105 protein-coding genes, 1 tRNA gene and 1 pseudogene (1 of these 107 cut by a window edge) are annotated in these 114,364 nt (G+C 54.9%); 42 read left to right on the top strand and 65 right to left on the bottom strand.

All coding sequences use genetic code 11. The features are described from left to right. Together R0J87_RS10435 and radC are read left to right on the top strand one after the other, a co-directional pair. Positions 1-516: the 3' portion of a lambda exonuclease family protein gene (locus R0J87_RS10435; RefSeq protein WP_498886004.1), read on the top strand. 96 nt of this gene lie to the left of the window's left edge; only the last 516 of its 612 coding nucleotides appear in the window; its start codon lies beyond the left edge, outside the window; it ends in the stop codon at positions 514-516. A 44-nt stretch (positions 517-560) separates the two neighbouring features. Beyond that, positions 561-1,103 carry a RadC family protein gene (gene radC / locus R0J87_RS10430; protein WP_498886002.1) on the top strand — a complete coding sequence of 181 codons (543 nt, stop codon included), beginning with the start codon at positions 561-563 and terminating at the stop codon, positions 1,101-1,103. A 160-nt stretch (positions 1,104-1,263) separates the two neighbouring features. Here the strand turns inward: radC and R0J87_RS10425 are convergent, their stop codons facing one another. The 4 genes from R0J87_RS10425 to R0J87_RS10410 form a co-directional block, all read right to left on the bottom strand. Continuing rightward, complete coding sequence (locus R0J87_RS10425) at positions 1,264-1,590, bottom strand: gamma-glutamylcyclotransferase family protein (protein WP_498886001.1); 327 nt, start codon at positions 1,588-1,590, stop codon at positions 1,264-1,266. A gap of 337 nt (positions 1,591-1,927) precedes the next feature. Further along, positions 1,928-2,650, bottom strand: coding sequence for a hypothetical protein (locus tag R0J87_RS10420; RefSeq protein WP_498886000.1), 723 nt, complete (start codon positions 2,648-2,650; stop codon positions 1,928-1,930). A 107-nt stretch (positions 2,651-2,757) separates the two neighbouring features. Next, positions 2,758-3,492 (bottom strand): HupE/UreJ family protein, encoded by a 735-nt coding sequence (locus R0J87_RS10415; RefSeq protein ID WP_498885998.1) that lies wholly within the window; start codon positions 3,490-3,492, stop codon positions 2,758-2,760. A gap of 55 nt (positions 3,493-3,547) precedes the next feature. Beyond that, positions 3,548-3,901 (bottom strand): hypothetical protein, encoded by a 354-nt coding sequence (locus R0J87_RS10410; protein WP_498885996.1) that lies wholly within the window; start codon positions 3,899-3,901, stop codon positions 3,548-3,550. 128 nt (positions 3,902-4,029) lie between these two features. On the opposite strand from R0J87_RS10410, the gene R0J87_RS10405 reads away from it, so the two are divergent. Then, positions 4,030-4,305 carry a metal-sensing transcriptional repressor gene (locus tag R0J87_RS10405; RefSeq protein WP_085919469.1) on the top strand — a complete coding sequence of 92 codons (276 nt, stop codon included), beginning with the start codon at positions 4,030-4,032 and terminating at the stop codon, positions 4,303-4,305. Here R0J87_RS10405 and dmeF read toward each other — a convergent pair. Next, the gene (dmeF, locus tag R0J87_RS10400; RefSeq protein WP_498885994.1) at positions 4,296-5,243 is read right to left on the bottom strand and encodes a CDF family Co(II)/Ni(II) efflux transporter DmeF; all 948 of its coding nucleotides are present in this window, start codon (positions 5,241-5,243) and stop codon (positions 4,296-4,298) included. The genes R0J87_RS10405 and dmeF overlap by 10 nt on opposite strands. 200 nt (positions 5,244-5,443) lie before the next feature. Here dmeF and acuR point away from each other — a divergent pair, with 200 nt between their 5' ends. Beyond that, positions 5,444-6,172 (top strand): acrylate utilization transcriptional regulator AcuR, encoded by a 729-nt coding sequence (gene acuR, locus R0J87_RS10395; protein WP_498885992.1) that lies wholly within the window; start codon positions 5,444-5,446, stop codon positions 6,170-6,172. A 45-nt stretch (positions 6,173-6,217) separates the two neighbouring features. Continuing rightward, the gene (acuI, locus tag R0J87_RS10390; protein ID WP_498885990.1) at positions 6,218-7,198 is read left to right on the top strand and encodes an acrylyl-CoA reductase (NADPH); all 981 of its coding nucleotides are present in this window, start codon (positions 6,218-6,220) and stop codon (positions 7,196-7,198) included. Positions 7,199-7,332: 134 nt separating this feature from the next. On the opposite strand, the gene R0J87_RS10385 is transcribed toward acuI, so the two are convergent. Both R0J87_RS10385 and R0J87_RS10380 read right to left on the bottom strand, forming a co-directional pair. Further along, positions 7,333-9,345 (bottom strand): sensor domain-containing diguanylate cyclase, encoded by a 2,013-nt coding sequence (locus R0J87_RS10385; protein WP_498885988.1) that lies wholly within the window; start codon positions 9,343-9,345, stop codon positions 7,333-7,335. Positions 9,346-9,852: 507 nt separating this feature from the next. Next, the gene (locus R0J87_RS10380; protein ID WP_498885986.1) at positions 9,853-10,410 is read right to left on the bottom strand and encodes a carboxymuconolactone decarboxylase family protein; all 558 of its coding nucleotides are present in this window, start codon (positions 10,408-10,410) and stop codon (positions 9,853-9,855) included. A 202-nt stretch (positions 10,411-10,612) separates the two neighbouring features. Between R0J87_RS10380 and R0J87_RS10375 the strand changes: the two genes are divergently transcribed. Continuing rightward, entirely contained in the window at positions 10,613-11,206 is a 594-nt protein-coding gene (locus R0J87_RS10375) for a TetR/AcrR family transcriptional regulator (protein WP_498885985.1), read from the top strand. Positions 11,207-11,256: 50 nt separating this feature from the next. On the opposite strand, the pseudogene R0J87_RS10370 reads toward R0J87_RS10375, so the two are convergent. The 3 genes and pseudogenes from R0J87_RS10370 to R0J87_RS10360 form a co-directional block, all read right to left on the bottom strand. Beyond that, positions 11,257-11,780, bottom strand: a pseudogene (locus R0J87_RS10370) (M48 family metallopeptidase). 309 nt (positions 11,781-12,089) lie between these two features. Next, a tRNA-Ser gene (locus R0J87_RS10365) sits at positions 12,090-12,180 on the bottom strand. Between the two features lie 58 nt (positions 12,181-12,238). Beyond that, a complete protein-coding gene (locus R0J87_RS10360; protein WP_498885984.1) occupies positions 12,239-13,945 on the bottom strand; it encodes a potassium/proton antiporter in 1,707 nt (568 codons plus the stop codon). 160 nt (positions 13,946-14,105) lie between these two features. On the opposite strand from R0J87_RS10360, the gene R0J87_RS10355 reads away from it, so the two are divergent. Further along, positions 14,106-15,269, top strand: a complete 1,164-nt coding sequence (locus R0J87_RS10355; protein WP_498885982.1) for an ABC transporter substrate-binding protein — start codon at positions 14,106-14,108, stop codon at positions 15,267-15,269. A 51-nt stretch (positions 15,270-15,320) separates the two neighbouring features. Beyond that, positions 15,321-16,706, top strand: a complete 1,386-nt coding sequence (locus tag R0J87_RS10350) for a 3'-5' exonuclease family protein (protein ID WP_498885980.1) — start codon at positions 15,321-15,323, stop codon at positions 16,704-16,706. Here the strand turns inward: R0J87_RS10350 and R0J87_RS10345 are convergent. From R0J87_RS10345 to R0J87_RS10335, 3 genes are all read right to left on the bottom strand, one after another. After that, on the bottom strand, positions 16,687-17,490 hold the full coding sequence (locus R0J87_RS10345; RefSeq protein ID WP_498885978.1) for an alpha/beta fold hydrolase: 804 nt from the start codon (positions 17,488-17,490) through the stop codon (positions 16,687-16,689). The genes R0J87_RS10350 and R0J87_RS10345 overlap by 20 nt on opposite strands. A gap of 16 nt (positions 17,491-17,506) precedes the next feature. Continuing rightward, positions 17,507-18,175 carry a 7-cyano-7-deazaguanine/7-aminomethyl-7-deazaguanine transporter gene (locus tag R0J87_RS10340; RefSeq protein WP_044629142.1) on the bottom strand — a complete coding sequence of 223 codons (669 nt, stop codon included), beginning with the start codon at positions 18,173-18,175 and terminating at the stop codon, positions 17,507-17,509. A gap of 197 nt (positions 18,176-18,372) precedes the next feature. Further along, on the bottom strand, positions 18,373-20,340 hold the full coding sequence (locus tag R0J87_RS10335; RefSeq protein ID WP_498886028.1) for a propionyl-CoA synthetase: 1,968 nt from the start codon (positions 20,338-20,340) through the stop codon (positions 18,373-18,375). A 251-nt stretch (positions 20,341-20,591) separates the two neighbouring features. Between R0J87_RS10335 and R0J87_RS10330 the strand changes: the two genes are divergently transcribed. Next, the gene (locus R0J87_RS10330) at positions 20,592-20,912 is read left to right on the top strand and encodes an ArsR/SmtB family transcription factor (RefSeq protein ID WP_311064220.1); all 321 of its coding nucleotides are present in this window, start codon (positions 20,592-20,594) and stop codon (positions 20,910-20,912) included. Positions 20,913-20,949: 37 nt separating this feature from the next. On the opposite strand, the gene sohB is transcribed toward R0J87_RS10330, so the two are convergent. Further along, the gene (sohB, locus tag R0J87_RS10325; RefSeq protein ID WP_498885975.1) at positions 20,950-21,996 is read right to left on the bottom strand and encodes a protease SohB; all 1,047 of its coding nucleotides are present in this window, start codon (positions 21,994-21,996) and stop codon (positions 20,950-20,952) included. 170 nt (positions 21,997-22,166) lie between these two features. Here sohB and R0J87_RS10320 point away from each other — a divergent pair, with 170 nt between their 5' ends. Further along, the gene (locus R0J87_RS10320) at positions 22,167-22,478 is read left to right on the top strand and encodes an SCP2 sterol-binding domain-containing protein (RefSeq protein ID WP_188638787.1); all 312 of its coding nucleotides are present in this window, start codon (positions 22,167-22,169) and stop codon (positions 22,476-22,478) included. 9 nt (positions 22,479-22,487) lie between these two features. Here R0J87_RS10320 and nudC read toward each other — a convergent pair whose 3' ends face one another. Genes nudC through R0J87_RS10300 form a run of 4 tightly spaced genes read right to left on the bottom strand, consistent with a single transcriptional unit; the run spans position 22,488 to position 25,260 of the window. Beyond that, positions 22,488-23,261 (bottom strand): NAD(+) diphosphatase, encoded by a 774-nt coding sequence (gene nudC / locus R0J87_RS10315; RefSeq protein WP_404345736.1) that lies wholly within the window; start codon positions 23,259-23,261, stop codon positions 22,488-22,490. Next, on the bottom strand, positions 23,254-24,003 hold the full coding sequence (gene dnaQ, locus R0J87_RS10310) for a DNA polymerase III subunit epsilon (protein WP_498885973.1): 750 nt from the start codon (positions 24,001-24,003) through the stop codon (positions 23,254-23,256). The genes nudC and dnaQ overlap by 8 nt, the downstream gene beginning before the upstream one ends. Then, the gene (rnhA, locus tag R0J87_RS10305; protein ID WP_311064225.1) at positions 23,985-24,470 is read right to left on the bottom strand and encodes a ribonuclease HI; all 486 of its coding nucleotides are present in this window, start codon (positions 24,468-24,470) and stop codon (positions 23,985-23,987) included. Before rnhA ends, dnaQ begins: the two co-directional genes overlap by 19 nt. Then, on the bottom strand, positions 24,463-25,260 hold the full coding sequence (locus R0J87_RS10300; RefSeq protein ID WP_404466210.1) for a class I SAM-dependent methyltransferase: 798 nt from the start codon (positions 25,258-25,260) through the stop codon (positions 24,463-24,465). Before R0J87_RS10300 ends, rnhA begins: the two co-directional genes overlap by 8 nt. A 140-nt stretch (positions 25,261-25,400) precedes the next feature. On the opposite strand from R0J87_RS10300, the gene gloB reads away from it, so the two are divergent. The 6 genes from gloB to R0J87_RS10270 all read left to right on the top strand — a co-directional run bounded on the left by gloB (position 25,401) and on the right by R0J87_RS10270 (position 33,301). Further along, on the top strand, positions 25,401-26,168 hold the full coding sequence (gene gloB, locus R0J87_RS10295) for a hydroxyacylglutathione hydrolase (protein ID WP_404345730.1): 768 nt from the start codon (positions 25,401-25,403) through the stop codon (positions 26,166-26,168). Positions 26,169-26,197: 29 nt separating this feature from the next. After that, positions 26,198-27,424 (top strand): transglycosylase SLT domain-containing protein, encoded by a 1,227-nt coding sequence (locus R0J87_RS10290; RefSeq protein ID WP_498885970.1) that lies wholly within the window; start codon positions 26,198-26,200, stop codon positions 27,422-27,424. A gap of 103 nt (positions 27,425-27,527) precedes the next feature. Further along, a complete protein-coding gene (locus tag R0J87_RS10285) occupies positions 27,528-29,414 on the top strand; it encodes an extracellular solute-binding protein (RefSeq protein WP_498885969.1) in 1,887 nt (628 codons plus the stop codon). 123 nt (positions 29,415-29,537) lie between these two features. Further along, positions 29,538-30,611, top strand: a complete 1,074-nt coding sequence (locus tag R0J87_RS10280; RefSeq protein WP_404345724.1) for a microcin C ABC transporter permease YejB — start codon at positions 29,538-29,540, stop codon at positions 30,609-30,611. A 1-nt stretch (position 30,612) separates the two neighbouring features. Then, positions 30,613-31,716, top strand: coding sequence for an ABC transporter permease (locus tag R0J87_RS10275; protein ID WP_498885967.1), 1,104 nt, complete (start codon positions 30,613-30,615; stop codon positions 31,714-31,716). After that, a complete protein-coding gene (locus R0J87_RS10270) occupies positions 31,709-33,301 on the top strand; it encodes an ABC transporter ATP-binding protein (RefSeq protein ID WP_498885965.1) in 1,593 nt (530 codons plus the stop codon). The genes R0J87_RS10275 and R0J87_RS10270 overlap by 8 nt, the downstream gene beginning before the upstream one ends. Before the next feature lie 158 nt (positions 33,302-33,459). On the opposite strand, the gene R0J87_RS10265 is transcribed toward R0J87_RS10270, so the two are convergent. Both R0J87_RS10265 and R0J87_RS10260 read right to left on the bottom strand, forming a co-directional pair. Continuing rightward, a complete protein-coding gene (locus R0J87_RS10265; RefSeq protein WP_498885962.1) occupies positions 33,460-34,164 on the bottom strand; it encodes a pseudouridine synthase in 705 nt (234 codons plus the stop codon). Beyond that, on the bottom strand, positions 34,164-34,979 hold the full coding sequence (locus R0J87_RS10260; protein WP_498885961.1) for an amidohydrolase: 816 nt from the start codon (positions 34,977-34,979) through the stop codon (positions 34,164-34,166). The genes R0J87_RS10265 and R0J87_RS10260 overlap by 1 nt, the downstream gene beginning before the upstream one ends. Before the next feature lie 72 nt (positions 34,980-35,051). Between R0J87_RS10260 and rarD the strand changes: the two genes are divergently transcribed. Continuing rightward, complete coding sequence (gene rarD, locus R0J87_RS10255; RefSeq protein ID WP_498885959.1) at positions 35,052-35,957, top strand: EamA family transporter RarD; 906 nt, start codon at positions 35,052-35,054, stop codon at positions 35,955-35,957. Here the strand turns inward: rarD and R0J87_RS10250 are convergent. Then, positions 35,931-37,577: a methyl-accepting chemotaxis protein gene (locus R0J87_RS10250; RefSeq protein WP_498885957.1), complete on the bottom strand. Its 1,647-nt coding sequence runs from the start codon at positions 37,575-37,577 to the stop codon at positions 35,931-35,933. The genes rarD and R0J87_RS10250 overlap by 27 nt on opposite strands. Before the next feature lie 251 nt (positions 37,578-37,828). Here R0J87_RS10250 and R0J87_RS10245 point away from each other — a divergent pair, with 251 nt between their 5' ends. From R0J87_RS10245 to R0J87_RS10210, 8 genes are all read left to right on the top strand, one after another. Further along, the gene (locus R0J87_RS10245) at positions 37,829-39,532 is read left to right on the top strand and encodes a SulP family inorganic anion transporter (protein ID WP_498885954.1); all 1,704 of its coding nucleotides are present in this window, start codon (positions 37,829-37,831) and stop codon (positions 39,530-39,532) included. Positions 39,533-39,767: 235 nt separating this feature from the next. Continuing rightward, the gene (locus R0J87_RS10240; RefSeq protein ID WP_490176028.1) at positions 39,768-40,928 is read left to right on the top strand and encodes a TAXI family TRAP transporter solute-binding subunit; all 1,161 of its coding nucleotides are present in this window, start codon (positions 39,768-39,770) and stop codon (positions 40,926-40,928) included. Between the two features lie 49 nt (positions 40,929-40,977). Further along, positions 40,978-42,984 (top strand): TRAP transporter permease, encoded by a 2,007-nt coding sequence (locus tag R0J87_RS10235; RefSeq protein ID WP_498885952.1) that lies wholly within the window; start codon positions 40,978-40,980, stop codon positions 42,982-42,984. Between the two features lie 20 nt (positions 42,985-43,004). Beyond that, positions 43,005-44,150: a TAXI family TRAP transporter solute-binding subunit gene (locus tag R0J87_RS10230; RefSeq protein WP_498885950.1), complete on the top strand. Its 1,146-nt coding sequence runs from the start codon at positions 43,005-43,007 to the stop codon at positions 44,148-44,150. 185 nt (positions 44,151-44,335) lie between these two features. Continuing rightward, a complete protein-coding gene (locus R0J87_RS10225; protein WP_498885948.1) occupies positions 44,336-45,784 on the top strand; it encodes an enoyl-CoA hydratase/isomerase family protein in 1,449 nt (482 codons plus the stop codon). Continuing rightward, positions 45,781-46,974: an acyl-CoA dehydrogenase family protein gene (locus R0J87_RS10220; RefSeq protein WP_498885947.1), complete on the top strand. Its 1,194-nt coding sequence runs from the start codon at positions 45,781-45,783 to the stop codon at positions 46,972-46,974. The genes R0J87_RS10225 and R0J87_RS10220 overlap by 4 nt, the downstream gene beginning before the upstream one ends. A gap of 10 nt (positions 46,975-46,984) precedes the next feature. Next, entirely contained in the window at positions 46,985-48,103 is a 1,119-nt protein-coding gene (locus tag R0J87_RS10215; protein WP_498885945.1) for an acyl-CoA dehydrogenase family protein, read from the top strand. 10 nt (positions 48,104-48,113) lie between these two features. Beyond that, positions 48,114-48,893, top strand: coding sequence for an enoyl-CoA hydratase/isomerase family protein (locus R0J87_RS10210; protein ID WP_498885943.1), 780 nt, complete (start codon positions 48,114-48,116; stop codon positions 48,891-48,893). Here the strand turns inward: R0J87_RS10210 and R0J87_RS10205 are convergent. The 7 genes from R0J87_RS10205 to R0J87_RS10175 form a co-directional block, all read right to left on the bottom strand. After that, positions 48,875-49,834, bottom strand: a complete 960-nt coding sequence (locus tag R0J87_RS10205; RefSeq protein ID WP_498885941.1) for an NAD(P)H-dependent flavin oxidoreductase — start codon at positions 49,832-49,834, stop codon at positions 48,875-48,877. The two genes, R0J87_RS10210 and R0J87_RS10205, sit on opposite strands and share 19 nt — an antisense overlap. A gap of 69 nt (positions 49,835-49,903) precedes the next feature. Next, positions 49,904-50,830 carry an electron transfer flavoprotein subunit alpha/FixB family protein gene (locus R0J87_RS10200; protein WP_498885940.1) on the bottom strand — a complete coding sequence of 309 codons (927 nt, stop codon included), beginning with the start codon at positions 50,828-50,830 and terminating at the stop codon, positions 49,904-49,906. Positions 50,831-50,844: 14 nt separating this feature from the next. After that, positions 50,845-51,594, bottom strand: coding sequence for an electron transfer flavoprotein subunit beta/FixA family protein (locus R0J87_RS10195; RefSeq protein ID WP_498885938.1), 750 nt, complete (start codon positions 51,592-51,594; stop codon positions 50,845-50,847). 125 nt (positions 51,595-51,719) lie between these two features. Continuing rightward, positions 51,720-53,105: a hypothetical protein gene (locus tag R0J87_RS10190; protein WP_498885936.1), complete on the bottom strand. Its 1,386-nt coding sequence runs from the start codon at positions 53,103-53,105 to the stop codon at positions 51,720-51,722. Beyond that, complete coding sequence (locus R0J87_RS10185) at positions 53,102-53,572, bottom strand: PaaI family thioesterase (RefSeq protein WP_404466194.1); 471 nt, start codon at positions 53,570-53,572, stop codon at positions 53,102-53,104. Before R0J87_RS10185 ends, R0J87_RS10190 begins: the two co-directional genes overlap by 4 nt. Beyond that, positions 53,569-55,170 carry a class I adenylate-forming enzyme family protein gene (locus tag R0J87_RS10180; protein WP_498885934.1) on the bottom strand — a complete coding sequence of 534 codons (1,602 nt, stop codon included), beginning with the start codon at positions 55,168-55,170 and terminating at the stop codon, positions 53,569-53,571. The genes R0J87_RS10185 and R0J87_RS10180 overlap by 4 nt, the downstream gene beginning before the upstream one ends. Then, the gene (locus R0J87_RS10175; protein ID WP_498885932.1) at positions 55,170-56,321 is read right to left on the bottom strand and encodes an acyl-CoA dehydrogenase family protein; all 1,152 of its coding nucleotides are present in this window, start codon (positions 56,319-56,321) and stop codon (positions 55,170-55,172) included. Before R0J87_RS10175 ends, R0J87_RS10180 begins: the two co-directional genes overlap by 1 nt. A 194-nt stretch (positions 56,322-56,515) precedes the next feature. Here R0J87_RS10175 and R0J87_RS10170 point away from each other — a divergent pair, with 194 nt between their 5' ends. From R0J87_RS10170 to R0J87_RS10140, 7 genes are all read left to right on the top strand, one after another. Beyond that, positions 56,516-58,048, top strand: a complete 1,533-nt coding sequence (locus tag R0J87_RS10170) for a 3-hydroxyacyl-CoA dehydrogenase (RefSeq protein WP_498885931.1) — start codon at positions 56,516-56,518, stop codon at positions 58,046-58,048. A gap of 57 nt (positions 58,049-58,105) precedes the next feature. Next, a complete protein-coding gene (locus tag R0J87_RS10165) occupies positions 58,106-59,314 on the top strand; it encodes a 3-oxoadipyl-CoA thiolase (protein WP_498885929.1) in 1,209 nt (402 codons plus the stop codon). A 142-nt stretch (positions 59,315-59,456) separates the two neighbouring features. Further along, positions 59,457-60,278, top strand: coding sequence for an IclR family transcriptional regulator (locus R0J87_RS10160; RefSeq protein ID WP_404345688.1), 822 nt, complete (start codon positions 59,457-59,459; stop codon positions 60,276-60,278). A gap of 82 nt (positions 60,279-60,360) precedes the next feature. Next, positions 60,361-61,473 (top strand): MlaE family ABC transporter permease, encoded by a 1,113-nt coding sequence (locus R0J87_RS10155; protein WP_498885927.1) that lies wholly within the window; start codon positions 60,361-60,363, stop codon positions 61,471-61,473. A 17-nt stretch (positions 61,474-61,490) separates the two neighbouring features. After that, complete coding sequence (locus R0J87_RS10150; protein ID WP_044629407.1) at positions 61,491-62,294, top strand: ABC transporter ATP-binding protein; 804 nt, start codon at positions 61,491-61,493, stop codon at positions 62,292-62,294. 5 nt (positions 62,295-62,299) lie between these two features. Continuing rightward, the gene (locus R0J87_RS10145; RefSeq protein ID WP_074210545.1) at positions 62,300-63,241 is read left to right on the top strand and encodes an MlaD family protein; all 942 of its coding nucleotides are present in this window, start codon (positions 62,300-62,302) and stop codon (positions 63,239-63,241) included. After that, positions 63,238-63,840, top strand: a complete 603-nt coding sequence (locus R0J87_RS10140) for an ABC-type transport auxiliary lipoprotein family protein (RefSeq protein ID WP_498885926.1) — start codon at positions 63,238-63,240, stop codon at positions 63,838-63,840. The genes R0J87_RS10145 and R0J87_RS10140 overlap by 4 nt, the downstream gene beginning before the upstream one ends. A 9-nt stretch (positions 63,841-63,849) precedes the next feature. Here the strand turns inward: R0J87_RS10140 and R0J87_RS10135 are convergent, their stop codons facing one another. The 10 genes from R0J87_RS10135 to R0J87_RS10090 all read right to left on the bottom strand — a co-directional run bounded on the left by R0J87_RS10135 (position 63,850) and on the right by R0J87_RS10090 (position 76,387). After that, positions 63,850-65,721 carry a protein kinase domain-containing protein gene (locus tag R0J87_RS10135; protein WP_498885924.1) on the bottom strand — a complete coding sequence of 624 codons (1,872 nt, stop codon included), beginning with the start codon at positions 65,719-65,721 and terminating at the stop codon, positions 63,850-63,852. A gap of 18 nt (positions 65,722-65,739) precedes the next feature. Next, positions 65,740-66,999, bottom strand: a complete 1,260-nt coding sequence (locus tag R0J87_RS10130) for a 2-oxo acid dehydrogenase subunit E2 (RefSeq protein ID WP_498885922.1) — start codon at positions 66,997-66,999, stop codon at positions 65,740-65,742. Positions 67,000-67,016: 17 nt separating this feature from the next. After that, entirely contained in the window at positions 67,017-67,994 is a 978-nt protein-coding gene (locus R0J87_RS10125; RefSeq protein ID WP_498885921.1) for an alpha-ketoacid dehydrogenase subunit beta, read from the bottom strand. Between the two features lies 1 nt (position 67,995). Continuing rightward, the gene (locus R0J87_RS10120) at positions 67,996-69,198 is read right to left on the bottom strand and encodes a thiamine pyrophosphate-dependent dehydrogenase E1 component subunit alpha (RefSeq protein WP_498886026.1); all 1,203 of its coding nucleotides are present in this window, start codon (positions 69,196-69,198) and stop codon (positions 67,996-67,998) included. Positions 69,199-69,350: 152 nt separating this feature from the next. Then, a complete protein-coding gene (locus tag R0J87_RS10115) occupies positions 69,351-70,127 on the bottom strand; it encodes an ABC transporter permease (RefSeq protein ID WP_498885920.1) in 777 nt (258 codons plus the stop codon). Next, positions 70,117-71,082, bottom strand: a complete 966-nt coding sequence (locus R0J87_RS10110; protein WP_498885918.1) for an ABC transporter ATP-binding protein — start codon at positions 71,080-71,082, stop codon at positions 70,117-70,119. Before R0J87_RS10110 ends, R0J87_RS10115 begins: the two co-directional genes overlap by 11 nt. After that, positions 71,079-72,278, bottom strand: coding sequence for an ABC transporter permease (locus R0J87_RS10105; RefSeq protein ID WP_498885916.1), 1,200 nt, complete (start codon positions 72,276-72,278; stop codon positions 71,079-71,081). Before R0J87_RS10105 ends, R0J87_RS10110 begins: the two co-directional genes overlap by 4 nt. Before the next feature lie 3 nt (positions 72,279-72,281). Then, positions 72,282-73,205 (bottom strand): glycine betaine ABC transporter substrate-binding protein OsmF, encoded by a 924-nt coding sequence (osmF, locus tag R0J87_RS10100; RefSeq protein ID WP_498885915.1) that lies wholly within the window; start codon positions 73,203-73,205, stop codon positions 72,282-72,284. Between the two features lie 105 nt (positions 73,206-73,310). Beyond that, positions 73,311-74,696 carry a cysteine--tRNA ligase gene (cysS, locus tag R0J87_RS10095; protein ID WP_498885914.1) on the bottom strand — a complete coding sequence of 462 codons (1,386 nt, stop codon included), beginning with the start codon at positions 74,694-74,696 and terminating at the stop codon, positions 73,311-73,313. Between the two features lie 11 nt (positions 74,697-74,707). Next, complete coding sequence (locus tag R0J87_RS10090; RefSeq protein WP_498885913.1) at positions 74,708-76,387, bottom strand: glutamine--tRNA ligase/YqeY domain fusion protein; 1,680 nt, start codon at positions 76,385-76,387, stop codon at positions 74,708-74,710. A 156-nt stretch (positions 76,388-76,543) separates the two neighbouring features. Here R0J87_RS10090 and R0J87_RS10085 point away from each other — a divergent pair, with 156 nt between their 5' ends. Both R0J87_RS10085 and R0J87_RS10080 read left to right on the top strand, forming a co-directional pair. Next, positions 76,544-77,044: a peptidylprolyl isomerase gene (locus tag R0J87_RS10085; RefSeq protein ID WP_404345665.1), complete on the top strand. Its 501-nt coding sequence runs from the start codon at positions 76,544-76,546 to the stop codon at positions 77,042-77,044. Positions 77,045-77,058: 14 nt separating this feature from the next. Beyond that, entirely contained in the window at positions 77,059-77,829 is a 771-nt protein-coding gene (locus R0J87_RS10080) for a UDP-2,3-diacylglucosamine diphosphatase (protein WP_498885911.1), read from the top strand. Positions 77,830-77,910: 81 nt separating this feature from the next. Here the strand turns inward: R0J87_RS10080 and R0J87_RS10075 are convergent, their stop codons facing one another. The 8 genes from R0J87_RS10075 to R0J87_RS10040 all read right to left on the bottom strand — a co-directional run bounded on the left by R0J87_RS10075 (position 77,911) and on the right by R0J87_RS10040 (position 87,355). Beyond that, a complete protein-coding gene (locus R0J87_RS10075) occupies positions 77,911-79,728 on the bottom strand; it encodes a SurA N-terminal domain-containing protein (RefSeq protein WP_498885910.1) in 1,818 nt (605 codons plus the stop codon). Between the two features lie 111 nt (positions 79,729-79,839). After that, positions 79,840-80,112, bottom strand: a complete 273-nt coding sequence (locus tag R0J87_RS10070; RefSeq protein ID WP_009724302.1) for a non-specific DNA-binding protein Hbs — start codon at positions 80,110-80,112, stop codon at positions 79,840-79,842. A gap of 193 nt (positions 80,113-80,305) precedes the next feature. Then, positions 80,306-82,732 carry an endopeptidase La gene (gene lon, locus R0J87_RS10065; protein WP_404345660.1) on the bottom strand — a complete coding sequence of 809 codons (2,427 nt, stop codon included), beginning with the start codon at positions 82,730-82,732 and terminating at the stop codon, positions 80,306-80,308. Between the two features lie 198 nt (positions 82,733-82,930). Next, positions 82,931-84,211 carry an ATP-dependent Clp protease ATP-binding subunit ClpX gene (gene clpX, locus R0J87_RS10060; RefSeq protein WP_404345658.1) on the bottom strand — a complete coding sequence of 427 codons (1,281 nt, stop codon included), beginning with the start codon at positions 84,209-84,211 and terminating at the stop codon, positions 82,931-82,933. Positions 84,212-84,285: 74 nt separating this feature from the next. Next, a complete protein-coding gene (gene clpP / locus R0J87_RS10055; protein WP_139528522.1) occupies positions 84,286-84,903 on the bottom strand; it encodes an ATP-dependent Clp endopeptidase proteolytic subunit ClpP in 618 nt (205 codons plus the stop codon). Between the two features lie 65 nt (positions 84,904-84,968). Then, positions 84,969-86,321 carry a trigger factor gene (tig, locus tag R0J87_RS10050; protein WP_498885906.1) on the bottom strand — a complete coding sequence of 451 codons (1,353 nt, stop codon included), beginning with the start codon at positions 86,319-86,321 and terminating at the stop codon, positions 84,969-84,971. 201 nt (positions 86,322-86,522) lie between these two features. After that, positions 86,523-86,891, bottom strand: a complete 369-nt coding sequence (locus tag R0J87_RS10045; protein ID WP_498885904.1) for a hypothetical protein — start codon at positions 86,889-86,891, stop codon at positions 86,523-86,525. A 2-nt stretch (positions 86,892-86,893) separates the two neighbouring features. Continuing rightward, complete coding sequence (locus R0J87_RS10040; RefSeq protein ID WP_498885902.1) at positions 86,894-87,355, bottom strand: flavodoxin; 462 nt, start codon at positions 87,353-87,355, stop codon at positions 86,894-86,896. A 157-nt stretch (positions 87,356-87,512) separates the two neighbouring features. On the opposite strand from R0J87_RS10040, the gene R0J87_RS10035 reads away from it, so the two are divergent. Continuing rightward, positions 87,513-87,719 carry a DUF2788 domain-containing protein gene (locus R0J87_RS10035; protein ID WP_404345651.1) on the top strand — a complete coding sequence of 69 codons (207 nt, stop codon included), beginning with the start codon at positions 87,513-87,515 and terminating at the stop codon, positions 87,717-87,719. Between the two features lie 92 nt (positions 87,720-87,811). Here the strand turns inward: R0J87_RS10035 and R0J87_RS10030 are convergent, their stop codons facing one another. From R0J87_RS10030 to R0J87_RS09975, 12 genes are all read right to left on the bottom strand, one after another. Then, on the bottom strand, positions 87,812-88,111 hold the full coding sequence (locus R0J87_RS10030) for an integration host factor subunit alpha (RefSeq protein WP_404345650.1): 300 nt from the start codon (positions 88,109-88,111) through the stop codon (positions 87,812-87,814). Positions 88,112-88,188: 77 nt separating this feature from the next. Beyond that, a complete protein-coding gene (gene pheT / locus R0J87_RS10025) occupies positions 88,189-90,570 on the bottom strand; it encodes a phenylalanine--tRNA ligase subunit beta (RefSeq protein ID WP_498885900.1) in 2,382 nt (793 codons plus the stop codon). A 26-nt stretch (positions 90,571-90,596) separates the two neighbouring features. Beyond that, positions 90,597-91,616 (bottom strand): phenylalanine--tRNA ligase subunit alpha, encoded by a 1,020-nt coding sequence (gene pheS, locus R0J87_RS10020; RefSeq protein ID WP_404345646.1) that lies wholly within the window; start codon positions 91,614-91,616, stop codon positions 90,597-90,599. Between the two features lie 157 nt (positions 91,617-91,773). Next, on the bottom strand, positions 91,774-92,127 hold the full coding sequence (rplT, locus tag R0J87_RS10015; protein WP_009097607.1) for a 50S ribosomal protein L20: 354 nt from the start codon (positions 92,125-92,127) through the stop codon (positions 91,774-91,776). A 57-nt stretch (positions 92,128-92,184) separates the two neighbouring features. Next, the gene (gene rpmI, locus R0J87_RS10010; RefSeq protein WP_009724291.1) at positions 92,185-92,379 is read right to left on the bottom strand and encodes a 50S ribosomal protein L35; all 195 of its coding nucleotides are present in this window, start codon (positions 92,377-92,379) and stop codon (positions 92,185-92,187) included. 81 nt (positions 92,380-92,460) lie between these two features. Then, entirely contained in the window at positions 92,461-92,952 is a 492-nt protein-coding gene (gene infC, locus R0J87_RS10005; protein WP_404345643.1) for a translation initiation factor IF-3, read from the bottom strand. A 60-nt stretch (positions 92,953-93,012) separates the two neighbouring features. Beyond that, positions 93,013-94,935: a threonine--tRNA ligase gene (thrS, locus tag R0J87_RS10000; RefSeq protein ID WP_404345641.1), complete on the bottom strand. Its 1,923-nt coding sequence runs from the start codon at positions 94,933-94,935 to the stop codon at positions 93,013-93,015. Between the two features lie 213 nt (positions 94,936-95,148). After that, on the bottom strand, positions 95,149-96,018 hold the full coding sequence (locus R0J87_RS09995) for an OmpA family protein (protein ID WP_404466171.1): 870 nt from the start codon (positions 96,016-96,018) through the stop codon (positions 95,149-95,151). Between the two features lie 247 nt (positions 96,019-96,265). Beyond that, the gene (locus tag R0J87_RS09990) at positions 96,266-96,733 is read right to left on the bottom strand and encodes a DUF2489 domain-containing protein (RefSeq protein ID WP_404345638.1); all 468 of its coding nucleotides are present in this window, start codon (positions 96,731-96,733) and stop codon (positions 96,266-96,268) included. Between the two features lie 143 nt (positions 96,734-96,876). Then, complete coding sequence (locus tag R0J87_RS09985; RefSeq protein ID WP_498885897.1) at positions 96,877-97,914, bottom strand: COX15/CtaA family protein; 1,038 nt, start codon at positions 97,912-97,914, stop codon at positions 96,877-96,879. 36 nt (positions 97,915-97,950) lie between these two features. Further along, the gene (locus tag R0J87_RS09980; RefSeq protein ID WP_498885895.1) at positions 97,951-98,457 is read right to left on the bottom strand and encodes a redox-active disulfide-containing membrane protein; all 507 of its coding nucleotides are present in this window, start codon (positions 98,455-98,457) and stop codon (positions 97,951-97,953) included. A 1-nt stretch (position 98,458) separates the two neighbouring features. Then, on the bottom strand, positions 98,459-99,121 hold the full coding sequence (locus R0J87_RS09975) for an SURF1 family protein (RefSeq protein ID WP_498885893.1): 663 nt from the start codon (positions 99,119-99,121) through the stop codon (positions 98,459-98,461). 43 nt (positions 99,122-99,164) lie between these two features. Here R0J87_RS09975 and R0J87_RS09970 point away from each other — a divergent pair, with 43 nt between their 5' ends. Continuing rightward, a complete protein-coding gene (locus R0J87_RS09970; protein WP_498885892.1) occupies positions 99,165-99,356 on the top strand; it encodes a DUF2909 domain-containing protein in 192 nt (63 codons plus the stop codon). Between the two features lie 4 nt (positions 99,357-99,360). Here R0J87_RS09970 and R0J87_RS09965 read toward each other — a convergent pair whose 3' ends face one another. The 5 genes from R0J87_RS09965 to R0J87_RS09945 form a co-directional block, all read right to left on the bottom strand. After that, positions 99,361-100,221: a cytochrome c oxidase subunit 3 gene (locus R0J87_RS09965; protein WP_311064290.1), complete on the bottom strand. Its 861-nt coding sequence runs from the start codon at positions 100,219-100,221 to the stop codon at positions 99,361-99,363. Next, a complete protein-coding gene (locus R0J87_RS09960) occupies positions 100,218-100,802 on the bottom strand; it encodes a cytochrome c oxidase assembly protein (protein WP_498885891.1) in 585 nt (194 codons plus the stop codon). Before R0J87_RS09960 ends, R0J87_RS09965 begins: the two co-directional genes overlap by 4 nt. Positions 100,803-100,834: 32 nt before the next feature. Beyond that, on the bottom strand, positions 100,835-102,493 hold the full coding sequence (ctaD, locus tag R0J87_RS09955) for a cytochrome c oxidase subunit I (protein ID WP_404345627.1): 1,659 nt from the start codon (positions 102,491-102,493) through the stop codon (positions 100,835-100,837). Positions 102,494-102,543: 50 nt separating this feature from the next. Further along, entirely contained in the window at positions 102,544-103,659 is a 1,116-nt protein-coding gene (gene coxB / locus R0J87_RS09950) for a cytochrome c oxidase subunit II (RefSeq protein ID WP_404466165.1), read from the bottom strand. A 125-nt stretch (positions 103,660-103,784) separates the two neighbouring features. Beyond that, positions 103,785-103,958, bottom strand: coding sequence for a DUF2970 domain-containing protein (locus tag R0J87_RS09945; RefSeq protein ID WP_404345625.1), 174 nt, complete (start codon positions 103,956-103,958; stop codon positions 103,785-103,787). Positions 103,959-104,089: 131 nt separating this feature from the next. Here R0J87_RS09945 and R0J87_RS09940 point away from each other — a divergent pair, with 131 nt between their 5' ends. Both R0J87_RS09940 and R0J87_RS09935 read left to right on the top strand, forming a co-directional pair. After that, on the top strand, positions 104,090-104,443 hold the full coding sequence (locus tag R0J87_RS09940; protein WP_498885890.1) for a hypothetical protein: 354 nt from the start codon (positions 104,090-104,092) through the stop codon (positions 104,441-104,443). 94 nt (positions 104,444-104,537) lie between these two features. Further along, positions 104,538-104,771, top strand: coding sequence for a hypothetical protein (locus tag R0J87_RS09935; RefSeq protein WP_404466163.1), 234 nt, complete (start codon positions 104,538-104,540; stop codon positions 104,769-104,771). On the opposite strand, the gene hrpB is transcribed toward R0J87_RS09935, so the two are convergent. Both hrpB and R0J87_RS09925 read right to left on the bottom strand, forming a co-directional pair. After that, complete coding sequence (gene hrpB / locus R0J87_RS09930) at positions 104,772-107,216, bottom strand: ATP-dependent helicase HrpB (RefSeq protein WP_498885888.1); 2,445 nt, start codon at positions 107,214-107,216, stop codon at positions 104,772-104,774. 3 nt (positions 107,217-107,219) lie between these two features. Further along, a complete protein-coding gene (locus R0J87_RS09925) occupies positions 107,220-107,870 on the bottom strand; it encodes a TetR family transcriptional regulator C-terminal domain-containing protein (protein ID WP_404345621.1) in 651 nt (216 codons plus the stop codon). 207 nt (positions 107,871-108,077) lie between these two features. Between R0J87_RS09925 and xdhA the strand changes: the two genes are divergently transcribed. The 4 genes from xdhA to guaD are packed head-to-tail and all read left to right on the top strand — an operon-like array spanning position 108,078 to position 114,108. Then, complete coding sequence (gene xdhA / locus R0J87_RS09920; RefSeq protein WP_498885886.1) at positions 108,078-109,529, top strand: xanthine dehydrogenase small subunit; 1,452 nt, start codon at positions 108,078-108,080, stop codon at positions 109,527-109,529. Further along, positions 109,513-111,936 (top strand): xanthine dehydrogenase molybdopterin binding subunit, encoded by a 2,424-nt coding sequence (gene xdhB, locus R0J87_RS09915; RefSeq protein WP_498885885.1) that lies wholly within the window; start codon positions 109,513-109,515, stop codon positions 111,934-111,936. The genes xdhA and xdhB overlap by 17 nt, the downstream gene beginning before the upstream one ends. Then, entirely contained in the window at positions 111,933-112,793 is an 861-nt protein-coding gene (gene xdhC / locus R0J87_RS09910; protein ID WP_498885883.1) for a xanthine dehydrogenase accessory protein XdhC, read from the top strand. Before xdhB ends, xdhC begins: the two co-directional genes overlap by 4 nt. A gap of 1 nt (position 112,794) precedes the next feature. Beyond that, complete coding sequence (gene guaD, locus R0J87_RS09905; RefSeq protein ID WP_498886025.1) at positions 112,795-114,108, top strand: guanine deaminase; 1,314 nt, start codon at positions 112,795-112,797, stop codon at positions 114,106-114,108. Positions 114,109-114,364: the final 256 nt, after the last annotated feature.

Here is a 114,364-nt window from a genome sequence, read left to right as displayed (position 1 = left end):
GGCAAAGGTCCCGGCGGGTTGGGTACCGGAGCCATCACCTATATGCACCAGTTGATCGGCGAGCGCATGACCGGTGAGCTGGCCGAGCCGTTTCAAGGCAACGCCCATACCAAGCGGGGGCAGGAGCTAGAGAGTGTTGCCCGCTCGCTGTATCGCGATATGACCGGCGCACCGAAACCCAAAGAAGTGGGCCTGATTCTCAACCACAACGTGGGCTACTCACCGGATAGCCTGATTGGCAGAAACGGCCTGTTGGAGATCAAGACCAAGCTGCCCAAGTTTCAGATTGAGGTGCTGCTCAACGGAGAGATACCCGATGAACACGTGCCCCAATGCCAGGGTGGGCTCTGGGTCAGTGAACGGGAATGGATCGACTTTGTGAGCTACTGGCCCGGAATGCCGCTGTTTGTGAAACGCGCTTATCGAGACGAGGCGCTGATCCGCACGATTACCGAGCGGGTTGAGGCGTTCCATGAGGAGATGGAGCGGCGCATCAGCCAAGTGATGGCGGCGTGACTTGCCCACTGAACCACAACACTCATTTACTATTAACGACATAGATGCCGGGGCCACCACCCCGGCATCTTTATTTTTTGGAGGTCATCATGCCCCATAGCAAATTCAAAGCCGGTGAAATGGCGGGCACCTATCACGTCACATCACCAGTCACAGAAACCGACATCATCACCATGGCCAAGCGGTTCGCACGCCGCAAGCTCGCCAAAGGCCGCAAGATTTCACAGCCCTCGCAAGCGTTTGAGCACCTGCAGCTCCTGCTTCAGGACTATGAGTACGAGGTGTTCAGCGTGCTGTTCCTCGATAGCCAACACCGTGTCATCTGCTTTGAAGAGCTGTTTCGCGGCACTATTGATTCAGCCAGCGTGTACCCACGAGAGGTACTAAAGGCGGCACTCGCTTACAACGCCGCCGCTGTCATTCTGGTGCATAATCACCCCAGCGGTGACCCTGAGCCTAGTGATGCGGATCGGCGTATTACTGAGCGCCTGAAGGAAGCACTGGGTTTGATGGATATTCGGGTGATTGACCATGTGGTGGTGGGAAGTGATGGGTGTAAGTCGTTTGCGGAGATGGGGTATTTGTAAAGCCCAAATTCATATTATGGAGCTGCCAGAGAGGCAGCTCCAACCGTCAAACTGGCTTTATTTTTTCGTTACTTCAGCAAACGGCCAAGAGCGGAAGCTGAGTGAGCCGTGATATAAAAAATGGTTGTCTTTACATCCTCACAAGCAACAACCAGGCGCTTCACGTACGAAGGGCATATACGTAGGCTTCGACGGTACCTCCCTTTGCAAGCATCACTGTTGTGCGCACACGCTGGTATTCAGCACCCTCGAAATCATCCAGGGCCTGCCAGTGTTCCGGCAAGTTTTCGGACACAAAGACATGGCCTTTGATGGCATCCCCAGCCTCGTCCAACACTAGGCCTGGAAAGCCCATAACGGCACCCCAACCTGCTTCGATGAGGCGCCCCTTGATATGCCCAGTTTCCCACTTCCCTCCGATTTCTTGCATGATGTGTTCGTTGGGTCCGCCCGGGCCGAGCGTTCCGTAGATAAAGATGCGTTCCATAACAAACTCCTAGCAGATGTTGTAAGGGGTCCTGTAATGTCATCAGGGAAAGACTACTACGCGGCCGTCAATGCATGAACTAGCCTGGTCGTTAATTACTAAGCGTAAAGAAAACGACCAAAATTTAAATCAAATAACTGCCAGACGCCGACTTTAAGATATTTCGTCTATACGCCTAAATGGTTTTGCTAACTGAGCTATTGCATCATCTCATGCTCTTGAAAATAATTTTTTATATCACGTGGTATATCAATAAACCAATACAGCTATAAATACTTTAATGACACTGGTTCGAAGAAAACCTCTAGCACTCCAGAGAGCGCTAGGGGCTAATCCGTTACAGGGCTTTCACTAATTCACCGTAATCACCCCCCACACGCAAGACAATGGTCACATCGTTGTCATTACGGTTGCGGAAGAACCAGCCGTGATTGCCGGTGAAAGCAGCTTCAAGCTCACCTTCATCCTCGGGCACGCCACGGCCTTTTTCGTAGCTAATGGAGTTCCTATTGCCATCACCGTGTGTGTCAAAGTTGACAGGGCCACCTTCGGATACCCAGGCAAAGGTCGCCACCGCCCCTTCTTGCATGGTGAGTTTGTACTCCGTGCCTTCTCCTGGCGTCAGGGTAAAGCTCACCTCATCGCTCCACGGAGACGCTTCTTCCGCTTGCGCCGTCTGTGAAGCAGCTTCCTCCGTCGCTAATGCCTCCGCCAGTGCCATGCTGGCATCGGTCATCACCCTGTCAGAATCTTCGAGTGAAGGTGCTACGGGATCACTCGCTGAGGCTGAATTGGCTGTTTGGAGAGCTATCTCTGCCTCGGACGTCGCAGTCTGAGCAACAGCATCGTTTACCGGCGCAGGCTGGCGATCACTGACGATCTCTTGAGATGCCGAGGGTTGAGACGCCTGTTGGGCCATGGCTTGATCGTTGGCCTGGTCAAGCTCGGCTTCCTTAGCCAACTGGGTCTTGATTTCCCCCATCTCAGTCAGCCCCAACAAGCGCCCAGCACCGGTGGGGTCAATGGCATACTCGGCAGGCAGCACGACGGTGATCAGCAAAGCGACAGCAATAACGGCGGCATCAGCGTAGAGCGAAGTAACTTACCCGTTGACGGTAGTTCGGCACGGGTTGGAAGATCAGTGTTATACATTAGGGACTCCCTCAATTAGGCAATGAAATAGCCGGTCAGTTGATAACCCACCAGCATAAAACCAGCACACATCATGGCGACGTTGGCGGTATACGCGTGGCGTAAGAAGCCCGTCGTGCGTCGCCAGAAGCCCATCACAATGAGAATGGCGCTCAATGCCAGTAGCTGGCCGATCTCTACGCCTACGTTGAATGCCAGGAGGTTAGGGACGAGACCATCAGGCGAGATATCGTATTCAATGATCTTGCTCGACAGGCCAAAGCCGTGAAACAGACCGAACACCAGTGTGGCGACCTTGGTGTTGGGCTGAAAGCCGAACCAGCGCTGATACGCCCCGATGTTATCGAGCGCCTTGTAGACAACGGAGAGTCCGATGATGGCGTCAATTAGGTAGCTATTGATGCCGATATTGAAGTACACCCCTAACAGCATCGTCGTCGAGTGACCGATGGCAAAGAGGCTGACGTAAATGGCGATATGCTGCATTCGGTAGAGGAAAAAGATGACCCCTAACAAAAACAGAATATGGTCATACCCCGTCACCATGTGCTTGGCACCGAGATACATAAACGAGATCAAATGAACACCATAGATCTCTTGGATATAGCCCTTGTCACCTTCAGCCACCGCGTGAGCAAGCGCTTCGCAACTGGCTCCCAGTAGCATTAACAGCAGGGTTAGAAAAGCTAAGGCGTGGCGTCGGGCCATCATAGGCAAGCCGAGCACACCCCTTACTTGGGATGGAAACATGCAACCTCCACGGGTCTGTCATTAGTATTGGCCATCGGATAGATGGCCCCAGTCATCACGCGACGACTGGCCGTGGAGGACGCTCTAAGCGATAGACACGACGCTGAGGGGAACCGCGGCGTTCGCCTAGCCGCAGGGCATGACGGACGTTGGGTGCGATGGCAATGCTCGCACCCAACCGGTCTGCTTGTTCGTGGAAGTGACTGCCACTCTCATGGGGGAATTGGTGACCGTCTTCATGCATGTGGCCATGGGTATGCCCATGGCCACTGAGATCACTCGTATGGTCGCTGACTATGCTCGCTGCCCCATGCGCTTGCGCCTCGCCAATGCTGGTAATGACCAAGCTAGGCAAGAACACTAGTAAAAACATCAGATAGCCAAGACGGTGGCGAAGCCGATGGAGCATGGAAAAAACAACCAGAGTGAAAGTGACAATCGAACAATACATACTGCTTTAACGCGAGCATTGGCAGCATGATACCAATAGATTAACATCCCCCCTAGGGGGATAGAAACAATGAAAAGGAAAAGAACATGACACCGCATACCCACCAGTCGCATCCGGATATCATCAAGCGACTCAATCGCGCTCGCGGCCATCTACAAAGCGTGACGCACATGATGGAAGAGGGGCGCCACTGCCTCGACATCGCGCAGCAGCTCCACGCGGTCGAGAAAGCTGTCCAGCAGGCTAAGCGCGTATTGATCCACGACCATATTGAGCACTGTCTGGATGACGCCCTTAGGCCGCTCTCTCCAGAACAGCAACACCATGTCGACGATTTCAAAGCGATTGCGCGTTATCTGTGAGGAGCTAACGTCAATTCAATACTTTGGTCTTCCTCACAGGGCATTATTTCAACGGTGATGTGAACGAGAGAAGAACAATGGGCTTGGATATGGCGTTTGTAAGCCGAGGGCGACTCGGGTTCATGGGCCACGATGGAGACGATAGCGGCATAAATATTGGGGCCAATCGACCACACATGAAGATCAGTAACACAGGCATCGTCATTCTCAATAGCCTGCTTGATAGCGTTTTCCATCGATTGGTGCTGATGATCCAGCAGTACTGTCGATGTCTCTTTAAGCAATTGCCAGGACCAGCGGGTAACCAAGATAGCGCCCACGATGCCCATGGCAGGGTCCATCCATCCCCACCCCGCATACTTACCCGCCAGCAGCGCCACAATCGCAAGCACTGATGTCAGTGCATCTGCCAGTACATGCAGGTAAGCGGCACGACGATTATGGTCATGATCGTGATCGTGCCCATGATGGTGATCATGACCGGCCTCGCCTAATATCCAGGCAGAAATACCATTGACCACCAAACCGATAAACGCGACAAAAATAGCGCCATTGAACGAGATCTCAACAGGTTGAATAAAGCGGCCCACGCTTTCTATCACCATGTACAGGGCGAATACGGCCAGCAGTATCGCCCCAGTAAACCCGCCCAGCGCGTTGACCTTTCCGGTGCCAAACGAGAACCGATCACTTGTAGCCTGCTTCCGGGCATAGGCATACGCGAAGGCGGCAATGCCCAGTGCCACTGCGTGAGAACCCATGTGCAACCCATCGGCCAGCAGCGCCATTGATCCGTATATCACCCCCGCCGTAATTTCCCACACCATCATGGCCAGGGTCAGCCCGACCACAATGAGCGTCCGCGACTCACCGGAGCGTTTATGGTCCTGACCAAACGTATGGTCGTGTTGCCATTGGTCAAGGCGGTGGTGATGCATGAAGGGCGTACCTAAGGAAAGAAGATCATATTCAGCGTATACACTACCGAGCATTGCGACGCCACATATCCCCCCAGGGGGGATAGGTTGATCTTAGTGGAGAATAGATGGGGTCACAACTGGCCATGCGATAGCATCGCACTTTTTGTGCATCTGTTTTTTTAAGCATTTTGAACACTTTCTCATTAATAGCTGTGAACGTGACTTCGTTTTCTTTAGCGATGCCTACTCAATTATCAAATCAAAGATTGACTCATGGGTTTTATTTTATAGACGGACAGTCTATATTGCTTCTTATGAATCATACCTCTCCCATCAAGCGACGTGGCCGCCCTCCTAAGCATCCACATCATCATGTGGATACGCGTGCGGCGTTGATTAGAAGCGGGACCGAAGTGCTGACGGAGCAGGGGTTTGCCAATGCAGGCATCGATGGCATCCTCAAGCGCGTCGGCGTTCCTAAAGGGTCTTTCTATTACTACTTCTCCAGTAAAGAGGCATTTGGTTACGCCGTTTTAGAGCATTACGGCGCCTACTTTGCCAAAAAATTGGATCGTCATTTGCTCAACGACACGCTACCACCGTTGTTGCGTATCAAAGCTTTCGTAGCAGATGCCAAGGAAGGCATGCAGCGTCACGATTTTCAGCGCGGCTGTTTGGTCGGCAACTTGGGTCAAGAAGTGAATGGTCTTCCCGAGGGCTATCGTACATGCCTGCAAGCGATATTGACCGACTGGCAACAACGACTAGCGGTATGTTTACGTGAAGCCCAACGACTGGGTGGCATCATTTCTTCGGCAGATTGCGATCGACTCGCTGAGGCTTTTTGGATTGGTTGGGAAGGTGCTGTCATGCGTGCGCGTCTTGAAGCGCAAACGCGCCCACTCGATACCTTTCTGGATACGTTTTTAGACGGAATATCTCCGTAATTTTTTTATCATTTAATAGACGGACGTCTACAAAAGAGGTGCAACATGTTCAAAGCATTGCTGATCGATAAGGCAGAGGGTAAGCAGCAGGTAGCCATTACCTCGCTGGACGAAGCATCGTTACCTGAAGGCGACGTTACTGTCAGCGTGCATTGCAGTACGCTTAACTACAAAGACGCTTTGGCCATTACAGGCAAAGGGCCGGTGGTGAAGCAGTTTCCTATGGTGCCCGGCATTGATCTATCAGGGGTCGTCGAGCATTCCGCCTCGCCTGACTTCAAGCCAGGGGATACGGTGCTGCTTAACGGCTGGGGCGTAGGCGAAAAGCATTGGGGGGGATTGGCCGAGAAGGCGCGCTTAGACAGCCGCTGGCTCATTCCACAGCCGTCAGCGTTTACGCCTTATCAGTCGATGGCCATTGGCACAGCAGGCTATACAGCAATGCTAGCGGTCATGGCACTGGAAGAGCGCGGCGTTACGCCTGACCAAGGAGAAATTTTGGTCACCGGCGCGAGCGGCGGCGTGGGCAGCTACGCGATTACGCTGCTGGCTCGCTTAGGCTATCGCGTCGTTGCCTCTACGGGGCGTCAAGAGGAAGCACCCTATCTTGTCGAGCTGGGAGCTGAGAGTGTCATAGACCGTCGTGAACTCTCCGAACCCGGACGCCCACTGGCCAAAGAGCGGTGGGCGGGGGCCATTGACTCTGTGGGCAGCCATACCCTTGCCAATGTGCTAGCTTCCACCAAGTATGGCGGCACCGTGGCGTGCTGTGGACTCGCTCAGGGGATGGATTTACCCACCAGCGTTGCCCCCTTCATTTTACGCGGTGTCACGCTCGCGGGTATCGATAGCGTCATGAGACCGTTGGCTCACCGTGTCGAGGCTTGGCGTCGCTTAGGAGAGCTACTGAGTCCTCATCAATTGGAAGCGATTACTCGGCCCATCGACCTAACGCAAGCCATTAGCGTCGCAGAAGACCTGCTTGCAGGTAAGGTCAGGGGAAGAGTGGTCGTCAACATGGCCTGATCTCATAACGTGGGTGGGGGCCGCACGGCGCTTAACTGAGCGATCTGCGGCCACGCCGATCCTAAGAGTGGGAACTTTATTGTTTGTTAAATTGCCTTCTCTATCGGCTTTGAAATAAAGATTGAGTTTGCCTGCTATACATTAACATCTTCCTCGACTCTGTTTCGTCCGCTTTGCTTTGCGCGATAGCTCGCAGCGTCAGCGCGGTTGAGCACATCGTCGATCGTCATATCCTCTGGGCGGAAATGGCTGACCCCGATACTGGCGGTGACTTGCCATTGATGACCCTCCGCTTCGATAAAGCTAGCGGCAATACTGGCACGCAGAGATTCGGCGATGGTGAGCGCCCGTGCGGGCGTACAGCCCGGCAGTAACACGGCAAATTCATCCCCCCCCTGGCGGGCGGCATAGTCACTGCTGCGAATCTCGCTCTGTACGATACGCGCAATCTGTTGAAGCATCTGATCGCCTAACGCATGGCCTCCTTGATCGTTGACTGGCTTGAAACGATCTAAATCAAACAGCATGACGGCGGTCGGTTTGTCTTTGGACTGCCACTGCATCAGCAACTCTTCAAGATGCCTCGTCAGCCCGCGACGATTGAGTAGATGGGTAAGAGGATCATGCTCTGCTTCCCAGCGCTTCTGAGCATAGTCGTGATGGTGTTGAGTGATATCGCGTACCGTACCCACGGTGCCAATAAACTGATCATCGACACGCACAGCCGCTGTTTGCACATCTAACCAGTACATCTCTCCATCGGTATTCAAGAAGCGAAACTGACGCGCAAAATCCGTTTGTTTAACGAGGCTACGTAACCAAGCGGTTCTTACCTCTGGGCGGTCATCGTGATGAATGCGGTCGCTCCAGTCTTGCAGGTTGCGGGGTGTTTCCTCACCTAAGATCTCGTGCAGCGCGTCGTTGATAAAGGTCAGTTGACCCCGAGGGTTCGTCACGAACGTACCTTGAGGCGACGCGGATAAGGTTCCTCTCAGCAAGGCCTCCCTCTCCGCTAAGTCGTGCAAGCTTGCTTGGCGTGCAGCTTCGGTACTGTTAATCACATCTATAACGCGGCGCAGCTCCTTCATCGTGGTGGGGATAGTCAGCACAGCGCGGTGCCCGTCTTGAAGTTCTTGAATCTGCCGAGCGAGATGCGCCAACGGGCGTAAAGCTAACCAAATCACTCCCCACACCAAGGGTAAAATCAGTACGAGTACGCCCCAGACGTAAATAGTAATTTGCTTCATGCCCGCCACCAGCGGGGCTTCGGCTTGGGTTTGCGGCAGATGTACGCCTACGATCCAGTTCGCAGGCCATATTTGCCGATAGGCGACCAGTTGGGATTCGCCAGCCAAAGACCGTCCCACACTCTCGCCTTCCCAACCATCTAACGCCTGCTCCAAGTCGGGTGAAATGGTGTCAGGTAGTGTGACAATGGCTTCTTGCTGATACGGAGCGTAAATACGTTGGCCAGATGCTGTTGTAATCGTCACGTAGCCGCCATCACCTAAGCGGAGCTGATCAAAGCTGTTAAACAGCTGGCTTTGCCTAAGGTCAACCAAGCCACCTAGAAAACCTGTGTAGCGACCCGCGTCATCGTGGAGGGGAACCAGCATCAGGACTAGCGGCGTGTTAGTAATGCGTCCAACCAGGGGGGCGCTGACATAAGGCGTTTTGAACGCATGCATAAACCGAGCGTATTCACGATCAGCAAAGTTGTTACCGCTCCGCCCCCCGTCGGCAGGCCATTCATCCACGACATCGCTGCTTAAATCAAACACCAGCAGCGCTTCAAAGAGAGGCTCCATCGTGTACGCGTGCTGTTCGAGTAGAGCTCCTTGCCTGGGAAGCGACATCCTCTCTGCCAAACGTTCCAGTTCGCTGAAGCGCTCATTCACCTGTCGCGTGATGGAGTGGCTAATGAGCTCTGCCTCGTAGCGCAGATGCTGGTGGTTGGTTTCATTCACCAGGAACTTGCCCGCCTGCCAGCCAAACGCAAGTACGATTAGGCAAAGCAGACCCCAAAGCACCACGGCCCCAACGACCAAGCGTCCACGTAGCGTCGCGAAGGGGATTGTGATCATGCGCAGGAGCGAGTGCTGTACGCGACGTCTTGGAGCAATGGTGTTATTCGATATCGATGTCATGAACGGTACCTAGCAGGCGAAGGTTCCACGCGATCGCGTATCGCCTATCTCTTATAAAGGAGTCTAGCTATCATAACAGTTGAAAAAGTGCTGAATTAGCTGACGTTTCAAAAAATGCTCACGGCAAGCTTGATTCGGCACTGGCCGATGGGGATGGCGCTACATGAACGATTGAGCACTGGAATATCATGACAACAGAGCGAGTAAGGAGCGTAGTAGACCAGACGACTCTGCAGAGTAGAAATGACAGCACGCGCTAAACCATGGATAACTAATTTGATGCGGCGCAAAATGTCGTCTAGATTAATCCATGTTGTGGCATGAAGCCTCTAGACAAGGATGTCACCCCACCATGGAAGGCCTAATTCCTTCTGATTTGTTCCCTTTTATTGGCTCCAGCAGGAGCCTTTTTTCTTGTATTCAAGATCTTGAATAGTGTCGCCACTATTAAATAACCTTATTCCAAAAACAAGAAGCGACGCTGGAGCGCCGCTTCTCTCGATACATTTATTGATTAGCCTTATGCCACTCAAATTTTTTGAAGGGTTCATCAACCGGCGTGTCAGCTAGATGGTTGGTATAGTTGCTCATGACTTTCTGCGCTGTAACAAGTACGACCTCAAGAATGTGACGTCTTGTAAAGCCAGCCGCAAGGAAGGCCTGCACGCCATTTTCATCTACGTTGCCGCGACCACGCACCACGGAAAGCGTAAAATTACGTAGCGCTTCTAAACGCTCTGTGGGAAGCGGAGTCTCGTTTCGCAGCGCCTCAGTGATGGCATCGTCCACATTCATGGATTTCGCAATGCCCGTATGTGCAGGAACGCAGTAGTGACAGGCATGTTCAACATTGATGGTCTGCCAAACCACGGTAATTTCTTCCTTATCAAAACTGCTATCCAGCGCTAGCTGGTGAAGCTTTTGATACCCCTCCAATAGCCCCGGCGCTTCAGCCATGACGGCGTGTAAGCCAGGGATCATGCCGAATACTTGGATCGATGTATCCAATAGCTTTTGGCTGGGTTGTGGGGCGTTCTGCTTATCGTGAAGCGTAAAATCGGTCATGTAACGACTCCTTTACTTAACTCAACAAAAAAGATGTCTTGCCAAAGGCAATAGCATGATTTTGAGTGATCACTCAAAAAAAGACGCAATGGGTAAGGCCTTCATCGAACAAGACTGTAGCTGTACTTGAGCGATTGCTCAAGATAAAATTGAGTGATCGCTCAAATTAATATGCTTACTTTTCCACCCGTTGGACATACTGATGCCTCGCGCTACCCTGCATAACCGACAAGACTCATTGGAACGTGCGCTACAACTTTTTTGGCGCAAAGGGTTTCACGCCACCTCACTCAAAGACCTGGAAAAAGCCCTCGATATGCGTCCAGGCAGTATTTATGCTGCCTTTGGGAGCAAAGATGCCCTTTTTCAGGAGTCACTAGAGCGCTATGCACGAATGGCACTACGTGAGCTTCAGCGCACTCTCAGCGGATATGATTCTCCGCTGTTAGGATTAGCGGCCTACCTTCGTCAACTGGGCAAGCTTTCTGAGCAAGAGCTCTCTTGTCGAGCCTGTTTGCTCGTCAAAAGCGTGCTGGAGCTAGGAGAGCGTGAGCACGCAGCACGTCAGAAGGCAAACGAGTTACTCACAGGCATGGAGAACTGCTTCACTCAGCAATTTACGGCTGCACAACGGCTAGGAGAACTAGACACCCAATACGATCCCGCAAGATTGGGTCGCCGCTTTCAAGCGGATGTCATGGGATTGCGGGCGTTTGCCCAACGCGATGTATGCAGCGCATCAGTGCATGCTTTGGCTGAGGATATGGCGCAGTCGATAGAAGACCTTAGATCATAAGTCCACCTATCTGCGGTGTGAGTACTTGAGAGATCGAAGAATAGATAGCATCAAAACCTCACCCTCTCCGCATGCTCCCTCAACCACTCACGACACTGCGGATAGTCCGGCATCACCCGCCCTAGCTCATGCCAAAACTCGGGGGAGTGGTCGTGGCGGATGAGGTGGCAGAGTTCGTGCATCACCACGTAATCCACCATGCGATTTGGGGCCATCATGATCTGCCAGTTAAACTCCAGCTTGCCCTTGGCGGTGCAGCTGCCCCAGTGTGATTTAAACGTGCGAATGCCGACGCCCATGGGCGATACCCCACAGCGGGGGCAAAGCGCGTTACTTTCTCTTTTATTTTTTGTTCGGCTTGGCGCTTGTACCAGCGTACCAAGGCATTGCGCACCATGGATGGGCGTTGGGTACTCTGGGGCAGCGTAATCAGCAGCCTGCCGTGTACCAGCTTTACCGGAGTAAAGGCACCGGTTTCTATCTTTAGGCGATAGTTACGCCCTAGGTAAGGGAACGCCTCACCGGAGACAAATTCTCGACTGCTGGCAGGTGCGGCCAGCTGGTGTAGCGCCATTTTTTCTTTGATCCAGCGCCGCTTGCTGGGCCAACAGCTGATCGATCTTTTCTAGCTGGGTGTCGCCGGGCACTACGCCCCCACAAAGTAGTTAGACAAGTTTGGCGGCGTGGGCATGTGAGCAAAGCAATAATCAGTTAGTTTTGAACATTACCTGTAGCGTAAATAACAAGAAGCCTGGAAGAGAAGCATCCAAAAATGTCCTGTTCCGCTCAATGAGAGCCATAACCAAAGTATGGGCCGGGGTATGGGCTAGCTAAATTTCAGACACAAAAAAGCCGCTGAAATCAGCGGCTTAGTCGTGATACTTGGCGGAGGGACAGGGATTCGAACCCTGGATAGGCTATTAACCTATGCCGGTTTTCAAGACCGGTGCATTCAACCGCTCTGCCATCCCTCCGGCTTATGGGTGCGTATAATAACAGCTTCCCCTTGTAAGTCAACGCCTTTTGAATAAATTAGTAGAGCCTTAAGCCGACACGGGTGATATCGCCGCCTTCCATCTCACTGACGACCCAATGGATGCCATGCCAATCAATGTCGTCGCCCACGACCGGGTGTCCACCTACTCGTAGCGAAACAAATTCTGATAGCGTCATATCCTGCTCGCCGGGGCTCAGGGTTAAGCCGTAGGCCTGCGCAATATCTTGCATCTTCGCGCTGCCATCTAAGGTAAAGGTACCGAAGAAGGCGCGCTCTTGCTTGAGCTTGGCGTCGCCATTGAACAGCCGGTTGAGCGCGACAAGATCTTCCGTGCGGCCAATCACGCAAATCACATCGCCTAGCTTCAACCGCGTGCTGCCTTTAGGGTGCAGCATGACGTGATTGCGGAACAGCGCTGAAATCAGCGCGCCAGAGGGGAAGCGGAGCAGGCGAATAGGGATGTCTTCCAGATCTTCGTTTTCAACCACGTAAACGAACATCTCGAAGTCGTTATCCGGCAGAATACCCAGCGGGCCTCGGCGGTTGGGCGTTGTGCCGACCGGCACTTCGACCCTTAGCCAGCGCGCCATCAACGTCAGTGAACCGCCCTGAATAAGCAGCGACATCAGCACCACCGCAAAGGCCACGTTGAAATAGAGCGAGGCGTTCTCTACCCCACCTATCACCGGGAAGATGGCCAGTACAATTGGAACCGCGCCGCGCAGGCCGACCCAGGCAATAAAGAAAGTTTCTCGCCAGCGGAATTTAAAAAAAGGCTTGATGGTAATCAGCACCGCAATCGGGCGCGCCACGAAAATCAGCGCCAGAGCGACAAAGCCAGCGGGCAGAGCCACCTCCCACAGTTGGCTGGGGGTTACCAGTAGGCCCAGCACCAGGAATAGGCCGATCTGGCTGAGCCAAGCGAGGCCATCGTGCACCGGTAAAATAAAATTAAGGTGCCGTCCCGGCTGGTTGCCAATCATCAAACCCGCTAGATAGATCGCCAAGAAACCGCTACCGCCCAGCACGCTGGTTAGCCCGAATACGCTAAAGCCAAGCGCCAGTGCCAGCATGGCATAGAGGCCAGGAGCTAAATCCAGCCAGCGCAGCAGTTTGGCACTTAGCCAGCCGCCACCAATACCTACGGCGAGGCCAATACCGAACTGAGAAATAAAGAACAGGAGGGTGTCAGGGATGCCGCCAATATCTCCTACCAGCAGCTCTACTAACATGAGTGTTAAGAAAATTGCCATCGGGTCGTTGGTGCCCGATTCAATTTCAAGCGTGGCCCCTACCCGTTCGTTTAAGTTGACCCCGCGGCCGCTTAGCATTGAAAAAACGGCGGCGGCGTCGGTAGAGCCCACAATCGCCCCCACCAGTAGCCCTTGCACTAATGAAAGATCGAAGACCCACATGGCAATGACGCCGACGATGGCGCTGGTAATAAAGACGCCAAGAGTCGCCAGCGACAGCGCTGGCCGGAAACCCACACGGAACGTTTTAAGACGTGTACGTAAGCCACCATCCAGCAGAATCATGGCCAGCGCTAGGTGGCCGATGGTGAAAGCCATCGAGTAGTCGTCGAACTCGACACCTAACAGGCCTTCTTCACCTGCCAGCATGCCAAGGCCCAAGAAAATCAGCAGCAGCGGTACGCCCATCATCGATGAAAGGCGGCTCGCTAAGATGCTGAGGGCCATAAGGGAACCACCTACCAGGAAGAACGTATAAATTGCGTCCATGTCTCTCCGTCTCTACATCAATGCCGTTCTATTATTGCATGCCAGTGCTGAATTTACTGAGCGTGTTCGCTTGGTTTGTGCAAAGGGTTTATGCAAAGGGCTAGCCAGGCGCTTTGCCTGAAAGCTAAACTCCGCCGTCATACCATCGGGAGTTGAGGTTATGTTGAACGCTTTTTTGCGTGGCCGTTCATTGCTAGCACTGTCATTGGTCTTTTTTTTATTATTTTCATTTTCAGCGACTTACGCAAATGAAGAGCGTGAGTCAGTTGCCGCCGAGACACCTCTCAATCTAGAGAGCCCTATCACGCTTCCTGAAGGGCTTTGGCCCACCGACACTCAGAACGCAGCGGACGAGCCTGAAGAAGCGCCAAGCATGGCCGTGATTCCCCCACCGCCTCTAGACCCGCCACCGTTAAAACAGCTCACGTTAATGTTGGATTGGTACTTGAGTCCCCAGCATGCAGCGCTGATTGTGGCCAAAGAAAGAGGCCTGTTTGCCGCGCAAGGGATTGAAGTTGAACTACTAACTCCAGCAGACCCCTCCATTGCTATTAAGCTACTAGCGGCTGGAGAGGTGGATTTAGCGCTTACTCGCCAGCCGCTACTGCATTTGCATGCCCACGATGGCGCGCCTATTACACGCATCGCAACGCTGATTGAAACACCCTTAAACGCTGTGATTGTAGCCGGTGAAGCGCCGCCCACTATGGGGGCGATTGAGGACGAACTAGCCGACTTACACTATGGCTTTTCTACCCGAGAAGGTCGCGATGTGCTGGTGGAGCAGCTCTTGCCCCGCTCAGTGCGTCAGGTTGATGACTTTGTACCGCCCGAAAGCATCCATTTTGATGCCGCCGATGCACTACGTTCGAGCAGAGTAGACGCCATTGCGGATGGCTTCTTCCACACATTACCGCAGCAGCTCTCTTCCGATGGGATTGTTACCCATACGGTGCGCTACAGCGATATCGATATTCCTCGCCACGACGGGCTCATTTTGCTGGCTAATAGCGACGCCGTTGCCAGCCGTGCCACCACATGGTCGCGGGTGCTGATTGCACTGGAAGAAGCCAATAACTGGATGATTGAGCATCCTGAAGACGCCTGGACGCTGCTAACCACCACTCACCCTGTGCTGGATAATCCCGTTAACCAAGGAGCGTGGGAGGATCTGTTGCGCCGCGTTGCGTTAAGCCCCGCCGCGCTGGATGAGCGGCGCTATGCCGCGTTTGAGAGCTACTTGCTGAGCAAAGGCGTGACCACTAGCGCCCTCCCTGTGGCTCGGCTAGCGGTGAACCCCCATGCGTCGTTGATGGATCGCTAGCCCATCCTCTCATGCACAGCTGTGCAACACCTTCCAACACGCGGGAGCAGCATGCACGATACCCCCTTAGTGTTTATCGATGTGGAAACCACCGGCACCCGCGCCACCCGGGATCGCATTACTGAAATTGCAGCGCTGAAGGTGGTAGAAGGTAAGGTGATTGACCGCTTTACTAGCTTGGTTCACCCAAACACCAGCGTGCCCGCCCATATTAGCCAGATCACCGGTATTTACGACGATATGCTGGCGGATGCCCCAACGTTTGCCACCCTTGCAGAAGAGCTTCTAGCATGGCTGGGCACCGCCTGCTTGGTAGCGCACAACGCACGCTTTGATGCCAGCTTTCTACGTAACGAATTTAAGCGGGCAGGCTATACCTACCGGCCCACACTGATCTGTACCCTGCGGGTTTCTCGACGCTTAAACCCAACGCTGCCCAAGCATAATCTTGCCGCCCTGCTGACCCATTTTGATATCCAGCGCGCTCGCAAGCACCGGGCAGAGGATGATGCCACGGCGCTATGGGAATTATGGCAATTATGGCAGCGCGACCACGATGCGGAGACTTGGCAGGCGGCTCTTGCCGATGAGCAGCGCCACCGCAGCCTGCCAGCCCACCTCTCTAGCGAGCAGTTAACCGACCTGCCCAGTGCGCCTGGGGTGTATCTCTTTTATGGCCATAACCGTCTGCCCCTCTATGTGGGCAAAAGCATTAATCTACGTAGCCGAGTGCTCGGACATTTTCAGCGTGATCATCAAGATGACAAAGAGATGCGGCTTGCCCAGCAGATTCAGCACATCGAGTGGGAAGAGACCGCCGGTGATTTAAGCGCGCAGTTGCGGGAAGCGCAGCTCGTGAAAACGCTGATGCCGATTATGAATCGTCAGCTGCGCCGCCAAGGCAGCTTGAAAACGTGGTATTGGCCGAGCGACGCGCCAGCCCCCACGCTGGTGAGCGGCAAAGCCATCAGCCAGCCCCAGCCGGGCAAGCTGTTTGGGCTATTTAGAAGTGCAAAAGAAGCCAAAGAGGCGCTGCGCAGTATTGCTGAAGAGCATCAGCTGTGCCCGCAGGTATTGGGATTAGAGAAAGGCAAGGGCCGCTGCTTTGCTCACCAGCTAGGCAAATGCCGTGGGGCGTGCTGCCAGCAAGAGCAGATTGAAGAGCATACACAGCGGGCACAACTGGCGCTTACCAAGCTGCAGGTTAGCGCCTGGCCGTGGCCTGGGAGAATTGTGGTTCGCGAACAGAGTCGCAAAGGCGGTCCGGTAGCGCACCATGTGGTTGACCACTGGTGCTACTTAGGAAGCACCACTACCAAGCGACGCGCGCAAACGCTAAAAGGCGATGCGCCGCAGTTTGATGTAGATACCTACCGCATACTGAACCGTTTTTTAAACGCCCCGGAGCAGCATCAGCTTACGATTGCGCCGCTATAAAGGCGTCGATGGCCTGCTGAAACGCTTCGGGCTGATCAGCATGCAGCCAGTGGCCAGCGTTTTTGAGCGTGACCAGCCGCGCACGAGGCAGCACTTCGCGCAGCGCTGGCAGCATATCGTCACTCACGTAGTGGGAATCGGCACCGCGCAGTACCAGCGTCGCGCCTTCAAACGGGGAATCACCATCGGGCTGCCCGATAATGGCTTCATAGCCGCGTTGAATTTCATCCAGACCAACCCGCACGCCCATCACGCCATTCTCGTCACGCACCAAGTTAGTCGCCAAGAATAGCCGTGTGGGGCGAGAATCTACGTGTTCTGCTAGCAAGGCATCCGCTTCGCGACGGTTAGTGGGCTTACCTTCTCTGACTTGCTCTAACGCGGCAAACACATCGTCATGGCCATGCTGATAAGCCACCGGAGCAATATCCGCTACCATCAATGAGAGGCAGCGCTGTGGCGCTTGGCGTGCCAGTGTAATCGCCACCTTGCCGCCCATGGAGTGGCCTAAAATATGCGCTTGCTCGATGCCCAACTTATCCAGCGCTGCCAGCACATCCTGGCTCATGGCGCGATAGCTCATGCCTTCTGCATGGGGTGAGCGGCCATGATTACGTAGGTCCACCGCCACTACCCGGCGTTTACGCTGCCAAACCTTCAAATGCGAACGCCAGTTATCGGCGCTGCCGAGCAAGCCATGAATCACCACAAGCGGCTGGCTATCAGCGTCAACCTCAGCGGGCAAATCCATTACATAGAGATCCACGGGGGCTTGGTCAGTCATGCTCATTCCTTATCGATTAAGCGGTTCGTGGCGCAGCGTCGTCTTGGCCTGTCCATACCACTAAACGGCGCGTTAGCCAGGCAAGCAGCAGACCATAGAGCGGCAGGAAGAACAGCAGGCTAATGCCCAGCTTAATGGCGTAGTCGACGGCGGCAATTTCTACCCAGTGCTGAGCCATGAAGGGGTCAGGACTGTTATAGAAGGCGGTGGCAAAGAAGGCAAACGTATCGGCAAGATTGCCCAAAATGGTCGAGCACACTGGCGCGACCCACCACGCCCACTGGCGAAGACGATCAAACACCTGCACATCCAGCAGTTGGCCAAGCACGTAAGCAAGGAAACTGGCCACGGCAATGCGGGCAACGAACAGGTTCCACTCGCCGAGCGCCTCGATCCCGGCAAAGCTACCGCGTGGGAAGATCACTGACACCACGTACGATACCAACAGCGCCGGAAACATCACGCGTAGGATAATCGTGCGAGCTGGCCCTTTACCAAATAGGCGCACCGTTAAGTCGGTGGCCAGAAAGATAAACGGAAAGCTGAACGCGCCCCAGGTGGTATGAAAGCCAAACAGCGTGAACGGCAGCTGCACCAAATAGTTACTGGCAGCAATGATGGCGATATGGAAGGCGACCATTACCATGAGGCAACGGCGATGCTGAGCGTCGGTTAAAGCAAACATGCAGATTGGCCTTTTTTTGGTTGATAGAGGGGTTAGGGAACCCTCGAAAAAGCGCGTTGAGCGCCACTGGGGCGCGCATTATACGCGTTCCTCACGGTAATAAAAGAAAGCATGAAATTGAACGCACAAAGCCGCCCATGGGGTTGGACGGCTTTGTGCGTGTTTTGTGAATGGTTTTTACGTGGCAGAAAAGGTGCTTAGCTATCGGTGGAGGTTGCTTGATCGGCAGCACCGACGTTGCGTTCACGCATCGCCGCGTGCACATCTTCCAAGCTAGTGGGGTCATCAATGGTGGAAGGAATGCCGAAGGATTTTCCATCGGCGATATTACGCAGCAGTTTGCGCAGTATCTTGCCCGAGCGGGTTTTGGGCAGCCGGTTCACGACTAGCACCTGCTTAAAGCAGGCAATGGGGCCGATATGTTCGCGCACGCGCTCAATCAGTTCGGCTTCCAGGGTTGCTTCGTCGCCGTTAAAACCATCTTTGGGGATCACTAGTCCCACGGGCAACTGCCCTTTTAGTTCATCATGAATGCCGATTACCGCACATTCCGCCACAGCCGGATGTGCGCCCACCACTTCTTCCATCTCTCCGGTGGAAAGGCGATGCCCCGCCACGTTGATGACATCATCGGTGCGCCCCATGATGAATAGGTAACCCTCTTCATCAAAGTAACCGCCGTCGCCAGTCAAGTAATAGCCTGGGTAAGCGGCCATATAAGCGCTATGAAAGCGTTGCGGGTCGCGCCAAACACCCACCAAACACCCCGGCGGCAGCGGCTGCTTGATGACGACGCTGCCCTGCTGCATCGCGGGCGCTTGTTCGCCGTCGCGGTCCAAAATCTGCACGTTGAAACCAGGCACAGGGTAAGTAGCAGACCCCGCCTTAGTGGCTGTTGCTTCAATGCCGGGTAGGTTGGCGGCAATCGGCCAGCCGGTTTCGGTTTGCCACCAGTGGTCAATAACCGGCACATCGAGCAGGTCATCCAACCAATGAAAAGTCGGTGGATCTAAGCGCTCACCAGCAACATATAAGTGCTGCAGGCTGCTGATATCATACTTTTCTAACTGCTTGGCCTCAGGGTCCTCTTTTTTAATGGCCCGAAACGCGGTTGGGGCAGTGAAAAAACTCTTCACTTTGTACTCATCAATCAAACGCCAAAACGCCCCCGAATCCGGTGTTTTCACCGGTTTACCTTCATACACTACCGTGGTGCAACCGCGCAGAAGCGGCGCGTAAACGATATAGGAGTGCCCTACTACCCAGCCCACATCCGAGGCGGTAAACATCACATCGCCTGGATCAAGGTCGTAAATCACTTCCATCGAATAGGCCAAGGCGACCGCATAGCCGCCAGTGTCTCGCACCACGCCTTTGGGCTTGCCGGTAGTGCCAGAGGTATAGAGCACATACAGCGGGTCGGTGGCTTTCACGGGTACGCAATCCACAAAGGGAGCATCCGCCACGAGTTCTTGCCAGTCCACATCGCTAGGTTGTAACTCAGCACGATGCGCTTCGCGCTGAAATACCACGCAAGCATCTGGCTTGAAGCTGCTCAGCGAGATAGCTTTTTCGACAATCGGCTTATAGGGCAGCACCTTATCAACTTCGACTCCGCAGGAAGCAGCAATCACTACTTTCGGTTCAGCGTCTTCAATGCGAGCCGCCAGCTCGTGGGGCGCAAAGCCGCCAAACACCACCGAGTGCACCGCGCCTAAACGGGCGCAGGCGTACATGGCAATCAGTGCTTCAGGCACCATCGGCATGTAAATAATAACCCGGTCGCCTTTGGTGACCCCAAGCTTGGAGAGGCCTCCCGCGCAGTGCGCTACTCGGTCACGCAGCTCAAGGTAGCTGATAGTTTGTTTGGATTGAGTGACGGGAGAATCCCAATAAATAGCGGGCTGCTCGCCACGCCCCTGCTCAACGTGGTAATCAATTGCGGCGTAACACATATTCAGTTCGCCATCGCCAAACCAACGGGCGTGCTGCTGATTATCGTAAGCGAGGATAGTGCTGGGGGGGGTGTACCAAGGCAGTTTTTTGGCCTGCTCGGCCCAAAAGGTGTCTGGCTGCTCGATGGAGTGCTGGTAGGTGCGCTGGTAGAGGCTCATGGTGACCTTGTGATTATTGTGTCGGTTGATAAGCATCTTAGGAGCAAAGATGGATTGTTGACACTTTATAAAGTAACTACCGATCCTACCCTCATACTATGGGATAAAACACGACCAAAGCCGTATAAAAACGCAGATATTGTCGACAAATATACGCGCACTACCATTGATAGAGCGTTAAACCGCCATTTGGACAAAATCCGCTAAATTACTGATCATTAAACAACCCAATCCTCGCGACGCGACGATGGCTACATAATCTATAACAACGCTGTCACAACAGTGTAGGCAAGGAGATCCTCATGTCTGCTTCTACTAGCGCCGCTGCACGTCTTTTGGAACATAACTGTCATGCGATTGAGGCAGGCACCAACCTACTCAAAGCGCTGGCGAACGAGAAACGCCTGCAGATTCTGTGTCTGCTGGCGGAAAAAGAGTTGTCGGTAACGCAAATTAATCAGCAGCTATCGTTGAGTCAGTCAGCGCTTTCCCAGCATTTAGCTATTTTGCGCCGCGATCAGCTCGTCAATACTCGGCGGGAATCTCAGACTATCTATTATTCGCTCAGCAGCGAAAGCGCCAAGGCGATTATTCATACCTTGGCGCAGCACTATGCAGCTTAAAATAAGCGAGACTTAAGGACCCGCCCTTTGCGCAAGCTTAACGGCGCTGCCAGCCTGCAGCGTCAATCACGCCAAGAGCCTTGACCATGGCGTGCTCTACGCCCGCTGATATCGCTAGCCCCACTTTGCGGCTAATGGTTTTCGGCGGCTCTAGCTTCACTCGATACACTTGGGCCTGGGCTATGCGCTCTACCAAATAGGCTTCACTCGTACCCACGCTATCAACCAGCTTTTGCTCTAGCGCTTCGCTGCCGTACCAAATTTCACCGGTTGCCAGAGTGTCAATGTCCATATCAGGGCGATGGCTAGCCACGTACTGCTTGAACAGCCGATGGGTATTTTCCAGATCATCAATAAATTTATCGCGCCCTTCTTGGGTATTTTCACCCAACACAGTCAACGTGCGTTTGTATTTACCTGCGGTTAATAGCTCCACATCAATATCGTTGCGCTTGAGTAGACGGTGAATATTGGGCACTTGCGCGACCACGCCAATGGAGCCAATCACTGCAAATGGCGCGGCTTTAATATGGTGAGCGGTGCAGGCCATCATGTATCCACCGCTGGCGGCGACTTTGTCGATACATACGGTGGTCGTCAGCCCTGCCTCACGCAGCCGGTCTAGCTGCGCAGCCGCCAGCCCGTAAGCATGTACCAGGCCACCGGCGGATTCTAAACGCACGATGACTTCGTCATCCGCATTAGCAACATCGATGACCGCGGAGACTTCTTGGGCAAACTGCTCGGTGTGCGAAGCTTTAATATCGCCATGGAAATCCAGCACCCACACTTTTTGGGCGTGCTGAGTCTCACTCTTGCCCTGTTTCGCCGCTTTTTGGCGAGCTTTCTCTTCATGACGAAACGCTTTCACCAGCTTTTTACGCGCACCTTGAGCAGTGGTAGAAACCCGCAGCCGTCGGTTACGTGCACGGCGCTGATCGTTAAGCGACTCAACGTGCAATTTTAGGCCTTGTTCGCTGCTCTCTTTACCACGCAATACCACCAACAACAAAAGCCCGGCCGCCGCCATGACCAGTGTCGCCTGCAGTAAGAATGTGCCCATTTCCGCGAGCCATTCGGCCATTGTTACTCTCCTCTTGGTGTGTTTAAACGTTTAAAACGTTTCCCTTTTTTTCTATGTGGCACGCATACTCTGCACAGGCTGCTAATGAGGCTTGATTAAAACAAATGTTTGAAATAGTCTCATCTTAGGCATTACCTGATGCTTCCCTATTAACGCTTAGGAACCTAACTATGTCATCCAATACGCTTGAAAAGTTGCAGTCCCGTTTTAACCCAGAGGCTGCTAAAGGTATGAATGAGGTTTTCCAGTTTCATTTTTCCGATGCTGGTAGTCACTATCTGGATATTCAGGACGGTACGCTAGGCGTGCATGAAGGCGAACACGATGATCCTTCCGTCAGCTTGAGCATGAGTACCGATACGTTGAAAGGCATTATGAACGGTGATATTAACGGCATGACCGCCTTTATGACCGGCAAGCTGAAAGCGACCGGCAACGTCATGTTAGCAACCAAACTTACCAGCCTGTTCCCTGGCCAGTAAGCTTATTCATTAGCGCCACTTGGCCAAATGAGTTTCGATCAAGTCTCGCGAAATGGAGTATGGCGGCGGCAGCGAAGGTAACTGCCGCGGCGAAAACCACGCGGCGTCGCTAATTTCCACACCATCGATTTTTATACGCCGTGTGGTGGCTTCTGCAAAGAAGCCGAACATCAACGAATGAGGGAAAGGCCACGCCTGACTGTGGTGATAGCGCAGCTGGTCGACATGCACCCCCACCTCTTCAAATATCTCACGGTGCACGGCCTCTTCAGCCGATTCCCCAGGCTCTATAAAGCCCGCTAGGGTAGAGTAACGACCCGGCGGAAAGCGCGGGCTTCTGGCCAACAGCATGGCTTCGCCGCTAGTGACCAAAGTAATAATACAGGGTGAGATACGCGGGTAGTTGCGATGCCCACAGGCATAGCAGTGCATCGCAAACTCTGCTTCAAGCTTAGTTGCCTTTTCACCACAGCGGCCACAAAACCGGTGATTCTCCAGCCATGCGCCCACCTGCAATGCGGTAGAGAGCAGGCCAAACCAAGAGGCCGGCAGCTCCCCTAGCCACTGGCGCCCGTCAATCCAGTCATCCCCTGGCTTATTTTCTACCAGCAGCGCCACCGGCTCATCGTGCCAGTAGCAAAGAGGCTGCATGTGCTCGCTCCAGGGCTGTAACGGCTGCAGTGGATTGAGCTCGCCCGTTAAAGGCGCTGGCGCAATATGGCTACGGGAAACACGGATCACCCGCCCTTCCCTAGCGTGATGAGGAATCTCACGTTTAAGCATCGGCAGAGGTACCGTCTAACGACTCTTGAAACCAGCGCAACTGATGCGCTTCGCACTTGGCTTGATGCGCGGCGCGCTCTTCAGCGCTGGGGCGTACTACACGCAGCTGTCCCGGCGCTAACGACAGGCGCTGCACCGAGAGCCCTTCGCTGGTTTGGTTTTGCTGTTTTTTGTCGCCACCGCTATCGGCATCTAACGTTAAAGCCGTTTGGCCACCGGTCATTGCCAAATAAACATCGGCAAGAATTTCGGCGTCTAACAGCGCCCCGTGAAGCACTCGGTGGCCGTTATCAATATCGTAACGCTTACACAGGGCATCAAGGTTGTTGCGCTGGCCGGGGTGCATCTCCCGCGCCATCACCAGGGTATCAAGGATACGGCAGTGATCCCGCACCGGCCCAAGCGCGGGCGCTTGGCGGCGCTTGTTGAGCATGCCTAGTTCATGGTCAATAAACCCGACGTCGAAAGGAGCGTTGTGAATAACCAGCTCGGCCCCTTCAATAAACGCCCAAAACGCATCGGCGATCTCGGCAAAGACCGGCTCATTGGCCACTTTGGCGTCGTCGATGCCGTGTACCGCCACCACTTCAGCATCGATGTGGCGCTCTGGATTGATATATTGATGGTAACTACGCCCCGTAAACCGTCGATTGATCATCTCAACGGCACCGATCTCTACCAGTCGGTGGCCATCTTTAGGATCAATGCCCGTCGTTTCCGTATCTAGGATGACTTGGCGCATGCCGATCTCCTCTGATGTTCATCAATGGCTTCGTTTGCCAACTCGTCGGCACGCTCATTGCCAGGATGTCCGCTGTGCCCTTTGACCCAGTGCCACTCCACCTGGTGTCGCTGGGTTTCTTCGTGCAGAGTCTTCCACAGTTCCGCATTTTTGACGGGCTGTTTGGCTGCCGTTTTCCAGCCGCGTTTAATCCAGTTGTGAATCCACTGGGTAATGCCTTGGCGCACGTATTGCGAATCGGTCCACAGCGCAACTTCACAGGGCTTGTTAAGGGTACGCAACGCCATAATGGCCGCCATTAACTCCATACGATTGTTCGTCGTATCGGCTTCGTAACCTTTTAAGGTTTTCTGATGGGTGCCACTTTCCAGCACTACCCCCCAGCCACCCGGGCCTGGATTACCTCGGCAGGCCCCATCGGTATATACCGTCACCTGGGGCAGCCCCTCGGCGGCTTGCTTACTCACGTTCACTATCCTTTTTTAGACGACGTTGACCTGACGGGTATCGTAACGGCGCCCCGGTGCGTGTAGCACCCAACGACGAAGGCGACACCGGGGCACGTAGCCCAAACGTTACCCGCTGGATCGGTGCGTGGCGCTGGCGGCGCTGAGCTTGAATCATGTAACTTTCGCCCAGCGGCAAATTGTGCCGACGCCCAAGTGCCTCCCAGCGTTCCCCGCAGGAGGTACTCATTGGGCCACGAAAACAGCAATAGTCTACGCGCTCCACCTCAAAGTCGACAAACGCTAGCCAGTCTTTAAGACGATTTGCCGAGCGCCACTGGCCGCTCCAGGGAAAGTCCGCCTGCTGCTTTCGCCACCGCTGGCTTAGCCCATTCAAGCCGATAGGGTTAAAGCCAAACAGCACCAACACACCATTATCGGCCGTGACACGAGCCGCCTCTTGTAACGTGTAATGTGCATCAGAAAGGTGTTCAAGCCAGTGGTGAATCACTACGGTGTCCAGACAGCGATCCGGCAGTGCCAACTGATCTGGTGGGCATACGAGAGTGGAGTCGCTTTCGGCTAGCGCAAGGCTGGGAGCCCAACGAATCGGGTGGGCGATTGCTGACATGGTCATCAGTGCTGGCCCCATGCTCATTTCTAAACTGTGCCCGCCCTTGCGGCCTTCTACCACCGGGCCTAAGCAGGCCCGCTGCGTTTCCCATAGCGCGCGACCTGCGTCTGTTTGCCAGTATGCCTGCGCGTCTGTCATACGCTGGGCAAGGCTGGTGGCCTTTGGCGAATTTGACATAAACGGCGCTTCCCTCCACAGTAACTGCTTTTTAACGACGCTTTACGCCACATTCCGCGCACAGCAGCGCTTTTATGAACATTTAAGCGTGTTGAATCATTAGGCTTTGTGCACATTTTTTACTTTAAAGGATCTCGCCCATGATGAGCGTGACACCGATTCCCGCCCTAAGCGACAACTATATTTGGCTCATCCGACAGGATACCAGCCAAAGTGTTTGCGTGGTGGATCCTGGTGAAGCAGCGCCCGTCATTGAGTTTCTTGAGCGTGAATCGCTCACGCTAGATACCATTTTGATCACCCATCACCACCAAGACCATATTGGTGGACTTGATACGTTGATCAAGCGCTACTCGCCCCATGTGATTGGCCCTGACAACCCCAGCATTAAAGGGCTTGATGAGCGAGTGGGTGAAGGTGATCAGGTACGCATTATGGGTCGCCTGTTTGAAGTCATGGCGACACCGGGCCATACCCTTGATCACATTAGTTATTTTACGCCGGGTATTCCTGCACTGCTGTTCTGCGGTGACACGCTATTTTGTGCCGGTTGCGGACGTTTGTTTGAGGGTAGCCCCGAGCAAATGTTCACCTCATTGAACCGCTTTGCGGAACTCCCCGAGGATACGCTGGTCTTTGCAGCGCATGAATATACGCAGGCGAACCTGACGTTTGCACGCGCTGCCGACCCTGATAATGACGTTGTCACACACGCATTACAGGAGTGTGAGAAGGCTCGGGCATTAGACCGGCCAACATTACCCAGCACGATAGGACGCGAGCTGACGATCAACCCTTACCTGCGCGTGGGCACCGATAGCGTGCGCCAAGCGGCAGGAACTCAGGGTGCAAACGATGATGATCTCGCCACGTTCGCCACTCTTCGAGAGTGGAAGAACCGTTTTTAATAACGCTATCGAATAGAAACGAACCCACTATGACCTATCGAACGATTCGCCAGCGCTTATTACTGGGCGCTGGCAGCACCGTAATAATGGGCCTTTTTTTGGCCGCAGCGGCAAGCTCTCAAGCCTCTGCAACAGATTCTAACCACACGTACACCACCGTTAATGATGCAACAGCGGACGATGGCACCTCGCAAAATGCCCATCGTTTTCAACCGACCGCGCTGCATCATCACTTCTGGGAAGCCCTTGTGCTTGAACCCCAGGATGCCTGGAGCTCTTTACGCTCGAGCTTCCAGTGGCAAGAAAAAAACCTCCCCGCCGATGCCCAGGCAAGAGTCGATGAGTGGATTGAGCACTACCGTTCAAGCCCTCAAAACATTGCGGCTATTACCGAGCGCGCCACGCCGTGGCTTGCCTGGATTGCCCAGCAGGTCAGTGACCGTGGGCTGCCCGGCGAGCTTGCCTTAATTCCCTTTGTAGAAAGCTCGTTTGACCCCCAAGCTCGCAGTCACTTGGGTGCCGCAGGCCTTTGGCAATTTATGCCGGGCACGGGCGATGCGCTGGGACTGGTACGAAACGGCAATTACGACGGCCGTTTAGATGTGGTGAGCTCCACAGATGCCGCGCTAGATTACCTAGAGATGCAGGCAGACCAGTGGTACGAAGGCGATTTAATGCTATCGCTAGCCGCCTATAATGCTGGGGCGGGCACCGTCAATCGCGCTCAGCGCCAGGCTCAAAGCCAAGGCCTAAGTGGCAAGTACTGGGATCTTTCACTCCCCCACGAAACCATGCAGTACGTGCCCAAGCTGAAAGCGATTGCGACTATCATCAACGACCCCGAGAAGTACGGTGTTAGCCTGCCGGATATCCATCCAGACCCCGCGTTTGCCAAAGTGCAGTTGGAACAGCCAGTGAGCTTAGCCCAAGCGTCACAGCTGCTGGATGTGAGCCAGTCCGCGCTGGCCGAGCTAAACCCTGGACTGCTGAACGGCAGCCTCGACCCACGCAGTGCACAAACGCTCTTAGTGCCTGAACAAGTTGATACGCAGGTATTAGCTCAGCTTTCGCAATCAGACAGTACCGCACTTGCGTCTACCAGTACGCCGGCTGTACACCGCGTTGAACGAGGCGATAATCTTTCCGCTATTGCCGCGCAGTATAATCTTGATCAGCAAGACTTAATCAGGTGGAATGCCATAGAGAGCCCCGAGGCACTTCAACCAGGGCAGCTGCTGTCGCTTTCTGGTCAGTAAGTAGCGCTATGGCCTTGTTTCTTATTTGGCCTTGTTTCTTATTTGGCTTTGTTACTGAATCGGCTTTGTTACTTATTGGCTTTGTTACTACAGGAAGTTACCAATGCCACGCGGTGTCATGTTGACGAAAATGTTGTTGCTGATGAGCGGCTTACTGCTGAGTTTGTCGCTTTTTGCCTCAGAAGAGGGGCCCAAAGGGGGCAGTGAAGCCACCGCCGCTGCTCCTGTTGAAACGGTTCACGGGCTATCACTCTACGATAGCCCAGAACTGCCGGAAGGCTTTGCCTACTTCCCCCATGTCAACCCACAAGCGCCTAAGGGCGGCTCAATCACCCACACCGCCGTGGGGGGCAGCTTCGACTCTACCAACCCGTTCATTATTCGCGGCACCCCCGCCACGGGCATTCCTCAAATTTATGACACGCTAATGGCCAGCAACCCTGGCGAGCCGTTTAGCCTCTATGGGCTATTAGCCAAAGGCGTGCGCCTGGACCCGGAGCGCCAGTGGATTGAGTTCGACCTGCGTGAAGAAGCCCGCTTTCAAGATGGCGAACCAGTCACTGCTTACGATGTGGTGTTCTCGTTTGATTTGCTGCGTGAACAAGGCAACCCGTTTTATGCCAGCTACTACGCAGGGGTTGAGCGGGTCATCGCGCTCAACGAGCATCAGGTGCGCTTTGAGTTTAACGATACCGAATCGCGAGAGTTGCCGTTGATTGTGGCACAGCTGCCCATTCTGCCCCGCCATTATTGGGAGCCTCGCGACTTTAGCGCGCCCACTCTGGCAGCTCATCCCGGCTCCGGTCCTTACCGCATTAGTGATGTAGAACCAGGGCGGCGTATCGTCTACCAGCGCGATGAAAATTACTGGGGGAAAGACCTTCCGGTGAATGTGGGGCGCTACAACATTGACCGCGTGGTATACGATTACTACCGAGACCGTGACATCGCCTGGGAAGCATTTAAAGCTGGATTAACGGACTTCCGTACGGATGCCCGCGCGGCCACTTGGGCCATAGGCTACAATTTCCCCGCCTACCGGGATAGCCTGATTAAGCGTATCACCGTGCCCGATGTAAACCCTTCCATGATGCAAGCGTTTGTCTTTAACCTGCGTGAAGAGAAGTTCCAAGACCCACGGGTTCGGGAAGCCTTAAGCCTGACCTTCGATTTCCCCTGGCTCAACACCAATATTTTCTACAACACCTACGCGCGTACGGAGAGCTTTTTTCAAAACTCAGAGATGGAAGCCGTTGGTAAACCCTCGGAGGAAGAGCTAGCGCTGCTAGAACCGTTTCGGGATCAACTGTTGGCTTCTCACCGCTCCGAGCGGCTTTTCACAGACGCCCTCCCCATGGAACAGCCCGTAGAACTGCGTGAAAGGCTCAGGCGCGCGCTGGATCTACTGCGTGAAGCGGGCTATCGCGTCGACGATGGCGTGCTGGTTAATGCCGAGGGACGCCCGCTCTCGCTAGAAGTACTGCTTTACGACTCTGGCTTAGAGCGAGTTGTGCAGCCCATGCTGCGGAATATGGCGCGCTTAGGTATCCAAACATCGCTGCGCATTGTTGATATCAACCAGTACCTTAACCGCGTGCGGGATTATGACTACGACATGGTGATCAGCCACTTTCCGCAGTCCAACAACCCCGGTAACGAGCAGCGAGACTACTGGACCAGCGCCGCCGCCGAAGCGCCGCAAAGCCGTAACCGCATGGCATTGACCCACCCCGCTGTTGATGCCTTGGTGGAACAGATCATTCGGGCGGATGACCGCGAATCCCTGGATACCGCCACCCAAGCCCTTGACCGAGTGCTGCGCTGGGGCTTTTATGTGATTCCTCATTATCATTCGGGCGAGACGCGTATTGCGGTATGGGATAAATTTGGCTATCCAGAGCCTTTCCCTGCCTACGCCATGGACTTGGACGCCTGGTGGGTAGATGCCGAACGTGAAGCAGCGCTGCAGCGCCGACACCGTGGCCGCTAGCGTTCGTTCATCATTGCCGTTGAGTCACGCTAGTAGCCGTCGCTCATGACAATGTCTGGTAAAAACGACTAGTAACAACCACTCACATCAACCGCTTGTTTACCTACTTTCGTGGAGTGCGCTGTGGCACGTTATACCCTACGTCGACTGCTGCTAATGATTCCGACGCTGTTCGGGATCATGCTGCTTAACTTCATGATCGTTCAGGCGGCTCCCGGCGGGCCCATTGACCAAATGTTGGCCCGTTTCGAAGGTGCCAATGCCATGGCCAGCACACGCCTGGATATGGGCGGTGCCGATGTACAAGTCAACGATGACTCCCGTGGAGCACGCGGCATTGACCCGCGCTTTATCGAGCAGCTAGAGCAGCAGTTTGGTTTTGATAAACCTGCCCATGAGCGCTTCCTTGGCATGATGGCGGATTACTTGACCTTTGATTTCGGCACCAGTTTTTTTAGAGACAGACCCGTTATTGATCTAATGATTGAGCGGCTGCCAGTGTCTATTTCTCTTGGTTTATGGACCACCCTGCTGGTCTATGTGATTTCTATTCCATTAGGCATTCGCAAAGCGCTACGCCACGGCTCTCGCTTTGATGTATGGACATCAGGGCTGGTGATTGTCGGCTACGCCATCCCTGGTTTTCTGTTCGCTATCCTACTGATTGTGCTGTTCGCTGGCGGCACCTATCTAGACTGGTTCCCGCTGCGGGGCCTCACCTCGCCCGACTTTGCCGAGCTTTCCACCTGGGGCAAGGTAAAAGACTACTTCTGGCATATCACTTTACCGGTCATTGCCGCGGCTATCGGTAGCTTTGCCACGCTGACCATGCTGACGAAAAACAGCTTCCTGGATGAGATCCATAAGCAGTACGTGCTGACCGCCCGCGCTAAAGGGGCCGACGAGCAGCGCATTTTGTACGGGCACGTGTTCCGAAATGCCATGCTGATTATTATCGCGGGGCTGCCCTCAGCGATGATCGGTATTTTCTTTACCGGCGCGCTATTGATCGAGGTGATTTTTTCCCTGGATGGGCTGGGCCTTTTAGGGTTTGAGGCGGTTATGCAGCGGGACTACCCGGTAATTTTCGGTACGCTGTTTCTTTACACCGTGATTGGCCTGCTGCTCAAGCTGATTTCGGACTTAACCTATGTGTGGGTAGACCCGCGTATCGACTTTGCGTCGAGGGAGTCTTAATATGCGCTTTATCACCTCACACCTCTCCCCGATCACCCTGCGCCGGATGGAGGCTTTTAAAGCCAACCGCCGCGCCCAGGTATCTCTTTGGCTGTTCGGCGTGCTCTTCATTGCCAGCCTGTTTGCCGAACTCATCGCCAACGATAAACCCATCGTGATGCAGTACGACGGGCAGTGGTACGTACCGCTGCTGGTGGACTACCCCGAGACGGAATTTGGCGGTTTCTTGCCCACTCGCACCGACTATTTGGACCCCTTTATTCAGCAGCAGATCAGCGATAACGGCTGGGCGATCTGGCCGATCATTCCCTTCTCCTACCAAACCCTCGACATGCAGATGACCCAGCCTTCACCTGCACCGCCGGACAGCCGCCACTGGCTAGGCACCGATGACCAGGGCCGCGATGTGCTGGCCCGCGTCATCTACGGCTTTAGGCTTTCCGTGGCCTTTGCGTTGGTACTGACAGCAGGCTCATTGGTGATTGGGGTCTTCGCAGGCGGCGTACAGGGTTACTTCGGCGGCAAGGTGGATCTGATTGGCCAGCGAATCACTGAGATTTGGTCGGGGCTACCGGTACTGTTTTTATTGATCATTCTGGCCAGCTTTGTGCAGCCAGGCTTCTGGTGGCTATTAAGCATCATGCTGCTATTTTCCTGGCTGGGGCTGGTGGATATTGTCCGTGCCGAGTTTTTGCGCGCCCGCAACTTGGAGTATGTTCGCGCCGCCAAAGCCATGGGGTTACCGTCACGGCTTATTATGTGGCGCCATGTTCTGCCCAACGCCATGGTGGCTACGCTGACCTTTATTCCGTTTATTTTTACCGGCGCGATTGGCACCTTAACCGCGCTGGACTTCTTGGGCTTTGGCCTACCGCCCGGTGCGCCGTCTCTGGGAGAGCTCGCTGCGCAGGGCAAAAACAACCTGCACGCCCCGTGGCTGGGCATTACCGCGTTTATGACGCTGGCGATCATGCTTTCTCTGCTGGTCTTTATTGGCGAGGGTCTGCGCGATGCCTTCGACCCCCGCCATGTTAAACAGCGCCCTACCTCTATCCAGCAAACTTCTGTTCAGAAAACCTCCGCCCAGGAAACGTCTCATGTCTGAGCCTACTGCCAAACCGCTACTGCAACTGAATGAGCTAACGGTAGCCTTTGACGGCAAGGTCGTGGTGGACGCGCTGTCGCTCGCAGTCCACGCAGGGGAAACCTTGGCCATTGTAGGCGAGTCAGGCTCAGGAAAATCGGTCTCGGCCCTGGGCGCCATTGACCTGCTGCCCAGTAACGCAGATGTACGCGGCGAACGCTGGTTGGAAGGAGCCGATCTTAACCAGCTAAGCAAACGCGACTGGAACGGCATTCGCGGCAATCGCGTGGGGTTTATTTTTCAAGAGCCGATGACATCGCTCAACCCGCTGCACCGGATTGGCAAACAGATTGGCGAAACCCTGAGGCTTCACCAAGGGCTGAGCGGTTCAGCCGCTCGCAGCAAAGCAAAAACGCTGCTTGAGCAAGTCAAACTGCCTCGCCCTGACGAGTTGCTGGATGCTTGGCCTCATCAGCTCTCTGGCGGTCAGCGCCAGCGGGTGATGATCGCCATGGCCATTGCCAATAACCCTGCGCTCTTGATTGCCGACGAGCCCACCACCGCTCTCGATGTCACCGTTCAGCAGGACATACTTGCGCTACTGAAAGAGCTGCGCGACCACCATGGCATGGGCGTGCTGTTGATCAGCCACGACTTGAACCTTGTTCGCCGCCATGCCGACCGTGTCTGCGTGATGTACCAAGGCAAGGTGCAGGAAACCGGCAGCGTTGCTCAGGTGTTCAGCCAACCACAAAGCGACTACACCAAAGCGCTGATTGCCGCCGAGCCCGAGGGCCGCCCCGCTGAGCCAGTGAATACCACACCGTTACTGACGGCTCAGCAGCTACGGGTCAGTTTTAAACGCCCTAAGACAGGTCTGTTTCAGCGGCAACCGCCGGCGTTTGAGGCCTTAAAAGCCACCAACTTGACCATCGCCCCAGGGGAAACGCTTGGGATAGTCGGTGAGTCAGGTTCCGGTAAAACAACGTTGGCATCAGCGATTATGCGCTTGGTGACTAGCCAAGGTGAGGTGCAGCTGGGCGATGCCACGCTCAGCCAGCTGTCGGGTGATGCACTGCGCCGCCAACGCCATCGATTACAGATGGTGTTTCAGGACCCCTACGGTGCCCTTTCACCCCGCATGCCGGTGTTTGATATTGTCAGTGAAGGGCTGCGTTTTCACTTCCCGACGCTGGGTGAGGCAGAAGTCACCGAGCGGGTACACCGCACCCTGCGTGAAGTCGGCTTGCCGGAAAGCTGCGCGGCTCGTTACCCCCATGAGTTTTCTGGCGGGCAGCGCCAGCGCATTGCCGTGGCGCGGACAATTATTTTGGAGCCAGAGCTGCTAGTGCTTGATGAGCCCACGTCCGCCCTTGACCGCACCGTGCAAAAGCAGTTGGTGATCTTGCTACGAGAGCTACAGGCACGACGCCAGCTTAGCTATTTGTTTATCAGCCACGATCTTGCCGTTGTGCGCGCCATGGCTCACCGCATCATGGTGCTCAAAGATGGCGAAGTGGTGGAGCAAGGCAACTGCTTGGAAGTGCTCGCCGCCCCTCAGCATGCCTACACTAAAGCGCTGATCGAAGCCGCACATCTGCACTAGGTTTCTGCCTCACTTACTTTCGATTGTGTCAATAAATCGGGTAGGCAATTTGAAAGTGATGGCTATAAGATAACGGTATAAAAATTAGGGCCTACTTGGCTACGAAAACGCCGCCATGGATATAGAATCCATGGCGGCGTCTTGAGGATCATCAGCGCTTAAAAGCTGGCTATCTCTTCTGCCGTCAGCTCCCGCCACTCACCAGCGGCCAAATCATCAGGCAGTACCACATCGCCAATCGAGCGGCGGTGCAACGCATTCACATGGTTGCCTAAGGCAGCGAACATGCGTTTCACCTGATGGTAACGCCCTTCAGTGATGGTCAGCTCCGCCTGCTGTGGGGTCACAAATCGCAGCGTAGCAGGCTGTGTCGGCGTTTCTTCACCGTCCAAGAGAATGCCTTGCGCCACTTGCTCTACCGCCCACTGTGCGGCCTCGCCTTCCATCGGTTCGGCTAACTCCGCAACATACACTTTGGCACAGCGGTGGCGTGGTGAGGTCACTCGGTGAGACCACTGGCCGTCATCGGTCAGCAGTAACAGGCCGGTAGTATCCACATCTAAACGCCCTACTGGCTGGAGTCGCTCCACCTTAGGCAAATCGATAATATCGATCACCCGTGGGTAGAGACCCCGGCGTGCCGTACACTCGACATCCACTGGCTTATGCATCATCACGTAGCGAAGACCCACTAAGGCGAGCCTCTCGCCATTGAGTTTCACTTCGTCATTCTCGGTATCGATCTGGGTGGCCGACTGTTTAATCGGCTCACCGTTGAGCGTCACTTCACCGTTTTTAAGCGCGCGTTTTGCCAAGCTGCGGGTGAGCGGCGAAGTCTCACTTAAAAAACGATCAAGTCGCATTATTGCCCCACTCCTGGCAGTAACGAAAAGCGGTCGGCATCTTGCCAGGCAGGAAATTTTTCACGAAAGGCATCTAGGTCCGTTTTATCTAGCGTCCCCGTTTCAATAAACGGGGCATTGGCAGGTCGGTCGATGAGCGGTTCGCCCTTAAAGTCGACCAGCATGGAGTCGCCACTATAGGCCAGCCCCTTGGCGTCTTCGCCTACACGGTTAACACCCACCACGTAAGCGAGGTTTTCTACCGCGCGCGCCTGTAGCAGCGTACGCCACGGATGCCGTCGAGGAGCGGGCCAGTTAGCCACGCACAGGATGGCATCATACTCGAAATGCTCGCCCTCTGCTGGCTGCTGGCGCATCCACACGGGAAAGCGCAGGTCGTAGCACACGCTGAGCTGTAGCTTAAACCCCTTCAACTCGACGATATGACGCTCTTTCCCCATCCCGTAACGCTCGTGCTCACCGGCCATGCGAAACAGGTGGCGTTTGTCGTAGTAACTCAACTCCCCTGTGGGCGTTACCCACATCATGCGATTGTAGTATTGGCCCTCTTCCATAATCGCCACGCTGCCGGTGATCACACAGCCTCTTGCCTGGGCTTGCGCCTTCAGCCAGGCAACGCTTTGACTCTCCTCCATCGGCTGGGCCATTTCCCGAGAGTTCATAGTAAACCCCGTGGCAAACATCTCTGGCAGTACAATCAGATCCGTGTCGCGACTGTCTAAATCGCCCAACAGCTCGGCTAAACGCTCATGATTGGCGTGAGGATCTTCCCAGCGTAAATCGCACTGCACCAGAGTGGTTTTTAATTGGCTCATGCCATGTCTCCTTTGCATCAGTGTCTTTATCAATTGTGTGCTAGATTAGCATTTTTACTTAATGAGGCTGCTATGCTTCCATCCGCTCCACGGGACCCTGAAGCGGTCAAAGGCGTTATGTTTGGCTTAACCGCCTATACCATGTGGGGTTGTTTCCCGCTGTTTTTTGCCTTGTTTGACGGTGTGCCCGCGTTTGAAATTTTGGTTCACCGAATTATATGGTCGTGCCTATTTCTGGTTGGGCTTATCAGCGTGCTGCGCCGCTGGCCCCCCGTAATGGCGGCACTGGTGCAGCCTAAGCGCCTCGGCCGGGTGTTAGCCTGTGCGTTACTGATCGCGTTTAACTGGGGCATCTATATCTATGCGGTGGAAAACAAGCAGGTATTACAGGCCAGTTTAGGCTACTTTCTCACGCCGTTGGTAAATGTAGCGCTGGGGATGCTGGTGCTGCGTGAAGTTATGGCAAAACTTCAGCTAGTGGCACTTGGCCTTGCCAGCCTAGCCATCGCTATTCAATTTATCATGCTGGGTGAGTTGCCCTGGATTAGCCTGCTGCTAGCGCTCAGTTTTGGCAGCTATGGGCTGTTTAGGAAGCAGGTACCATTAGACGGGCTTTCGGGGCTGTTTGTGGAAACACTGCTGCTATTCCCACTGGCGCTAATGGCACTGACGTGGATAAGCTGGCAGGGCGAATCGCACTTTCTGAACGATGTGCCTATGTCGGCCCTGCTGGTGGTAAGTGGCGTGTTAACCGCTCTGCCGTTAATGGCGTTTGCAGGCGCGGCTCGTCGCTTACGCTTGGCCACGCTGGGTTTTTTAATGTACATCAACCCCAGCATTCAGTTCTTCATCGCCCTGACCGTATTTGGTGAGCCTCTTGGCATTATCCAACTGGCCACGTTCTTAATGATTTGGACAGGGCTCGCACTCTACTCCTGGTCATCTTGGCAGTCACGCACGCGCCAAGCGACGGCTTGAAGCCGGTAGCGCTTCCTGCGCTGAGAGAGCGCTGCTGGCTTGCGGATCTTTTTCAGGCTGATAACCCACGCGGAAGCCTCCCCAGTGCTTGCCGTTTATATAAATAGGCACTGATAGATCGTGCATCACTTCGCCAGTGTCGCGTTTGTAGGTTTGCAACAACAATGGCTTTTCGTGGGCACCGCACCGGCTGCCGGTCGGGTCATCAAAAATACGCTTACTGCGGCAATATTTGAGGTCATGATCGTAATCGCCGGTAGGCGCGAGACTGACTGCTGCATTGTGGGTGGGCACATAGCCATTGCGGTCACAGGCAATGGCGTAGCTAAGGCCATATTCGCTGAGTAAGGGCTCTTGCAGGGTGGGCAGCTGCTGATCCGTAAACTGATCAAACCCCGTGCGGTACAGCGGCGGCTTTGTACCCTTAATGGTGGCGTAGTCAGGCTGGAATAGCGTGGTTTCTGACAGTTCACCTCGGGCAATGGCTTTTTCAAACAATTTGCCAATGCGGTCAGCGGTTTGGCGAGCGGCTAAGAAAACCGTTTGATGCCGACCCAATAAACGCTGCTGCGCCAGCTCGCCATCAACGCCCTCTGCGGCATCCATTAATGCGCGCGCTTGCAGCGCTAATTCGTGCATATTGCGGTTGCCTTCATCCACATCGTCTTCTAGCTGGCGCAGGCTGTCGGCAACGGTTTGACTATGCTCTTTCGTGCTACTCATAGCGTCAGCCACGCTGGTAATTTCCTGCTGCACCTGATCAAACTCTTCGGTCATCGTTGATAGACTGCTGCCTACTCGCTGCATGCCTTGGGAGCGCTCGCGAACCCGCGTCATCAAATCTCCCATAGTAGCCACCACGCTCTGGCCGCTCTGATGCATGTCCTTAACCAGTTCATCAACGCTTTGTGTCGCCGTCGAGGTCTTCAAAGCGAGATTACGCACTTCACCTGCGACCACTGCAAAGCCTCTGCCATGTTCACCTGCTCGGGCGGCCTCAATGGAGGCATTCAACGACAGTAAGTGAGTTTGCTCAGCGATATCTTCAATCATGGAGGTGACGCTGCGCACCCGCTCAATTTTGTCGTTGAGCGCGGTGAGCATGTCTAACGCCTGGCTGGAACGTTCAGCAACATCGCTCATATCGTGGATGATATCGGTCAGCTCATCATAATTATGGTGGCTGGCCTGGCGGGCATTTTCCGCTAGCGTAGCCACCTGTGAGGCACTCGCGCTCACCTGCATAATCGCCGTGTTAATAGCGTTCATGCTAGAGGATGCCTCGCTGGCCATACTCTCCTGCTTGCCGAGCCTTTGAGCCATCAGGTCGGCATAGTGAGACACTTCCGCAGAGGCAATAGCGGTGCTACTGGCCCGGTTCATTAACCGATACGCCATGGCTCGCAACGAACCGTAGTCGCGCAATGGCTTCAGCAGCGCAGATTTACCTAAGTGGTGCTGGCCTGCGTTATAAATACCGTAAAGCGCACTGACCACGGCGGCCATTCCGGCGAACACAGCACACACTACCCCAGCGTATGGCCACACACCGGGCAGCGACACTAGCCAGATAGCGGCTAATAGAAGAAACAGTGGCATCAGCCAACGGAGTAGTCGCATATAAGGCACTCTTTTTTAGTTGACGTTATTGAGCTGTAAAACGATGCGATGGAGTAACTCTCTCTTTCTCAGTTAGCTTAACGGGTTATGCTAATGAAATAAGTAGCACTTTTGGGGCAGAGCACCGTTTGGACGTTCTGTATCTACCAATCGAGGCGGGAGGTGCCGCGTTAGGCCGCATATCGCGCTAAACTATTGACCTTATTTGCAACGCCGCTCTTTTTCACACTCGGCCGACGCCTTAGGAGCTTATGTTCAAGCGCTATTTGCCTATTTTTACCTGGCTGCCCCATTACCACCGGCGCTTATTGGGAGCCGATGTGCTGGCGGGCCTGATTGTGACCGTCATGGTCATTCCACAATCGTTGGCGTATGCCTTGCTTGCAGGGTTACCTGCGGTGGTGGGGCTCTATGCCAGCATTCTCCCGCAGCTGCTGTATACCTTTCTGGGCACCAGTAGAACTCTGGCGGTCGGGCCTGTGGCTATTATCGCGCTGATGACCGGGGCCGCATTATCCTCTGTTGCAACGCCTGGCAGCGCCGAATATTTGCAGGCCGCGCTCGTTCTTTCGTTACTCTCAGGCGGTATTTTAGTGGCCATGGGCGCGCTGAAGATGGGTTTTTTCAGCAACTTTTTAAGCCACCCGGTTATTTCGGGCTTTTTGACCGCTTCGGGAATTTTGATTGCCGTTAGCCAGTTAGGCAGCCTACTGGGCGTTTCAAGCAGTGGTTTCACTCTGGTAGAGCGCCTGATGACGCTACTGCCTAACCTGCCTACGTTTAACCCTTATACAGTTGCCATTGGCGGTGGAACGCTGCTGTTTCTGGTGTTAATGCGCCGCTATGGCAAACAAAGCTTGATAAAGGTAGGCCTTCCCGCAGCACTCGCTGATTTAATGACCAAAGCCGGGCCCGTTTTTGCCGTGGTGGTCACCACGTTGGCGGCGTGGCACTGGCAGTTGGCGTACGAGCATGGGGTAGCCGTGGTCGGTACTATTCCCAGCGGCCTGCCCGCCCTCAGCTTTCCCTGGGGGGATGCGTCGCTATGGCGAGCACTATTGATACCCGCCATGCTGATTAGCCTAGTAGGGTTTGTCGAGTCGGTCTCTATGGGGCAGATGCTGGCGGCAAAACGGCGCCAGCGCATCTCTCCCAACCAGGAGCTGATTGGCTTAGGAGCCGCCAACTTAGCGGCAGGATTTACCAGCGGCATGCCTGTTACAGGCGGCTTATCCCGCACCGTCATCAACTACGATGCGGGCGCGCAAACGCCTGCTGCTGGGGCCTTTGCCGCGCTCGGCATTGCGCTGGTGACGATGGCGTTTACCGGCTGGCTTTACTATCTGCCCATCGCGACGCTTGCCGCCACCATCACGGTGTCTATTTTAACGCTGGTGGATATCCCCATGCTGCGCCAAACCTGGCGCTACTCCCGCAGCGACTTTGCCGCCATGGCGGTCACCATTCTATTGACGCTGGTGGAAGGCATTGAAGCAGGCATTATCGGCGGGGTGACGCTCTCCATTGCGCTCTTTTTGTACCGCACCAGCCGCCCCCACAGCGCGTTAGTGGGCCGGGTACCGGATACCGAGCACTTTCGCAACATAGAGCGCCACGATGTGGAGACGGTAAGCAACGCAGCCCTGCTGCGCATCGATGAAAGCCTCTACTTCGCCAATGCCCGTTATCTTGAAGACACCGTCTACAACTTGGTGGCCAGCCGCCCGGAGCTTGAGCATGTCGTGCTGATTTGTTCAGCGGTCAACCTGATTGACGCCTCTGCTTTAGAGAGCCTGGATGCCATCAATGCTCGCTTGAAGGATTCCGATGTCAAACTACACCTGTCAGAGGTGAAAGGACCGGTGATGGATCAGTTGAAAAAAAGTGACTTTTTGGATGCTTTAACCGGGCGGGTATTTTTGAGCACCTACGCTGCATGGCGCGAATTTTCTTAGCTTTAAGAATCATAACTTATTGAAAAGCCAGGCAACCGCCTGGCTTTTTACGTTGTGCTAAGGACTATTTGTAGCCGCCTATGAGAACAGCGTTGACAGCCTCTCTGGCCTTACCTACTATCACTCGACCACTTAGCAAAACCAAATACCGCATAGCAAAATATAAAGTAACTGAACGTAACGAGCCCAAAAGCAACAATCACAATAGAAGCAACCACAATAAAGGAGCATTTCAATGCGTCCGTTTGCTCACCGCCTGTTAATCGCTGCCCTCCCGCTCTCGCTGTTAGGAGTGGCGGTCAGCCACGCCAACGAAGTAGAACTCCCCAGCACCATGGCCTGGACCGCCTACGGCACCAACTCCAGCGGCTACGCCCAGGCCGTTGCCATTGGCAATATGCTGCAGAATAAGTACGACTCTTCTGTGCGCATTCTGCCTGGCGATAACGATGTCTCACGTATGACGCCCCTCAAACAGGGTCGTGTTGACCTGTGCGCCTGCGGTATCGCCAGCTACTACGGCGCCGAAGGGGTCATGATGTTTGCAGACCGCGATTGGGGTCCGCAGCCGCTTCGCGTGATTACCACCTCAACCGCGTCGTTTGGTCTGTCGTTGGCTGTGGCGGGTGATTTGGACGTTGAAACCCCCGCCGATTTAGCAGGCAAACGCATTGCTTATATTCGCGGTGACGATGCCCTGAACAAAGGCACCGAGGCGTACCTTGCCTTTGGCGGATTAACCTGGGATGACGTTGAACGCGTTGACTACCCCGGCTATGCCCGCTCTTTCGACGGCATTATTGCTGGCGATGTGGACGCCTCTTTCACTACCACCGTTACACCGCCCGCTCAGCAGCTCGCAAGCAGCCCACGGGGCGTTAGCTGGCCGGTGCTTGACCCTAACGATGAAGCTGGCTGGGAACGCATGGCGGCGGTGGCACCCTACTTCCGCCCCCATGAAGTCACCGCCGGTGCAGGCGGCATTAGCGCCGACAACCCGGTACCCAGCGCCAGCTATCCCTACCCCATTGTGGTGGCGAATCAAGACCTTGATGACAATGTCGCTTACGGTTTAATCAAAGCGATGCAGGAAAACTACGACGACTACAAAGATAACGCGCCGGGTGCAGTGGGCTACGCGCTGGAATACCAGGATCTACAGTGGGTAATCCCATTCCACGACGCAGTGGTGGAGTACTACAAAGAGATCGACGTGTGGACCGATGAGATGCAGGCCCACCAAGACCAACTCGTTGAGCGTCAAAACGTATTAATGCAGGCCTGGGAGCAGTTTATGCAAGACGCACCCAGCGATGCCGATACGTTTACTACTGACTGGATGGCCGCCCGCGCCACGGCGCTCACCGATGCTGGGTTCGAGCCGATCTTCGAGTAACTCGCCACGGGGCGGCGCTCGCCGCCCCTGCTGATTGATGGAACGCCCTATGACCACCGATACCGCACCTGCCAGCACGCCGCAGGTTAAAGAAAAAATCAGCCAAATCCGCGAGCTGCCTTTGGCGCTTCGTTGGGTGCCTGCCACCGTCACCGTATTACTGATGATGATGACGCTGGACTACCTGTTTAACTGGGGCTTGCTCACGTTCGTGACCGGGCTGGAAACTCAGTTTTACTATGCAGTGGTGGCACTGCTTCTGCCGCTCGTGTTTCTGCTATGGCCCATGCGCAGCAGCCAGCAGGAGCAATCCATTCCCTGGTATGACTACCTGTTTAGCGCTGTCACGCTGATCGTGGGTGGCTACTTTGTGTATAACGCTGTTCCCATTCTGGAGCGCGGCTGGGCGTTTGCAGCTCCGGATATCGCCATTTATTTCAGCTATGCCTACTGGTTATTGATTATCGAAGCCGCCCGCCGAGCCGGCGGTTTGCCGATTGCCATCATTGCCGGGGTGTTCTCGCTTTACCCCTTAGTAGCCGATATCGTTCCTGGCCCCATCCAGGCATTCCCTTCTAGCCTGCCTGAAACGGCGATGTACCACACCATGAGCACCGAAAGCATCATGGGGGTTCCGCTACAGGCTTTTGCGGGCCTGGTGATTGGCTTTCTGGTGTTTGGCGTGGTGCTGCAAAAAAGCGGCGGCGGCAAATTCTTCATTAATTTAGCCTTTGCGCTTTTAGGCCATGTACGCGGCGGCCCGGCTAAGGTGTCGATTTTCTCAAGCGGCCTGATGGGTTCCATGAGCGGCAGCGTGATCAGTAACGTGCTGACCACTGGGGTGCTCTCGATTCCGGCCATGCGCCGCATTGGCATGAGCCGCTCGTTTGCGGGCGGTGTGGAAGCCTGCGCCTCAACCGGTGGCGTATTGATGCCCCCGGTGATGGGTGCCACCGCCTTCGTGATGGCCATGTTCCTGGATATTCCCTACTCAGCGGTGGCGCTGGCAGCGGTAATTCCCTCTATTCTCTATTTCCTTGGCCTGTTCATTCAAATTGATGCCTATGCCGCGCGCAATGACATCAAAGGCCTGCCCGCCATAGAGCTACCGTCGATTAAGCAAACGCTGAAAGAGGGCTGGTACTTTATCTTCGTCTTCGGCCTGCTGGTATGGATGCTGCTGATCATGCAGCGCGAAGCGGTTGCCCCATTTTATGCGACCGCCCTGCTGTTAGTGCTCAACCAGCTCTCTAAGCAGAACCGCTGGGGTTGGAAGGATGTCACCGAAACGCTCTCGTCAGCGGCCAAGCTATTTGCTGAGCTTATCGCCATTCTGGCGGGCGTGGGTATGTTGGTAGGCGCACTCTCCATGACCGGCCTATCGGGCACCATTGCCAACGACTTTATCAATATCGCCGGCGGCAGCGTTCCGCTACTGCTGATTATGGGCGCGGTCACCAGTTTTGTACTGGGCATTGGCATGACGGTCACTGCGGCCTATATCTTCCTGGCGGTGGCGCTCGCCCCTGCGCTGATTCAAGGCGGCGGTCTAGACCCCATGGCGGTGCACATGTTCATCCTCTACTGGGGCATGCTCAGCTTTATCACGCCGCCCGTGGCACTGGGTGCCTTTGCAGCCGCCACCGTGGCCGGTGCCCGCCCGATGGAAACTGGCCTGCAGGCCATGCGCCTAGGCAGCGTGATTTACTTTATCCCCTTTCTATTCGTGCTGAACCCCGCGCTGATCATGCAGGGCGAACCATTGATGATCATTGCCGTGTTTATCCAGGCAGTCATCGGCATCATTCTGTTTGCCTCTGCCATGCAAGGCTACCTAATGGGCGTTGGGCGATTGGGCTACGGCGCGCTGCAGGAAATCGTCATTCGCGCGCTAGTGCTCATCGCGGGCCTGCTGTTGGCATTGCCCGGTGGCGGCATGGTGCCTTTCAGCCAGTGGGAATTAATTGGCTTGGCCGCAGCGGCGCTGCTACCAGGCGTTGCGCTTGCGCGGCTTAGCCAGCGCCATCACCAGCGTTCGCTCACTGCCAACGCTTAATGCCACCTTCGAGGATATTTATGAGCACAAAAACAACCCTCTCCCTCGTACTCGGTAGTTTAACGGCAGGCCTGCTGGCGGCTGGAAGCGCCAGCGCCATGCCTAGCACGCTGAATTGGACCGCGTATGGCACCGGCACCAGTGGCCATGCGCAGATAATGGCCATCAGCCAGCTGCTACAAGAGGAGCACGGCACTCAGTCCCGCGTCATTCCGGGTGAAAACGACACCATGCGCATGACGCCGCTGAAAACGGGACGCGTGGATCTCTGCGCCTGCGGCATTGCCAGTTACTACGGCTCTGAAGGCGTGATGATGTTCGCCGGGCCAGACTGGGGCCCGCAGCCTATTCGGGTGATTTCCACCTCCATGGCGAGTTTTGGCATAGGCATGGCGGTGGCAGGCGACGTAGAGATGGGTTCCATCGCCGATCTGGAAGGTAAACGGCTAGCCTACCTGCGCGGCGACGATGCGCTGAACAAAGCTGCTGAAGCCTACCTAGCATTCGCAGGTTTGACCTGGGATGACGTTGAACGCGTCGACTTCCCCGGCTACAACGCCGCCTTCGACGGCATTATCAGCGGCCGTGCCGATGCCGCTATTACCACCACCGTGACACCGGCGGCGCAGCGGTTAGCGGCTAGCCCTCGTGGCTTACAGTGGCCAGAACTGCCCACTGACGATGAAGCAGGCTGGGCACAGATGCTGGAACTGGCGCCCTACTTCCAGCCCCACGATGTGACGTCAGGCGCGGGTATTAACGCTGAACAGCCGCTGGCCAGCGCCAGCTACCCTTACCCCATTCTAGTGGGCAACGCCGATTTAGCCCCAGAAACGGTCACCGGTTTGATCACCACGCTAGTGGAGTCGTTTGACGACTATAAAGATAACGCCCCAGGGGCTAGCGGCTATGCCCTTGAGAATCAAAACATGACCTGGGTGGTGCCGTTCCACGAGGCCGTGGTGGCGTACTACCAAGAAAGCGGTGTATGGACCGATGAAATGGACGCCCACCAAAACTCCCTGGTGGAGCGGCAACAGCTGCTAATGGACACCTGGGAAGCCTATCAAGCCGATGCCCCCGAAGACGAAACGGCGTTTATCGACGGTTGGATGGAAACTCGGCGGGCTGCCTTACAAGAAGCTGAGTTAAACCCCGTTTTCTGATGTTGCTTCAATCACGACGGAAATCATTACCTAAGGCCGCCTCTGTGCGGCCTTTTGTTTAACCAGCCTTATTCCGCAATGCAAAACGTTGTTTTGCATTATTGACTCCAACGGTGTCTTTCGCCATGATCACTTTATTCCGAATAACAACTTTCAATTTCATATAGCGAAACACGGGAGCCACTATGAGTGTTCACTACCAGCGACATGGCGAGGTCGGCGTCATCAGTATCGCTAACCCGCCCGTCAACGCATTGAGCCAAGCGGTGCGTAGCGGTTTGCTCAGCGCCCTTAAAGAGGGGTTGGCCGACCAGCAGGCCCAAGCACTGGTGGTGATGGCAGAGGGGCGCACCTTTATTGCGGGTGCCGATATACGTGAATTTGGTAAGCCGCCCCAAGCACCGCTGCTACCGGATGTTATTACCCAGCTAGAAGCCTGCCCCAAACCGCTCATCGCATCGCTACACGGCACCGCGCTGGGCGGCGGCTTTGAAGTCGCGTTGGGTTGCCACTATCGAATTGCGCTGGCAGGCACTCGCGTTGGTTTACCGGAAGTGAAGCTTGGCTTACTGCCCGGCGCAGGCGGTACCCAGCGGCTGCCCCGCTTGGTAGGTGTGGAAAGATCCCTAGACATCATCACCAGCGGGCGCTTTGTAGACGCCGCTGAAGCGCAGGATATCGGCATTATCGATGCCATCAGCGATGCCCAAACACCGCTGGAAGCGGGTTTGGCAGCGGCAAAAGAGGTATTAGCGGGACAACAGCAGGCGCGCATCACCGGTCAGTTACCCGCTCCAGAGGCCAACTCCCAGGCCATTATCGCTATGCGCGAACAGCTTGAAACCAGCGTACCGGCACTGTTTTCTCCGTTTCGCATTGTGGACGCCGTTGACGCCTGCACTAAAGCCGCATCTCTGGAAGAGGGTTTGCGTTGCGAGCGTGAGCTATTTCTTGCCTGTATGGATTCCCCCCAGCGCGCAGGGCTGATTCACCTGTTTTTTGCCGCTAGAAATCCCCATGTCGTCCCTGGCGTAGACAATGCTGAGCCCTTTGCGCAGATCGCCCTTATCGGTAAACACCCGCTCTTTGAGACGCTTCATAGCGCCGCCCAGCGCGCCAACATAACGCTTACCGATACCCCAAACGATAGCACTGAACTGTGCCTGCTCGCCCCTGGCGAAGACGCAAGCGCCTGCCCTTCTCAAGCGGTCACCGTAGCGCTGCAGTTACTTACCGCAAATGCCTCAACATCGCCTCTCAGCCTAGTGCTTGCCGAGCGCGGCCCGTTCCATGAATTGGTGAATCACCACGCCAGCGCGACCGACCAGCAGCGGGCTGCCTTAACACTCAAAGCGCTGCGGGCCAACGTGGTGGTTAGCAAGTCGCCTAGCGTACTGAGCACGCTTTATAACGCCGCAAAGCAAGCGCCCGACAACGACGCTCAGTCAGCCATGGAGCAGGCGAGCCTGACGCTAGCGCAGCAAGGTACCTGCTACCGCGAGAGCGATATTGACCTTCTGGCAGTGGAAGCGCTGAGCTACCCACGCCATTTGGGCGGGCCGCACCGCCAAGCCACTCTGCCATCCCATTTATCGATTCACAAAAAGACGCCTTCCGAGGATGCACACTCATGAACCTGACATTTAGCCCCGAAGAGCAGGCATTCCGCGAGGAAGTCCGCCGATTTTTAGCCGATGCACTGCCGAGCGACATCCGTGAGCATGTGCGTCTAGGCCGCCATCTGCGCGCCGATGACCACATCCGCTGGCAGAATATTCTCAGCGATCAAGGGTGGCTTGCCGCCAACTGGCCTGTTGAGCACGGCGGTCCAGGCTGGGGTCCGGTACAGCGGCATATCTTCGATGAAGAGTGCGCAGCCGCCCACGCCCCTACGGTGGTGCCCTTTGGCGTCAATATGGTCGCGCCAGTGATCATGAAATTCGGCAGTGTGGAGCAGCAACAGCAATACCTGCCGCGGATTCTTAATAATCAGGACTGGTGGTGCCAAGGTTATTCTGAGCCGGGTGCTGGCTCGGATTTGGCGGGCCTATCCACCCGCGCCGTGCTCGATGGCGGCCACTACATCGTCAATGGCCAGAAAACCTGGACCACCCTAGGCCAGCACGCCAACATGATGTTCTGTTTGGTGCGCACCGATCCTCACGCGAAAAAACAGGCGGGTATCAGCTTCTTGCTGATTGATATGCAAACCCCTGGCATTACCGTACGGCCGATTATCACCCTCGACGGCGCTCATGAAGTCAACGAAGTGTTCCTGGACAATGTGCGCGTGCCGATAGAAAACCGCGTGGGTGAGGAGGGCCAAGGCTGGACCTGTGCCAAATTCTTGCTTACCCACGAGCGTACCGGCATTGCCGGGCTTGGTCACGCCAAGCAGGCGCTGCGCCATTTGAAATCCCTCGCCTCCCGTATGCAGCATCGCGGCAAACCACTTTTATCGCTACCCAGCTTTCGCCAGCGGGTGGTCAAAGCCGAGCTTGAGCTGATGGCGCTGGAAGTGACCAATCTGCGCGTGATTGCCGCAGCGCGGGATGGCGGCGTGCCGGGTGCAGAGAGCTCGCTGCTCAAAGTACGCGGCTCTGAACTGCGCCAAGAAATTAGTGAGCTTACCCGCCGTGCGCTTGGCCCTGCTGCCCTGCCGTTTTTCCCCGAGTTTCTCCATGGTGATGAATCGCTGGCTGACGAATACGCCCAAGGCGCTGCCGCCAGCGCTCAATATTTTAATCGTCGCAAGCTGTCGATTTATGGCGGTGCCAACGAGATTCAAAAAAGCATCGTCGCTAAAACCATTTTAGGAATGTAAGGGGGTCACCATGGATTTTGCACTCACCGACGAGCAGCGCATGCTCGAAGAGACACTGACACGCTTAGTGGCCGACCAGGTAACGCCCGAGCAGCGCCGCGCTATGCTGGAAGCGCCAGCCCAAGGGGCCAGCCCGCTATGGCGCACGTTCGCAGAATTAGGCCTGCTGCATATGCCGTTTAGCGAAGACGTCGGCGGGCTAGGCGGCGACGGCACCGATGTAATGATTATTATGCAAGCGTTGGGGCGCGGCTTAGTGCCAGAAGCGTACCTGTTTGGGTTAGTCATGCCCGGGCAGCTGCTTGCGCTATGCGCCAACTCAGCACAGCAGGAGCGCTGGCTGACCCCGTTGTTGGAAGGTGAACACCAGCTCGCCTTGGCTTGGCATGAACACACCGCCCGCTATGACGCTTTCGATATTTCTACCCAAGCGAGCCAACACGATGGCCAGTGGCAGCTTAACGGCCGCAAAGATGTCGTAATGAACCTCGGCAATGCCGCCGCCACGCTGGTGACCGCCCAACTGCCTAACGGCAAGCTTGGCGTGTTTATCGTCCCTGCCAATACTCAAGGCGTCACCTTGCAGACCTATCGCACAATGGATGACCAGCCCACCGGTGACCTAACGTTGAACAGCGTGGCACTGCCGCTAGAGAACTGTCTAAGCGAAGACGCAGGTGACGCATTGGCAGAGGTGCTGGCCCTGGGCCGCGCCGCGTTGTGTGCCGAGGCCATTGGTGCGATGGAAACTGCCTGCGACCAAACCCTCGCCTATTTAAAAGAGCGCAAGCAGTTTGGCCTGCCGCTGGCCACGTTCCAGTCACTGCAGCACCGCATGGTGGATATGCACCTCCACCTGGAGCAGTCGCGCTCCATGGCGATTCTCGCTGCCACCAGCCTCTCGCTGCCTGCTGACGAGCGGGACTATAAAATCGCCGCGGCCAAGGCCTACTGCGGCGAGTCTGCGCGCTTTATTGCGGAACAAGCCATTCAGCTTCATGGCGGCATGGGTATGACCGAAGAGTGCTACGTGGCCCACTACGCCAAACATTTGGTGATGTTTGACCACTACCTGGGCGACAGCGACTATCACCTTGAGACGGTGAGCGAACAGCTCGACGCCGCCTAAGGAGAAGCTCATGCACAGTGAAGAAACGTCACTTGTACGCCTTGAGACTACCGAGGGCGGTATCGCCGAAGTGACCATTGCGCGCCCTGCGGTGCGCAATGCCCTCAACGAGCCCACGGCCCTTGCGCTCAATGACGCATTAGCCACCGTGGCAGCTGACCCGCAGGTGCACTGCGTGATCCTGAGCGGTGAAGGTAGCGCCTTCTGCGCCGGTGCCGATTTAGCAGAATTCGAAAAGGCCTCCACCCAGCCTGCCAGCGAGCGGCTGGCAACGCTGTTTCTGCCTGCGCTGCGCAGCATGATGACGATGGAAAAGCCTGTGATCGCCGCGGTGAGCGGCGCTGCTGCGGGAATTGGTGTGTCCTACGTGCTAGCCAGCGATATGGTGGTGATGGGCCGCTCGGCTTACCTAAAACTGGCCTTTATCAATATTGGCTTGATTCCCGACGGCGGCGCTTGCTGGCATTTGGTACGCAAGCTTGGCCACGCCCAAGCCTTTGAGATGGCGGCACTGGCTACCCCAATGGATGCCGAGCGCTGTGTGGCGCTGGGCTTGGCCAACCGGGCAGTGGAAGATAATCAGGTGTTAGCGGAAGCACGAGCGCTGGCACAGACCCTTGTGGCTCAATCCCCTCAAGCGCTGGGAGCAACAAAACAGGCCATGCGACAGGCGGCGAAACTGCCGTTAGACGACACGCTAACGCTTGAAGGCGCACTGCAAGATGAGTGTAAAGCCACCGAGGATTTTCATGCTCGCGTGGCTGCTTTTCGTCAGCGCCGTCGTAACTGATCCAGTGCTTGCTGATAATCCGCACGCAGCGTGGCTACTTCATCGGCCACGCTGTTCAGTGTGGTAATACCCCCCACCCCTTGCCCTGCACCCCAAATATCCCGCCACGCTTTTGCCTTACTGCTGCCGCCTGACCCATAGCGCATGGCATTTTTGTCGCCCTCTGGCAGTGCCTCTGGGTCCAGCCCGGACAGCTCGATGCTTTGGCGCAGGTAGTTACCGTGCACGCCGGTAAACAGGTTGGTATAGACGATATCCCCCGCAGCGGCTTCCAGTACCATCTGCTTGTAAGCGGGCTGAGCATTGGCTTCCTGAGTGGCAATAAAGCGCGTGCCCATATACACCATGTCCACGCCCAGCGCCTGAGCGGCAGCGATCTGCTCGCCTTTGGTTATCGCCCCTGCCAGCACCAGCGGGCCATCGTAAAACTGCCTGACCTCTGCAACAAAGGCGAAGGGGTTAAGCCGCCCCGCATGGCCGCCTGCCCCATGGCAGACCAAAATCAGCCCATCCACCCCGGCATCGATGGCTTTTTTAGCGTGCCTCAACGTGGTCACGTCATGAAACACCAGGCCGCCATAAGCGTGCACTTGCTCGACCACCCGATTGGGCGCATGCAGGCTGGTGATGATCAATGGCACCTTGAACTCAGCGCATAGCGCTAAATCGTGATCCAGACGGTCATTGGTGGGGTGCACAATCTGATTCACCGCAAACGGCGCGGCGGGCTGCTGCGGATTCTGAGCGCTATAGTCGTATAAGGTATCGGTAATCTGCTGCAGCCACTCCCGAAGCAGTTCCTCAGGCCTGGCGTTCAGTGCAGGAAACGCGCCCATGATGCCCGCCTGGCACTGGGCAATTACCAGCTCAGGGCCAGAAACTATAAACATGGGAGAGCCGATAACCGGCAGCGTCATCGAGGCAGTCAGTTGGGTTAGCATAAGCAGCTCGCTGATTATTATTAAAATTTCTAAGCGAAAAAAGCCCCTTTCGGGGCTTTTAAGGGACGTTTACAGCTTGCTTTCCAGCTCCGGCAGGATCTCAAACAGATCCCCTACAAGGCCGTAGTCGGCGACCTGGAAGATCGGCGCTTCGTCGTCTTTGTTGATGGCGACGATCACCTTGGAGTCTTTCATGCCCGCCAAGTGCTGGATCGCACCTGAAATACCCACCGCAATGTAGAGTTCGGGCGCGACGATCTTACCAGTCTGGCCCACCTGCATGTCGTTGGGCACGAAGCCCGCATCGACCGCCGCACGGGAAGCGCCAATGGCCGCGCCCAGCTTGTCGGCAATGCCGTCCAGCAGCTTGAAGTTCTCGCCATTGCCCATGCCGCGGCCACCGGAGATGACGACCTTGGCGCCACCGAGTTCCGGGCGGTCGCTTTGCGCCAGCTCTTGTTTGACGAAGCTGGACTGGGCGTTGTCGGCAACGAAATCCACCGCTTCCGTTGTGGCGCTGCCGCTGGTGCCGACTGCATCAAAGCCGGTGGTACGGATGGTGATGACTTTTAGCGCGTCGTCGCTTTTAACCGTGGCGATGGCGTTACCGGCATAGATCGGGCGCAGGAAGGTATCGGCGCTTTCGACGCCAATCACATCCGACAGCTGGCTGACATCTTTCAGGGCCGCCAGGCGCGGCAGCACGTTTTTGCCGGTGGTGGAGGCGCTGGCCAGCACGTGGGTGTAATCGCCAGCGAGTTCGACCAGCAGCGCGCCCATGGGCTCGGCAAGCTGATGGGCGTAAGCGGCGTTATCTGCTACGCGTACTTTGCTCACGCCGTCGAGTTGTGCAGCGGCGTCTGCTGCCGCCTGGACGCCTTCACCGGCGACCAGCACATCAATATCGCCACCGATGGCCTGGGCCGCTGCGACGACGTGAGCGGTCGCGCCCGCCAACTGACCTTCATGAAGGTCGGCAAGTACCAGAATGCTCATGAGATCAGCTCCTTTTAAAGCACTTTGGCTTCGTTTTTCAGTTTGTCGATCAGCTCGTCCACCGAGGCGACTTTGATACCGCCTTTGCGCTCGGCAGGAGATTCCACTTTGAGCAGCGTGACCTTGGAGGCTACCTCCACGCCATAGTCGGCGGGGGTTTTGACATCCAGCGGCTTTTTCTTGGCCTTCATGATGTCCGGCAGCTTGGCGTAGCGCGGTTCATTCAGGCGCAGGTCGGTGGTGACGATCGCCGGGAGTGTCAGCGCGACAGTTTGCAGGCCGCCGTCGATTTCACGGGTCACATTTACTTTGTCGCCATCTACCACCACTTCCGAAGCGAACGTACCTTGCGGCAGGTTAGTGAGGGCTGCCAGCATCTGGCCGGTCTGGTTGTTGTCGGTGTCGATGGCCTGTTTGCCGAGGATCACCAAACCGGGTTGCTCTTCGTCCACCACTTTGGCCAGCAGTTTGGCCACCGCCAGCGATTCGGCGCGCTCGTCGGTTTCAATGTGGATAGCGCGGTCAGCCCCCAGCGCCAGCGCGGTGCGCAGCTGCTCTTGGGCGGCCTTGGGGCCCACGGTCACGGCCACGACTTCGGTGGCTACGCCCTTCTCTTTCAGGAGCACCGCTTCTTCCACGGCAATTTCGCAGAAGGGGTTCATGGCCATTTTGACGTTGGTAAGGTCCACATCAGAATGATCCGCTTTGACGCGGATTTTGACGTTGTAGTCGATGACGCGTTTCACCGCGACGAGGATTTTCATAAGGCATGCTCCAGCGATTGAACCATCGGCTTTTTATTCCGCATAGCAAAATAATATTTTACTTTATAAAAAGAACAATAAAAAAACGCCTGCCAAAGGTCAAGCGTTTCCTTGTACAGCCCACCTCAGAAAGGCGACCAACCAAACCATAACGCCAGCAGCGGTATCGCCGCGATCAGAAAGCGCCCGTTCCAGCGGTAGCCGATGCGGGTGGCGGGTACGCCGGTAAAGCGCGAGAGAATCAGCATGGAAGCGGTCATTGGTGATGACATCAGCGCCAGCGCCCAGCCTACCATTAACGATGCCCCAATCAGCTCAGGCGTTAACCCCTCAATGCCCAGCGTGGGGAGCAAGCCCACCAACAGCGTCACCGTAACAATCGGGTTGACGCCTATTTGCGCTAGCCCCACTACCATCAGCATGGCCAACACCGCATTTAAAGTGCCCAGCGGGTCTAGCACCGCCAATAGCGGTGCTAGCTGCTGAGTATCCACCAAGCCCACGCATACATGCCCCAAATAGCCTGCCGCCCCCAGCACCACGATTTCATTAGCGCTGGGAGACAGCAACCAAGGTAGCTGGCGGTGTACTGCCGTGACTGCGGCAGGCAGCCCGCCAAAGCCCAGCCTGCGACGCTGCCAAGCCAGCCATAAAAGCGCCCCGGTAGGCGCGCCCAGCAGCGCGGCAATGGGCAGTCGTAACTCCAGCAGCCACGCAATAGAGAACACCAGCGCCACAATGCCGATTAGCAAAACGCTAAACTGCGCCAACGGGCGCAGCGACGGGGTGACATAGGTTTTATTGGCGGGTGGGTGCGGGCCGGTGAAGTAGTCCACCGCCCAGCCCGCCATAAAAATCAGCGCGGCGGCCCATAGAATATAGGGCGCCAGCTGTGGCCAGGTAACCTGGGGAAGGCTTGAAAGCACCACGGCCACCCCGATACCCATGGGCGAAATCAGCGGGGCCAGCGAAAATCCGCGCAGCAGCGCCAGCATCATGCGCCGCTGGCGGGCCTCACGCACCCAGGCGCGCCCTTGGGCGGCACTCAGGGTATTGCTCTTCTCGATCATCGCGGCGAACAGATTCAGCACGCCAATGTTAAGAATGATGCCAAACAGCGCCGAGCCCAAGGATAAGATCGGATAACGGCGGCTAGGGGGTTGAAGCAGCATGCTTTGCCCGCAGCGGCGCACTAAACGGGAGCGATAGGCAGGTAAGCGCAACATACTCAGCGCCACCACAAAGGTGGCAAAAAACGCAAAACGCCCACTCGCCTCAAACAGCAGCTGCCCAGGCGTGGGCGAGCGCCACAGCGCGAGCAGCGTGAGTACGCCAGCGGCACACAGCAGCCCCTTGGCCATGCGGGTGAGTTGACCTTTCAGGGTCATCAAATAGAGCAGCAGCGCAACAATGCCTGCGGCTTGCCACGCCACGCTGCCACCCACCAAATGGATCAGCGTGGCAAGCGTCACCAGTAGCAAACAGGAAACCCGCAGGCGGGCTGGACTCACTCGCTAGGCTCCCTCAACTGCGGGTCGGGAACGCCTTGTGACGATTCACTGCCGCTACGGCGGCGAAAAGAGCCTTCGCCCATAGCGACAAGATTGCCCCGCTCATCCACGATCTCACCGCTGGTCATGAAGGTTTTTTGCCCGCCGCCACGCAGCGTGCCCGTGGCCCGTAACACGCCTTGCCGAGCAGGCCCCACAAAGGTGGTAGTGAGTGACAGCGTCATCCCGCGACGAATATTCCCCGGCACATCGCAGTGCAGGCCCGCTAGGCTTAAGGCACTGTCCAGCATGGAAGCCAGTACGCCGCCGTGCACATTGCCGCTGCGGTTAAGGTGCTTGGGTTCAATGGTGAGTTCCACCACCGCTCGCCCCTCTTCCCACTCCACCACGTGCATGCCCAGCAATTCGTGATAGCCCATCAGCGCCTGGGGCGTGGTGGAAGCGATTGCGCTGTCTGTTTCGCTCATAAAGCGCTCTCCTGCTGGGCCAAGTCGCGTAGCCGCCCTTTCAAAATCTTACCACTGGCGGTGGAAGGCAACGCATCCATCAGCACAATTTGGGTCGGCCGCTTATAGGGCGCAAGCCGCTCGGCAATAAAGGCTTTGAGCTCTACCATATCGACTTCAATACCCGGCTCACACTGCACAAATGCCACCACCTCTTCATTGCCTGCCACTTGCCGCCCTACCACTGCGGTTAACGTCACAGCAGGATGCTCATTAATCACTGCTTCCACATCCGGCGGGTAGATGTTGAAGCCCGAGCGAATAATCAGCTCTTTACTGCGGCCCACGATATAGAGCTGATCGTCGTGATCCAGTTTGGCGATATCACCGGTATTGAGCCAGCCATCTTCCGTTAAGGTGGCGCGGGTGGCGTCCGGCTGGCGGAAGTAGCCCTTCATGATATTAGGGCCACGCACCCACAGCTCGCCGATCTCATCGCCTGCCTTTTCTGCCGTGCCGCTGCTGCCTAGGGGCTCCAACCGATACTCCAACAGCGGCAGCACGCGGCCCACGGTGCTGCTCTGATGGCGGTCTTCAATCCGGGTTTGACTAATCGTTGGGCTGGCTTCGGTGAGGCCGTAGCCATTGTGCAGCGTTAGGCCAAACGCAGCTTCAACACGGGTTTTGGTATCGCTATCCAGCGGTGAGCCGCCTGCAGACATATAGATAAGCGCAGGCGCTTCTAACGCGCGCTGCTCACGCTTCAAGTACTCCAGGGCGCGAGCGTACATGGCAGGCACGCCCTGAAGCACGGTAATGCGCTCCTCTTTGAGCGTTGCCAGCAGCTGTACCGCGTCAAAGCGGGGCACGGTGTACAGGCACGCGCCGTTATACAGCGAGCCCATACACACCGATGAGAGACCAAACACATGAGACATGGGCAGCACGCCATACACCCGCTGCCCTTCGCTCAGATGGCGCATGCCGCCGGAAATAGAAGCGATATACAGAATACCGCGATGGGTCAGCATGACGCCTTTCGGCGTACCGGTGGTGCCTGAGGTGTAGATCATCGCCGCCACCTGCTCAGCACCGCTTGCATGAACAGGCTCTGGCTCGCTCTCAAATAGCGGTGAAATCGCCAGGCTGCCGAGCTGCGGATGTTGGTAGCGGTCAGCCGCGTGGCGCTCGGCGTGATGGCTCGCCTCTGGGGAGGCTTCGCAGGTGTAAAACACTCGGCGAGGCAGGCAGTTGCCCTGAATTAAATCCACTTCCTGAGCAGAGAGGCGCGAATTGACAATCGCGACCCAAACATTCATTTCACTGGCGGCCAACAGCAGCACCACCAGGGCACGGCAGTTTTCACTGACCGTCATAATACGGTCGCCGGGCCGTACGCCTAAATTAGCTAACCACTCGCAGGCGGCATGAATCTCTTGCCCCAGCTCGGCGTAGCTCCAGCGAACGTTGCCATCCACAAGCGCGGGGTGATCGGCTAGGCGTTTCGCATTTTCCAGCACGCGGGTGCTCAAGCGCTCGGGAAGTTCTGCTAACAGCTCGCTTGCCAGACGGCCAAAGATCTTCTCATCTGGCGCTTGGTAAGGGACCGACAGAGCCATTAGGACGCCTCCCGCACCATGTTCCGGGCAATCACCAGCTGCTGAATTTGCGTCGTCCCTTCGTAAATGCGGAACAAGCGCACATCGCGGTAGAAACGCTCAACGGCGTATTCCGACATATAGCCCGCACCGCCGTGCACCTGCACGGCGCGATCCGCGACGCGACCCACCATCTCGGCACAGAACAGCTTGCAGCAGGAGGCTAGGGTTGAGACGTTTTCGCCATCATCTTTCCGGCGTGCGGCGTCCATGACCATGGTTTTGCCTGCGTAGGCCTCGGTTTTGCTATCTGCCAGCATAGCCTGCACCAGCTGATGCACCGCCAGCGGCGCACCAAACTGCTTACGCTCCATGGTGTAGCGCAGCGACTCTTCAACCAAACGCTCGGCCACGCCCACACACACCGCAGAAATATGCAGTCGCCCACGGTCGAGCACTTTCATGGCGGTTTTAAAGCCTTGCCCCTCTTTGCCGCCAATGATGTTTTCAGCCGGTACACGGCAGTTATCAAAAATGATATCGCAGGTATGCGCGCCCTTCTGGCCCATCTTGTTATCTGCCGGGCCGCGAATCAGACCGGGCGTATTGCCTTCAACAATAAAGGCGGAGATACCGCCAGCGCCTTTGTTGTCTGGGTCGGTACGCGCCATCACGGTAAACAGGTCCGCTTCCGGGCCGTTGGTGATATAGCGCTTGGTACCGTTTAACACGTAGTAGTCACCATCGCGCACGGCGGTGGTGCGCAGGCTGGCGGCATCGGAGCCGGAGTCCGGTTCGGTCAGGCAGAACGAGCTAAGAATTTCGCCGGTGGCCAAGCGCGGCACGTATTTGGCTTTCTGCTCTTCAGTGCCGTCAATCAGGATGCCCTGGGCACCGATACCATTATTCGTACCGAATACCGAGCGGAACGCGGGAGACGTTTTGCCGATTTCCATGGCTACCAGAGCTTCTTCTTCCATGGTGAGCCCTAAGCCGCCGTACTCTTCAGGAATGGATAGCCCGAACAGCCCCATCTCCTTCATTTCCGCCAGGATCTCGGCGGGAACTGCATCCTCTTCGGCAAGCCGTGCCTCATTGGGAATCAAACGCTCCCGGACAAAGCGGGCAATGGTATCAACCAACTGATTCAGCAGTTCGGGATCACGGATCATAACGGCTCCTGGTGGCAACGATATTTTTATGGTTGGCGTTCGCGCGGGCAGTGAGGCCTGCAATAATTCTGCATGGCGAAACTAGCGTCCACTCTCTTGTCAGGCACTTTTGCATAGCCTAGGATGGCAGTCAATAAACGAAATGCTATTTTGCAATGCAGAACAACAAACACTTGCAGCGAGGATTTTGACCTATGTCCAACGACGCAGTCGCCCATTCGTTCAACACTCTTGGCATTGTCGGCACTGGGGCCATGGGTAGAGGAATAGCTCAGCTCGCCGCGCAGGCAGGCCTGAACGTCATGCTATTTGATGTAAAAGAAGGCGCGGTGGCGGAAGCGACTGCCTTTATTAATGGGTTATGGCAGCGCAGCGCCGACAAGCAGCGGATTACCCAAGCCCAAGCCGAGCAGTACGGCGAACGATTGATTGAAGCCCGCGACCTCGCCGCCCTCGCCCCCTGCGATATCGTCGTTGAAGCAATTATCGAGAAACTGGAAGCCAAACAGGGGCTGTTTAGCGATTTAGAAGGCATTGTTCGCCAGGATGCCGTGCTCGCCACCAACACCTCTTCGCTGTCTGTTACCGCAATTGCTGCCGCCTGCCAGCACCCAGAGCGCGTGATTGGCTTTCACTTTTTCAATCCAGTCCCGCTGATGAAAATTGTGGAAGTGATTCCGGGGTTACGTACCGCCAGCGACGTCACCCAGCGGGTCAATGCCTTGGGCACCGCCATGGGCCACTTTACCGCCCAGACCACCGATACCCCTGGCTTTCTGGTCAATCACGCCGGGCGCGCTTTTGGCACCGAAGCGCTGCGCGTTCTGAGTGAGAGCGTGACCGACCCCGCCACCATTGACCGCATCATGGTGGATCAAGGCGGTTTTCGAATGGGGCCGTTTACCCTGCTGGACCTGACCGGCCTGGATGTTTCCCATGCGGTGATGGAGTCGGTGTACCACCAGTATTATGAAGAGCCGCGCTTTCGCCCTTCACCGCTCACCCGCCAGCGGCTCTCAGCAGGCTTGCTGGGGCGCAAAACCGGTGAAGGCTTTTATCGCTACGTGGATGGCCAGCAGCAGATGCCGGAAGAGCCCGCCATTGCGCCAGCCTCGCCTTGCCCCGTGTGGATCAGTCAAGACGACCCTGGCAGCGCCGCCCAGCTTGCCGAACTGGTCACCACGGCGGGCTGGCCACTAGAAAGTACGGATCAGCCCTCCTCAGAAGCGCTGTGCCTATTGACACCGCTGGGCGAAGACACCACGCAGTGCGCCCTGCGCCAAGGCTTGAATGCCGAGCAGTGCGTCGCGGTGGATATGCTGGCGGGGCTGAATAAGCGCCGCAGCCTGATGGCATCCCCCATTACCCGACCTGACCTGATCAATGCCGCTGCCAGCCTGCTTAATGCTGACGGCACGGCGGTCAGCACCCTACAAGACAGCACCGGCTTTGTGCTGCAGCGCGTGGTGGCCTGCATCGTCAACGTTGGGGCAGATATCGCACAGCAAGGCGTCGCTGCACCCGCCACTATTGATCGTGCGGTGGAACTTGGCCTGGGCTACCCGTTTGGCCCGCTGCGCATGGGCGACCACTACGGCGCTTCGCGCATCCTGACCATTTTAAACAACCTATTAGACGCCACCGGTGACCCCCGCTATCGCCCTAGCCCGTGGCTGCGCCGCCGCGCCGCGCTGGGTATGCCCCTTACTGACGGGCCAACGGGCTGACACACCTCAGTTTCAACTACGGTTCAAGTAAGGCTCAGACAAATAAGGAGAATAACCATGCAAGACGCCTACATTTACGATGGATTACGCACCCCTTTTGGTCGCCATGGCGGCAGCCTAGCGGCCATTCGCCCAGATGAGCTGCTGGGCCTAACGCTCAAAGCACTGGTAGCGCGTAATCCGTTTGCCCCAGAAAGCTACGAAGAGGTGTTGGCGGGTTGTACTAACCAAGCGGGGGAAGATTCCCGTAACGTGGCCCGTCACGGTGCGCTGTTGGCGGGCCTGCCGATTGAGGTGGCAGGCCAAACTGTCAATCGCCTGTGCGGCAGTGGCTTAGCCGCCATGATGGATGCCGCCCGTGCCGCTCGCTTAGGCGAAGGTGAGCTATTTTTGGCTGGCGGCGTGGAGTCTATGTCCCGCGCGCCTTACGTGCTGGGTAAGGCCGATTCCCCCTACGCTCGCAATCAGCCGATGTTTGATACCGTGATTGGCTCGCGCTTCCCCAACCCGTGGATTGCCAAAGAGTACGGCAGCCACAGCATGCCGGAAACCGCCGATAACATTGCCCACGACCTGAACATTGGCCGCGAGGCCAGCGACGCCTTTGCCGCCCGCTCGCAAGCGCGCTATGCCAAGGCGCTGGCAAACGGCTTTTATGAAGGCGAAATGCTGGGGGTAGACGTGCCTCAAGGGCGCAAACAGCCGCCGCTGTTGGTAGATAAAGACGAGCACCCCCGGGCTGAAAGCACCGAGGAGAAACTGGCCAAACTCGGCGCGTTGTTTGAAGGCGGTGTCGTGACCGCAGGCAACGCTTCTGGATTAAACGACGGGGCTGCCGCGCTGATTGTCGGCACGCGGACAGCAGGCGAGCGAGCTGGGCTTGCTCCGCGAGCGCGTATCGTTGCCAGCGCCGTGGCGGGCGTTGCTCCCCGCGTCATGGGCTTGGGGCCGGTACCCGCCTCGCAAAAAGCGCTGGCCCGGGCTGGCCTCTCGCTTGAGCAGATGGACGTGATTGAAATCAACGAAGCTTTTGCGGTGCAGGTGTTGGGCTGCGTTCAACAGTTGGGGCTCTCCGCCGACGACCCGCGCCTTAATGCCAACGGTGGCGCCATTGCTATTGGCCACCCGCTGGGTGCTTCGGGCGCACGTTTGGCGCTCACTGCGCTGCGCCAGCTAGAAGCCACCGGCGGGCGCTATGCGCTGGTCACCATGTGTATTGGCGTTGGCCAGGGCATTGCGACCATTATTGAACGCCTAGACAGCTAACCGCCCTCCTGCGGCGCTAGCACAGTATCTAAGGCAGGCGCCGCAGGCCAAGCGTTGACTAAGCTCTCTTATCGCGCTTTGCAACGCCCCAGCGCAGGTATGCGATACTTGCCATTCAATGATTGATTAGCCGAGACGCTTGATGGAACCAACCGACGCCGCTGCTGATGAGCCGCAATCACCCGAAAAAGATCGCAACTTTGTCACCGCGCTTGCGCGGGGGTTAGAGCTGCTCCGCGCTTTTGGAACAGGGGAAGAGTACCTGGGCAATGCAGAGCTCTCTAATCGCACCCATATCCCGCGCCCCACGGTGTCCCGGTTAACCTATACGCTGACCCAGTTAGGCTACCTGCAACACAATCGCCACCTAGAGAAGTACCGCCTCGGGCCGGGTGTGCTGGCGCTGGGTTACCGCTTTCTGGCCAATATGGGCATTCGCGAAATTGCTCGCCCCCATTTACAGCACTTTGCCGACGCCACCGACTGCAACGTGAGCCTGGGCGGTGCCGACCGCAGCGACATGGTGTATCTGGAAACCTGCCACGGCCACGGGCCGCTGATTATTCGATTAGATGTTGGCTCTCGTCTACCGATTGCCACCTCGGCGATTGGTCGTGCCTGGCTGTGCGGATTAACTGACGAGCGCCGCCAACAGGTAATGCAAGAGCTAGCCGCGTTTCACGGCAGCGACTGGCCGCGCCTTCATGCCGGTATTGAGCAGAGCCTGCGCGACTATGCCGAGTACGGCTTTTGCCTCTCTGAGCAGGATTGGCAGCGGGATATCAGCGCTGTGGCCATGCCGCTCATTTTAGAAGATGGTGCCGAAGTGATGGCGATTAACTGCGGCGGCTCTAGCCTGCGCTTGGATCATGATCGATTGGTCAACAACCTTGGGCCTAGACTCAAGGAAGTAGCAGCGAAAATTAAGCAGGAGCTGGCCCCCAAGTATCGTGCGTCACGTTAAGAAACGACGGCTTACCTTTCACTAACGCTCGTTTGATTGCATTATAGGCCTTCACTGCATGTGAAGGCACTGAGGAGCAGGGATGCCAAACGAGTGGATCACTCAACAGGGCGAGCGTGTCTCGCTGCACGGCGAATGGACACTACGCCACTACGCTGAGCTGAAGCGCGCCCTACAGCAGCAGGGTCAGCTAAGCTCGGCATCGCTGTCGCTACCCGGTTTTGAGGGGCTGGATACCGCCGGTGCGGCGCTGATCGTTGAGCTAATTGGTGTTGAAAAAACCAAGCAGATTGGCGAGTGGGCCAGCGATCTTCCCCAGGTGCAGCAGGCTTTGCTGATACGCATTGCCGAGGCTATGGACGCTCCGCTTGAGAGCCCCCCACCCCGACCCAACCGGATTAGCGAAGCCTTAGCGACAGTGGGCCAGCAAATGGTGGCGCTGGGGTCTCAGCAGCGCCAGCTACTGGCTTTCATTGGCTTGGTGCTGGCCACGTTTGCCTCACTTCTGTTTCGACCCCGCCACTGGCGTATTACCGCTACCGTCGCGCATATTCAGCAAAGTGGCTTGAATGCGGTGCCCATCGTTGCGCTCTTAACCTTTATGGTGGGCGCAGTGGTGGCGTTTTTAGGGGCCACGGTGCTCCAAGACTTCGGCGCAACGGTTTACACCATTGATCTTGTAGCATTTTCTTTTTTACGGGAATTTGGCGTGCTCTTGGCCGCGATACTTTTGGCAGGCCGCACTGCCAGCGCCTTTACCGCCCAGCTTGGCGCGATGAAATCCAACGAAGAGATTGATGCCCTCAAAACATTGGGACTCGACCCGATTGAGCTGCTAGTACTTCCCCGGGTGATGGCGATGTTGATCAGCCTACCGCTGCTGGCGTTTGTGGGCATGCTGAGCGGCCTCGTCGGCGGCGCGGTGGTGGCCACCCTATCGCTGGATATTTCTGTGAGTCAGTTCATCACCACACTGCAAAAAGACGTGTCGGTCACTCATTTCCTGGTCGGCTTGAGCAAAGCGCCGGTATTTGCCTTTGTGATTGCCGTCATTGGCTGTCTAGAAGGGTTTAAAGTCAGCGGCAGTGCCCAATCGGTAGGTGCCCACACCACCTCAAGCGTGGTGCAGTCCATCTTTATGGTGATTCTGATAGATGCGTTAGCGGCGCTATTTTTCATGGAGATGGGCTGGTGACCGAGCGATATTCAGAGATGCCGCAACAGCCCGAGCGCGATGAAGCGGTTATCCGCGTGCAGGGGCTGGTGAATCGATTTGGCGACAACGTCGTTCACGAAGGGCTGGACTTGACCCTCTACCGAGGCGAAATTCTCGGCGTGGTCGGCGGCTCAGGTACCGGTAAATCAGTTTTACTGCGCAGTATTGTGGGCTTAAAGCGGCCAAATGACGGCACAGTAGAGGTGCTGAACCAGCGGTTAAATGAGTTAAGTGAATCCCAACGCAGCCAGGTCGAGCGGCGCTTTGGGGTGCTCTTTCAGCGTGGGGCGCTGTTTAGTTCGCTCAACCTGCAGGAAAACGTTGCGCTGCCGCTCATCGAGCACGCCAAACTCTCTCGGCAAGAGGCCGAGTATCTGGCGCGTATCAAGCTCTCGCTGGTAGGCCTGCCCCCTCATGCCGCACGGCAATTTCCAGAATCGCTCTCTGGGGGCATGGTGAAACGTGCCGCGCTTGCCAGGGCACTGGCCCTGGACCCGGATATTTTGTTTCTCGATGAGCCTACCGCAGGACTCGACCCCATTGGGGCCGCCGCGTTTGACCAACTGCTGGTCACGCTGCGCGATGCAATGGGCTTTAGCGTTTTTTTGGTCACCCACGACCTCGATACCCTCTATGCGGCCTGTGACCGGGTCGCTGTGCTGTCGCAAAAGCGCGTTCTGGTGGTGGATACCCTGGAAAACGTCGCTAAAACGGACGACGAGTGGGTACAGGATTACTTTAATGGACCGCGTGGACGCGCTGCACAGCGCTCTGCTGGCCCAACCTCTTCTCAGGAGTGACGCACATGGAAACCCGCGCGCACCATATTTTGATCGGCCTGTTTACCGTGCTGACGGCCGCTGCCGCCCTGCTGTTTGCGCTCTGGATGAGCTATGCGGCTGGCCAACGCGACTATCAACCCTACCGCATTTTGTTCGAGCGCAGCGTCAGCGGCCTCTCGGTGGGCAGCAAGGTGCAGTACAACGGCATTGAAGTGGGCGATGTCACCGAGCTTTCCCTCAATCCTGACGACCCACGCCAAGTGATCACGCTTATTCGCGTGTATGAAGACACTCCGATTAAAGTGGATACCCGCGCAAAGCTAGCCTTTGCCAGCATTACCGGCAGTATGTCGGTGCAGCTCTATGGCGGCACCCCAGAAAGCCAACGCTTGCTAGCGCAAAGCAGCGACGATACGCCTTTCATTCAAGCCGACCCGTCGCCTATTGCTACGCTGTTTGACGAAGGCGAAGAGATGGTCGAAAACCTCAACGCGATTTTGCAGAGTGTGAACGAGCTCTTCGATGACAATAATCGTGAGCAAGCAGGCAATATCCTGACCAATATTGCCCAAATCACCGAGATGATTGCCTCTCAGCAGTCTGCCCTGGATGAAAACATGGCGCTCTTTGGCGATGTGTCACGCCAAGCCTCCACCACGCTTGAAAGTATCGAATCGCTTAGCCTAGAGGCGAACCGCTTGCTGAGCCAGGAAGGTCAGCAGGTGATGCGCAGCGCAGAGAGCGCAAGCCGCGATGTTGCCAGCGCTGCCCAGCGGATAGAACAGTTGGTGAACGATAACGCGGGTGCTGTCGAAGGCACTCTACAAAGCACCCGCGACATTGCCCCGGCCCTAGCGGCGTTACGCTCGACACTCGCTACCCTTGACCGCATTACGCGAGAACTTGAAGAGAGCCCCACGGACTTTTTCCTAGGCCGCGACCAAGTAGAGGAGTTCCGCCCATGAACATGCACGCTTTACGTAACGGCTTTCTTTTAAGCGCCCTATTCACACTTTCGGGCTGCTCTATTTTACCGGAGAAAGAGCCATCGACGCTGTATCGCTTGCCTGCGACCACGATGCAGAGCGACCCTGCCACCATCACGCAGCCAGAGCGGCTGGCTATCGCTACACCAGAAGCCGGCCACCTGCTCAGCAGCAATCGTATTGTGGTGTTTCCCGAAGGCAATGTGGTGAATGTGTATGAGGGTGCTCGCTGGCATGAAGATGCTCCAGATATGCTGCAGGCCCAGCTGATTGAAGGCCTACAGCAGCAAGAGCTGTTCGCCAACGTGAGCAGCGATCGGCTCCCTCACGATTTGCTGCTATTAAGCGAGCTGCGCCACTTTCAGAGCGAGTATGACACCTCTCCACCCAGCGTTAACCTGCAGTTGGACGTTCAATTACTCGGCGCGGACCAACAGCCCGTGGCCTCCACAAGCTTTGCGATTCGGGAGCGCGCCACGAGCACGGAGATACCCGATGTGGTGAACGCCTTTGCTAGCGCCACCGACCGCTTGACCGAACAGTTGGCGAGCTGGTTAATCACAAACGCGCCGAATTAACAGTGCCGCCTAACGCGGCGGCGCGGGCAAGGCGCTTTTTCTCACATACTCTTTTGGGTCTTTGGGGTAGAAGTGCTCTGGCTGTCGTTCTAAGTGGGTAAAAAAGCGTGTGTCTTTGTAGGGCATCTTCATAAACCCCGACACGCCCAGCCCCTCGATTTGACTGACAGCGGCCAGCATTCGGCTCAGTAGGCTGCGAAATTCCTGCTCGCGTTGAGGGTCGAGCAGCCGATAGTAGCTATGGATTTTGAGATGCTTGGGCAGCGCTTCAAAGATGATCATGCCGGTATGGTGGATCTCATTGAGCCGCTGAAGCATCTGCATAATGGTATTCGGCAGCACCAGTAGCTCTTCTGGGTCCGGGCCATCTTCAAAGTAGCTGTGCTGCCGGGTGCGATCCTCCATTTCCGGCACCGCGCTTACTTCGTAATTAATCGCCATCTCTGGCTGGCATTGAAAAGCCTCCTCAGGGCTGGCGCGCTCTAAGTGCAGCGTTTGGCGGGCATTGAACAGGCAGCTTTTAAATACCCCTTGGCGATGAATGGCCCGTGCTAAGTGCACCATGTTATTCACCGCTTCGATAAACGCGGGTTTTAACGCTGGGTCATGCAGGTTGAGCGACGAATCAATATAAACACCCTCCCGCTCCCAGCGCACCGCTAAACCGCCTACGACCGGGTATTTGCCTAACCGGCTCACCGAAGCCAAAAAGGCTTTTTCGGTTTCTCCCATGCCCTGCATAAACTGTTTGTAGTAGCGATCAAGCTGCACATCGTTGACGTCGTTTAACGTCTCCTCAGCGCTTGCCTCGCGTAAAAAAGCCTTTCGTGAGCTGTACACCACGGTATCAATCTCTTGGCTAGCCGGGCGACGCAGGCCTTTTCCCCATACGGGCACTAGCGGCGTTTGGGAGGGGATTGGCAGGTCAACCATAACCAGCTTCGCCATGCGCGGCATTTCACGAATAAAGTAATCCCCCGCTTTACGTCGCACCTGCGGGTCGGGGTCGAGCATGCCATCCAGCGTACGCGCGAACTCGATGGGCAATCCCAATGAGCTGGCCGGAATTGCTCGATGGCCAAAACGGCAGGACTGCGCCGAGGCCAGCGCATAGAGCGTACCTGCTGCCCCCTGCTCATCGAACCGTGGCGACGAGAGCGCCCCATTAAGCTGCTCTTCCCCAATAAAGTAGACATCGCCCAGCCGAGCATTGGTTTGCTGAAGGTTGTCGGACATTAGCTCCATCACGTTAGCCCCCACAAACTGCAGTGTTTCATCCAACTGGGCAAACACCGACGAGCCCCAGTCAATCAGCGCAATGGCCTCGCAGGTGTCGTCAAAGACCAGATTAGAGGGTTTAATGTCGCCATGCACCACCGGCCGCGCGTTCGGGCCTGTTTCACGACGCAGTGCTTGTAGGATGTCTGCTAACTGTGCGGCGATGCGCACAATTAACCGAGGTGAGAGCCTTCCCTGCCTGAGCGAGACTTGCTCCAGATTCCAGCCAGGAGCACGCTCCATGACCAGAATCGACTGGCCGCGTGAACGCTGATAGGCGATGAGTTTAGGAATCCGAGGGTGTGACACTTGATCAAGCATAAATGCCTCTTCTTCGAGGCGTTCTTGTAGATGGGTGGGCAAGGTAATACGCGAGAACTTAAACACATAGTGGGCAGTCATGCCCTGCTGCCATGCGCTGCCTGCAAAAACAAACCCGTAGGCCCCCTTACCAATCAGCTCGATATTCGAATAGCCCAACTGGGCAAGCTGTGCCTGGCACAGCGCTACCCAGTCTTTTAGCTTTCGCGCATCGTGATGGCTTAGCAGGTAAACCGACTGCTCTTCGGGTATGTAAAACTGCTGCAGCGGTGCCTGGCTCATAGCAAGGTGCCTACACGGTTAAGCCAGATGAAGCAGCATGCTTTCCGGCGCCTCGAGAAAGCCTTTCCAGGCGTTGCAGAAGCGAGCAATAGTACCGCCATCAATAAAGCGATGATCGCCTGCCCAGGTGACCGTCAAGATTGCCCGGCGCTGCACAGCCCCGTGCTCATCAAAGCGCGGCAGCCACTGGGTTTTGCCAATGGCCACAATGGCGGCTTCCGGCGCATTAATAATCGGCGCAGCGTAGGTTCCCCCGAGGGCACCAATGTTGGAGATACTGATGGTGCCGCCCTTTAGATCCGCCTGCTCCACGCGCCCTTCCCGCGCGGCATTGGTTAGCCTGCCGACCTCTTTGGCAATCTCAAACAGCGTTAAGCCCTCGACACCCTTCACGTTAGGTACCAAAAGCCCCGCTTTGCTATCCACCGCCATGCCGATATTGCACTGGTCGTAGTAGCTTAGCTCGTTGGCTTCGCTGTTTAACTGTGCATTGATGATCGGCGTCTCCGCCACGGCCAGCGCCATCGCTTTCATAAAGAACGGCATCAGCGTGAGCCGTTCGCCCTTTGCCTCTACCTGCGGCTTGAGCCGCTCGCGCAGCGCCAACAGCTCAGTGACATCAATCTCTTCACCATAATGAAAATGAGGAATGGAGCTAGCGGCCTCTACCATGCGCTTGGCCATCACCGCCCGCACGCCGCGCAGCGGCTCTACTTTTGAGGGTGCTAAGCCTGTGCTTGAAGGCACCGCAACACTGGCCGTTTGGTGAGATACCGCTGGCGCGTTGAGGTGCGCTAGCACGTCTTCTTTCAGCACTCGGCCATCTTTACCACTGCCTGAGATCTCCGACAGGGCTAGGCTGTGCTCGCGTACTAAGCGCCGTACCGCAGGGCTAGCGGGCACTTTGCTTGAAGAAGCCGCGGCGGTAACGGCTTGGCTTTTAGGCGCCAGGCTAAGGCTACCTTCATCCGAGGCCATCGCGTCACTGCTTGGCGGCACTGAAGGTGCCTGCTCGGTAGCAGTCGTGTCGCTGTTCGTCTGACCGGCGGCTTGGTATGCATAAAGCGGCGCGTGAACCTTGGCAATCTTCCCCTGGGCCACATACAGCTTGGTGACCGTCCCGGCTTCTGGCGCGGTGATTTCCACCAGCGCCTTGTCGGTCATCACTTCGACAATCGGCTGATCCTCTTCAATGGTGTCGCCCTCGGCCACGCGCCACTCCACCACTTCACACTCAACGATACCTTCACCGATATCTGGCAGTAAAAAATCACTCATGGCTGTTCTCCCTGGCGCTAAAAGTTCACGCTTTCGCGAATCGCTTCAAAAATTTTCAGGTGGTCGGGCAAGTACTCTTTCTCCAGCACAAGTGGGAAAGGCGTATCCAGCCCGGTAACCCGAGTAATTGGCGATTCCAGATAGAGAAAACAGCGCTCCTGTATCGTTGCAGCAATTTCACCGGCAAAACCGCCGGTGAGCGGCGCTTCATGACTAACAATCATACGGCCGGTTTTGAATACCGACTCTGCCACGGTATCCAAATCCCAGGGCAGCAGCGAACGCAGGTCGATGACCTCGCAGGCAATGCCCTGCTCTTCGGCAAGCTCGGCGGCTTTGCTGATCACTTCCATCTGCGCGCCCCAGCCCACCAGGGTAATGTCGGTGCCTTCTTTGATCACCTCCGCTTCACCAATTGGCAGTTGGTAATCTTCATCGGGCACTTCACCTACGGCGGCGCGATAGAGCCGTTTTGGCTCTAAAAACAGCACGGGATCGGGGTCACGAATCGCCGCCAGCAGTAGCCCTTTAGCTTGATAGGGGTTGCGCGGCACCACGACTTTTAAGCCCGGCGTGTGGGTAAAGTACGCCTCAGGAGATTGCGAGTGGTATAAGCCCCCGGAAATGCCGCCGCCATAGGGTGTACGAATGGTGAGCCCACCTACGTTGAAGAGATCCCCAGAGCGGTAGCGGAATTTGGCGGTTTCGTTAACGATTTGATCAAATGCGGGGAAGATATAATCCGCAAACTGGATTTCAGCGACGGGTACAGAGCCTTGTGCGGCCAGTCCGTTAGCAAAACCAATAATGCCCTGCTCCACCAGCGGCGTATTAAAGCAGCGCGCTTTGCCGTACTTTTCTTGTAAATGGCTGGTGGCTCGGAAAACACCTCCAAAAATACCTACGTCTTCACCAAAACAGATGACTTTCTCATCTTCCGCCATGGCGATATCCAGCGCGTTATTAATCGCCTGGAGCATATTCATCGTCGCCATATTACGCCTCTCCCTGAGTATCAGTGGCTGACGAAAGCGTCAGATCTAGCGATTTTGCGCCGCGCGGGTAAGCATCTGGGTAGCGGCGAATATGGCGCTTCAACTGATCCAGCTGGCTTTGAAGCGCAGGTGTCACGTCGGCGTAAACATCGCTGATTAACGACTCCAGTGGCGGCGGCGGGCGTTTTTCGGCGCGCTTCATGGTTTCCAGCACTTCGCGGCGCAGGTTCTCCTGCTGGACAGCTTCTTCTTCATCGCTCCACCAGCCTTTCTTAGCCAGCCAGCGCTGCATACGCAGCAGCGGATCTTTCACGCGCCACGCTTCCTCTTCGCTCTTAGCGCGATAGCCCGACGGATCATCTGAAGATGAGTGGGCAGCCAACCGGTAGGACATGGCTTCAATCAGCACCGGCTGGTTCTGCTCAACGGCGATTTTTCTCGCTTGGCGGGTCGCTTCATACACCGCTAGGGCGTCGTTACCATCTACACGAATCACGTGCATATGGTAGCCAAAGGCACGGGGAGCGATGCCGTCAGCGGCAAACTGTTCTGTAGAGGGAGTAGAAATAGCGTAGCCGTTGTTGCGGCAGAAGAAGATCACCGGCACCTGATGCACCGAGGCCATATTGAGCGCGGCATGGAAGTCCCCTTCTGAGGCTGCGCCTTCGCCAAAAAAGGTCAGCGTACAGTGGCCTTCACCGGCCAGCTTTTGGCCATAGGCGTACCCGGTGGCTTGCGGGATCTGAGTCGCTAGCGGGGAAGAGATGGTCATGTAGTGCAGCTTGCGAGAGCCGTAATGAATCGGCATTTGGCGGCCTTTGCCGTAATCAAGCTCGTTGCCAAACAGCTGATTCATAAACTCGTCGATAGAGAAGCCGCGATACATCAAGGCACCCTGTTCGCGATACTGGGCCATGATCATATCGGCGTCATCAAGCGCGGCAGCAGCGCCTACCACGGCGGCTTCTTCACCGGTGCACTGCATATAGAAGCTCAGCCGCCCTTGGCGCTGCGCGGCCATCATGCGCTCATCAAGAATACGCGTGGCTAACATGGCTTGATACAGCCTACGAGCGTGGTCTCGGGTGAGCGCGGGCTCTTCGCCACCCGGATACAGCTCGCCATCCGGGTTGAGTAGACTGAACGTCTCGATCGAGAATTCATCACCGGTCATGAAGGCCGGCTGGTGTACGTACTGAGTCATCATTATTGTCCTTGTTTTTACCCCTTTTGAGGGCAGTGTTGTCGGTCATGACCTTCTATGCCAGTGGATTTATCTGACACAGGTCAACGCAACACTTGGACAGTAACTCAGTGCAAGCCGTTTAGGGATTCAACTTAAGACGCAGAGAGCACTTAAGAAGCAGAGAGGCGTTGGCGAAGCCGCTGCTGGTAGACGTTAAAGGCGCTATCCACGCTCAGCGCCAGCAGCGCGATCAATAGCGCGCCTTGCAGCACGTAGGCCATATTACCATTGACGATACCGGCAATAATCGGATCACCCAAGTTGCTAGCCCCTACCGTCGCTCCAAGGGCTGCCGTGGCAATATTGATCGTCACGGAAGTACGTACCCCTGCCAGAATTACCGGGGCGGCCAGGGGCAACTCCACGTGACGCAGCACCTGCCAAGGCGTCATGCCCATCGCCTGGGCCGCCTCTTTGATGGTCGCGTCAACATCGTTAATGCCCGCCAGCGTATTGCGTACGATTGGCAGCAGCCCGTAAAGCATCAGCGCAACGATAATAGGCAGCGTACCAAACCCCAGAACGGGTACCGCCAGCGCCAACACAGCCACCGGAGGAAACGTTTGCCCTAAAGAGGCCAACTGCCCCACCAGAGGCAAAAAATCCCGCCCTCGCTCGCGGGTAACAGCAATACCTGCCGCCACACCAACCGCAATGGTAACCACTGCCGCCACGCCAACCACTAACACATGGCGGCCCAGCAGCTCGTAAAACGCCGCGCGATTATAGACGACTTGCCGGGCGTCAGGCTCTACCCAACGAAACAGGCCCTCTAGGAGCGGCATGCCGGCGACGCACACCGCCAGTAGCGCGGCCCAAATAAGCGGCAGAAACCATTGAATGCTCGGTGCGTTCGGCAAGCTGACGGTGGCAGAATTACGCGTCACGTTGGCTCACCTTATCCAACTGCGCCTCTTTAACGATGCGGCGCAGCGAAAGTTCCCCTATCGGTACATCGCCTTGATCTACCACCGTTAAGCGGTCGCAATGGTCCCGCAGCATCATGGAAAGCGCTTGGCGCAGCGAGAAATCGGCGGGAATTCGAGATTGTGCCGGCAAAGTAGGCCCAAGCGATGTCATATGATCTTTTACGCGCGTTAACGCTGCCTGCTTCAACCCCCGCTCAAGCCCACCCAGCAGGGATTCCACAAACGGATCAGCGGGCTGCTGAAGCAGTGCCAGCGGCGTGCCCTGCTGGACAATACGGCCATCACGCATGACGACCAAATGGTCGGCTAGCTTCAGCGCTTCATCCATATCGTGGGTCACGAACACAATGGTTTTGTGTAGCCGTGCCTGTAGCTTGGCCAGCTCATCCTGAAGCTTTTCCCGGGTAATTGGGTCCAGTGCGCCAAACGGCTCATCCATCAGTAGTATATCGGGGTCTGCGGCTAAGGCGCGGGCCACCCCTACTCGCTGCGCTTGGCCACCTGAGAGCTGGTGCGGATATTTATGCGCAAACTCGCCCACTGGCAGGCCAAGTAAGCCCATCAGTTCCTCTACACGGGCGTTAATTTCTGTAGCGGGCCATTTCAGCAGCCGAGGGACTAATCCAATATTGCGCGCAACGTTCCAGTGCGGGAACAGCCCGGTACTCTGGATCACATAGCCGATTCGCCGACGTAGTTTTACTGGGTCATACTGCTCTATCGCCTGGCCATCCAGGAAGATGTCACCACTGGAGTGTTCAATCAGGCGGTTGATCATGCGCAGCGTGCTAGATTTACCGCACCCTGACGTACCCACCAACGCACAGAACTTTCCTTTAGCGACCCGCAGCGTGATGTCGTCAACCGCGGTGTCGTCACCAAAGCGTTTTGTAACGTGGGAAAGCTCTATCATTCCTGTCCTCCGGGACGCAGCGCATCTGCCAACGCCCCTAATCCTGCATCCACTATTAGTGCCAAGATCAGAATGGGCAGTGCGCCCAGTAGCACCATATCCATGGCGGCTTGACCCAGCCCTTGAAAAATAAACGTCCCTAGACCGCCAGCACCAATCAGTGCCGCCACTGCCGTTAGCCCAATCGCCTGCACGGCCGTAATGCGTACGCCTTCTAACAGTACGGGAAGCGCCAACGGAAAACGCACCTGCCAAAAACGCTGCCCGGTACGCATCCCCATGGCTTTAGCGGCCTGGAGCGTCTCAGCGCTCACCTCTTCCAGGGCAATATAGGTATTACGCACCATAGGAAGCAGGCTATAAGCAATTAACGCAATCAGCGCTGGGGCATTGCCGATACCGCTGACACCCAAAGCGGCCATCGGGGGTACGTTAGCCGCCAGCCAAGCGAGCGGCGCCAGCAGTAGCCCAAACAGCGCCAAACTTGGGATGGTTTGTAAAAAATTCAGCAGTGTAAACGCGATTTTTTGTAGGCGCTGATAGCGGCGCATCAGCATCGCTAACAGCATTCCCAGCACCACGCTAACGCCCACCGCTGTGCCCACCAAGGCAATATGTTGACCAACGGCCTGATAAAACTGCCCTTCTCGGGCCTGGAACTCTTGCACGAGGGCAAGACGATCTAGCCACAGCGCGGCACATCCCCACCAAGCAATGCCAACGCCTGCCAGCAGCAGCGTGGGCCACCAACGGGATAACCCTAAGCGTAGGCGTAGCTCCACCAAACACAGCAACAGCACGAACAGCACGGTCCAGTAGGCTGCGCCAATGCCGAGTCTTGCTTGGGGTAACGAGGGGTCGACCAACCAGTGGCCTGCCACCATTAAGCCAAACGGCATCAACAGCAAGGTGAGTATGATGATGCCCAGCATCGCCCGGTAGTGCCTTGGGGTAGGCACAGACGACAACGCCGCCATGGCGATAAAGAGCAGTGATACCAGTGCCGCGCCCGGCCAGCTAATGGCGTCTACCATGCCAAAAGCCGTGCCGGAAACAATGCGATTAGGAGCAACACTGACAAAGCTTAACAACCAAGCGGCAGCCAGCATGGCACCGCTTAGGCACAACAGCAAAACATTCGGGTGCCACGGACGTCGTTTAAACGATGGCGAAGGCAAGGCGTCGATTAACGACATTCATTAGTCATCCAGGCTGTCGAGATAGTCACTGGCGACCTGATCCGGCGAGAAGCCATTCACCGCGACATCTGCGTTGAGCTCTTGCAGTGTCACTAGGTCTAACGTGGCGAATACCTCATTAAGCAGCGCCTCCATCTCCGGATAGGCATTCAACACCTCTTCCCGTACCACGGGCGCTGGCTGATACACCGGCTGAACGCCTTTAGAGTCTTCGAGGACGACGAGGCCTAAAGCGCTTAAACCACCGTCGGTCCCGTAGGTCATGGCACCATTGACACCGCTGGTTTGCTGAGCTGCTGCACGCATCGTTGCAGCCGTATTGCCACCAGACAGCACCAGCAGTTGGTCATCGCTTAGCTCAAAGTCGTAGGCTTCTTGGAAAGCAGGTAACGCCTGGGCAGATTCCACAAACTCGGCGCTGGCGGCAAATTTGAATTCTCCGCCGTCGGCAAGATAAGCAGCCAAATCATCCAACGTGGTTAAGTCATTGGCTTCGGCTACATCCTGACGAATGCTCATGGCCCACGTGTTGTTGGCACTTGCTGGCTGAAGCCAAATTAAGCCCTGTTCCGCATCACGCTCACGGACGGTTTGGTAGGCGTCTTCAGCGCTGTTCCATACCGGGCTATCAGTCATGTCAAAGAAGAAAGCACCGTTGCCGGTGTATTCGGGGTAAAGATCAATCTCACCCGCCTGCATCGCGCTGCGTACCACGCTGGTTCCGCCAAGCTGAAGCCGATCTTCCGTTGGAATACCTTTGCGCTCCAGCGTCTGAATAATCAACTCGCCTAGCACCGAACCTTCGGTATCGATTTTAGAAGAGACCACGATGGGGTCGTTGGCATTGGCCGTGGAGAGCGTGGCCATAGAAACAGCTACCGTTGATAAACAGGCAGCCATGGCAGGTGTGAACAATGAGCGCATGGAGTCGTCCTTTTCAATGAGCTTCTGGGGCGTATCGTTTCAGTATAAGAGCCTGCTGCGTTGAAGTCAGACGTCGCAGTAACGACGCCTAACTGTTTACAACGATTAAGGCGCTTCGATCACCCAGGTGGTTCCTTCCCGAGAATCTTTGAGAATAATGCCAAGCGCTGCCAGCTCATCACGAATAGCATCAGCGCGGGCAAAATCCTTACTTCCTTTCGCCGCTTGTCGCTCGACGATTTTTGCTTCGATCTCTTCTTCGCTCAGCGCTACCTGCTGCTGGGCACCTTTCAGGAACGTTTGTGGCGTTTGCTGTAATAGCCCCAGCACACCGGCCAAACGCTTTAATTCACCAGCCAAGCGTGGTGCCTCTGCTGGCTGATCACTTTTCGCACGGTTAAGATCGCGGGCCAAATCGAACAGCGCGGCCAAAGCGATGGGCGTGTTGAAGTCGTCGTCCATTGCCGCAGTAAAGCGCTCCGCGGCATCGCTGGCGGCTGCCTGCTCGTCGGCGTTTACTCCTTCTAACGCCGTATACAGCCGCGTTAGCGATTTGCGCGCTTCGACCAGCGAATCGACCGAGTAGTTAATAGCGCTACGATAGTGGCTTGCCACCAACAGGTAGCGCACAACTTCTGGGTCGTGCTCGGCTAGCACGTCGCGGATGGTGAAGAAATTGCCCAAAGATTTGGACATCTTCTCTTGGTTGACGCGAACGGCTCCGGCATGCATCCAGGTATTGACGTAGGTTTTACCTGTCGCCGCTTCCGATTGGGCAATCTCGTTTTCATGATGGGGAAAGGTCAAATCCGGCCCGCCGCCATGTATATCGAAGGTATCGCCCAAGCAGCAGGTCGACATTGCGGAGCACTCGATGTGCCAACCCGGTCGCCCGTCTCCCCAGGGGGAGTGCCAGTGGGCTTCACCCGGTTTGGCCGCTTTCCAAAGCACGAAATCCAGCGGGTCTTCTTTGTGCACATCCACGTCGACCCGTGCACCAGAGCGCATGTCATCCAACTGACGGTTATTCAATTTGCCGTAGTCGGCGAATTTACGCACTCGGTAATAAACGTCACCATTGGCCGCTGCGTAGGCAAAGCCTTTTTCGATTAGCGTTTCGATCATGGCGACGATATCGCCAATATGCCCCGTTGCACGGGGCTCCTGACTGGGCGGCAGCACGTTCAGGCGCGCCTCATCCTCATGCATCGCAGCAATCATGCGCTCGGTGAGTGCGCTGATGGTTTCGCCGTTCTCCTCGGCCCGTTTGAGGATTTTATCGTCGATATCCGTGATATTACGCACGTAGGTCACGTCATAATCACGGTGGCGCAAATAGCGGGTAATCACGTCAAAGGCCACCATCACCCTGGCGTGGCCAAGGTGACAGTAGTCATACACCGTCATGCCGCAAACGTACATGCTGACCTTGCCAGCAACCAGTGGGCTAAAAGGCTCTTTGCGGCGTGTCAGCGTATTGTAAATGTGCATATGACGTTTCCTTAACCCTTCTGTTTGATTTTCGCCCAGCTGTCTTTCAGACCGACGGTACGGTTAAACACGAGGTGCTCAGCAGTAGAGGCGTGACGATCGGCGCAGAAGTAACCTACCCGCTCGAATTGGAAGCGATCTTCTGGAGCTGCACTGGCCAAGCTTGGCTCGCCGATGGCTTCACATACCACCAGCGACTCGGGGTTCAGGTGCTCCAGGAAGTCGACATCCTTATCGCGGTCCGGCTGCTCGACCATAAACAGGTTGTCGTACAGGCGGACTTCCATCGGTACACCATGGGCAGCGCTGACCCAGTGAATCACGCCTTTTACCTTGCGGCCTTCCGGGTTTTTACCCAGGGTGTCGAAGTCCACGGAGCAGCGCAGCTCAACAATCTCACCTGCATCGTCTTTGATCACTTCATCACAGCGAATTACGTAGCTGTTGCGCAGACGCACTTCTTTGCCCGGTGCTAGGCGGAAGAATTTCTTCGGCGCGTCTTCCATAAAGTCGTCTTGCTCGATGTAGAGCTCGCGAGCAAACGGAACTTTACGCATCGGCATGTCTTCACGCGCCGGGTGGCCTGGCACCTCGTAGACCTCTTCGTGGTCTTCCGGCACGTTGGTAAGCACTACTTTTAGCGGCTTCATCACGCACATGGCGCGGGGTGCGTTATCTTCCAGATCTGAGCGGATGGCGTGGGTCAGCATGGCGATATCCACCAAACCGCCGTCGGAACGGGTGACACCAATCATCTCGCAGAATTTGCGAATGGACGCGGCGGTATAGCCACGACGACGCATACCGGAGATGGTCGGCATTCGTGGGTCGTCCCACCCATCAACAATCTGCTCATCTACCAGCAGCTTCAACTTGCGCTTAGACGTTAAGGTGTAGTCGAGATTGAGGCGCGCAAACTCAATCTGACGGGGCTTCGCGGGGACCGGCAGATTATTTAAGAACCACTCATACAGCGGGCGGTGGTCTTCAAACTCCAACGTACAGATGGAGTGGGTGATGCCCTCAATGGCATCCGACTGGCCGTGGGTAAAATCGTACGAGGGGTAGATTTTCCACTTATCGCCCGTTTGGTGGTGATGTGCATGACGAATCCGGTACAGGATCGGATCGCGCAAATTGATGTTGGGCGACGCCATATCAATTTTGGCACGCAGCACTTTTCCACCTTCGCCAAACTCGCCGTTACGCATCCGCTCTAGAAGATCAAGATTCTCTTCGGCGCTGCGCTCGCGGTAGGGGCTCGGCTTACCCGGCTCGGTGAGCGTACCCCGATACTCGCGGATTTCATCCGGAGACAGGTCATCCACATAGGCTTTGCCTTCACGGATCAGGTGCTGCGCCCAGGCATAGAGCTGGTCGAAGTAATCAGAGGCAAAACGTACCGGGCCTGCCCACTCAAAGCCCAACCAGCTAACGTCTTCTTTGATGGCATCAATGTACGCCTGCTCTTCTTTCGCCGGGTTGGTGTCGTCAAAGCGCAGATGACACTCACCACCTAACTGCTCTGCCAACCCGAAGTTCAGACAAATCGACTTGGCGTGGCCGATGTGCAAAAAGCCGTTGGGCTCGGGGGGAAAGCGCGTCACAATTTTGGTGACCTGGCCGCCCGCTATCTCGTCGCGTACTTGGCTGCGAATGAAGTTCGGCGCTGGGGTGGTCTCGTTGGTCATGGTGGTGTTGATAACCTCATGGTGGATGGCGTGCTGGGCAAACGTTGCGAATGCAATCAGGGTTTACGCTTCGCGGTGCCGAGCAAAACCGCTATTATAACGTGACGCCGATGCACAGCGCCAAGGCGAACGCCTTTATTGAACAGGAATTTATCTATGATCGTATTACAGACGAACCACGGTGACATCACCATTGCGCTTAATCATGAAAAAGCCCCGGCTACCGCGGCGAATTTCGAACAGTACGTGCGCGACGGTTTTTACGACGGCACGCTGTTTCACCGGGTCATTGATGGCTTCATGGTTCAAGGCGGCGGCTTCGACCAGGACTTCAACCAGAAAGCCACCCGTGACCCGATTGAAAACGAAGCGGACAACGGCTTGCAGAATACGGTTGGCACGCTGGCCATGGCCCGCACCCAAGACCCGCACTCCGCTACTGCGCAGTTCTTCATCAACGTTGGCAACAATAGCTTCCTGAACCACAGCGGCAAAAGCCTGCAGGGCTGGGGCTACGCGGTGTTTGGTGAGGTGGTTGAAGGCATGGAGGTGGTTAACGCTATTAAGGGCGTCAGCACCACGCGCCGTGGCATGCATGCCGACGTTCCCGCAGAAGATGTCATCATCGAGCGCGCTTACGTGAAGGAAGCGGAATAACCGTTAGGAGCTTTATGCGTACTCTGCTCATCGCTGATATGCATCTAAGTCACGATACCCCTGAGATCAATCAGGGGTTCTATCGTTACTTGGAACAGACCGCTCAAGGTGCGGACGCGCTCTACATTCTGGGCGATCTTTTTGATGCCTGGATTGGCGACGACCTGCTAGACACTCCCCACCCGTTGAGCGCGGTGGCTCATGAGGTTACTCGACGGCTGCGCGCGCTCAGCGACGCGGGGACGGCGGTGTATTTCATTCATGGCAATCGAGATTTTTTGTTGGGCGAACGCTTTATCAATGACTGCGGGGCCACGCTGCTACCAGAAAGCGAGCAAGTAGAACTGCAAGGCGTACCCGCCGTCATTCTGCATGGCGACAGCCTGTGCACCAAAGACGAGGCCTACATGGCATTTCGGGCGCAGTCACGCAGTGAACAGTGGCAGTCCCAAATTCTTGCGCTGCCGTTAGAGCAGCGGCTGGAACTCGCCAAGAGCCTGCGCATGCAATCGGGTGATGCCAATGCCGGGAAAGCAGAGGACATCATGGATGTCACCCAGGAAGAAGTCGTTGCGCTAATGCAGCGCTGTGGAGTGTCGACCATGATTCATGGCCATACCCATCGCCCAAAAGTACACGATCTGACGGTGGAAGATGTGCCTGCCAAACGTTTTGTGCTGGGTGACTGGGACAGCGAACACGGTTGGGATGTGGTGGTGGAACGTGCTGACGAGCGCCACGCCGAGCCCATTTTGCGACAGTTCCCTCTGGGCACTCCGCCCTAACCAACGCCATGACGTTATAAAAAAAGCCGATCGTTATGATCGGCTTTTTCGTTACTTGCGTTAGCGTTATGTCAGTAGTGCTTAGCGTTCAATCTCAGCATCACTGCGCAGGTCATCCATCAACCCTTGGATGACGGATTGCGCGCGCAGCTGTTCGGCCATTTGAGCAACAAACGATGTCATCTGCTCGTCACCCTCACCGACGGACACGCTATCCAGGGCAACCACCGCTACCCCTTGTGGCATGTTAACTGAACGGTACACACTCGCACCCTCTTCTGGGCGAGGCATACGGAACACTTCCTGCACCAGCACTTGCGGCAGCGTTGTATCTGATTGGCGGGTTACACTGTTCGCGTCCAACCAATCAAGCTCCAACGTATCACCTTCGCGAAGCGAGCCAATCATGCCTGCAGCCTGCTCCCGGAGCGCCTGTTGACGCTGTTGAGCTGCCACGGCCTGTTCTACTTCATCACGCACCTCGTCAAGCGGAAGAACGGTTGCTTCACGATGTTCAGCGACGCGCAGCACCAGTCGACGATCGTTATCAAGTTCGATCACTTCGCTGTTGTAGCCCTCTTCAAGCACATCGGCGCTGAAGGCCTCTTCCAACACGCCCGGCTCGGAAAGAACACCTTCTCCTTCGCCTCGTGCCAACCACTCCGTTTGATTTAACGTAAGGTCTAAGTCATCGGCTACGCTTTGCAAGTCGTCGGCGGCAAAGCTCTCATCGATGAGGCGTTGTACCTGCTCGTTGAACTCGTCGTTAACGTCGCGCAGAGCCACTTCTTGCGCCAGCGCATCACGCTGCTCTTCAAACGACGGGCCTGCAAGCTCAGTCACTTGCAGGATATGGAAGGCACCGTCCATTTCTACTAATTGAGACGTTTCTCCCACTCCGAGGCCAAACGCAGCTTCGTCGAAGGCATCGCCAAAAAAGCCACGGCTAATCACCCCTAGATCGCCACCATTTTCAGCACTTGCGCTGTCATCAGAGTAACGTGCAGCGGTATCAGCAAAACTCTCGCCGTCGTTCAATGAGGCAAGTGCCTCGTTTGCCATGGACTCAGCTTCTTCGCGGCTACGCTCATCGCCAAAGGTCACCATGATGTGAGACACGCGACGATCAGCGTTTTGATTCTGATCACGCCATGCATCCCGAAGCGCCTGCTCTTCGACGTCGACATCGTCGGCCATGGTCTGGCGATCAATCAGAACGTATTCAACCCGCACCTGCTCTGGACGCTCAAACCGGGCCTGGTTAGCGTCATAGTAGGTCTGCATTTGCGCGTCGGTGACATCGATATTTACGTCAACATCATCAGCATTCAGCATCACATAGCGGAAATCACGCTGCTGGCGTTGCAATTCAGCTAAACGCTCTTCTTCGCCGGGCAAGCTGAAATCACTAAACGCGAGTCCCTGCTGCAGATGCTGACGCTTAATATCTACCCGCAGCTCTTCGCGGAAAGAGATCGGCGTGTAACCAGCACCCGCTAAACGATTACGGAAAATCTCTGCCGAGAAGCGGCCATCCTGATCATGAAACTCTGGAAGACTGACAATCATTTGATCCAGTTGGGCATCAGAGACAACAAAACCGCCGTCTTCAGCGTACTGGGTCAACAGTGATTGGGTGATCAGCTGATCGAGCATATCGTTACGCAGAGCGCGCTCTTGCTCAGGAGGCACTTGACCAGAACGCAGCGCACGCTGCACTTCTAGCTCAACCTGTTGACGCATAATGGGCTGACCGTTAACGCTGGCGACCTCATTGGGGTCACTGCCAAACACGCTAAACAGCGACTCCACGCCAAACAGGGCCATGGCAGCCACCATGAGACCAATAATTATCTTGGCGCCCCAGCTTCTGGAGCCATCTCGTATACTTTGCAGCATGCTAGCCTCAGATCATCAAAGCCATCTATTGCCCAAACCATCGGGCCAGAAAAGAACATGGGCGCATCGCGGATGCGATGCGCCCATTAGGTTACAGCAAACGCGAGCCAATTAGTTGACGGCGTCTTTCAGCGCTTTACCGGCTTTAAAGCTGGGCACTTTTGCAGCACTGATTTCGATTGGCTGACCCGTTTGGGGGTTACGACCAGTACGTGCGGCGCGTTCTTTGATAGCGAAAGTACCAAAACCTACCAGAGAAACACTCTCGCCTTTTTTGAGGCTATCGGTGACAGACTCCACCATGGCATCCAATGCGCGGGTTGCCGCTGCTTTAGGAATATCAGCAGACGCGGCAATAGCTTCAATCAGCTCGGACTTATTCACACTTCACCCCTTAACTGTTTCAAAAAAATGGCTCTGAACGGCACGGTCACCGAGTGCAACAACCTCAAAGCATAGCTGCGTTTTATAGCAATGCCTTGAAACACCTGTCAAGCGACCGAGTCGTGAAATGCCCGCCGCTCAAGGCATTGGGCAAATTTATTAAGTAAAATTAAAGCAGAAGCTGCTCTAACGCTTAATGGGTGCTTGCAACAGCATTTGTATTGAACGACTTATCCGTACCCTTTAGCGGGGCACCTTCTGTTACGTTCTCTGCTAGCGCAACGGCTAGCACGTCATCTATCCAGCGTACGGGACGAATATCAAGTGCTCCTTTGATATTCTCAGGTACTTCCTTGAGATCTCGACGATTTTCCTCAGGGATTAGGACGGTCTTTATACCACCCCGCCGGGCCGCCAGCAATTTCTCCTTTAGGCCCCCAATCGGTAATACTTCACCACGCAGGTTCACTTCCCCGGTCATGGCCACATCGCAACGAACCGGACGCTGAGTATAGGCGGAGACAATCGCCGTTACCATGGCAATACCCGCACTGGGCCCGTCTTTAGGCGTAGCACCTTCCGGCACATGGATATGCAGGTCTTCGTTTTCGAACCGCTGCGGATCAATGCCGTAAGCTTGTGCACGTGCTTTCACAACGGTTTGCGCTGCACTTACCGACTCCTTCATCACATCGCCAAGTGAGCCGGTCTTGTGAATCCGTCCTTTGCCTGGGGTTACCACTGACTCAATATTGAGCAGCTCGCCACCTACGGACGTCCAAGCTAAGCCAGTGACACGACCAACTTGGTCCTCCTGCTCGGCTAAGCCGTAGCTATAGCGGCGAACGCCGGCATAAGCCTCTATCTGATCAGCGGATAGCACCTGCTGCGCCTGCAGCTTATTTCCTGCCTTATCTTTTGAGATGCGCTCAGCTTCTAACCGCTCGCGCAGCACTTTACGACACACCTTAGCAATCTGACGCTCAAGCTCACGAACGCCCGCCTCACGCGTGTAATAACGCACCAGCTCCAGCAGCGCATCATCATTCAGCGCTAACTCTTCTTCTTTAAGCCCATTCGCTTCTAGCTGCTTGGGTAGCAGGTAGCGTCTGGCGATGGCAAGCTTTTCGTCTTCGGTGTAGCCCGGCAGACGAATAATCTCCATACGGTCCAAAAGCGGGCCTGGAATATTCATCGAGTTTGCCGTGCAAATAAACAGCGTCTCAGAGAGATCGTAATCCAGCTCAAGGTAGTGATCACTAAAGCTGTTGTTCTGCTCGGGGTCCAGCACTTCCAAGAGCGCTGATGCTGGATCACCACGGTGGTCCATGCCGAGCTTATCGACTTCATCCAATAGGAAGAGCGGATTTTTTACGCCAGCACGGCTCATACGTTGCATCAGCTTACCGGGAAGCGAGCCAATATAAGTACGGCGATGGCCACGGATTTCAGATTCATCGCGCACGCCACCTAGTGCTAGGCGTACGTACTTACGGTTGGTTGCACGGGCAATCGATTGCCCAAGGGAGGTTTTACCCACCCCAGGTGGCCCAACGAGACACAATACCGGGCCTTTCAGTTTACGCACGCGCTTTTGTACGGCTAGGTACTCTAGAATGCGTGCCTTTACTTCTTCCAGGCCATAATGGTCTTCATCCAGCACTTGCTGAGCTTTAACCAAATCGTGCTTCACACGGGTACGTTTTTTCCACGGCACCGCCACCAGCCAGTCTAGATACGAGCGTACGACCGTCGCCTCAGCAGAGTTGGTTGCCATCATTTTGAGCTTGTTCAGCTCTTGAGTCGCTTTATCGGAGGCCTCTTTAGGCATCCCAGACTCTTTGATCGCCTGCTCGTACTTCTCGGCTTCGTTAGGCACGTTATCCAGCTCACCCATCTCTTTCTGGATGGCCTTCATCTGCTCGTTGAGATAGTACTCGCGCTGAGTCTTCTCCATCTGCTCTTTAACACGCGAACGAATACGCTTTTCTACCTGGAGCAGATCGATTTCGGACTCGATGAGCGCCATCAGGTGCTCAATACGGTCACGAACGCGATCCATTTCAAGCAGCTCCTGCTTGTCACCAATTTTCAGCGACAGGTGGGCGCAGATGGTGTCGACCAAACGGCTAGGGTCTTCGATGCCCGACAGCGAGTTCAGCACCTCGTTGGGCACTTTCTTAGACAGCTTGACGTACTGCTCGAACTGATTGAGCAGGACACGCACCAGCGCTTCTTGCTCGCGGCTGGTAAGCGGCTCGCTTTCACGCGGCGTTAAGTGTGCCTGAGTGTAGCCCGCTTCGTTTTCTTCAATCTCAATAACATCAGCACGGAAGCTACCTTCGATCAGCACTTTGACAGTGCCATCAGGCAGTTTGAGCAGCTGCATGATGTCAGCGACGGTCCCCATAGCGTAGAGATCCGCATTATCAGGATCATCCTGCGAGGCCTCGCGCTGAGCTACCAGCAGTACACGCTTGTCGGCTTCCATCGCGGCTTCAAGGGCTTGAATGGACTTTTCACGACCGACAAAAAGTGGAATAACCATTTGCGGGTAAACAACCACATCCCGCAAAGGCAACAGGGGTAGACATTGTGTCTGATCGGCGTTCTGCTGCATCGCAGACGTTCCTCGAATTCGGATGAGTACTTGAAGGGTACTTAGCCAAGTACCTCACAGTGTGAAAGGCATGACACGACACACCACCGTGTGCTGGTCAGGCGTTTCAGCAATAACTTAGAACAACAAGGGGTCGCCTAGGCGACCCCTTGGTTTGGCGCAAGCGGTGAGAGCTAGGCCGTGGCGCGTACCGAAGGGTTAACCGTCAGTACCATCGACACGTGCATCTTCCTGCTGCGAGTAGATCAACAGTGGCTCGCTTTCGCCAGCAATGACGGAGCCATCGATGACGACCTTACTAACTCCTTCTAACGAAGGAATTTCATACATGGTGTCTAGCAACACTGACTCCAGGATAGAGCGCAGGCCACGAGCACCTGTTTTACGTTCCATGGCTTTTGAGGCCACGGCACGGAGTGCGTCGTCTCTAAACTCAAGCGCAACGTCTTCCATCTCAAAGAGCTTGGCGTACTGCTTGATCAGCGAGTTCTTAGGTTCTGTCAGAATCTGCACCAAGGCATCTTCAGTCAGCTCGGTCAGCGTTGCGATGACCGGTAAGCGTCCAACGAACTCTGGAATCAGACCAAATTTGACCAGATCCTCAGGCTCAACATCTGCCAGCAATTCTCCAACGCCACGCGAGGACTCTTTGCTTTTCACGCTAGCATTGAAGCCAATACCGCCTTTCTCAGCGCGGTCACGAATGACTTTATCCAGCCCAGCAAACGCCCCGCCTACAATAAACAGGATATTGGCCGTGTTGACCTGCACAAACTCCTGCTGAGGGTGCTTACGTCCACCTTGCGGCGGGACAGATGCTGTTGTGCCTTCAATCAGCTTAAGCAACGCCTGCTGTACGCCCTCGCCCGACACATCGCGCGTAATCGAAGGATTATCCGACTTGCGTGAAATCTTGTCGATTTCGTCGATGTAGACAATGCCACGCTCGGCTTTCTCAACGTCGTAGTCGCACTTTTGCAGCAGCTTTTGGATGATGTTCTCAACATCTTCACCCACATAGCCTGCTTCGGTCAGCGTTGTTGCGTCAGCAATGGTGAAAGGCACATTCAATAGCCGCGCCATGGTCTCAGCAAGCAGCGTTTTACCGCTACCCGTGGGGCCAATCAGCAGAATGTTGGATTTACCTAGCTCCACATCGCCTTCACGCACTTCTGACTTCAGACGCTTGTAGTGGTTGTAAACCGCTACTGACAGCACCATTTTGGCGCGGTCTTGTCCGATGACGTAGTCGTCTAATGTATGACGTATTTCGCGAGGCGTAGGTAAACGCTCCTCATCGCTCTCGGCATCGGCTTCGAGAACTTCTTCGCGAATGATGTCATTACATAAGTCGACACACTCATCGCAGATATACACGGACGGGCCAGCAATTAACTTACGCACTTCGTTTTGGTTTTTGCCACAAAACGAGCAGTAAAGTAGTTTGCCACCTTCGTCCTTGCCTTTGCCGTCGGCCATTCGCGTACCTCTGTCACTGCGGCGGCTTGCGCCGCCTGAAAAGCTCGTTAGAAAAGCAGAATCCTATCACGCTATCAGGATGTAGGCCGCTTATCCAGCACTGCGTCAATTAAGCCATACTCTTTCGCTTTATTGGCGCTCATGAAATTATCACGATCAGTATCTTGGGCTACTTTATCAATATCCTGACCAGTATGGTGGGCCAAAATCTGATTCAGCTTCTCACGAATACCAAGGATTTCACGCGTGTGAATCTCAATATCCGAGGCCTGACCCTGATAGCCACCCAGCGGCTGGTGAATCATCACACGAGAGTTAGGCAAGCAATAACGCTTACCCGCAGCGCCTGCGGTTAGCAGGAGTGCACCCATGCTAGCGGCTTGGCCGATACAGACGGTCGATACATCCGGCTTGATGAACTGCATTGTGTCATAAATTGACATACCCGCCGTTACCGAACCACCGGGAGAATTGATGTAAAGGTGGATGTCTTTATCGGGATTCTCAGATTCAAGAAACAGCAGCTGCGCCACAACCAAGTTGGCCATGTAGTCTTCTACCGGGCCCACCAGAAAAATCACGCGCTCTTTAAGCAGGCGCGAGTAGATGTCGTAGGCTCTTTCCCCTTTGGCGCTCTGCTCAACCACCATGGGCACTAAACCGCCGGCGTTTTGAATATCAAATTCACTCATTCGGGTGATTCCTTGCGTCCGGTAAGGGAAAAGCGCACCCCGACAGGGTGCGCCGCGCGATGAGATCAGGCGCTTGCCTGTTCGCCCTCTTCGGCATTCTCATCTTGCTCAGCTTGTTGCTGAGCCGCTGCCAGCGCTTGCTGGTAAGACATTTCTACATCTTTAATGTTCGCTTGCTCAAGCAACTTCTCGACCGCTTTCTCTTCGAGAATGGCAGATTTCACCTGCGTTTTTAGCTGCTCGTTACCCATGTAGTACTCGACTACTTCAGACGGGTCTTGATACTGCTCAGCCAACTCTTCTACTTTGGCTTTGATAGCAGCATCATCAGCATCCAGTTCGTTGGCTTTGATTACTTCAGCCAACAGCAAGCCAACCTGCACACGGCTCTTCGCTTGCTCTTCGAACAGCTCGTTCGGCAATTGGCTTACGTCAAAATCTTCACCGAGGCCAAACTGCTGAGCAGCTTGACGTTTCATGCCGTCTGTCTCTTGCTGTACCAGGACACTGGGCACAGGGATATCGTTGGCTTTCTTCAGAGCGTCCAATACCTGCTGTTTAACACGATTGTCGACCGCTTGAGCGGCTTCACGAGTCATGTTCTTTTTGATTTCGGCACGGAATTTAGCTTCGTCGCCGGCTTCTACGCCAAAGCGCTCGATAAATTCAGCGTCTACTTCCGGCAGCTGCTGGGTGCTTACTTTGTGAACCGTCACTTTGAAGGTCGCTTCTTGACCCGCTAAGTGCTCGGCTTGGTAATCAGCAGGGAAAGTGACCGAAATAGTTTTTTCTTCGCCCGCTTTCGCACCAATCAATTGCTCTTCAAAGCCTGGGATAAAGCTGTTAGAACCGATGACCAGTGCGTGACCTTCTGCACTGCCGCCTTCAAACGGCTCATCGCCCAAAAAGCCTTGGAAGTCGATAGTAACTTGGTCGCCATCAGCGGCGGCGGCATCTACTTCTGCCCAAGCAGCGTTTTGCTTACGCAGCGTATCGATCATTTCATCGACGTCAGCTTCGCTAACAGAGACTACTGGACGCTCAACGTCAGTGCCTTCGATAGACGCCAGTTCAACCTGCGGATAAATCTCCATTACCGCCACAAACTCAAGGTCTTTACCTTCTTCGTTAACCTTTGGCTCGATTTGTGGGAAACCAGCGGGGTTGAGACCCTCTTCGGTAATCGCACGCACGTAGCGCTCACGCATTACTTCACCGACCACTTCACTGCGGACGCTGTCGCCATAGCGCTGACGCACGACGGCCATTGGCACCCGGCCTTGGCGAAAACCGTTCAAGCGAGCGTTTTTCGCGGTGTCTTTCAAGCGAGCGCTGACGGCCTCGTCGATTTCAGTTGCCGGCACTTGAATAGTGATGCGGCGTTCGATCTGGGAGGTCGTCTCGACGGAAACTTGCATGAATTGTCCTCTAGCGGCTGGGCGTTGTGTTGATTGCGTAAAAATAAATTCAAGGGGCAATTTTAAGAACCCTGACGCATGGTGGCAAGCGCCATGCTCGCAAGATGGGGGCGCGAGCATCAATTACAAGGGTTTAAACAGCGAAAACCACCGTTTTTGATCGTTTGAAGGGATTACTGAGGCCTAATAGCAAGCCGCCAGTCACTTTTGCACCGACCACCACAACGACACGGCGTGCAATAACAAGCCACAAGTGGCGGCGTGTGAGATAAACACTTGCCAGCTTATCCAATCAGTAAACAGGCCATGCCATGCCCCCATCACGAGCACACCTAATATCAGCATCACGACTAAGCGTTTCAACAAGGCTGGAAGCATTTTTCGCGCGGAGGTAGGCAGCATTTTCCATTGAAAGACCGCCGCCCCCGCGACTATTGCCAACGCCATCAGTATAAGAGTTTGGCGCGTTTCATGTCCGCCCACCATATAGCGAGGTAAGGCAGCGAGCATAACGACACACAACCCAATCGCTACGCTCACACGCTCAGGAGAGTAAAGCGTCCGCTGCATTATTAAGCGACCTTCAACTGCTGAGCATCAATCCACTCTTCTACCCATGGTACAGCAGCGTCATCTGCCATAAATGTTTCCATCGCGTCAATTTCAAGACGCTCGCCTAACCGGTGGGCACCGTGGTCTTGCAGTAGCTCATCTAGCGCTCTACCTGCTCCGCAGAACGTATCGCCATAGGAGCTGTCGCCTAGCGCAATTAGCCCATAGCGCATACCGGACAACGAAGGGCTTTGGGATTTTAAGTTGCGTACAAAAGGTACAAAGTTGCCAGGAAAGTCGCCGCTCCCAGTGGTAGAAACACAAAAAAGCGTTAGATCACTGGCTTGGGACATATCGTCTACAGAGGGCTGCTCTGAAATATCAACGGCATAGCCTGCCTGTTCAAACAGTGGCTTGACCTGCTCTGCAACGTCTAATGCACCGCCATACATGGTGCCGACCAGAATGGTTAACTTAGCCATGGGCCTACTCCTCGGCAAAGGTGTCGCGCTGCGCTTTGTTAAGTCCGCAAAGTTCAGTCGACAAATACCTGATGAATTTGCTCAAATATTAACACGACTAGCAAAAATGACACACGCCCCACCATAGGCTACCGACAACCGCCCTACAGGAGCGCTTATGCAACAGGCCTTTGAGACATGGATCACGCCCATTATGGTGGGCGGCCTGATCATTTTTATGTGTTTTATTATTTGGGATCTCGCCAAGAAATCGAATGCAGGTAAATTTGGCACCATTATGCTGTTCGTCGTGCTAGGTGCGGGAATGCTGGGCTATGTTATTAAAGTAGTGATTACTTGGCTGATTGAGGGCAGAGGCGTGTAACGCGTGGCATGGGGTTGTATGGTCACCCATAAAAAAGGAGTGCCACATAGCACTCCTTTTCGGTAAGCCGCCTTGCAAGACGGCCAGCGCCATTACTGGCTGCTTGAATAACGCTCTACCTGCTGCTTCAACTTTTGACCCGGACGGAAAGTCACTACACGGCGTGCTGAGATCGGAATCTCTTCACCCGTCTTAGGGTTTCGCCCGGGCCGCTCGCGCTTATCACGTAGGTCAAAGTTACCAAACCCCGATAGCTTCACCTGCTCGTTTTCACGCAAACAGGCGCGGATTTCTTCGAAGAAAGCCTCCACCATTGCTTTGGCTTCTCGCTTTGACAGCGCCAGCTCAGTATTCAAATGCTCGGCTAACTCTGCTTTGGTCAACGCACCCATAAGGCTCCTCCATGTAGCAAACGGTTTAGCAAACGCATTGCCAAGAACGTGATAAGCGCCGTGTCATGGCATAGCTTTTAGCCGCGAAGCTCGGCCTCCAGTTCAGCACGCACGTTAGTGACGATTGAATCTACCAACTGGTTGATTTCTTCATCATTTAGCGTGCGCGAAGCGTGCTGCCAGGTCAAGCCCAATGCAACACTCTTATGCCCTTCGGCAACACCTTTACCAGCATAGACATCAAATAGCTTGATGTCTTTTAAGTAATCGCCTGCTTGTGCTTTCGCACAATCCATCAGCGCTTGCACGGGCGTTGCCTCTTTCAGCATAAATGCCAGGTCGCGCCGCACTTCCGGGTAGCGTGACAACGGCTCAAAGGCCGGAATGGCTCCATGGCTCAGCGCATCAAGGCGCACCTCAAAGAGTACCGCGTCTACCTTAAGCCCTAACGTAGCGCGCACCTGAGGATGGAGCGTGCCAATCCAGCCTGCCGGCTTGCCTTCGTGAAATAGCTGCGCCGTTTGCCCAGGATGCAAAGAGGGGTGTTCGCCTGGCTCAAAACGCCACTTATCTAACGCGCCGCCCATTGCCAGCAGGCTCTCCAAGTCCCCTTTCAGGTCATAAAAATCCACCTGGGTCTTGGCACTGCTCCACCCCTCCGCTTCGCGGCCACCGCATACCAGCGCACCCATCATCGGCACTTGAGTCAGGTTATCCAGGTGACCGTTAAACACTAACCCGGTCTCAAATAGGCGCACACGGGTTTGCTGACGGTTGAGGTTATGCTCCAGAGCACGCACCAAGCCTGGGAATAAACTTGCTCGCATCACCGAAAGATCTGATGAGATCGGATTCGCAAGCACGGGAGAGACTGCCTCTGGCAGCATCGCCGCCTGCAAATCCGGTGCTACGAAGCTGTAGGTCACCGCCTCTTGGAAGCCACGTGCAACCATTTGGTTACGCAGCTGCGACTGCGTCAGCACTGCTTCGTTGGCAGGACGCAGCGCCAATCGAGCGGCAGGTCGACGTACCGGAAGATTGTTGTAGCCATGAATACGCGCCACCTCTTCAATGAGGTCCTCTTCAATGGCAACGTCAAAACGCCAGCTAGGCGCCACAACTGACCAACCTTCTGCTTGCTTATCGACCTGAAGGCCCAGGCGCTGAAGGATATCGGTCACATCGTCAGCAGGCAGTTGCTTCGACAGCGCGGCCTCTAGCCGAGCTTCGCGCAGCATGATAGAGCGTGATGCTGGCAAGTGCTCCTGACTCACTGACTCCACAACTGGGCCAGCTTGGCCGCCACATATTTCCATCAAAAGCTTCGTTGCGCGCTCCATCGCCATGGCGGGAAGCTCGGGGTCAACGCCCCGCTCAAAGCGATGCGACGCGTCGGTATGCAAACCATAGGAACGCGCTTGACCCGCAATGGCCAGCGGAGCAAAAAAAGCCGACTCAAGAAAAATCGTGTGAGTCTTTTCGTTCACTCCTGAACTCTCTCCGCCCATGATACCCGCCATGGCCAAGGGGCCACGCTCATCGGCGATCAAAAGCGTTTCAGGGCGCAACGCCACCTCTTGCCCGTCGAGCAGCGTTAAACACTCAGCTTCTTGTGCCAAACGGACAGTAATACCGCCCTGCAGGTTGTCACGATCAAAGGCATGCAGCGGCTGACCCAGCTCTAGCATGACGTAGTTGGTAACATCCACTACGGGATCAATAGAGCGCACGCCACTGCGACGCAGACGCTCAACCATCCACAGAGGCGTCTCTGCACTGACATCAACACCTTTGATAACTCGCCCTAAATAGCGTGGGCACTGAGTAGAGGCCTCAATAGTAACGGGGAAAGTATCGTCAATACTCGCCTCAACCGCGTTAATGTCAGGGCCGCTCACCGGTAGGCGGTTGAGCACGCCTACTTCTCTAGCGAGGCCTTTGATACTTAGGCAGTCGCCGCGGTTCGGGGTGAGATCGACCTCAATGGTCATATCGTCGAGCTGCATATACTCGCGAAAACTGGTACCCACGGGCGCTGACGCTGATAACACTAGAATGCCGGGCGAGGTTTCTTCCTCCAGCCCCAGCTCAGATGCCGAGCAAATCATCCCGCGAGACTCAACGCCGCGCAGTTTTGCCTTTTTGATTTTAAAGTCGCCCGGCAGCACGCCCCCTACCTGAGCAAAGGGAATTTTCTGGCCCACATCAACGTTAGGCGCACCGCACACTACTTGTACTGGCTCACCTGTGCCATCGTTCACGGTACAAACGTTGAGCTTATCAGCATCAGGATGCTTCTCTTTGGTCAGCACTTCAGCTACGACCACACCGCTAAACGCAGCGGCGACCGCTTCAACGGCATCCACTTCAAGGCCCGCCATGGTGATCTGATCGGCAATGGCCTGCGTATCAAGCTGCGGGGCTACCCATTCACGCAGCCACTGTTCTGAAAATTTCATGTTGATTCCCGTCGCTGGCAGCGGTCTTAGGTGAATTGACGAAGAAAGCGCAGATCGTTCTCAAAGAACAAGCGCAAATCATTAACGCCATAGCGCAGCATCGCCAAACGCTCAGCGCCCATGCCAAAGGCAAAGCCGGTATATCGCTCGGTATCAATGCCAGAGTGTCGGAACACTTCAGGGTGCACCATGCCGCAACCCATTACTTCCAACCAGCCGCTATGAGAGCAAACACGACAACCGTTACCACTACACATCACACACTGAATATCCACCTCGGCGGATGGCTCAGTGAATGGAAAGTAAGAGGGACGGAAGCGAACCGACAGGTCATCGCGCTCAAAAAATGCCTGTAAAAAGTCTTCGATAGTGCCTTTCAGATCCGCGAAACTAACGCCTTCGTCGACCAGTAGACCTTCTACCTGATGAAACATAGGCGTGTGCGTTAGATCAGAGTCACTGCGATACACGCGCCCAGGGCATACAATGCGAATAGGCGGCTCGCTGTTTTTCATCGTGCGCACTTGCACGGGAGAAGTGTGGGTACGCAGCAACCGCGTGGCATCAAAATAAAAAGTATCCGCCATTCCACGCGCTGGGTGATGCGCAGGGATATTGAGCGCTTCAAAGTTGTGGTAGTCATCCTCAATCTCCGGACCTACCGCCACGTCATAACCAATACGTGTAAACAAACCTTCAATACGTTCAAGCGTGCGCGTTACGGGGTGCAAACCACCGGCCTCTTGATCACGGCCTGGCAACGTTACGTCAATACGTTCAGCTGCCAATCGTGCGTTAAGCGCTTCGCTCTCAAGCTGCTGTCGCTTTGTGTCAATCTCTGCAGAAAGCGTCTGCTTGGCTTGGTTGATCAGCTCGCCAGCCGCAGGACGCTCCTCTGCCGATAGCTTGCCCAATCCTTTCAATAAGGCCGTCACTTCGCCTTTCTTACCTAAGTAACGTACGCGCAACTCATCTAGCGCTGAGACGCTCTGCGCAGCTTGAATAGCATCGCGGGCCTCTGACACCAGAGTAGGAAGGTGGTCCATCCGATTTACTCCGAATTAAGCGGTTCCATCTCTAAGGATGGCTGGCATGTTGAAGGTGACAAAAAAACAGGGGAAGAGCGGCTGCTCTTCCCCTGTATGGGTCACACTGAAATGACCACAGCATTTTGCACTGATGTTAACTCAGCGCAAAATTGCCTTATTGGGCAGCCTTGGCTTTTTCCACGATAGCAGCAAACGCTGCTTTCTCGTGTACTGCCAGGTCGGCCAATACTTTACGGTCGATTTCAATACCGGCTTTCTTCAGACCGCCAACGAAGCGGCTGTAAGACATGCCGTTGATGCGTGCACCAGCGTTGATACGCTGAATCCACAGAGCGCGGAATTGGCGCTTGCGGTTGCGACGGTCACGGTACGCATACTGACCGGCTTTGATGACAGCCTGTTTGGCTACGCGGAAAACACGCGAACGGGCACCGTAGTAACCTTTGGCCTGCTTCAGTACTTTTTTATGGCGACGACGGGCAACTACGCCACGCTTAACACGGGTCATAACACACTCCTGACTTTATGACTGAGGCTAAATGCACTCAGATAAGAAAATTCGACCTTACAGGTTCGGCAGCATGCGCTGAATCAGCGCTTTGTCGGAAGCATGAATCTGCTTCATGCCACGCAGCTGACGCTTACGCTTGGTCGACTTCTTGGTCAAGATGTGGCTACGGAAAGACTGCTTGTGCTTGAAGCCGTTAGCGGTCTTTTTAAAGCGCTTTGCAGCGCCGCTGTTGCTTTTGATTTTCGGCATGAGAAAACTCCGCTCGATATTTTTTAGAAAACCCAGGGCCGACCAGCGCCTTCACGCTGGCCCGTTAACTTCGCCGTTGGATCACTTCTTTTTCGGGGCAAGGATCATGATCATTTGGCGGCCTTCCATTTTCGGGAAAGACTCTACCGCTCCGATCTCTTCCAGGTCTGCCGCGATCCGTTCCATTAGCTTGCGGCCAATGTCCTGGTGCGCCATTTCACGACCACGGAAGCGCAATGTGACCTTACCCTTGTCACCACCTTCCAGAAAGCGCGTCAGGTTTTTCAGCTTAACCTGATAATCGCCTTCGTCGGTGCCAGGACGGAATTTAACTTCCTTAACCTGGATTTGCTTCTGCTTTTTCTTTTGAGCCGCTTTCTGCTTCTTGGTCTCAAAAACGAATTTGCCGTAATCCATAATCTTACAGACGATGGGATCGGCATTCGAAATTTGCACGAGGTCTAAACCGGCAGCTTCCGCACGCTCAAGGGCCTCGGTGGTGGGCACAACACCCAATTGCTCACCTTCGGCATCAATTAGACGCACTTCTTCTTCGATAATACGCTCGTTCATTGGTGGGCGTTTGTCTGCTGGACGCCCGCGCTGGTTGCTTCTCTTGATCGTTCCGTCTCCTTAGGCAATTGACGATGTCGCCAGGGCTGCTCGCTCGGCAGTATGGCGTTCAATAAATTCATCGACCGTCATTGTACCGAGGTTTTCGCCGCTGCGTGTTCGCACGGCCACTGAGTCAGCTTCGACTTCCTTATCTCCTACCACAAGGAGATAGGGAACTTTCTGTAACGTATGCTCGCGGATTTTAAAGCCGATTTTCTCGTTCCTCAAGTCCGCTTTAACACGCAGGCCACTTTTTTGCAGGCGCTTCTCTAATTCAAGCGCATATTCACGCTGTGAATCGGTGATAGTCATGATAACCGCCTGCTGTGGCGAAAGCCATAATGGCATAGCGCCCGCATAATGCTCAATCAGAATCCCCAAGAAACGCTCGAAGGAGCCTAAAATCGCGCGGTGAAGCATTACTGGGGTTTTACGCACGCCATCTTCATCAACGTACTGAGCCCCTAAACGTCCTGGCAAGTTAAAATCGAGCTGTAGGGTACCACACTGCCAAACACGATTCAGACAATCACGCAATGCGAATTCAATTTTAGGGCCATAAAACGCCCCTTCACCCGGCTGAAGATCCCATTTCAAGCCCGTCGCATTTAGCGCCGCTTCCAGACCTTGCTCGGCCTGATCCCACATTTCGGCTTCACCAAGGAAGTCTTCAGGCCGCGTTGAAAGCTTCAGTTCAACATCTTCGAATCCAAGCGTCTTATACACTTGCAGGGTCAAGGCTATAAAATCTTCTGCTTCCGCTTGGATCTGGCCTTCGGTACAGAAAATGTGCGCATCGTCCTGGGTAAAACCACGCACCCGCATCAGACCATGCAGCGAGCCTGAAGGCTCATTACGGTGGCAACTGCCAAACTCGGCCAAGCGCAGCGGAAGATCCCGGTAACTCTTAAGGCCTTGATTAAATACCTGCACGTGACACGGGCAGTTCATCGGCTTGACGGCGTATTCGCGTTTTTCAGATTCGGTAGTGAACATCAGCTCACTGTAATGCCCCCAGTGACCCGATTTCTTCCACAGCGACAAGTCCACCACCTGCGGAGTTTTGATCTCTTGATAGCCATGCTCACGCTGGATTTTCCGCATGTACTCTTCTAAGGCTTGGTACATGGTCCAACCGTTAGGGTGCCAAAAAACCATGCCCGGCGCTTCTTCTTGAAGGTGGAACAAGTCCATCTTACGCGCCAGCTTGCGGTGATCGCGCTTCTCGGCTTCTTCTAAGCGCTTCAAGTAAGCCTTCAACTGCTTTTTATCGCCCCAAGCTGTACCGTAAATACGGGTCAACATCGGGTTAGAAGAGTCACCACGCCAATAAGCACCAGCAAGCTTTGTCAGCTTGAATGCTTTTAAGTGCCGAGTATTTGGCACATGGGGGCCACGGCACATGTCCGTGTACTCTTCATGGTGATAAAGACGAATCGTGGCACCTTCGGGAATATCACGGATGATTTCTTGCTTATACGATTCATCGCGCTGTTCAAACGTCGCCATTGCTTGATCACGGTCGACGTATTCACGAACAACGTCATACTCATGGTCAATCAGCGCTTGCATACGCTTCTCAATCGCTTCCAAATCTTCCGGCGTGACTGACTTACCGAAATCAATGTCGTAGTAAAAACCATCATCAATCACAGGACCGATCGCCATCTTAGCGTCGGGGTACAGCTGTTTCACTGCGTGCCCAATAAGGTGTGCACAGGAGTGACGAATAATCTCTAACCCTTCTTCATCGCGGGCTGTGATGATCGAAACATCTGCATCATGTTCGATTACATCAGCAGCATCTACCAACACCCCTGCAATTTTGCCCGCCACGCAGGCCTTGGCCAAACCAGGGCCAATGGATTCTGCAAGCTGCATAATAGAGAGCGGCGCATCAAACGTTCTTTGGCTGCCATCGGGCAGTGTCACAATGGGCATTCAGGTATTCCTTGAGCGCAGTGGTGATCCATACCAAGGATCACATTTCGCTATCAATGGTCGGGGGTATTTAGCACATCTTGAAGGCTGCTCAGCCTACCAGAATTTAAGGCTTGATAAAATAAAACGGGAGGCATAAGCCTCCCGTTCTGTATCAAAGGGAATTGCCACCCAAGATATGCGGGCAACCCCTTGATGATCTAGTTAAGTGGATTAGTTCCACTCATCCAGTTCTACACGACGGTTCTGGAAACGACCTTCTTCAGTGTCGTTGGTAGCCATCGGACGCTCTTCGCCGTAGCCAATTGCACGCATACGGTCAGCTTGAACGCCACGCTGATTCAGGTAAGCAGCTACGGACTCTGCACGACGCTGAGACAGGTCTTTGTTGTACTGGTCAGAACCACGAGAATCAGTGTGGCCTTCGATGCTCACACGTACATCAGGGTTGCTTACCAGACGCTCGGCAACGCCGTTCAGGACGTTTTGAGCATTGGCAGTCAGCTGAGCAGAATCAAACTCAAAGTTTACTTCACGCAGAACAACGCTTGCCGGGCAGCCTAGTGCGTTAACTTCTACGCCAGCCGGGGTATCGGGGCACTGGTCACGGTAGTCCGGCACGCCGTCGTTGTCGGAATCCAGCGGGCAGCCGTTGGCGTTAACTTCTACGCCAGCCGGGGTACCGGGGCACTGGTCACGGTAGTCCGGCACGCCGTCACCGTCGGAGTCTAGCGGGCAGCCTTCAGCATCAACAGCAACGCCAGCCGGTACTTCACCGTAGCTCGGGCACTGAGGTGCTACCGGCTCCGGAGTACGGTCTGCACACAGCAGGCCGCCAATGGCAGCGCCTGCAGCTGCACCTGTTGCTGCGCCAGCGTCTTCATCAGAGCTGCTGCTAGTAGCATAGCCGATGCTGCCGCCGATGATGCTGCCCGCAAGGCCACAAACAGCCGGGTGCTGGTACCAGCTTTGACCGCTGTTAGCGCCCGCCTGACCAGAAGACTGAGAAGCTGAGCTAGCGCAGCCGGAAAGACCTACTACTAAGGCAGAACCGATTAGCAAGCCAGTCGTTGATTTTTTCATGCAAGACTCCTTCTTGATCCAATGCTGATAAGGTCTATAGACCAAATCTATCCAATGCTTCTTATTGCGAGAGCATCCATTTTTCGCTGTTCTGCTTCAGGATTAGGAATCCCTGCCCCTTGAAACCGAACAAGGTGCCTATCATTAACGTTTCAGCGTTAGAAGGCAACAATGCCAAGATATCAACTTCTTGCCAATACCGACCCTTCCAGCATAGCAAAGCTGACATCGTTGACATTAAAAAATTTCAATGCAGGGCCTTAGGCCCTTGAGAACGCCACTTGATGACAGCTGAAGCAGCCGCCAACACAGCAGGGCGCATTTCTTCTTCTACCGCAATGCGCTCTTTGTCTTCCTGCATTCTTTCCCTAGGCGTCAACTGCTTACGGGCGGAATGCGTCTTTAAATGACGCGTGCGATTGTAAACCTCAGCAAACGCCTCGAATTCAGGACGCTCCGTTAAGCTGGGATCAACAATTTCAAGCAGTACCTTACAGCGCCAAGAGCCTTCGGTAATATCTACTTGCTCTTGAACAAGCGCGCTCACTACATAATCAAGGTTCTCAAGACTATTTTGCTGCGCGCGCCGCTCTTCATCAAGTCGGAAGTCGTCACGTCGCTTTACCTCTCTACGTAGAGAGAATGCGTAGGCGACGAGCCCCGCAATAATTGCGATACCTACCGCGAGTAATAGAAGTGCAACCGTCGAACTCATAGAGCTCCTTCTACGTAGTCAAAAATTGGTCAGTAAATATCTTAACGAGAATTGTACACCTAACGACCTAACGTAGACCAATTTGATTGATGTACATTTTTGGTGATTGAGATTCATGGCTGCAATTTAGCGATAGAGTCTGGTCATATCGTTTGCGCTTGGCGAACACAAAACGACGCTTTTTCGCCATATTGATACCGCCAACACCACCATGCCCAACCCATACTCAGCACTAGTACGACAGCGCCCGCCGTGTGTAATAGCGCTAACCAAAGCGGGAGCCAAAGCAACACATTGGCCACCCCAAGCGCAACCTGGAAGCCGTAGGCTACCAATACGCCACTTAATGGAGCACTCACAGCTTTGATACTACGATACCGCCACCAAAGGGCAACCAACGCCACACCTAATAGCAGCGCCCCTAAGCGGTGAACCATATGGATCGCGGTGCGGGCGTCTGCATGCAGCTGACCATGTAAATAGTTGGGCCCTACCGTTTGTGTCAGGTGGAAACCTTCACTTAGATCCATTGTGGGCCACCACTGTGTGTTACAGGTCGGGAACCCTTGGCAGGCAATACCCGCATAATTACTGGTTACCCAGCCACCTAATGCAAGCTGAAGCACCAATAACCCCCCGGCTAGATACCATAGCAACCCTGTTTTTCTAACGTTGCCTGCCTCCCCTTTTCTTACACGCCGCAGGCGGCAATGTAGCCAGAAAAACAGCATTAAGACGCTTAATCCACCCAATAGATGCAGCGTCACCACTTGTGGCCATAATTTTAATGTCACAGTGAAAGCACCAAACGCCCCCTGTAACAAAATGACGCTCAACAACGCTATGCTTAAGCCCCATGGGTAGCCCACTTGTTTACGCAGTGGCCAACCTATCGCCAAGACGCTCAGCACCATCAAACCTAAAAAGCTGGCCACATAGCGATGAGCCATCTCTACCCATGCCTTGAATGGCTCTAACGGGGCATCAGGATGATGAAGCGCGGCATGCTCACTGTCAGGCACCACCAAGCGTCCATAACAGCCGGGCCAATCAGGGCAGCCCAAACCAGCATCCACTAAACGCGTCCATGCTCCTACCAGTATGACGCAGGTCGTGAGTAACGTTCCCAGCAAAGTGATCCAGATAAGCCAGTGAAGACGGCGCTCCTGGTAAGTCTGCATGGCAATTCCTTACGGCTATTACTAACCGAACATAGGCTAAATCGGATTCACTTTAAATAAGTGCCGTATGTCATCGAGAATGTCGGCAGCTGACACGTTTGCACTAAATGCCAGCGCAGGTCTTCCCATAGGGTCAAATAACCAAACATCGTTTGTATTACGCCAAGCAGGTGTGCTTTGCCACACGGTCTTCGTCTCACCGGGCAGAGTTGCATCGCCACCCCCAATTCTCAAACGCTGCAAGCGAGTAGCTTCTCGCCCAAGGGCGCGGTGTAGCCGCCATAGCTCATCCTGCTGCTCCTCGCAGCGCACATGGCACTCAAATACCAGCGTCCACTGCTCAGAAGCGTCGATCGAGGCCATTAGGGGCCAATCCTGAAGAGGAGGCACTTCTAAGGTAATGTTTCCATGCGCCGTGTGATCTCGGGGAATACCCACATCCCAAGTCACCATTCCCCACGCAGTGACAATAGGAGCGGCAAAAATTGCAAATAGGAGCACTACTTTAAGCCTTGGATAACGCACGGGACGTTGATGGTGCACGCTAAAACCCTCCTATGTCATTTTCTCGCCAGTCCTTCACTAACCTATACCCACCCAACAGCATAATGACACCCGCTGCCAGCGCCAGTCCCCACCACTGAAAAGCATAGCCAAGGTGGCGGCTAGGCGGCATCACATTCGCTTCCCACCAGGGTATAAAAACACCGCTACCACTTTCAGCATGAAGCCAACCATCATGACTGAAAGAACCGAGCGAAGCTGTCCAAGGGTCTAAGCTTAATTGTTGAAGCCGAACGCCTTCTTGATTAATACCGTATAACTGCCCACGTGCGTGTGCCGCTTGCCATTCGCCCGATACCTCAACAACACCTTGAGGAGTTGACACCGACGGAGGTGCCCGGCTGGCTCCTGTTTCAATGAAACCGCGCTGCACCAACCAAAGCTGCCCTTCGGTATCTCGGAGTGGTGTTAGCACTGCGACGCCCAAGCGGCCTTCAACAATTCGGTTATCTAGATAAAGTGTATGTTGATCAAGATAAATACCCCGCAAATGCACTTCAGAGCCTTCTTCTGGGGTCTGGGTAGGCTCAACTAATGTAGGGGCTGACTCACGGATGGCAAGCAGTTCGCGCTTGTCATCAGCCCGCTCCCACTGCCATAGTCCTAAGAACAACCCCAACACCACCAGAACACTCCAAAACACGCACCATGCGTATAGTCGCACTGGAATATAAGAGGACTTTATCATGTGGTTAAAACTGCTCATTGCATTAATGTTTATGGGAATGGTGGCCAGCTTAGCCGCTGGCGCAGGCTTTTTATTGCGCGATGACAGCTCCTCCCGACGGTTAGTGACATCCCTGAAATGGCGAATTGCATTAGCCTGTGTATTGATGGCATTACTTTTGTTTGGCTTTTTAACCGGCGAGCTTGGTTAATCGGCTAAAAAACATACACAAAGATAAAGAGCCCTACCCACACCACATCTACAAAATGCCAATACCAACAGGAGGCCTCAAAGCCAAAGTGATGGTCGTTAGCAAAATGTCCTTTGAGTATCCTCACGAGCATGCTCGCTAAAATAAGCGTACCAATAATGACGTGAACACCGTGAAAGCCCGTCAAAATAAAGAACGTTGCCCCAAAAATACCTGCCTCTAGGGTAATGCCGTAATGATGATAGGCTTCATAGTATTCAACGCCTTGAATCACAATAAAGCAGGCTCCCAGAAGTACGGTACCGGCTAACCAGTTCCGACAAGTCTGACGATAGCCAAGCTTTAGCGCCTCGTGGGCAACCGTCAAGGTAATGCTTGAAGTGACCAAAATGAGTGTATTCACCAGTGGTAATTGCCAGGGGCTCAGTACGCTCGTAGGGCCTGACACCGCCGCATCAGGGGGATTGAGTAACGGCCATTGAGGAACAAATCCGGGCCACAGTAGAGCAGACACTCCTTTTGCCCCTTCACCGCCTAACCAGGGAATGGTGAAAGTCCGTATGTAGAATAAAGCGCCAAAAAAAGCCGCAAAAAACATCACTTCTGAAAATATGAACCAGCCCATTCCCCAACGAAACGAGCGATCCATTTGGGTGTCGTATAAGCCTCCCATAGATTCGTGAATTACATCACGAAACCACAAACCCATGACACTAATAACGCCTATCGCACCAATAATGAGTAAGGGAGCGCCTGTGTCATACACCAGCTTAATACCAATACCGACCATCATGGCACCCAGCGCAAGCGACCCTAGAATTGGCCACCGACTAGTTGCAGGAACGTAGTAGCTGCCACTGCTCATATGCTATCCCCCACCGCGTTATTGTTATTGACTGGGTTCAGCGCGATACGCTGCACCGGATATAGGGTGTACACCAGGGTGATGGTATTGATGTCCTCGGGTAGGTCTCTTGCTAGCTGAAATATCAGTGGAATAGTGAGTCTCTCATCTCCCTGTAGCTGCTGTTCTTGGAAGCAGAAACAGCTGACTTTTCGTAAATGTGTGGTTGCACTAGAGGGCGAAACACTTGGCACCGCACGCCCCCAACTTTCCAGATGGCTGTTATTGGTAAACGTGAAATCCACTTCAGCCGTTTGACCTGGATGTACCCGCATTTGCCGTGTCTCAACACTCATCTGCCAAGGCAAACCGGCACTGCCACGGGTAATAAACTGCACCGTGATGAAACGCGTCTGGTCCACTTCTTCGTAGATAATAGCTTTTGCCGTGGTGTCTACTTTTCCGTTTAACCCCGTTATGCGACAAAACACGTCGTAAAGAGGAACCAAGGCAAAGGCAAAAGCAAACATACCTACGAGCGCTGCCACACTGCGTATGACTGTGCGCTTGACACCAGCTTTCTGAAAGCGGTCTATTGCCATGTGTCACCCCCGCCTATATCAGCATTTAGACGTTAATCATGTGACTGAGTACGCTGGAACACGGGTGGCGTTTCAAACGTATGCAATGGCGCGGGGCTTGGCACACTCCACTCCAAGTCAACAGCACCCTCCCATGCTTTGGCAGGCGCCTTTTGCCCGCCTCTCACACAAAGCACCACCACCAGAACAAAAAGCAGCTGGGAAGCACCAAAGAAGAACGCACCAATGCTTGAGAGGAGATTGAAATCGGCAAACTGGAGTGCATAGTCTGGAATACGCCGAGGCATACCCGCCAAACCGGCAAAATGCATAGGAAAGAAGGTTAGATTCACCCCGATGATTGAGCACCAAAAGTGGCACTGTGCCAAACGCTCATTAGGATAGTGACCGGTCCACTTAGGCAGCCAATAGTAAACGCCTGCCATGATGGCGAAAATCGCACCAGGAACAAGCACATAGTGAAAGTGCGCTACCACGAAATAGGTATCGTGATACTGAAAATCAGCGGGGGCAATCGCTAACATCAGGCCGGAAAAACCACCGATTGTAAATAGAACCACAAATGCCAGCGCAAACAGCATAGGGGGCTCAAAACTGATAGAGCCACGGAATAGCGTGGTCACCCAGTTAAAAACTTTCACCCCCGTTGGCACAGCGATCAGCATGGTGGAGTACATAAAGAAAAGCTCCGCCGTTAGCGGCAGTCCTACAATAAACATATGGTGCGCCCACACCAGAAATGACAGCAGCGCAATGGCTGCAGTGGCATATACCATCGAGGCATAGCCAAACAAGGGCTTACGAGCAAACGTAGGGATAATCGCCGACACGATGCCAAATGCAGGCAGAATCATGATGTAAACTTCTGGGTGGCCAAAAAACCAGAACAGATGCTGGAATAAGACAGGATCTCCCCCGCCCGCTGCATCAAAGAAGCTAGTCCCAAAGTTAATGTCCATCAGCATCATGGTAATGACACCTGCCAGCACCGGCATAACAGCAATTAGCAGGAAAGCAGTAATCAGCCATGTCCACACAAAGAGTGGCATATCCATCATGCGCATGCCGGGAGCACGCATATTCAAGATGGTAGCGATGATATTGATCGCCCCCAAAATAGAGCTAATACCGGCAATGTGCAGCGCTAAAATAAAAAACGTCGTGGATGCAGGCGCATAGGTGGTCGATAAAGGCGCATAAAAAGTCCAGCCAAAGTTCGGACCGCCGCCGGGCATCAACAGGGTAGAAAGCAGCAGAGTAAAAGCAACCGGCAGGAGCCAGAAGCTAAAATTATTCAATCGCGGCAAGGCCATATCAGGCGCACCTATCTGCAGCGGAATCATCCAGTTCGCTAAACCGGTAAACGCAGGCATTACAGCAGCGAACACCATAATTAAGCCGTGCATGGTGGTCATTTGATTAAAAAACTCTGGCTCTACCAACTGCAAACCAGGCTGGAATAACTCAGCCCTAACCACGAGCGCAAAGATACCGCCGACAAAAAACATCGTCAGCGAAAAGATCAGGTATAGCGAACCAATCTCTTTATGATTCGTCGTCAGTAACCAACGCAACATGCCTTTGGGATGCGCTGCGTAGGCACCATGCGATTGGCCTTCTTGAGACTGGCCACCAGCCACGGCAGTCGAACTATGCTGCAGTGAGTGTTGTGGAGGTAGTTTGGGCGCCATGAGTCTCTCCGCGTACATTGTTGTTTTAATAGAGAAAGTAGGATAGATATCTATTGAGCAATACGCTCGGCCACCGCCGATGGCTGCACGGCCTCACCGGTATCATTACCCCATGCGTTACGCGTGTAGGTCACAACAGACGCAATCTCAACCGGGTTCAACGTACTGCGGAACGCAGGCATAGCAGCCCCTGACACACCGTTAATCACTCGATCCAGATGCCAATCAAGGTCATCGATTAACTGCTCATTGCCTGCAAGTGCTGGGAATGCTGGTGGTGCCCCCTGCCCTTCACTTTGATGACAAGACGAGCAAATAGATTGGTACACCGTCTCGCCTCGAGCCATCAACTCTTCCATCTCCCACTCACGATCAACCCCCATAGCCTCTTGTTCGGCCGCCTCTTTGCGCTCTGCAAGCCATGTTTCAAACTCAGCCTCTTCCATGGCATGTACCACAATGGGCATGAAGCCATGGTTAACGCCGCAAAGCTCAGCACACTGGCCACGGTAGATACCCGGCTCATTAATCTGAACCCAATTTTCGTTAATGAAGCCAGGAATGGTGTCTTGCTTCACCGCAAGCTCTGGTACCCACCAGGAGTGAATAACGTCATCAGATGTCATCAAAAAACGTACTTTACGATTAATAGGGAGCACCAACGGTTCATCGACATCTAATAAGTAATGCTCATCTCGCTCAGCATCGCCACGAATCTGCTCTCGCGTCGTGCTCAAGTTGGAAGTAAACGCAATATCTTCGCCGAGATACTCATAGCGCCAGCGCCACTGCTGCCCGGTAATCATAATATCCAGGTCCGCTTCAGAGGCGTCGTACATGTTTTTCAGCGTGGCCGTCGCGGGTACCGCCATACCGACCAATATCAAAATGGGAATAGCCGTCCACAGCACCTCAACCGAGGTATGTTCATGAAAGCGGGCTGCTTTTGCCCCTTTAGAGTGGCGATAGCGAAATAAGGAGTAGAACATGACACCAAATACAATGATGCCAATGACGACACACACCCAAAATATGGTCATGTGAAGGCCAAAGATATCGCGGCTTATATCCGTGACCCCCACCGGCATGTTCCAACTGCTCGCGTGGGCTTGAGGGAGACTTGCGGCACTGGTAATGGTGAGAAGCCATCGCCACGGTAGGCGCATAGAAACCTCCTTTATTATTGTTGTGCTCGCCAACCTTTTTATGAGGTTAGGATTAAGTGATATTACCCAGTATAGAAAACATGCGGCATTCGTCACGCATGACTATCGTGATGCCTGTCAACGCTTCACCCTGCTGCAAAGATTGCAATACCTGCTAATAGCAGCACGAATCCAACAGTGACCAGCACTGCGGTAATAATGAAGGCGGCCGGTTTACCGCTCGAGAAATCGTGCTGGCGCTGGCGATCATTTTGAACACCCAATAGCGCCGCCAAGACTGACTTGACCACTGACCACATAGCACCTCCCTTCACGCTGAGATATTTCATTCTCATTTTGACAGCTGCTCTGTAGTACTCAGCTATAGTTGAGGATAGGCAATATTAAGAATCGTGCTGCCCAAAACAGCGCGGTCAAACAGGAGTTTGCTATGAAAGGTCAACACATAGCCCCATCGCAAGCCAACCACACTGAGCCTGTCGCCGCTTTGTGTCAGCACTATTTGCTACAGAGTGTGCAGCCAATGCTGCAACTTCAGTTGATTTGGATTGAAAGCGTGACAAAGGCATTTCAGTTAGAAGCTGACTTATTTCATGCCATCACCCAGAGCAACATTGCCTTGATGGAGTGCATGACCCAGAACCGCCGTCGTTGCACCTATGCCGAGTTCAGCGAACACTATCTGTCGCTGGCCAAAACCTTTACCAATGCTCATGCCGACCGAATGGCAGGCGTCACCCAGCTGTCAGATGACTTTCGACGCTGCCTGTGGGAGGAAATTTAGAGGCGTGTAATTAAGCTTGCGGCTAACAGCGAGGCAATTCAAACTACGCGCATTCCCTCGCTAAGATCGCAATGGACTGTCAATGGAGCCGTGCATGACTAAGCCTCGTGGAGTGGTGCTTCGCCACTTGTGTTTCACCTTACTACCGCTTTTACCCCTCGCAGGTTGTACCACTTATACATGGCCAGATGGTTCTCAAGAGACCGTACTTGGCGTGGTGCCTGAAGATGAGAACCGCCGCTATGAAGAGCCGCGTGCCGACGGCGTACGCTATCGTAAGCCGGGAGATATTCCGCCAGCGACTTCAGAAGATGAGCAAAACAACTGATTACTGACCCAAGCGACGCTTGGTATATGCGGTCGCTTGAGCAGTGAAAGGGTCTTCTGGCCACGGATGTTTGGGATAACGCCCCCGCATTTCTTTACGTACTTCTGAGTACCCGTTTAACCAAAAGCTGTGCAAATCTTGTGTCACTTGCAGCGGCCTTCGCGCGGGAGATAGCAAGTGCAGCGTTACTGGGACACGCCCATCAACTACCGTGGGCGTCACTTCCCAGCCAAAAGCTTCCTGGAGTTTTAGTGCTAGCACTGGCGCGCCACCCTCACGGCAGGGTGAATAGTCCACGCTAATGCGATTACCACTGGGAGCGATAATAGAAACAGGCGCTAACCTCTCTAGTTGAGTCTGCTGTTCCCAATCGAGGGTGTTCATCAAGTAGGTATGAAAGGGTCGCTTTTCTAATTGGCTGAGGCGAGTAACACCAGACATGTAGGGGCTTAGCCATGTCGTCAGCGTGCTCAGCAGCGCTAGCTCTGACCAGTCAAACCAACGCTCATCATGCGTGTTGAGTAACGCCATACGCCCTTGCAATTGGCGCATCTGCTCGTTAAACAGTAGCATTGGACGCTGTTTAAGCGCCGCAATGAGTGCTTTTTCAACCGCTTCGGCAGGCAATTGCTGTAGCGGTCGGGTGGCTAATATTAGCTCCCCATAGCGCTGAACAGCGTCGCCTACCAGCTTACCCTGCTCCTCCGACCAAGTAATCTGCTCTTGCCACTTCTGGGTTTGGGGGTAAAGGCTCACCAAGGTCTTTAGCGTGATGGCTTCAGCGGCATAGATATTGGCCTCACTGGTCGCGCTCTCCACGTTGACGGCTACCAGAAAAGCGGTTTGGGATAGCGGATGACTCGTGGGCAGCGTCGCTGTTTTACCATTAGCTAGCTTGAAGCGCCCTGGCGCTATCCGTTGGGCAATGCGGTCCGGGTACGCTACAGCAAGCAGCGCACCTAGCGGTTCAAAAGAACACTTTCCTGGCAGCGACGTATTCATCAGACGCGAGAGACGCTTGACCTCTTTCTCCCACTGGGGGAACGCAGCCGGCTGATCGATATGCTGTTTCAAGGCACCAAGTAAACTACCCTGAATACGCTCCCTTCCCTCTAGCAAGGCGGCTAGCGCACAGGCCAGCGGCAGCGCCTCTTGAGATATCGCGCTTGTAAGCATCGCGGCCAAACGAGGCTCCAGCGGCAACTGAGCACTCTGCCTGCCCAGTGACGTCAGCATACCGTCGGTATCAATCAAGCGAAGCTGGCGAAGCAGCGATTGGGCGCTATTCCACGCGCCCTCTGGCGGTGGAGAGACCCAAGAAAGCTCCCGAGGGTCACGCGCACCCCATAACGCCAGTTCCAGTGCTAATTTAGATAGATCCGCCTGCAGCATTTCAGGCTCACTATAAGGCACTAACGGCTGCTCGGATGCCCACAGACGATAACAGACGCCAGGCTGCTGCCTACCCGCTCGGCCCCGCCGCTGGTCGGCACTCGCTCTATTTACCCGCCGTGTGGTGAGTCGCGTTAGCCCCGTGCGAGGATGAAATAGCGGCACACGTTCTAAACCAGCATCAATCACGCTATTCACACCATCAACGGTCACACTGGACTCAGCAATGGCGGTTGAAACGATCACTCGCTGGCGCGTTGCATGAGGCTTTAATGCCGATTGCTGGGCATCGATTGTCATACTGCCATGCAGCGCCCGAACCTCAATATCAAGGCCACTATGCTCAAGCCCCCTTACGAGCTTAGTTATCTCCGCAACGCCCGGCAGAATGACCAGCACATCACCACTGTTCTCACGCGTTAGCGCCTCCTCAGTAACCCTTAGGGCAGCCATCTGCAAAGTGTCAGAGGCCCCCAAAGGGCGGTAGAGTGTCTCCACTGGAAATTCACGGCCGGTACTTTCAATCACCGGCGTGTCACTACCCAACACGCCTTTTAATGCCGCGACATCCAAGGTGGCAGACATAACGACGAGTCGCAGGTCGTCGCGGACGCTTTCTTGTACATCAAGCGCCAGCGCCAATCCCAGGTCTGCTTCGATGCTTCGTTCATGGAATTCATCGAAAATAATCCCCGCCACCCCTTCCATCAAAGGGTCATCTTGAAGCATCCGGGTCAGTACACCCTGAGTCACCACTTCAAGCCGAGTCGTTGGGCCAACGTTGCTATCGCCACGCATACGATAGCCAACCGTCTCGCCCACCTGCTCATTCAACTGAGCCGCCATAAACGTCGCGGCGAGTCGAGCGGCGACCCTCCGCGGCTCGAGCAGTAACAGCCGCTGCCCCTTCGCCCATTCACTCGAAAGTAACGTTAACGGAACACGGGTCGTTTTACCGGCGCCCGGCTGAGCCACTAGAATAAGTCGCGGGTGCTTTGCTAGCGACGCTTGAATAGCGGCTAAATGCTGCTCGATAGGAAGCGATGTCATCATGGGTTAGCGTGCTACTGGGGCAGTACGGGCGATACCGCAGCCTTTCAGGATAACGTGTTCCAAAAATTCACAGATAGAGGCCAAGTCAGCATCACTGAGTCCCTCCTCGCCCAAAATGCCGGTCACTTGTGCGCTGTACTCGGTATAGTGCTGAGTCGCGGACCAAATCAAAAAAATCAGCCAGCGCGGATCGACATCATCCATTTTCCCCTGCTGAGACCACTGACGAATAATCGCCGCACGGGAGGCCACCCACTCCTTTAGCTCGCCCGACAAATACTCTTTAAGAAAAGGTGCCCCCGCTAATATCTCTGCAGCAAACAGCTTTGACCCCTCAGGATAACGTTGACCAAGCACCATTTTGGTACGAATAAAATCGCTGAGCACCTGCCCTGGGTCGCTCTCCGCCGTAATATCTTCCAGTACCGCATTCCAGCGGCTCATCATGCGGTTGAGCAAACGCACGTACAGCGCCTGTTTGCTGCCCATGTAATACAGGATGTTGGCTTTTGGCAGTTTGGCTTGATCTGCAATTGCCTGGAGGCTGGCACCACGATACCCATGTTGAGAAAACACCTGCTCCGCAGCGCTTAATATGGTCTGTTCAATTCGATCTCTGCTGGCGTTTTCTTGGTTCGCGGTATCCGCTGTCATTCCATAAGCTCCTGTCTTAATCCTTGCGGCTTGCTGTCAAGATAATGTGTCTACAAAGGTATGCGCTATAGGCGTGCGATCATCTATTAAATGCCCACTTATAGTGCATGTAAGATCTCATTTAACAAAGTCTTGCAAGGTGCGCAATTTTGTCACAAGCTCAACATTATTGACCGATCGGTCAGAACAATCATAACGGAGTTTGGCATGGCTACAATTGAGTTTTTGCTCAATGGCACCCCGACCCAATGTCACGTGCCCCCTGACACCAGTATTCTAACGCTGTTACGCGACCATTTGGGGATGACGGGGACGAAAGAGGGCTGCGCATCAGGTGATTGCGGTGCGTGTACCGTTGCGATCAAAGGCAATAACGACTCCCATTTTGAGAGTATCAATGGGTGTATTACGCCCGCTCACCAGTTACATGGCCAGCATTTGCTGACTGTGGAGGGTTTGGCTGCTAACGGAGAGCTACACCCAGCACAGCGCGCTATGGTGAAGTGTCATGGCAGTCAGTGCGGTTTCTGCACCCCCGGCATCGTGATGTCACTCTTTACGCTACATACTCAGCAGCAAACGCACCCCGCCCCCCTGACGCCAGAACGGCTTGAAGCGGCCTTGGGCGGTAACTTATGCCGTTGCACAGGGTATCGGCCTATTCGTGATGCGGCGCTTAGCATGCAGAACGCCTCTTGGAACGCTCCGCAGTGGATTGATGCCTGCCAATCTGCCCATACACCGCTGAGCACCTCTCAAACTGACGCAAACAACCTAGACTTCTTTGCCCAACCCAGCACGCTAGAAGAGCTGACGGAGCTACGTCGTCGCTATCCCTCTGCGCGCCTTGTGGCAGGTGCCACTGATCTATGGTTAGAAAGCACGCAGCGCTTAGCGGTGCTGAATCAATTGATTGACGTCACACGCGTCGAAGAGCTTGCCCATATTGAAGAGAGTCACTTTGATGAACAGCCAGGCTGGTGGGTCGGCGCAGGCGTGACCTACTCACAGCTTGAGCCTTTGTTAACGGCTAACTACCCGGCCTTTGCCCACCTGCTCCATCGGCTGGGTTCTAAGCAGGTGCGTAACCGCGGCACGCTAGGTGGCAATATTGCCAACGCATCCCCTATCGGCGATACCCCACCGGTGCTGCTGGCGCTAAAAGCGTGGGTTGAGCTAGCCAATCAAGAGGGTACCCGCACGCTCCCGCTTAGCGATTTTTTCCTCGATTATAAAAAGACAGCGTTAGCCGCTGATGAAGTCGTGAGCCGAATTTTCATACCCCGGCTGGCTGAGGATGCGACTCTTAAGGTATGGAAGCTTTCCAAACGGCGTGAAGATGACATCTCTGCCGTATTAGGCGCTTTTCATTACCGACTCATCGATGGTGTATTAAGCGATGTGCGTATTGCGTTTGGCGGCATGGCGGGTGTTCCTAAACGAGCGTTAAAGGCAGAAGCCGCGTTAACAGGGCAGCCTGTCACGCGAGAAAGCTTTCAAGCCGCACAGCAGTCACTTACTGACGAATTTCAGCCGATGAGCGACGTCCGTGGCAGTCAGCACTATCGTCAGCAAGCGGCAGCTAATCTATTTGAGCGCCTATATCTTTCGCTTTCGGCACCCACACAAGAGGTCATGCTCCATGCGTACGCTCACTAAGCTGGACGGTGATAGCAGCCGCGCACGCCGCGAGCTGCATGACCATATCCAAGGCTCTAGTCCGCTGGCACGCCATACCGTGGATAGCCACGGGCAGCGTCAAGCAGGTACTTCTAGCTTCCACGAAAGCGCAGAGAAACATGTTACCGGCAAAGCCGCTTATATTGACGACATTAAGACGCCTCAAGATGCCCTGCACGTAGCCCTTGGCCTCTCGCCGGTTGCTCACGGTCTTTTGACAAAACTTGAATTAGACGCCGTTAAGCAAGCCACTGGCGTGGTTGATGTGATTACCTTTCACGATGTGCCGGGGCACACGGATATAGGGCCGGTCTTTCCCGGCGACCCTATCTTTGTCGAGCAAGAGATCAGTTACGCGGGGCAGTGTCTTTTCGCCGTGGCGGCGACCTCCTTACAGGCCGCTCGCCAAGCCGTTAAGCTCGCGACACTTCACATCGACGAACAGTCGGCAAGCCTCGACCCCGTGGCTGCAGCTGAGCGGCATGATGTTGTTCGTCCCACCCATACCCAGCAGCGCGGTGACTGGCAAACTGCTTTAAAGCAGGCCGAGCAGATCATTGAAGGCGATCTGTTTGTAGGTGGGCAAGAGCACTTCTATTTGGAGGGGCAGGCGTGCATCGTCGTGCCCACTGAAGACGAAGGGGTCATGGTATATACCTCTAACCAGCACCCCAGTGAAACTCAAAAACTCGTCGCTGAAGTGTTGGGCATTCCCTTTCATGCTGTCACCGTAGAAGTGCGTCGCATGGGGGGCGGCTTTGGTGGCAAAGAGACCCAGGCATCCCCCTGGGCGTGTATTGCCGCCATTATTGCGCGCCGCACTGGTAAAGCTACTCGGCTACGCCTGCCACGCAGCGAAGATATGCGCGCTACAGGAAAACGCCACCCCTTCCATAACCGTTACCAATTAGCGATTGATGCCCAAGGCGTTATCCAGGGCGGTGATATCACCGTGGTTGGTGACTGCGGCTACTCTCCCGATCTCTCTGATGCGATTGTCGATCGGGCCATGTTTCATGCCGACAACGCTTACTCGTTAGGAGACGCCCGGGTAACAGGCCATCGTGCCAAAACGCATACCGCATCGAACACGGCTTTCCGCGGCTTTGGTGGCCCGCAAGGTATGATGGTGATTGAAGCGGCGATGGATGATATCGCCCGTCGCGTTGGCGAAGACCCGCTGACGATTCGTAAGCGAAACTTTTATCGTGAAGGGCGGGATGTTACCCACTATGGCCAGCAGGTCGATCAGAAAAAGCTATTACACACGCTGGTTGAAACCCTAGAAACCAGTAGCGATTACTGGTCTCGCCGCCAGCAGATCCGCGACTTCAATACCGCCAGCCCTGTGATTAAAAAAGGCCTCGCGCTGACGCCCGTTAAATTTGGGATCTCGTTCACGGCGCAACACCTCAATCAGGCAGGTGCATTGCTGCATGTCTATACCGATGGCAGCATTATGATTAACCATGGCGGCACCGAAATGGGCCAAGGGCTGCACACCAAAATTTGCCAAGTGGTTGCTCGCGAATTGGGCCTAGATTTAAACAGCGTGAGAATCAGCGCCACCCGCACGGATAAAGTTCCTAATACCTCACCCACTGCAGCATCTAGCGGCGCCGACCTCAACGGCATGGCGGCGCGGGATGCTGCAAGCAAACTGCGCGAGCGGCTGTTTGAGTTTGCCGCACAGCACTTTGAGGGCGGCTTAGATAGAGAAGGCATGCGCTTAGAAGATGGCATGCTCATCTCTGGCATGGGTGAAAGTGAACGCCGAATTCCTTGGGGGGAACTCGTTCAAACCGCCTACTTGAACCGTATTTCACTGTCTGAAAAAGGCTTTTATGCCACGCCTTTAATCCATTACAACCGAGCGACAGGTCAAGGCCGCCCTTTTTACTACTACGCGTTTGGCGCGGCAGTGGCCGAAGTGAGCGTTGACACGCTCAGCGGCGAGTACGTGGTTGATCGTGTCGACATACTGCACGATGTGGGCAACTCACTAAACCCTGCCATTGATATTGGCCAAGTAGAGGGTGGGTTTATTCAGGGCATGGGCTGGCTAACCAGTGAAGAGCTGAAATGGAACGCTAAAGGCGTACTGGTAAGCGATGGCCCAGCCACGTATAAAATCCCCACCTACGGCGACTTACCCCGCGTATTCAATGTTGACCTGCTAGAAGGCCACCCCAATTCCATGGCGAGTCTTTATCGTTCAAAAGCGGTGGGAGAACCCCCCTTTATGCTCGGTATTTGCGTATGGTCTGCGCTACGAGATGCGCTTTCGAGTTTGACGGATTACCGCACCTCTCCTCACTTGGACACGCCAGCGACCCCAGAAAGAGTGATGCTAGCCGCCCATGCGATTAGGAAGAAAGCACTATGACCGAAACATGGCACGCGGCGCTGCATCGCTTGCAACGGAGCGGGATACCCCATGTGCTGGCAACGCAGGTGACCAGTGCAGGGTCGACTCCCCGAGAGCCGGGTGCGCGAATGGTGGTGACTGCCGATGAGATTTTCGACACCTTAGGGGGTGGAACATTTGAGTGGCAAACCATCCAAGCGGCGCGAGATTTGTTGCGGCAAGGCAGCTCTGGCTTTCACTTAGAAGCCTTTTCGCTAGGCGGGCGCAGTGGTCAGTGCTGCGGCGGTTTTGTGAACGTGCTGCTAGAAGTATTTCCTGGTGCTTCTAGTTACATTGCCCTGTTTGGTGCCGGTCATGTCGGGCGCGAAATCGCCAAACTCAGCGCGCCGCTACCCTGGCATATTGATTGGTACGACAGCCGCGATGATATGTTTGGCATACAGGATCAACAGCAGCCGAGGCTGCACTGCCACTCGCTGACTAGCCCTCAAGAGAGCGTTTCAGCCCTGCCCCCCCACAGCCATGTGTTAGTGCTCACCCATAATCATGATGAAGACTACGCTCTGATCGCAGCGCTGATTCAACGCCCGGATATTGCGTCTATTGGGCTCATTGGCTCCGACAGCAAATGGTCTAGCTTTCAAAGCCGACTAAAACGGGATGGCCATACGCCTGAAGCCATACAGCGGGTGCGCTGCCCTATCGGTACTGTTTATGATACAAAGCTCAGCAATAAAACCCCCTACGCGATTGCGATGACGGTAGTGACTGAGCTTCTTTGGCTAACCGATCAACCCACACCTAGTCAAACACGCGGGCTTGAGCCTGCTGCCTTGCGTACCCTATTTAACGATACTGCGACACATCAGAGTTGATATGACTTCTTTTACCGATACGTTTATTCGTGCTGAACTGGTAAGTTTTGCCAGAGACCCCGGCGAAGACAACATGCCCCAATCAGGCAGCCTTGAACACTACGGTGATGGCCTATTATGGATAAAAGATGGTCATATACAGGCAGTCGGTCACTACGCTGATCTAATCAGCCAATTACCTACAGACAGCCAAGTACTCGATTATCGCGGCAAATTAATCATGCCGGGGTTTATTGATACCCACGTTCATTACGTTCAGCTAGATATCATGGCCTCTTACGGTCGCCAATTACTGGACTGGCTAAATGACTATACTTTTCCTGAAGAGTGCCGATTTGCGAACCATGCTCATGCAGAGGCACTTTCCAATGCTTTTCTAGATGAAATGCTGCGAGCGGGCACAACAACCGCGCAGGTTTTTGGCTCCAGTCACCCGGGGTCAGTGGACGCTTTCTTTACTGCTTGCCAAAAACGCCAACTGCGCATGCTTGTAGGAAAAGTGTTGATGGACCGCAATGCACCTGACGCATTGATGGATGGCGCATCAGGCATTGCCGATACGGAGCGTCTAATCGAAGACTGGCACGGTAAGCAGCGGCTTGGTTACAGCGTAACACCACGATTTGCCCCCACCTCCACTAAAACCCAAATGGATGCGGCAGGCGCACTGCTTCGCAATGATCCGACTCTCTGGCTACAAACGCATTTAGCCGAAAACAGTGGAGAACTCGACTGGGTGGCTGAGCTCTTTCCCGGCAGTCGAGATTACTTATCTGTTTATGAACAGGCCGGGTTAGTTGGCCCAAAAAGCACGTTTGCCCATGGTATTCATCTTGATAACGGCATGCGTAAACGCTTGGCAGAACGTGGCGCTAACATTGCTTTTTGCCCGAGCTCTAATTTATTTCTAGGCAGCGGGCTTTTTGATCGGGAGGCTGCTCAAGAAACAGGGATGCCATACACCTACGCCAGTGATATAGGCGCAGGGACGGATTTATCAGGCTTCGGTACCTTAAAGAGTGCTTATCAAGTCGGCCAGCTGCGCGGTCAACCGCTAACTGCTTGGCAGGGTTTCTATGGATTAACCCATGGAAATGCCAAAGCGCTTTCGCTTGATAGCCATGTCGGCCAGTTGGCGCCTTCCTATGAAGCAGACTTTGTAGTCATTGACCCGCAGGCCACATCACTTCTTAAGCGTCGCACCCAACACTGCACGACGCTTGGAGAGCGCTTATTTGCCTTAATGATGTTAGCTGATGATCGCGCTATTTATGAAACCTGGGCGGGAGGCCGCTGCCAACACCGCAGGGATTAATACCAGCGACTGTTTTATGGTCACCCCAGCCGCCCCTAACGGGCGGCTTTTTTATTGCGGATACTCCGCGGGCGTAATACGTCCACAGCAAAAAGCCCCGAGCAGGCGGTGCACGGGGCTTGGGGTTATGGTGCGCTTTTCTTGCGCGCAACAAAAAACCCAGCCTAGTGGCTGGGTTCTTTGCGGTATAAGTGCCTGACGATGACCTACTCTCGCATGGGGAGACCCCACACTACCATCGGCGCTAAGCGGTTTC

This window comes from Halomonas sp. SIMBA_159, from assembly GCF_046536035.1.
In the GTDB taxonomy this organism is placed as follows: Bacteria; Pseudomonadota; Gammaproteobacteria; order Pseudomonadales; family Halomonadaceae; genus Vreelandella; species Vreelandella venusta_A.
The sequence above is the reverse complement of the archived record's forward strand: the minus strand, read 5'-3'. Positions and strand labels throughout refer to the sequence as shown.

What these genes read in the sequence shown, in the direction of transcription:
- cysS (WP_498885914.1), bottom strand. Translation starts at nt 74,696, where the DNA reads ATGCACATTTACAATACGCTGACACGCCGCAAAGAGCCTTTTAGCCCA.
- R0J87_RS10085 (WP_404345665.1), top strand. Translation starts at nt 76,544, where the DNA reads ATGATCGTATTACAGACGAACCACGGTGACATCACCATTGCGCTTAAT.
- R0J87_RS10195 (WP_498885938.1), bottom strand. Translation starts at nt 51,594, where the DNA reads ATGAAAATCCTCGTCGCGGTGAAACGCGTCATCGACTACAACGTCAAA.
- guaD (WP_498886025.1), top strand. Translation starts at nt 112,795, where the DNA reads ATGACTTCTTTTACCGATACGTTTATTCGTGCTGAACTGGTAAGTTTT.
- radC (WP_498886002.1), top strand. Translation starts at nt 561, where the DNA reads ATGCCGGGGCCACCACCCCGGCATCTTTATTTTTTGGAGGTCATCATG.
- R0J87_RS10285 (WP_498885969.1), top strand. Translation starts at nt 27,528, where the DNA reads ATGCCACGCGGTGTCATGTTGACGAAAATGTTGTTGCTGATGAGCGGC.
- R0J87_RS10260 (WP_498885961.1), bottom strand. Translation starts at nt 34,979, where the DNA reads ATGAGCCAATTAAAAACCACTCTGGTGCAGTGCGATTTACGCTGGGAA.
- R0J87_RS10205 (WP_498885941.1), bottom strand. Translation starts at nt 49,834, where the DNA reads ATGCTAACCCAACTGACTGCCTCGATGACGCTGCCGGTTATCGGCTCT.
- pheS (WP_404345646.1), bottom strand. Translation starts at nt 91,616, where the DNA reads ATGGACCACCTTCCTACTCTGGTGTCAGAGGCCCGCGATGCTATTCAA.
- R0J87_RS10045 (WP_498885904.1), bottom strand. Translation starts at nt 86,891, where the DNA reads ATGCAGCGGACGCTTTACTCTCCTGAGCGTGTGAGCGTAGCGATTGGG.
- R0J87_RS10300 (WP_404466210.1), bottom strand. Translation starts at nt 25,260, where the DNA reads ATGTCAAATTCGCCAAAGGCCACCAGCCTTGCCCAGCGTATGACAGAC.
- R0J87_RS10120 (WP_498886026.1), bottom strand. Translation starts at nt 69,198, where the DNA reads ATGACTCAGTACGTACACCAGCCGGCCTTCATGACCGGTGATGAATTC.
- R0J87_RS10345 (WP_498885978.1), bottom strand. Translation starts at nt 17,490, where the DNA reads ATGACTGACCAAGCCCCCGTGGATCTCTATGTAATGGATTTGCCCGCT.
- R0J87_RS09995 (WP_404466171.1), bottom strand. Translation starts at nt 96,018, where the DNA reads ATGAAAAAATCAACGACTGGCTTGCTAATCGGTTCTGCCTTAGTAGTA.
- R0J87_RS10375 (WP_498885985.1), top strand. Translation starts at nt 10,613, where the DNA reads ATGCCTCGCGCTACCCTGCATAACCGACAAGACTCATTGGAACGTGCG.
- thrS (WP_404345641.1), bottom strand. Translation starts at nt 94,935, where the DNA reads ATGCCCATTGTGACACTGCCCGATGGCAGCCAAAGAACGTTTGATGCG.
- hrpB (WP_498885888.1), bottom strand. Translation starts at nt 107,216, where the DNA reads ATGATGACATCGCTTCCTATCGAGCAGCATTTAGCCGCTATTCAAGCG.
- R0J87_RS10350 (WP_498885980.1), top strand. Translation starts at nt 15,321, where the DNA reads ATGCACGATACCCCCTTAGTGTTTATCGATGTGGAAACCACCGGCACC.
- nudC (WP_404345736.1), bottom strand. Translation starts at nt 23,261, where the DNA reads ATGCTTAAACGTGAGATTCCTCATCACGCTAGGGAAGGGCGGGTGATC.
- R0J87_RS10265 (WP_498885962.1), bottom strand. Translation starts at nt 34,164, where the DNA reads ATGCGACTTGATCGTTTTTTAAGTGAGACTTCGCCGCTCACCCGCAGC.
- R0J87_RS10035 (WP_404345651.1), top strand. Translation starts at nt 87,513, where the DNA reads ATGCAACAGGCCTTTGAGACATGGATCACGCCCATTATGGTGGGCGGC.
- R0J87_RS10130 (WP_498885922.1), bottom strand. Translation starts at nt 66,999, where the DNA reads ATGAGTGATTTTTTACTGCCAGATATCGGTGAAGGTATCGTTGAGTGT.
- R0J87_RS10170 (WP_498885931.1), top strand. Translation starts at nt 56,516, where the DNA reads ATGTCCAACGACGCAGTCGCCCATTCGTTCAACACTCTTGGCATTGTC.
- R0J87_RS10080 (WP_498885911.1), top strand. Translation starts at nt 77,059, where the DNA reads ATGCGTACTCTGCTCATCGCTGATATGCATCTAAGTCACGATACCCCT.
- R0J87_RS10040 (WP_498885902.1), bottom strand. Translation starts at nt 87,355, where the DNA reads ATGGCTAAGTTAACCATTCTGGTCGGCACCATGTATGGCGGTGCATTA.
- R0J87_RS10290 (WP_498885970.1), top strand. Translation starts at nt 26,198, where the DNA reads ATGACCTATCGAACGATTCGCCAGCGCTTATTACTGGGCGCTGGCAGC.
- gloB (WP_404345730.1), top strand. Translation starts at nt 25,401, where the DNA reads ATGATGAGCGTGACACCGATTCCCGCCCTAAGCGACAACTATATTTGG.
- R0J87_RS10200 (WP_498885940.1), bottom strand. Translation starts at nt 50,830, where the DNA reads ATGAGCATTCTGGTACTTGCCGACCTTCATGAAGGTCAGTTGGCGGGC.
- R0J87_RS10110 (WP_498885918.1), bottom strand. Translation starts at nt 71,082, where the DNA reads ATGATAGAGCTTTCCCACGTTACAAAACGCTTTGGTGACGACACCGCG.
- rarD (WP_498885959.1), top strand. Translation starts at nt 35,052, where the DNA reads ATGCTTCCATCCGCTCCACGGGACCCTGAAGCGGTCAAAGGCGTTATG.
- dnaQ (WP_498885973.1), bottom strand. Translation starts at nt 24,003, where the DNA reads ATGCGCCAAGTCATCCTAGATACGGAAACGACGGGCATTGATCCTAAA.
- acuI (WP_498885990.1), top strand. Translation starts at nt 6,218, where the DNA reads ATGTTCAAAGCATTGCTGATCGATAAGGCAGAGGGTAAGCAGCAGGTA.
- R0J87_RS10235 (WP_498885952.1), top strand. Translation starts at nt 40,978, where the DNA reads ATGACCACCGATACCGCACCTGCCAGCACGCCGCAGGTTAAAGAAAAA.
- coxB (WP_404466165.1), bottom strand. Translation starts at nt 103,659, where the DNA reads ATGCGCCTACCGTGGCGATGGCTTCTCACCATTACCAGTGCCGCAAGT.
- xdhC (WP_498885883.1), top strand. Translation starts at nt 111,933, where the DNA reads ATGACCGAAACATGGCACGCGGCGCTGCATCGCTTGCAACGGAGCGGG.
- R0J87_RS10160 (WP_404345688.1), top strand. Translation starts at nt 59,457, where the DNA reads ATGGAACCAACCGACGCCGCTGCTGATGAGCCGCAATCACCCGAAAAA.
- clpP (WP_139528522.1), bottom strand. Translation starts at nt 84,903, where the DNA reads ATGAGTGAATTTGATATTCAAAACGCCGGCGGTTTAGTGCCCATGGTG.
- R0J87_RS09925 (WP_404345621.1), bottom strand. Translation starts at nt 107,870, where the DNA reads ATGACAGCGGATACCGCGAACCAAGAAAACGCCAGCAGAGATCGAATT.
- R0J87_RS10330 (WP_311064220.1), top strand. Translation starts at nt 20,592, where the DNA reads ATGTCTGCTTCTACTAGCGCCGCTGCACGTCTTTTGGAACATAACTGT.
- R0J87_RS10230 (WP_498885950.1), top strand. Translation starts at nt 43,005, where the DNA reads ATGAGCACAAAAACAACCCTCTCCCTCGTACTCGGTAGTTTAACGGCA.
- R0J87_RS10240 (WP_490176028.1), top strand. Translation starts at nt 39,768, where the DNA reads ATGCGTCCGTTTGCTCACCGCCTGTTAATCGCTGCCCTCCCGCTCTCG.
- dmeF (WP_498885994.1), bottom strand. Translation starts at nt 5,243, where the DNA reads ATGCATCACCACCGCCTTGACCAATGGCAACACGACCATACGTTTGGT.
- R0J87_RS10340 (WP_044629142.1), bottom strand. Translation starts at nt 18,175, where the DNA reads ATGTTTGCTTTAACCGACGCTCAGCATCGCCGTTGCCTCATGGTAATG.
- R0J87_RS10225 (WP_498885948.1), top strand. Translation starts at nt 44,336, where the DNA reads ATGAGTGTTCACTACCAGCGACATGGCGAGGTCGGCGTCATCAGTATC.
- R0J87_RS10210 (WP_498885943.1), top strand. Translation starts at nt 48,114, where the DNA reads ATGCACAGTGAAGAAACGTCACTTGTACGCCTTGAGACTACCGAGGGC.
- R0J87_RS10140 (WP_498885926.1), top strand. Translation starts at nt 63,238, where the DNA reads ATGAACATGCACGCTTTACGTAACGGCTTTCTTTTAAGCGCCCTATTC.
- R0J87_RS10380 (WP_498885986.1), bottom strand. Translation starts at nt 10,410, where the DNA reads ATGACCGATTTTACGCTTCACGATAAGCAGAACGCCCCACAACCCAGC.
- R0J87_RS10275 (WP_498885967.1), top strand. Translation starts at nt 30,613, where the DNA reads ATGCGCTTTATCACCTCACACCTCTCCCCGATCACCCTGCGCCGGATG.
- R0J87_RS10180 (WP_498885934.1), bottom strand. Translation starts at nt 55,170, where the DNA reads ATGGCTCTGTCGGTCCCTTACCAAGCGCCAGATGAGAAGATCTTTGGC.
- lon (WP_404345660.1), bottom strand. Translation starts at nt 82,732, where the DNA reads ATGCAGCAGAACGCCGATCAGACACAATGTCTACCCCTGTTGCCTTTG.
- infC (WP_404345643.1), bottom strand. Translation starts at nt 92,952, where the DNA reads ATGAACGAGCGTATTATCGAAGAAGAAGTGCGTCTAATTGATGCCGAA.
- R0J87_RS10150 (WP_044629407.1), top strand. Translation starts at nt 61,491, where the DNA reads ATGCCGCAACAGCCCGAGCGCGATGAAGCGGTTATCCGCGTGCAGGGG.
- R0J87_RS09940 (WP_498885890.1), top strand. Translation starts at nt 104,090, where the DNA reads ATGAAAGGTCAACACATAGCCCCATCGCAAGCCAACCACACTGAGCCT.
- R0J87_RS10075 (WP_498885910.1), bottom strand. Translation starts at nt 79,728, where the DNA reads ATGCTGCAAAGTATACGAGATGGCTCCAGAAGCTGGGGCGCCAAGATA.
- pheT (WP_498885900.1), bottom strand. Translation starts at nt 90,570, where the DNA reads ATGAAATTTTCAGAACAGTGGCTGCGTGAATGGGTAGCCCCGCAGCTT.
- R0J87_RS10320 (WP_188638787.1), top strand. Translation starts at nt 22,167, where the DNA reads ATGTCATCCAATACGCTTGAAAAGTTGCAGTCCCGTTTTAACCCAGAG.
- R0J87_RS09985 (WP_498885897.1), bottom strand. Translation starts at nt 97,914, where the DNA reads ATGCAGACTTACCAGGAGCGCCGTCTTCACTGGCTTATCTGGATCACT.
- R0J87_RS10355 (WP_498885982.1), top strand. Translation starts at nt 14,106, where the DNA reads ATGTTGAACGCTTTTTTGCGTGGCCGTTCATTGCTAGCACTGTCATTG.
- R0J87_RS09960 (WP_498885891.1), bottom strand. Translation starts at nt 100,802, where the DNA reads ATGGCAATAGACCGCTTTCAGAAAGCTGGTGTCAAGCGCACAGTCATA.
- R0J87_RS10385 (WP_498885988.1), bottom strand. Translation starts at nt 9,345, where the DNA reads ATGACATCGATATCGAATAACACCATTGCTCCAAGACGTCGCGTACAG.
- R0J87_RS10215 (WP_498885945.1), top strand. Translation starts at nt 46,985, where the DNA reads ATGGATTTTGCACTCACCGACGAGCAGCGCATGCTCGAAGAGACACTG.
- R0J87_RS09935 (WP_404466163.1), top strand. Translation starts at nt 104,538, where the DNA reads ATGACTAAGCCTCGTGGAGTGGTGCTTCGCCACTTGTGTTTCACCTTA.
- R0J87_RS09990 (WP_404345638.1), bottom strand. Translation starts at nt 96,733, where the DNA reads ATGAGTTCGACGGTTGCACTTCTATTACTCGCGGTAGGTATCGCAATT.
- R0J87_RS10155 (WP_498885927.1), top strand. Translation starts at nt 60,361, where the DNA reads ATGCCAAACGAGTGGATCACTCAACAGGGCGAGCGTGTCTCGCTGCAC.
- xdhA (WP_498885886.1), top strand. Translation starts at nt 108,078, where the DNA reads ATGGCTACAATTGAGTTTTTGCTCAATGGCACCCCGACCCAATGTCAC.
- R0J87_RS10175 (WP_498885932.1), bottom strand. Translation starts at nt 56,321, where the DNA reads ATGATCCGTGATCCCGAACTGCTGAATCAGTTGGTTGATACCATTGCC.
- R0J87_RS10135 (WP_498885924.1), bottom strand. Translation starts at nt 65,721, where the DNA reads ATGAGCCAGGCACCGCTGCAGCAGTTTTACATACCCGAAGAGCAGTCG.
- R0J87_RS09965 (WP_311064290.1), bottom strand. Translation starts at nt 100,221, where the DNA reads ATGAGCAGTGGCAGCTACTACGTTCCTGCAACTAGTCGGTGGCCAATT.
- R0J87_RS10410 (WP_498885996.1), bottom strand. Translation starts at nt 3,901, where the DNA reads ATGCTCCATCGGCTTCGCCACCGTCTTGGCTATCTGATGTTTTTACTA.
- R0J87_RS10245 (WP_498885954.1), top strand. Translation starts at nt 37,829, where the DNA reads ATGTTCAAGCGCTATTTGCCTATTTTTACCTGGCTGCCCCATTACCAC.
- clpX (WP_404345658.1), bottom strand. Translation starts at nt 84,211, where the DNA reads ATGGCCGACGGCAAAGGCAAGGACGAAGGTGGCAAACTACTTTACTGC.
- R0J87_RS09970 (WP_498885892.1), top strand. Translation starts at nt 99,165, where the DNA reads ATGTGGTTAAAACTGCTCATTGCATTAATGTTTATGGGAATGGTGGCC.
- R0J87_RS10105 (WP_498885916.1), bottom strand. Translation starts at nt 72,278, where the DNA reads ATGTCGTTAATCGACGCCTTGCCTTCGCCATCGTTTAAACGACGTCCG.
- xdhB (WP_498885885.1), top strand. Translation starts at nt 109,513, where the DNA reads ATGCGTACGCTCACTAAGCTGGACGGTGATAGCAGCCGCGCACGCCGC.
- R0J87_RS10165 (WP_498885929.1), top strand. Translation starts at nt 58,106, where the DNA reads ATGCAAGACGCCTACATTTACGATGGATTACGCACCCCTTTTGGTCGC.
- R0J87_RS10090 (WP_498885913.1), bottom strand. Translation starts at nt 76,387, where the DNA reads ATGACCAACGAGACCACCCCAGCGCCGAACTTCATTCGCAGCCAAGTA.
- R0J87_RS10405 (WP_085919469.1), top strand. Translation starts at nt 4,030, where the DNA reads ATGACACCGCATACCCACCAGTCGCATCCGGATATCATCAAGCGACTC.
- rplT (WP_009097607.1), bottom strand. Translation starts at nt 92,127, where the DNA reads ATGACCCGTGTTAAGCGTGGCGTAGTTGCCCGTCGTCGCCATAAAAAA.
- ctaD (WP_404345627.1), bottom strand. Translation starts at nt 102,493, where the DNA reads ATGGCGCCCAAACTACCTCCACAACACTCACTGCAGCATAGTTCGACT.
- R0J87_RS10030 (WP_404345650.1), bottom strand. Translation starts at nt 88,111, where the DNA reads ATGGGTGCGTTGACCAAAGCAGAGTTAGCCGAGCATTTGAATACTGAG.
- R0J87_RS10125 (WP_498885921.1), bottom strand. Translation starts at nt 67,994, where the DNA reads ATGGCGACGATGAATATGCTCCAGGCGATTAATAACGCGCTGGATATC.
- R0J87_RS10415 (WP_498885998.1), bottom strand. Translation starts at nt 3,492, where the DNA reads ATGTTTCCATCCCAAGTAAGGGGTGTGCTCGGCTTGCCTATGATGGCC.
- R0J87_RS10425 (WP_498886001.1), bottom strand. Translation starts at nt 1,590, where the DNA reads ATGGAACGCATCTTTATCTACGGAACGCTCGGCCCGGGCGGACCCAAC.
- R0J87_RS10145 (WP_074210545.1), top strand. Translation starts at nt 62,300, where the DNA reads ATGGAAACCCGCGCGCACCATATTTTGATCGGCCTGTTTACCGTGCTG.
- R0J87_RS09945 (WP_404345625.1), bottom strand. Translation starts at nt 103,958, where the DNA reads ATGTGGTCAGTGGTCAAGTCAGTCTTGGCGGCGCTATTGGGTGTTCAA.
- sohB (WP_498885975.1), bottom strand. Translation starts at nt 21,996, where the DNA reads ATGGCCGAATGGCTCGCGGAAATGGGCACATTCTTACTGCAGGCGACA.
- tig (WP_498885906.1), bottom strand. Translation starts at nt 86,321, where the DNA reads ATGCAAGTTTCCGTCGAGACGACCTCCCAGATCGAACGCCGCATCACT.
- R0J87_RS10185 (WP_404466194.1), bottom strand. Translation starts at nt 53,572, where the DNA reads ATGAGCGAAACAGACAGCGCAATCGCTTCCACCACGCCCCAGGCGCTG.
- R0J87_RS10220 (WP_498885947.1), top strand. Translation starts at nt 45,781, where the DNA reads ATGAACCTGACATTTAGCCCCGAAGAGCAGGCATTCCGCGAGGAAGTC.
- R0J87_RS10270 (WP_498885965.1), top strand. Translation starts at nt 31,709, where the DNA reads ATGTCTGAGCCTACTGCCAAACCGCTACTGCAACTGAATGAGCTAACG.
- osmF (WP_498885915.1), bottom strand. Translation starts at nt 73,205, where the DNA reads ATGCGCTCATTGTTCACACCTGCCATGGCTGCCTGTTTATCAACGGTA.
- R0J87_RS10250 (WP_498885957.1), bottom strand. Translation starts at nt 37,577, where the DNA reads ATGCGACTACTCCGTTGGCTGATGCCACTGTTTCTTCTATTAGCCGCT.
- rpmI (WP_009724291.1), bottom strand. Translation starts at nt 92,379, where the DNA reads ATGCCGAAAATCAAAAGCAACAGCGGCGCTGCAAAGCGCTTTAAAAAG.
- R0J87_RS10360 (WP_498885984.1), bottom strand. Translation starts at nt 13,945, where the DNA reads ATGGACGCAATTTATACGTTCTTCCTGGTAGGTGGTTCCCTTATGGCC.